This window comes from Streptococcus mitis (genome assembly GCF_901542415.1).
Taxonomy (GTDB): domain Bacteria; phylum Bacillota; class Bacilli; order Lactobacillales; family Streptococcaceae; genus Streptococcus; species Streptococcus mitis_BL.
Genome location: NZ_CABEHV010000004.1, coordinates 1208351 through 1323693 on the forward strand (window position 1 = coordinate 1208351; position 115343 = coordinate 1323693).

The 115343-nt window shown below is 41.5% G+C and carries 109 protein-coding genes, 12 tRNA genes, 3 rRNA genes and 3 pseudogenes (2 of these 127 running past the window's edge); 20 read left to right on the forward strand and 107 right to left on the reverse strand.

The window, feature by feature from the left end; all coding sequences use genetic code 11:
- Window positions 1-322, forward strand: the end of a protein-coding gene (locus FQT24_RS06270; RefSeq protein ID WP_143952495.1) for an iron ABC transporter ATP-binding protein. The gene continues 431 nt to the left of window position 1, outside the view; only the last 322 of its 753 coding nucleotides appear in the window; its start codon lies beyond the left edge, outside the window; the stop codon is at window positions 320-322.
- Window positions 323-417: 95 nt separating this feature from the next.
- Complete coding sequence (locus FQT24_RS06275; protein ID WP_143952496.1) at window positions 418-1383, forward strand: siderophore ABC transporter substrate-binding protein; 966 nt, start codon at window positions 418-420, stop codon at window positions 1381-1383.
- Between the two features lie 106 nt (window positions 1384-1489).
- On the opposite strand, the gene yidD is transcribed toward FQT24_RS06275, so the two are convergent.
- The 16 genes and pseudogenes from yidD to FQT24_RS06355 all read right to left on the reverse strand — a co-directional run bounded on the left by yidD (window position 1490) and on the right by FQT24_RS06355 (window position 13488).
- A complete protein-coding gene (yidD, locus tag FQT24_RS06280; RefSeq protein ID WP_024057384.1) occupies window positions 1490-1732 on the reverse strand; it encodes a membrane protein insertion efficiency factor YidD in 243 nt (80 codons plus the stop codon).
- On the reverse strand, window positions 1732-2454 hold the full coding sequence (locus FQT24_RS06285) for a pseudouridine synthase (protein ID WP_143952497.1): 723 nt from the start codon (window positions 2452-2454) through the stop codon (window positions 1732-1734). The genes yidD and FQT24_RS06285 overlap by 1 nt, the downstream gene beginning before the upstream one ends.
- A complete protein-coding gene (gene scpB / locus FQT24_RS06290) occupies window positions 2441-3010 on the reverse strand; it encodes an SMC-Scp complex subunit ScpB (RefSeq protein WP_143952498.1) in 570 nt (189 codons plus the stop codon). Before scpB ends, FQT24_RS06285 begins: the two co-directional genes overlap by 14 nt.
- Before the next feature lie 18 nt (window positions 3011-3028).
- Complete coding sequence (locus FQT24_RS06295; protein WP_143952499.1) at window positions 3029-3757, reverse strand: segregation/condensation protein A; 729 nt, start codon at window positions 3755-3757, stop codon at window positions 3029-3031.
- Entirely contained in the window at window positions 3757-4491 is a 735-nt protein-coding gene (gene xerD / locus FQT24_RS06300) for a site-specific tyrosine recombinase XerD (RefSeq protein ID WP_313769916.1), read from the reverse strand. The genes FQT24_RS06295 and xerD overlap by 1 nt, the downstream gene beginning before the upstream one ends.
- A complete protein-coding gene (gene cbpB, locus FQT24_RS06305) occupies window positions 4488-4949 on the reverse strand; it encodes a cyclic-di-AMP-binding protein CbpB (RefSeq protein WP_004260968.1) in 462 nt (153 codons plus the stop codon). The genes xerD and cbpB overlap by 4 nt, the downstream gene beginning before the upstream one ends.
- A complete protein-coding gene (locus FQT24_RS06310; protein ID WP_143952501.1) occupies window positions 4946-5467 on the reverse strand; it encodes a metallophosphoesterase in 522 nt (173 codons plus the stop codon). The genes cbpB and FQT24_RS06310 overlap by 4 nt, the downstream gene beginning before the upstream one ends.
- Window positions 5443-6414 (reverse strand): nucleoside-triphosphate diphosphatase, encoded by a 972-nt coding sequence (locus FQT24_RS06315; RefSeq protein WP_143952502.1) that lies wholly within the window; start codon window positions 6412-6414, stop codon window positions 5443-5445. The genes FQT24_RS06310 and FQT24_RS06315 overlap by 25 nt, the downstream gene beginning before the upstream one ends.
- The gene (gene racE, locus FQT24_RS06320; protein ID WP_143952503.1) at window positions 6411-7205 is read right to left on the reverse strand and encodes a glutamate racemase; all 795 of its coding nucleotides are present in this window, start codon (window positions 7203-7205) and stop codon (window positions 6411-6413) included. The genes FQT24_RS06315 and racE overlap by 4 nt, the downstream gene beginning before the upstream one ends.
- A 198-nt stretch (window positions 7206-7403) precedes the next feature.
- Window positions 7404-7652, reverse strand: a complete 249-nt coding sequence (locus tag FQT24_RS06325) for a YneF family protein (RefSeq protein ID WP_000364990.1) — start codon at window positions 7650-7652, stop codon at window positions 7404-7406.
- A gap of 141 nt (window positions 7653-7793) precedes the next feature.
- Window positions 7794-8381: pseudogene (locus FQT24_RS06330) on the reverse strand (alpha-amylase family glycosyl hydrolase); the annotation flags it as partial.
- A 69-nt stretch (window positions 8382-8450) separates the two neighbouring features.
- Window positions 8451-9254 carry an ABC transporter ATP-binding protein gene (locus FQT24_RS06335; RefSeq protein ID WP_125409757.1) on the reverse strand — a complete coding sequence of 268 codons (804 nt, stop codon included), beginning with the start codon at window positions 9252-9254 and terminating at the stop codon, window positions 8451-8453.
- 12 nt (window positions 9255-9266) lie between these two features.
- The gene (locus tag FQT24_RS06340; RefSeq protein ID WP_001012085.1) at window positions 9267-10160 is read right to left on the reverse strand and encodes an ABC transporter permease; all 894 of its coding nucleotides are present in this window, start codon (window positions 10158-10160) and stop codon (window positions 9267-9269) included.
- An 11-nt stretch (window positions 10161-10171) separates the two neighbouring features.
- The gene (locus FQT24_RS06345; RefSeq protein ID WP_143952505.1) at window positions 10172-11149 is read right to left on the reverse strand and encodes an ABC transporter substrate-binding protein; all 978 of its coding nucleotides are present in this window, start codon (window positions 11147-11149) and stop codon (window positions 10172-10174) included.
- Between the two features lie 391 nt (window positions 11150-11540).
- Window positions 11541-11660: pseudogene (locus FQT24_RS06350) on the reverse strand (IS630 family transposase); the annotation flags it as partial.
- 202 nt (window positions 11661-11862) lie between these two features.
- The gene (locus FQT24_RS06355; protein ID WP_143952506.1) at window positions 11863-13488 is read right to left on the reverse strand and encodes a malolactic enzyme; all 1626 of its coding nucleotides are present in this window, start codon (window positions 13486-13488) and stop codon (window positions 11863-11865) included.
- Window positions 13489-13760: 272 nt separating this feature from the next.
- Between FQT24_RS06355 and FQT24_RS06360 the strand changes: the two genes are divergently transcribed.
- Both FQT24_RS06360 and FQT24_RS06365 read left to right on the forward strand, forming a co-directional pair.
- The gene (locus FQT24_RS06360) at window positions 13761-14111 is read left to right on the forward strand and encodes a helix-turn-helix domain-containing protein (protein WP_000208711.1); all 351 of its coding nucleotides are present in this window, start codon (window positions 13761-13763) and stop codon (window positions 14109-14111) included.
- Between the two features lie 127 nt (window positions 14112-14238).
- On the forward strand, window positions 14239-15117 hold the full coding sequence (locus tag FQT24_RS06365) for a LysR family transcriptional regulator (protein WP_143952507.1): 879 nt from the start codon (window positions 14239-14241) through the stop codon (window positions 15115-15117).
- Window positions 15118-15531: 414 nt separating this feature from the next.
- Here FQT24_RS06365 and FQT24_RS06375 read toward each other — a convergent pair whose 3' ends face one another.
- The 5 genes from FQT24_RS06375 to FQT24_RS06395 all read right to left on the reverse strand — a co-directional run bounded on the left by FQT24_RS06375 (window position 15532) and on the right by FQT24_RS06395 (window position 22022).
- On the reverse strand, window positions 15532-16458 hold the full coding sequence (locus FQT24_RS06375) for an ATP-binding cassette domain-containing protein (protein WP_001291293.1): 927 nt from the start codon (window positions 16456-16458) through the stop codon (window positions 15532-15534).
- 10 nt (window positions 16459-16468) lie between these two features.
- Window positions 16469-17536, reverse strand: coding sequence for an ABC transporter ATP-binding protein (locus FQT24_RS06380; RefSeq protein ID WP_000159550.1), 1068 nt, complete (start codon window positions 17534-17536; stop codon window positions 16469-16471).
- Window positions 17537-17544: 8 nt separating this feature from the next.
- Window positions 17545-18471 carry an oligopeptide ABC transporter permease OppC gene (oppC, locus tag FQT24_RS06385; protein WP_000103691.1) on the reverse strand — a complete coding sequence of 309 codons (927 nt, stop codon included), beginning with the start codon at window positions 18469-18471 and terminating at the stop codon, window positions 17545-17547.
- On the reverse strand, window positions 18471-19967 hold the full coding sequence (locus FQT24_RS06390; RefSeq protein WP_004260571.1) for an ABC transporter permease: 1497 nt from the start codon (window positions 19965-19967) through the stop codon (window positions 18471-18473). The genes oppC and FQT24_RS06390 overlap by 1 nt, the downstream gene beginning before the upstream one ends.
- 66 nt (window positions 19968-20033) lie before the next feature.
- Window positions 20034-22022 carry a peptide ABC transporter substrate-binding protein gene (locus FQT24_RS06395; protein ID WP_143952508.1) on the reverse strand — a complete coding sequence of 663 codons (1989 nt, stop codon included), beginning with the start codon at window positions 22020-22022 and terminating at the stop codon, window positions 20034-20036.
- Window positions 22023-22239: 217 nt separating this feature from the next.
- Here FQT24_RS06395 and FQT24_RS06400 point away from each other — a divergent pair, with 217 nt between their 5' ends.
- Window positions 22240-23406, forward strand: coding sequence for an IS30 family transposase (locus tag FQT24_RS06400; RefSeq protein WP_143951979.1), 1167 nt, complete (start codon window positions 22240-22242; stop codon window positions 23404-23406).
- 321 nt (window positions 23407-23727) lie between these two features.
- Window positions 23728-23798 (forward strand) — tRNA-Cys (locus FQT24_RS06405).
- Between the two features lie 198 nt (window positions 23799-23996).
- Here the strand turns inward: FQT24_RS06405 and FQT24_RS06410 are convergent.
- The 11 genes from FQT24_RS06410 to FQT24_RS06460 all read right to left on the reverse strand — a co-directional run bounded on the left by FQT24_RS06410 (window position 23997) and on the right by FQT24_RS06460 (window position 32928).
- Window positions 23997-25328 carry a hemolysin family protein gene (locus FQT24_RS06410; RefSeq protein WP_143952509.1) on the reverse strand — a complete coding sequence of 444 codons (1332 nt, stop codon included), beginning with the start codon at window positions 25326-25328 and terminating at the stop codon, window positions 23997-23999.
- 274 nt (window positions 25329-25602) lie between these two features.
- Window positions 25603-26427, reverse strand: coding sequence for a DNA-entry nuclease EndA (gene endA, locus FQT24_RS06415; protein WP_143952510.1), 825 nt, complete (start codon window positions 26425-26427; stop codon window positions 25603-25605).
- A 38-nt stretch (window positions 26428-26465) separates the two neighbouring features.
- A complete protein-coding gene (locus tag FQT24_RS06420) occupies window positions 26466-26654 on the reverse strand; it encodes a DNA-directed RNA polymerase subunit beta (protein WP_070480259.1) in 189 nt (62 codons plus the stop codon).
- The gene (gene murA, locus FQT24_RS06425) at window positions 26647-27930 is read right to left on the reverse strand and encodes a UDP-N-acetylglucosamine 1-carboxyvinyltransferase (RefSeq protein ID WP_141230260.1); all 1284 of its coding nucleotides are present in this window, start codon (window positions 27928-27930) and stop codon (window positions 26647-26649) included. Before murA ends, FQT24_RS06420 begins: the two co-directional genes overlap by 8 nt.
- A 23-nt stretch (window positions 27931-27953) precedes the next feature.
- Window positions 27954-28184 (reverse strand): DUF1146 family protein, encoded by a 231-nt coding sequence (locus FQT24_RS06430; RefSeq protein ID WP_000250399.1) that lies wholly within the window; start codon window positions 28182-28184, stop codon window positions 27954-27956.
- Window positions 28185-28241: 57 nt separating this feature from the next.
- Complete coding sequence (locus FQT24_RS06435) at window positions 28242-29279, reverse strand: SepM family pheromone-processing serine protease (RefSeq protein WP_000727281.1); 1038 nt, start codon at window positions 29277-29279, stop codon at window positions 28242-28244.
- Complete coding sequence (gene coaD, locus FQT24_RS06440) at window positions 29263-29751, reverse strand: pantetheine-phosphate adenylyltransferase (protein ID WP_143952511.1); 489 nt, start codon at window positions 29749-29751, stop codon at window positions 29263-29265. Before coaD ends, FQT24_RS06435 begins: the two co-directional genes overlap by 17 nt.
- On the reverse strand, window positions 29741-30280 hold the full coding sequence (rsmD, locus tag FQT24_RS06445) for a 16S rRNA (guanine(966)-N(2))-methyltransferase RsmD (RefSeq protein WP_000706954.1): 540 nt from the start codon (window positions 30278-30280) through the stop codon (window positions 29741-29743). The genes coaD and rsmD overlap by 11 nt, the downstream gene beginning before the upstream one ends.
- Before the next feature lie 64 nt (window positions 30281-30344).
- Window positions 30345-31337, reverse strand: coding sequence for an aspartate--ammonia ligase (gene asnA, locus FQT24_RS06450; RefSeq protein ID WP_000748005.1), 993 nt, complete (start codon window positions 31335-31337; stop codon window positions 30345-30347).
- 112 nt (window positions 31338-31449) lie between these two features.
- The gene (locus tag FQT24_RS06455) at window positions 31450-32133 is read right to left on the reverse strand and encodes a Bax inhibitor-1/YccA family protein (RefSeq protein WP_143952512.1); all 684 of its coding nucleotides are present in this window, start codon (window positions 32131-32133) and stop codon (window positions 31450-31452) included.
- 54 nt (window positions 32134-32187) lie between these two features.
- Entirely contained in the window at window positions 32188-32928 is a 741-nt protein-coding gene (locus tag FQT24_RS06460; RefSeq protein WP_143952513.1) for a TrmH family RNA methyltransferase, read from the reverse strand.
- Between the two features lie 33 nt (window positions 32929-32961).
- Here FQT24_RS06460 and FQT24_RS06465 point away from each other — a divergent pair, with 33 nt between their 5' ends.
- Window positions 32962-33240: an acylphosphatase gene (locus FQT24_RS06465; RefSeq protein WP_143952514.1), complete on the forward strand. Its 279-nt coding sequence runs from the start codon at window positions 32962-32964 to the stop codon at window positions 33238-33240.
- Between the two features lie 77 nt (window positions 33241-33317).
- Entirely contained in the window at window positions 33318-34244 is a 927-nt protein-coding gene (yidC, locus tag FQT24_RS06470; protein WP_143952515.1) for a membrane protein insertase YidC, read from the forward strand.
- A gap of 295 nt (window positions 34245-34539) precedes the next feature.
- Here yidC and FQT24_RS06475 read toward each other — a convergent pair whose 3' ends face one another.
- The 12 genes from FQT24_RS06475 to FQT24_RS06530 form a co-directional block, all read right to left on the reverse strand.
- Window positions 34540-35997: an IS1182 family transposase gene (locus FQT24_RS06475; protein WP_049550857.1), complete on the reverse strand. Its 1458-nt coding sequence runs from the start codon at window positions 35995-35997 to the stop codon at window positions 34540-34542.
- A gap of 83 nt (window positions 35998-36080) precedes the next feature.
- Window positions 36081-36875, reverse strand: coding sequence for a pyruvate formate-lyase-activating protein (gene pflA / locus FQT24_RS06480; protein ID WP_143952516.1), 795 nt, complete (start codon window positions 36873-36875; stop codon window positions 36081-36083).
- A gap of 125 nt (window positions 36876-37000) precedes the next feature.
- Window positions 37001-38251, reverse strand: coding sequence for a diaminopimelate decarboxylase (locus FQT24_RS06485; RefSeq protein ID WP_143952517.1), 1251 nt, complete (start codon window positions 38249-38251; stop codon window positions 37001-37003).
- Between the two features lie 66 nt (window positions 38252-38317).
- The gene (gene purR / locus FQT24_RS06490; protein WP_143952518.1) at window positions 38318-39145 is read right to left on the reverse strand and encodes a pur operon repressor; all 828 of its coding nucleotides are present in this window, start codon (window positions 39143-39145) and stop codon (window positions 38318-38320) included.
- 103 nt (window positions 39146-39248) lie between these two features.
- The gene (locus FQT24_RS06495; protein ID WP_020903082.1) at window positions 39249-40190 is read right to left on the reverse strand and encodes a 3'-5' exoribonuclease YhaM family protein; all 942 of its coding nucleotides are present in this window, start codon (window positions 40188-40190) and stop codon (window positions 39249-39251) included.
- Complete coding sequence (gene rmuC, locus FQT24_RS06500) at window positions 40180-41436, reverse strand: DNA recombination protein RmuC (protein WP_000444776.1); 1257 nt, start codon at window positions 41434-41436, stop codon at window positions 40180-40182. Before rmuC ends, FQT24_RS06495 begins: the two co-directional genes overlap by 11 nt.
- 1 nt (window position 41437) lies before the next feature.
- Window positions 41438-42100, reverse strand: a complete 663-nt coding sequence (locus FQT24_RS06505) for a thiamine diphosphokinase (RefSeq protein ID WP_143952519.1) — start codon at window positions 42098-42100, stop codon at window positions 41438-41440.
- Window positions 42063-42719, reverse strand: coding sequence for a ribulose-phosphate 3-epimerase (rpe, locus tag FQT24_RS06510; protein ID WP_004255827.1), 657 nt, complete (start codon window positions 42717-42719; stop codon window positions 42063-42065). The genes FQT24_RS06505 and rpe overlap by 38 nt, the downstream gene beginning before the upstream one ends.
- A 10-nt stretch (window positions 42720-42729) precedes the next feature.
- Complete coding sequence (rsgA, locus tag FQT24_RS06515) at window positions 42730-43608, reverse strand: ribosome small subunit-dependent GTPase A (RefSeq protein WP_143953029.1); 879 nt, start codon at window positions 43606-43608, stop codon at window positions 42730-42732.
- A 1-nt stretch (window position 43609) separates the two neighbouring features.
- Window positions 43610-44482, reverse strand: coding sequence for a 16S rRNA (adenine(1518)-N(6)/adenine(1519)-N(6))-dimethyltransferase RsmA (rsmA, locus tag FQT24_RS06520; RefSeq protein WP_143952520.1), 873 nt, complete (start codon window positions 44480-44482; stop codon window positions 43610-43612).
- 64 nt (window positions 44483-44546) lie between these two features.
- Window positions 44547-45113, reverse strand: coding sequence for a ribonuclease M5 (gene rnmV / locus FQT24_RS06525; protein ID WP_143952521.1), 567 nt, complete (start codon window positions 45111-45113; stop codon window positions 44547-44549).
- Window positions 45113-45886: a TatD family hydrolase gene (locus FQT24_RS06530; protein WP_033687298.1), complete on the reverse strand. Its 774-nt coding sequence runs from the start codon at window positions 45884-45886 to the stop codon at window positions 45113-45115. Before FQT24_RS06530 ends, rnmV begins: the two co-directional genes overlap by 1 nt.
- A 156-nt stretch (window positions 45887-46042) precedes the next feature.
- Here FQT24_RS06530 and FQT24_RS06540 point away from each other — a divergent pair, with 156 nt between their 5' ends.
- The gene (locus FQT24_RS06540) at window positions 46043-47887 is read left to right on the forward strand and encodes an APC family permease (protein WP_143952523.1); all 1845 of its coding nucleotides are present in this window, start codon (window positions 46043-46045) and stop codon (window positions 47885-47887) included.
- A 95-nt stretch (window positions 47888-47982) separates the two neighbouring features.
- On the opposite strand, the gene FQT24_RS06545 is transcribed toward FQT24_RS06540, so the two are convergent.
- From FQT24_RS06545 to FQT24_RS06560, 4 genes are all read right to left on the reverse strand, one after another.
- A complete protein-coding gene (locus FQT24_RS06545) occupies window positions 47983-49947 on the reverse strand; it encodes a peptide ABC transporter substrate-binding protein (RefSeq protein ID WP_143952524.1) in 1965 nt (654 codons plus the stop codon).
- A gap of 137 nt (window positions 49948-50084) precedes the next feature.
- Window positions 50085-50219 carry a 50S ribosomal protein L34 gene (gene rpmH / locus FQT24_RS06550; protein WP_000831905.1) on the reverse strand — a complete coding sequence of 45 codons (135 nt, stop codon included), beginning with the start codon at window positions 50217-50219 and terminating at the stop codon, window positions 50085-50087.
- 144 nt (window positions 50220-50363) lie between these two features.
- Window positions 50364-51578, reverse strand: coding sequence for a pyridoxal phosphate-dependent aminotransferase (locus tag FQT24_RS06555; protein ID WP_000666455.1), 1215 nt, complete (start codon window positions 51576-51578; stop codon window positions 50364-50366).
- A 156-nt stretch (window positions 51579-51734) separates the two neighbouring features.
- Window positions 51735-52028: a hypothetical protein gene (locus tag FQT24_RS06560; protein WP_185695985.1), complete on the reverse strand. Its 294-nt coding sequence runs from the start codon at window positions 52026-52028 to the stop codon at window positions 51735-51737.
- Between the two features lie 161 nt (window positions 52029-52189).
- Here FQT24_RS06560 and FQT24_RS06565 point away from each other — a divergent pair, with 161 nt between their 5' ends.
- Window positions 52190-52642 (forward strand): universal stress protein, encoded by a 453-nt coding sequence (locus FQT24_RS06565; protein WP_000079148.1) that lies wholly within the window; start codon window positions 52190-52192, stop codon window positions 52640-52642.
- Window positions 52643-52677: 35 nt separating this feature from the next.
- Here the strand turns inward: FQT24_RS06565 and FQT24_RS06570 are convergent, their stop codons facing one another.
- Entirely contained in the window at window positions 52678-54066 is a 1389-nt protein-coding gene (locus tag FQT24_RS06570; protein ID WP_143952525.1) for a Cof-type HAD-IIB family hydrolase, read from the reverse strand.
- Between the two features lie 65 nt (window positions 54067-54131).
- On the opposite strand from FQT24_RS06570, the gene FQT24_RS06575 reads away from it, so the two are divergent.
- Window positions 54132-55094, forward strand: a complete 963-nt coding sequence (locus tag FQT24_RS06575) for an asparaginase (RefSeq protein WP_143952526.1) — start codon at window positions 54132-54134, stop codon at window positions 55092-55094.
- Window positions 55095-55145: 51 nt separating this feature from the next.
- Here the strand turns inward: FQT24_RS06575 and ccpA are convergent, their stop codons facing one another.
- On the reverse strand, window positions 55146-56156 hold the full coding sequence (gene ccpA / locus FQT24_RS06580; RefSeq protein WP_001090628.1) for a catabolite control protein A: 1011 nt from the start codon (window positions 56154-56156) through the stop codon (window positions 55146-55148).
- A gap of 238 nt (window positions 56157-56394) precedes the next feature.
- Between ccpA and FQT24_RS06585 the strand changes: the two genes are divergently transcribed.
- Complete coding sequence (locus FQT24_RS06585) at window positions 56395-56712, forward strand: DUF960 domain-containing protein (RefSeq protein ID WP_033681210.1); 318 nt, start codon at window positions 56395-56397, stop codon at window positions 56710-56712.
- Between the two features lie 45 nt (window positions 56713-56757).
- On the opposite strand, the gene folK is transcribed toward FQT24_RS06585, so the two are convergent.
- The 6 genes from folK to FQT24_RS06615 form a co-directional block, all read right to left on the reverse strand.
- Window positions 56758-57570 (reverse strand): 2-amino-4-hydroxy-6-hydroxymethyldihydropteridine diphosphokinase, encoded by an 813-nt coding sequence (gene folK, locus FQT24_RS06590; RefSeq protein ID WP_143952527.1) that lies wholly within the window; start codon window positions 57568-57570, stop codon window positions 56758-56760.
- Window positions 57571-57613: 43 nt separating this feature from the next.
- Window positions 57614-58168: a GTP cyclohydrolase I FolE gene (gene folE, locus FQT24_RS06595; RefSeq protein WP_000380917.1), complete on the reverse strand. Its 555-nt coding sequence runs from the start codon at window positions 58166-58168 to the stop codon at window positions 57614-57616.
- Window positions 58149-59471: a bifunctional folylpolyglutamate synthase/dihydrofolate synthase gene (locus FQT24_RS06600; protein WP_143952528.1), complete on the reverse strand. Its 1323-nt coding sequence runs from the start codon at window positions 59469-59471 to the stop codon at window positions 58149-58151. Before FQT24_RS06600 ends, folE begins: the two co-directional genes overlap by 20 nt.
- Window position 59472: 1 nt before the next feature.
- The gene (gene folP / locus FQT24_RS06605; RefSeq protein WP_185952553.1) at window positions 59473-60447 is read right to left on the reverse strand and encodes a dihydropteroate synthase; all 975 of its coding nucleotides are present in this window, start codon (window positions 60445-60447) and stop codon (window positions 59473-59475) included.
- Window positions 60448-60540: 93 nt separating this feature from the next.
- Window positions 60541-61248, reverse strand: coding sequence for a CPBP family intramembrane glutamic endopeptidase (locus FQT24_RS06610; RefSeq protein ID WP_143952529.1), 708 nt, complete (start codon window positions 61246-61248; stop codon window positions 60541-60543).
- A 104-nt stretch (window positions 61249-61352) separates the two neighbouring features.
- Window positions 61353-62771, reverse strand: coding sequence for an NCS2 family permease (locus FQT24_RS06615; RefSeq protein WP_143952530.1), 1419 nt, complete (start codon window positions 62769-62771; stop codon window positions 61353-61355).
- A gap of 189 nt (window positions 62772-62960) precedes the next feature.
- Between FQT24_RS06615 and FQT24_RS06620 the strand changes: the two genes are divergently transcribed.
- The 5 genes from FQT24_RS06620 (at window position 62961) to FQT24_RS06640 (ending at window position 68054) form a co-directional block, all read left to right on the forward strand.
- Entirely contained in the window at window positions 62961-63773 is an 813-nt protein-coding gene (locus FQT24_RS06620; RefSeq protein ID WP_143952531.1) for a Cof-type HAD-IIB family hydrolase, read from the forward strand.
- 224 nt (window positions 63774-63997) lie between these two features.
- Window positions 63998-65017 carry an alcohol dehydrogenase AdhP gene (gene adhP / locus FQT24_RS06625; protein ID WP_000649185.1) on the forward strand — a complete coding sequence of 340 codons (1020 nt, stop codon included), beginning with the start codon at window positions 63998-64000 and terminating at the stop codon, window positions 65015-65017.
- Between the two features lie 234 nt (window positions 65018-65251).
- Window positions 65252-66241, forward strand: coding sequence for a PTS sugar transporter subunit IIB (locus FQT24_RS06630; RefSeq protein WP_033683014.1), 990 nt, complete (start codon window positions 65252-65254; stop codon window positions 66239-66241).
- 74 nt (window positions 66242-66315) lie between these two features.
- Complete coding sequence (locus FQT24_RS06635; protein ID WP_001280330.1) at window positions 66316-67128, forward strand: PTS mannose/fructose/sorbose transporter subunit IIC; 813 nt, start codon at window positions 66316-66318, stop codon at window positions 67126-67128.
- 14 nt (window positions 67129-67142) lie between these two features.
- Window positions 67143-68054: a PTS system mannose/fructose/sorbose family transporter subunit IID gene (locus FQT24_RS06640; RefSeq protein ID WP_000136858.1), complete on the forward strand. Its 912-nt coding sequence runs from the start codon at window positions 67143-67145 to the stop codon at window positions 68052-68054.
- Window positions 68055-68288: 234 nt separating this feature from the next.
- On the opposite strand, the gene FQT24_RS06645 is transcribed toward FQT24_RS06640, so the two are convergent.
- From FQT24_RS06645 to FQT24_RS06745, 19 genes and pseudogenes are all read right to left on the reverse strand, one after another.
- The gene (locus FQT24_RS06645) at window positions 68289-68708 is read right to left on the reverse strand and encodes a leucine-rich repeat domain-containing protein (RefSeq protein WP_223339927.1); all 420 of its coding nucleotides are present in this window, start codon (window positions 68706-68708) and stop codon (window positions 68289-68291) included.
- Between the two features lie 341 nt (window positions 68709-69049).
- On the reverse strand, window positions 69050-69295 hold the full coding sequence (locus FQT24_RS06650) for a hypothetical protein (protein WP_004238875.1): 246 nt from the start codon (window positions 69293-69295) through the stop codon (window positions 69050-69052).
- Window positions 69296-69461: 166 nt separating this feature from the next.
- Complete coding sequence (locus tag FQT24_RS06655) at window positions 69462-70040, reverse strand: DUF4230 domain-containing protein (RefSeq protein ID WP_050492332.1); 579 nt, start codon at window positions 70038-70040, stop codon at window positions 69462-69464.
- 261 nt (window positions 70041-70301) lie between these two features.
- Window positions 70302-71617 (reverse strand): annotated as a pseudogene (locus FQT24_RS06660) (ISL3 family transposase).
- Window positions 71618-71758: 141 nt separating this feature from the next.
- On the reverse strand, window positions 71759-73090 hold the full coding sequence (gene pepC, locus FQT24_RS06665) for an aminopeptidase C (RefSeq protein ID WP_033687282.1): 1332 nt from the start codon (window positions 73088-73090) through the stop codon (window positions 71759-71761).
- Window positions 73091-73200: 110 nt separating this feature from the next.
- The gene (locus FQT24_RS06670; RefSeq protein ID WP_084926979.1) at window positions 73201-73923 is read right to left on the reverse strand and encodes a pseudouridine synthase; all 723 of its coding nucleotides are present in this window, start codon (window positions 73921-73923) and stop codon (window positions 73201-73203) included.
- A gap of 268 nt (window positions 73924-74191) precedes the next feature.
- Window positions 74192-74422 carry a GlsB/YeaQ/YmgE family stress response membrane protein gene (locus FQT24_RS06680; protein ID WP_000901569.1) on the reverse strand — a complete coding sequence of 77 codons (231 nt, stop codon included), beginning with the start codon at window positions 74420-74422 and terminating at the stop codon, window positions 74192-74194.
- 9 nt (window positions 74423-74431) lie between these two features.
- Complete coding sequence (locus tag FQT24_RS06685; protein ID WP_033687280.1) at window positions 74432-75673, reverse strand: aminopeptidase; 1242 nt, start codon at window positions 75671-75673, stop codon at window positions 74432-74434.
- Between the two features lie 15 nt (window positions 75674-75688).
- The gene (locus FQT24_RS06690; RefSeq protein ID WP_033687279.1) at window positions 75689-75841 is read right to left on the reverse strand and encodes a hypothetical protein; all 153 of its coding nucleotides are present in this window, start codon (window positions 75839-75841) and stop codon (window positions 75689-75691) included.
- Window positions 75842-75859: 18 nt separating this feature from the next.
- A complete protein-coding gene (locus FQT24_RS06695) occupies window positions 75860-80251 on the reverse strand; it encodes a PolC-type DNA polymerase III (protein WP_143952532.1) in 4392 nt (1463 codons plus the stop codon).
- A 103-nt stretch (window positions 80252-80354) separates the two neighbouring features.
- Window positions 80355-82436, reverse strand: a complete 2082-nt coding sequence (gene fusA, locus FQT24_RS06700; RefSeq protein WP_000090348.1) for an elongation factor G — start codon at window positions 82434-82436, stop codon at window positions 80355-80357.
- Window positions 82437-82830: 394 nt separating this feature from the next.
- Window positions 82831-83301, reverse strand: coding sequence for a 30S ribosomal protein S7 (gene rpsG, locus FQT24_RS06705; protein ID WP_000087873.1), 471 nt, complete (start codon window positions 83299-83301; stop codon window positions 82831-82833).
- A gap of 19 nt (window positions 83302-83320) precedes the next feature.
- Entirely contained in the window at window positions 83321-83734 is a 414-nt protein-coding gene (rpsL, locus tag FQT24_RS06710; RefSeq protein ID WP_001142332.1) for a 30S ribosomal protein S12, read from the reverse strand.
- A gap of 312 nt (window positions 83735-84046) precedes the next feature.
- Entirely contained in the window at window positions 84047-84646 is a 600-nt protein-coding gene (locus FQT24_RS06720; protein ID WP_143952533.1) for a response regulator transcription factor, read from the reverse strand.
- A gap of 1 nt (window position 84647) precedes the next feature.
- Entirely contained in the window at window positions 84648-85745 is a 1098-nt protein-coding gene (locus FQT24_RS06725; protein ID WP_143952534.1) for a sensor histidine kinase, read from the reverse strand.
- On the reverse strand, window positions 85745-86482 hold the full coding sequence (locus FQT24_RS06730; protein ID WP_143952535.1) for an ABC transporter permease: 738 nt from the start codon (window positions 86480-86482) through the stop codon (window positions 85745-85747). The genes FQT24_RS06725 and FQT24_RS06730 overlap by 1 nt, the downstream gene beginning before the upstream one ends.
- Before the next feature lies 1 nt (window position 86483).
- Complete coding sequence (locus FQT24_RS06735) at window positions 86484-87368, reverse strand: ABC transporter ATP-binding protein (RefSeq protein ID WP_143952536.1); 885 nt, start codon at window positions 87366-87368, stop codon at window positions 86484-86486.
- Window positions 87355-87549: a hypothetical protein gene (locus tag FQT24_RS06740; RefSeq protein ID WP_143952537.1), complete on the reverse strand. Its 195-nt coding sequence runs from the start codon at window positions 87547-87549 to the stop codon at window positions 87355-87357. Before FQT24_RS06740 ends, FQT24_RS06735 begins: the two co-directional genes overlap by 14 nt.
- A complete protein-coding gene (locus FQT24_RS06745) occupies window positions 87546-87737 on the reverse strand; it encodes a hypothetical protein (protein ID WP_000681201.1) in 192 nt (63 codons plus the stop codon). The genes FQT24_RS06740 and FQT24_RS06745 overlap by 4 nt, the downstream gene beginning before the upstream one ends.
- Window positions 87738-88337: 600 nt before the next feature.
- On the opposite strand from FQT24_RS06745, the gene FQT24_RS06755 reads away from it, so the two are divergent.
- Complete coding sequence (locus tag FQT24_RS06755; RefSeq protein WP_143952539.1) at window positions 88338-89594, forward strand: ISL3 family transposase; 1257 nt, start codon at window positions 88338-88340, stop codon at window positions 89592-89594.
- A gap of 71 nt (window positions 89595-89665) precedes the next feature.
- Here FQT24_RS06755 and FQT24_RS06760 read toward each other — a convergent pair.
- From FQT24_RS06760 to FQT24_RS06825, 14 genes are all read right to left on the reverse strand, one after another.
- Window positions 89666-89739 (reverse strand) — tRNA-Pro (locus FQT24_RS06760).
- Window positions 89740-89754: 15 nt separating this feature from the next.
- Window positions 89755-89828 (reverse strand) — tRNA-Arg (locus tag FQT24_RS06765).
- Between the two features lie 11 nt (window positions 89829-89839).
- Window positions 89840-89925 (reverse strand) — tRNA-Leu (locus FQT24_RS06770).
- Window positions 89926-89932: 7 nt separating this feature from the next.
- Window positions 89933-90004, reverse strand: a tRNA-Gly gene (locus tag FQT24_RS06775).
- Between the two features lie 22 nt (window positions 90005-90026).
- Window positions 90027-90099: transfer RNA gene (locus FQT24_RS06780), tRNA-Thr, on the reverse strand.
- Window positions 90100-90117: 18 nt separating this feature from the next.
- Window positions 90118-90199: transfer RNA gene (locus FQT24_RS06785), tRNA-Leu, on the reverse strand.
- 5 nt (window positions 90200-90204) lie between these two features.
- Window positions 90205-90277 (reverse strand) — tRNA-Lys (locus tag FQT24_RS06790).
- 24 nt (window positions 90278-90301) lie between these two features.
- A tRNA-Asp gene (locus FQT24_RS06795) sits at window positions 90302-90374 on the reverse strand.
- A 2-nt stretch (window positions 90375-90376) separates the two neighbouring features.
- Window positions 90377-90449 (reverse strand) — tRNA-Val (locus FQT24_RS06800).
- Between the two features lie 4 nt (window positions 90450-90453).
- Window positions 90454-90569, reverse strand: a 5S ribosomal RNA gene (gene rrf / locus FQT24_RS06805).
- A 76-nt stretch (window positions 90570-90645) separates the two neighbouring features.
- Window positions 90646-93546: ribosomal RNA gene (locus FQT24_RS06810) — 23S ribosomal RNA — on the reverse strand.
- 124 nt (window positions 93547-93670) lie between these two features.
- Window positions 93671-93743: transfer RNA gene (locus FQT24_RS06815), tRNA-Ala, on the reverse strand.
- A gap of 51 nt (window positions 93744-93794) precedes the next feature.
- Window positions 93795-95341 (reverse strand): 16S ribosomal RNA (locus FQT24_RS06820).
- Together the 16S, 23S and 5S rRNA genes with 11 tRNA genes alongside form the textbook arrangement of a ribosomal RNA operon.
- A 243-nt stretch (window positions 95342-95584) precedes the next feature.
- Window positions 95585-95656, reverse strand: a tRNA-Glu gene (locus FQT24_RS06825).
- 200 nt (window positions 95657-95856) lie between these two features.
- Between FQT24_RS06825 and FQT24_RS06830 the strand changes: the two genes are divergently transcribed.
- On the forward strand, window positions 95857-97023 hold the full coding sequence (locus FQT24_RS06830) for an IS30 family transposase (protein WP_143951979.1): 1167 nt from the start codon (window positions 95857-95859) through the stop codon (window positions 97021-97023).
- Window positions 97024-97293: 270 nt separating this feature from the next.
- Here FQT24_RS06830 and FQT24_RS06835 read toward each other — a convergent pair whose 3' ends face one another.
- The 5 genes from FQT24_RS06835 to pbp2a all read right to left on the reverse strand — a co-directional run bounded on the left by FQT24_RS06835 (window position 97294) and on the right by pbp2a (window position 101071).
- On the reverse strand, window positions 97294-97773 hold the full coding sequence (locus FQT24_RS06835) for a sigma-70 RNA polymerase sigma factor region 4 domain-containing protein (RefSeq protein WP_143952540.1): 480 nt from the start codon (window positions 97771-97773) through the stop codon (window positions 97294-97296).
- 120 nt (window positions 97774-97893) lie between these two features.
- The gene (nusG, locus tag FQT24_RS06840; RefSeq protein WP_049499248.1) at window positions 97894-98430 is read right to left on the reverse strand and encodes a transcription termination/antitermination protein NusG; all 537 of its coding nucleotides are present in this window, start codon (window positions 98428-98430) and stop codon (window positions 97894-97896) included.
- 54 nt (window positions 98431-98484) lie between these two features.
- On the reverse strand, window positions 98485-98661 hold the full coding sequence (gene secE / locus FQT24_RS06845) for a preprotein translocase subunit SecE (protein WP_143952541.1): 177 nt from the start codon (window positions 98659-98661) through the stop codon (window positions 98485-98487).
- A 9-nt stretch (window positions 98662-98670) separates the two neighbouring features.
- Window positions 98671-98823 (reverse strand): 50S ribosomal protein L33, encoded by a 153-nt coding sequence (gene rpmG, locus FQT24_RS06850; RefSeq protein WP_014017356.1) that lies wholly within the window; start codon window positions 98821-98823, stop codon window positions 98671-98673.
- A 52-nt stretch (window positions 98824-98875) separates the two neighbouring features.
- Window positions 98876-101071 (reverse strand): penicillin-binding protein PBP2A, encoded by a 2196-nt coding sequence (gene pbp2a / locus FQT24_RS06855; protein ID WP_143952542.1) that lies wholly within the window; start codon window positions 101069-101071, stop codon window positions 98876-98878.
- Window positions 101072-101157: 86 nt separating this feature from the next.
- Here pbp2a and FQT24_RS06860 point away from each other — a divergent pair, with 86 nt between their 5' ends.
- Window positions 101158-102033, forward strand: coding sequence for an RluA family pseudouridine synthase (locus FQT24_RS06860; RefSeq protein ID WP_143952543.1), 876 nt, complete (start codon window positions 101158-101160; stop codon window positions 102031-102033).
- Window positions 102034-102101: 68 nt separating this feature from the next.
- Here the strand turns inward: FQT24_RS06860 and gap are convergent, their stop codons facing one another.
- The 13 genes from gap to FQT24_RS06925 form a co-directional block, all read right to left on the reverse strand.
- Window positions 102102-103112: a type I glyceraldehyde-3-phosphate dehydrogenase gene (gene gap / locus FQT24_RS06865; RefSeq protein ID WP_000260662.1), complete on the reverse strand. Its 1011-nt coding sequence runs from the start codon at window positions 103110-103112 to the stop codon at window positions 102102-102104.
- A gap of 318 nt (window positions 103113-103430) precedes the next feature.
- Window positions 103431-106082: a bifunctional acetaldehyde-CoA/alcohol dehydrogenase gene (gene adhE, locus FQT24_RS06870; protein WP_143952544.1), complete on the reverse strand. Its 2652-nt coding sequence runs from the start codon at window positions 106080-106082 to the stop codon at window positions 103431-103433.
- A gap of 298 nt (window positions 106083-106380) precedes the next feature.
- Window positions 106381-106791: an MORN repeat-containing protein gene (locus tag FQT24_RS06875; RefSeq protein WP_143952545.1), complete on the reverse strand. Its 411-nt coding sequence runs from the start codon at window positions 106789-106791 to the stop codon at window positions 106381-106383.
- Window positions 106778-107218 carry a low molecular weight protein-tyrosine-phosphatase gene (locus FQT24_RS06880; RefSeq protein WP_143952546.1) on the reverse strand — a complete coding sequence of 147 codons (441 nt, stop codon included), beginning with the start codon at window positions 107216-107218 and terminating at the stop codon, window positions 106778-106780. The genes FQT24_RS06875 and FQT24_RS06880 overlap by 14 nt, the downstream gene beginning before the upstream one ends.
- A gap of 46 nt (window positions 107219-107264) precedes the next feature.
- Window positions 107265-107564, reverse strand: a complete 300-nt coding sequence (yajC, locus tag FQT24_RS06885; protein WP_042749887.1) for a preprotein translocase subunit YajC — start codon at window positions 107562-107564, stop codon at window positions 107265-107267.
- A 117-nt stretch (window positions 107565-107681) separates the two neighbouring features.
- Window positions 107682-109658, reverse strand: a complete 1977-nt coding sequence (gene tkt / locus FQT24_RS06890) for a transketolase (RefSeq protein WP_143952547.1) — start codon at window positions 109656-109658, stop codon at window positions 107682-107684.
- Window positions 109659-109774: 116 nt separating this feature from the next.
- Entirely contained in the window at window positions 109775-110398 is a 624-nt protein-coding gene (locus FQT24_RS06895) for a ribonuclease P (protein ID WP_143952548.1), read from the reverse strand.
- A gap of 50 nt (window positions 110399-110448) precedes the next feature.
- The gene (gene jag / locus FQT24_RS06900; RefSeq protein WP_143952549.1) at window positions 110449-111438 is read right to left on the reverse strand and encodes an RNA-binding cell elongation regulator Jag/EloR; all 990 of its coding nucleotides are present in this window, start codon (window positions 111436-111438) and stop codon (window positions 110449-110451) included.
- A 17-nt stretch (window positions 111439-111455) separates the two neighbouring features.
- A complete protein-coding gene (locus tag FQT24_RS06905) occupies window positions 111456-112280 on the reverse strand; it encodes a membrane protein insertase YidC (RefSeq protein ID WP_221928344.1) in 825 nt (274 codons plus the stop codon).
- Window positions 112255-112626 carry a ribonuclease P protein component gene (rnpA, locus tag FQT24_RS06910; protein WP_143952551.1) on the reverse strand — a complete coding sequence of 124 codons (372 nt, stop codon included), beginning with the start codon at window positions 112624-112626 and terminating at the stop codon, window positions 112255-112257. The genes FQT24_RS06905 and rnpA overlap by 26 nt, the downstream gene beginning before the upstream one ends.
- A gap of 149 nt (window positions 112627-112775) precedes the next feature.
- Window positions 112776-113966: an acetate kinase gene (locus FQT24_RS06915; RefSeq protein WP_049544477.1), complete on the reverse strand. Its 1191-nt coding sequence runs from the start codon at window positions 113964-113966 to the stop codon at window positions 112776-112778.
- A gap of 50 nt (window positions 113967-114016) precedes the next feature.
- A complete protein-coding gene (locus FQT24_RS06920; protein ID WP_004257442.1) occupies window positions 114017-114970 on the reverse strand; it encodes a class I SAM-dependent methyltransferase in 954 nt (317 codons plus the stop codon).
- Between the two features lie 60 nt (window positions 114971-115030).
- Window positions 115031-115343 carry the 3' portion of a class I SAM-dependent methyltransferase gene (locus FQT24_RS06925; RefSeq protein WP_025172898.1) on the reverse strand. 275 nt of this gene lie beyond the right edge of the window, so the window shows 313 of its 588 coding nt (coding positions 276-588); its start codon lies off the right edge, out of view; the stop codon is at window positions 115031-115033.

Here is a 115343-nt window from a genome sequence, read left to right on the forward strand (position 1 = left end):
TATCGCTATGGTACTGGCCCAGGATACAGACTTTATCTTGCTGGACGAACCACTCAACAATCTCGATATCAAGCAAAGCGTCAGTATGATGCAGATTCTCAAGCGACTGGTGGAGGAACTCGGAAAGACCATTATCATCGTCCTCCACGATATCAACATGGCCAGTCAGTATGCAGATGAAATTGTCGCCTTCAAAGACGGTCAAGTCTTTAGCAAGGGAAGAACAGATCAAATCATGCAGTCTGACCTGCTCAGTCAACTCTATGAGATTCCCATCACGCTAGCTGATATCAATGGCAAAAAGATCTGTATCTATAGCTAGTAACATAGAAACTCAAGTTATAGAACCTTCAGTCTCTTAGTCAATAAAACCTAGAGACTCCCTACATCGTTATCATATTTTAAAAAGGAGAAATCATGAAAACATCCCTTAAATTTTATCTCACTGCCCTAGCGGCCAGCTTCTTGCTCCTACTTGGTGCATGTAGTACAAACTCAAGCACTAGTAAGACGGAGTCAAGTAGCTCTGCTCCAACAGAGGTAACCATTAAAAGTTCACTAGGTGTAGTCACACTTTCAAAAGTCCCTGAAAAGATTGTGACCTTTGACCTCGGTGCTGCGGATACTATTCGCGCTGTAGGTTTTGAAAAGAATATCGTCGGAATGCCTACAAAAACTGTTCCGACTTATCTTAAAGACCTGGCTGGAAAAGTTAAAAATGTTGGTTCTATGGTTGAGCCAGACCTAGAAGCCCTTGCTGCTCTTGAACCAGACCTAATTATCGCTTCACCACGTACCCAAAAATTCGTAGACAAGTTCAACGAAATCGCTCCGACTGTTCTCTTCCAAGCGAGCAAGGACGACTACTGGACTTCTACCAAGGTCAATATCGAATCCCTAGCAAGCGCCTTTGGTGAAACTGGCGCACAGAAAGCCAAGGAAGAATTAGCCAAGCTAGACAAGAGCATCCAAGAAGTCGCTACTAAAAACGAAAGTTCTGACAAAAAAGCCCTCGCGATTCTCCTCAATGAAGGAAAAATGGCTGCCTTTGGTGCCCAATCTCGTTTCTCTTTCTTGTATCAAACCTTGAAATTCAAGCCAACTGATACAAAATTTGAAGATTCTCGCCACGGACAAGAAGTCAGCTTTGAAAGCGTCAAAGAAATCAATCCTGACATCCTCTTTGTCATCAACCGTACCCTTGCCATTGGTGGGGACAACTCCAGCAACGATGGCGTCCTAGAAAATGCCCTCATCGCTGAAACTCCTGCCGCTAAAAATGGTAAAATTATCCAACTCACACCAGACCTCTGGTATCTAAGCGGAGGCGGTCTTGAATCAACAAAACTCATGATTGAAGACGCACAAAAAGCCTTGAAATAAGCTACTTTAAACTCAATCACATCTTTACATTCTAAAACGCATCCTATCAAGTTTACTCAAACCTGATAGGATGCGTTTTTATCATTTTGAAACCTTTTGCCCAACCTCATTCCCCTTCTTGATTCCGTTTGAGTGAAAAATGGTCTGGGACGGGGTCCTTACCTGTTTTCGACCAGGGGTGGCAACGTAAAATCCGAGCCAAGCCCATCAAGACACCCTTGAAGCCATGTTTTTCAATAGCCTCAATCATATAGTTTGAGCAGGTAGGCTCAAAGCGACAAGAGGGTGGAAAGGCTGGTGAGATAAACCGTTGGTAAAAGCGCACAGGCGCTATTAAAATTCGTTTCATTATTTCTTGGTTACAGCCATGGTGTGTAGTTGGCTGATTTCTTTTTTGTTAAGACGACGGGATTCGCCTGGACGGAGTCCTGTCAAGTCTAGATGTCCAAAACGGGTCCGTGACAACTTGTCCACTTGGAGACCGACAGCTTCAAACATCTTTTTAACCTGGTGGTTACGCCCTTCATGGATGGTCAACTGCACCACAGAGCGGTTTTTAACTGGATCCACTTTGAGAATCTCATAGACAGCCGGCTTGGTTTTCTTACCATCAATCTCAAGTCCACGGGTCAAGGGGCGGAGATTATCCTTATTGGCCACACCTTTAACACGCGCGACATAAACCTTGTCAATCTCATTACGAGGGTGAATCATCTCATCTGTAAAATCCCCGTCATTGGTCAAAATCAAAACACCGGATGTATCCCAGTCCAAACGACCTACAGGGTAGATGCGCTCTTTCACGTTGGGCAAGAGGTCCACAACAGTCTTGCGACCCTTGTCATCTGTCACACTGGAAATCACACCGCGTGGTTTGTTAAGCAGATAATAGACCTTTTCTTCGTTGTAGATAGGTTGACCTTCAACTTCGACCTTGTCGCCTGACTTGATAGTCGTTGCTAGTTCACGTACCACTTGGCCGTTAACCGTCACCAAGCCTTGCTTGATCAGCTCTTCTGCTTTTCTCCTACTGGCCACACCTGCGTGGGCAATATACCTATTGATTCTCATCTTCTTCTATCCTTTCACCAAATAATTGGCTTTCTTGGGCTTGAATCTCAAGCTCATCAATCACTGGTAATTCTTCTAAATGGTTTATCCCCATGTAATCTAGGAAATAATCCGTAGTCACATAGAGGTTGGGGCGCCCCAACACTTCTTTTTTCCCGTCTTCTTTGATTAGGTCAAAAGCCTGTAACTTTGCCAAGGCCCCACTCGAGTTGACTCCACGGATGGCATCAATTTCTATCCGTGTGATAGGCTGCTTATAGGCAATGATGGACAAGGTCTCAAGGGCAGCCCGAGATAAACTCTGGTTGATAGGTGCCTTAGAGTATTCCTTCAAAATCTCTGCAAATTGAGGCTTGGTCACCAATCTATAAGCACCCCCTGTCTCAATCAGAGCCAAACTGGAATCTGGGGCCTTTTCATACTTCTGGGCTAATTTTTCTAAACTCTGTTGGATGCCTGTCGGTGGCAGAGAGAGGAGTTCAGCTAACTGGCGGACCCGAATCCCATCTTCACCCGCTACAAACAAGAGCGCTTCTATTTTTGCTAAAGTACTCATCTTTCCTCTCTATCAAGTCTAGCTTTGGGCCACTTGACTTTCTTCCTTCTTTTTCATGAGATAGATATCTCCAAAACTCTCCTCTTGCACGAGGGTCAGCTCCTGGGTTTTGATTAACTCCAAGGTTGCCAAAAAGAGGGTAATGATCTCTTGGACATTCTGGGCTTCCTTGAACAAATCCTGCAAGCACAATTGAGCTCGTCCAGTCAAGGACTCTTTCACGATAACCATCATGTCCTCAATCTTATACTCATCCCGCAAGATAGTCGTGTGATTCTGTGCAAACTCCTCTTTTTTCTTGGCTAGGATATTTGAAAAAGCCAAAAAGAGGTCAATGGTCGTCTTGTCATGCACAAGCTCCGCATCTTCGTAAATCAACTCTGTCGGCGCTTTGGAATAGTGCTGGGCCCGTTCTTGGTGCTTGGCTTCCAAGTGCTCACCCAAGAGCTTGAACTTGCGGTATTCTTCAATTTGGGAGAGAAGATCCTGCTCTAGGTCATCTTCTAAATTTGTCACTTCTGCTACCTTTGGCAAGAGCTTGCGGCTCTTAATCAGCATGAGCTGACTGGCCATGACCATGTACTCGCCCGTCACTTCCAGACGCATGGCCTGCAGGGTTGAGACATAAGCTAGATACTGTTCGATAACTTCCGTAATGGGCACATCGTAGATATCCATCTGGTACTTAGAAACCAGGTGCAAAAGCAAGTCCAGGGGCCCTTCAAAATCTTTTAATTTAATATCCATTATCTATATTTTTCTAAGGTCAGGACTGTTTTTAATCCTAATTTTTTTGCAATTTCGTACAAATCGACCTTGTTTTCAATTTGTCGTAGAATGAACTGTTCCCGCAAGGCTTGGGCTGATAAGGCTGGAAAACCTTTCTCCTTGACAAAAGCTTCTAACTGACGAAAGGCCCACTGACGGGAATAGGCTTTCCCTCCCCTTTCAAAGAGATAGGTCTGCCCCATCAAGGGTTCCAATTCTGAAAGCAAGGTCGTGGGAATGGTGACAATCCTCTGTTGGGAAGCCTTATTGATTCGCAGCACCTGAAAATCCAGATTGATATCTGCAACATTAAGGGCTAAAATCTCACTCGGCAAGAGCCCCATTTCTAGGATTAAGAGCGCTAGCAAGCGACCCTCTGGATAGTCACTTTCTTGCCAAAAAGAGTCTAGGTCTAACAGTTCTGGCTTTTCGGTCTTCTTTTCAGCTTGTTTAGCTAATTCCAAACGGTAAAAGCTGTCCACTTCTCCTGTTTGATAGAGAAAGTAGAGAAATTGATTACAAGCCGAAATCTTTCGCTTCTGGGCGCTGATTTTTAGATTGGCTAGCTGTCCTTGGTAAATCTTGAGACTGGTCTCAGAAATCCGCTCGCCTACAATGTCTAAAAATTGCTCCAGATCATACTTATAGGACTGCTTTGAATTGACAGACAAGCCCTGCTTTTCTTCTAAAAAGGCTGAAATCCTATCTCTCATTTGCATCGAATCTCATATTCCTTACTAAAGTCATGCAAGAGGGCATTGACTGCCTTGAGGATAGACTTGCGCGTGATAATCCCTTGGAAAATACCAGACGCATCCACAACCGGCAAGAAGGACTCATCTACCAGCTTGTGCAAGACCTCTGTAATAGTAAAATCAGGCGAGACGACCGCTACGTCCGTTCTCGTCATATGAACGATATCCGTATCTGCCATAATTTCTTGACTCAAATCATGCTCCATCTGATAAGCCATAATATCTCTGAGCCCAATCGTCCCAACAAACTGTTTTTCATCTGTTACAACAGGAACACGGGTATAGGTCATCTGACTGAGCAAGAGGGTCGCATGATCCGCATTGTGGGTATCAATCAACACAGCTAGATTTTCAGCAGGGGTCAAAAAGGTTTCCTCCTGCCCCAACAAGAAAGTCTCAAACTCCTTGGCAATCATCGGCTAAACTCCTTGGACAAGCCCGGATACACCTCATGGTTTCGTGTTAAAAAGTCCACTTTGAAATAACTATCATCAATCTCCACACGAGCATAGAGACATTCTCTGATAGTCCCACGTGGTTGACTGATGGAACCTGGATTTAGAAAAAGAGTCTTTCCTTCCATCCAAGCATTTGGCACATGCAAGTGACCATAGAGACAGATATCGGCCTCTTCTTCCTGAGCCCAGTAGTCCAACTTTTGAAAGTTGAAATTGATGTCAAACAGGTGTCCATGGGTTTGGATAATCTTGGTCGAACCAAGCTCGGTCACCAAACGTTCTGGGTAGCCGGCGTAGAAGTCCATGTTCCCTTTAACAACACGTATGCCTTCCCAAAGGGGAGAATCAGGACGCAGTTCAGAATCGCCGTTATGAAAAACGGCATCAACTTTGCCTACATAGCGATCACGGATTTCTTCCACAATCAAGCTATCGCCATGAGAATCGCTCATTACAATGATGGTTTGCTTTGCCATGATGGAAATACCTCCAAAAGTTTCTTAACGGCTAAGGCACGGTGAGATTGACTATTTTTTTCTTCAAGGGTTAATTCAGCTGATGACTTGCCTGTCTCTCCTACAAGGAAGAGAGGGTCATAGCCGAAGCCATTTTCACCCTTAGGTTCAAAGTTAATGTAGCCTGGCCAGTCTGCTTCAACAACCAAACTTTCCTTGTTTGGACTGGCTACGACTAGGGTTGTATGGAATTGAGCCGAACGATCCTTGAGTTCAAAGACCATGGCCAATTCGTGCAAGAGTTTGGCATTGTTTTCACGGTCAGTAGCTCCCACACCTGCGAAACGAGCTGACCAGACACCTGGCAAGCCACCAAGGACATCAACTTTAAGTCCAGAATCATCTGCCAAAACCATCTTGCCCGTTAATTGAGAAATGGTTTCTGCCTTGAGGCGGGCATTTTCTTCGAAGGTCATACCTGTTTCTGCTACTTCAGGCAAGTCAGGATAGTCATTAAGATTTTCCACATCGTAGCCTAACTTATCAAAGATAGCTCGGAATTCCTTGGTCTTGCCCTCGTTACGAGTCGCAATCAATAAGGTTTCTCTGACCTTGTTTGTCTCAAAGAAATCATGAACATTGACCCCTTCTTTAGGCAATTCCACATGCAGGAGTTGCCCATTTTCAACCAAGAGTAAAGCCCCCTGACGTTGGATGACTTCCACATTTCGCCCCATTTCTTGGTTGAGGATATCTACCACAAAAGACAATAAACGGTAGAGAGAACCATAGCGTAAAACAGTAACAGAAACAGGAAAACCTCGATCCTTATCTCGAAATCTTTGGGCAAACTCCAATAGAGGAAAATCCAAGTCATCATCCGTCAACGTCCGAACGCCACCAAAAATACCATAGGACCCGACATACCAGTCCTGTTCATCCTTATATTCATAAATTTTATTTGTCATAATTCTACATGCTCCACATGAATCTCTTTTTCCAGCCATTCTTCACCAATTTGTGCAAAACTTTGGCTGCTGGCTGTTGTGTAAAAACGGTGATGAAGTGTTCCAGCATCGCGACCACGATTGATTTCAAAATAATTAAGTAAGACTGAGATATCCCGTACGCACTCTGCCCCACTATCAATGAGCTGAACCTTGGGCCCCATGACATTTTGAATAATAGGTCTGAGCAGTGGGTAATGGGTACAGCCCAAAATCAGGCTATCTACCTTTCCAACCAAGGGACGCAGAGTTTCATAGACCACTTTCTTGGTAACACTGGTTGACAGGGCACCCGACTCCACCAAGGGAGCAAACTTGGGACAAGCCAAGCTCTCCACCTGTAAGTCCGGATCCAGATCGTTGATTTTCTGACGATAAATGTCAGATTGGACCGTCATGGGCGTTCCAATCACTCCGATTTTCCCACCTTGGCTGGACTTGATGGCTGCCGAAGCTCCTGGTAAAATTACACCTAGGACGGGAATATCTAGTTGAGCCTTGATTTCTTCCCAGACGACCGCAGTCGCAGTATTACAAGCAATGACAATCATCTTGACATCCTTGGTCAAAAGAAAGTTGACCAACTGCCAAGTATATTCACGAATTTGCTCAGCAGGACGGGGCCCGTAAGGCGCCCGTGCCGAATCTCCAATATAGACGATTTCTTCATGGGGAAGTTGGCGCATGAGCTCGCGCACAACGGTCAAGCCCCCGACACCCGAATCCAAAAAACCAATTGGTCGATTATCCATACAGTCTTCTTTCTAGTCTTTTTTCTGATTGATAGTTCATTATGATTACCGTTCCTTATGAACTGAATAACAGCCTAATCAATAACTATCTCTCTTAATCATAATCAAATATCAATAGAATGCAAGGAAAAAGTCTCATCCCTAAACATAACTAACATAGTGAGAAGTCTGGAACTTTCATCCCAGACTTTTCCTTATTTATTTTTTCTTTTTATTGTTAGCAAGGGCTGCCTTTTGTTGGCGGATGATTTGGTGGTAAACTTGTTGTACCTTAGCTTCGCTTGGTTTTTGACCATTTGCACTCAAAAGAGTACGAACTGCTTCAGCATTCAAACGTGGGTTGTCAGCGAATTCTTTTTCAATTTGCTTACGAACCAAGTACATTCCTCCAAGAGCTCCTCCTAGAAAAGCTAGCACAATCAATACAATTGCTAAAAGTAAATCCATCATATTTCTCCTGTTTCTTTTTGAGTCCCTTTCATTATACCACAAACTAGCCACCCTGACTAGTTTGTTTTACGCTTTCAGGGATGGAATAGACAGCAAAAAGAACCCTGCTTTTCTGCAAAAGAGGGCTCCTTACTGAGTTTAATTTACATAGATAGCCAGTGTTTGATAGGGTTTGAGTAGAATTTTTTCAGACACTTCTGCATCTTCATAGTTTGAAAGCAAAATCTGTCCATTTTGGTAGGCTAGAGGTAAGTCGATTTCCACTTCTGTGCCATAAAAATTATTGAGCACTAGTAACTTTTGATCCTCATACTGGCGTTCAAAAGCATAGACTTGTTTGCTATCTTCAAAGACTGGTTTGTAACTTCCTTCTGATATGATAGGCATTTCTTTACGAAGTCGAATCAAGTCTTGGTAGAAGGTGAAAATCGGGCCTTGGATTTCATTTTCTACATTGATGTGAGGGTAGGATTTTCCTGCCTTGAGCCAAGGTGTGCCTACTGTAAATCCTGCATTTTCCGAAGAATCCCACTGCATGGGAATTCGTGAATTATCACGCGACTTAGCCTGAATAATCAGGAAGGCTTCTTCCTGACTCTTCCCTTCCTCTAAGAGCATCTGATAAGCATTGATCGATTCGACATCCACATAATCAGCCATCGAATCATAGTCTGGGTCAATCATCCCGATTTCCTCCCCCATATAAATATAAGGTGTTCCACGAGAATTTCTATTTGTAGATTTTGCAAAGCGTAAGAAATAAAAGACTGAGACACTGGATCTCAGCCTTTTTCTTTATCCTAAAACCAATTCATCACTAACTAGACTTTGGCCACTATTTTTCTGGAAGAGATGCATGAGATCTTCAACTGTCAGATGCTTTTTTTCCTCTCCCTTGACATCCACCACTATCTTACCCTGATAGAGCATGACGAGGCGATTGCCGTACTCAATCGCATGATTCATATCGTGGGTAATCATCAAAGTCGTCAATTGATGGTGTTCCACAATCTTTTGCGTCAAGTCCATCACCATTTGACTCGTTTTCGGATCAAGTGCCGCAGTATGTTCATCCAAAAGCAAAAGTTTAGGTTTCACCAGAGCTGCCATGACTAGGGTCAAGGCCTGTCTTTGTCCTCCTGAGAGATATTGAGTATCTACTTTTAAGCGGTTTTCAAGGCCAATATTCAGCTCTTTCAAGGCTTCTTGGAACTGGATTCTATCCTTCTCCTTCACGCCCCAACCAAGCCCTCTCTTCTGCCCGCGTCTCAAGGCAATAGCCATATTCTCCTCAATCGTCAAACGAGAAGCTGTTCCCATCTTAGGATCTTGAAAAACACGGGCAATATCCTTGGCTCTCTTTCTTACACTCAGATTTTTAATAGATTTGCCTGCCAGTAGAAGGTCCCCTTGATCCACCGATAGATTACCAGCCAAGATATTCATCAAAGTGGATTTCCCTGCTCCATTTCCACCAATTACAGAGATAAAATCTCCCTCTTCAACCTCTAAATCTAATCCTTTGAGGACATGGTTCTCATTGACCGTCCCTGCTTCAAATGTTTTGTGAATATTTTCAAGTGTTAACAAACTTGCCATAACTTTCTCCTCCTATTCATTTCTCAATTTCAGACCACGAATCTTTAATCTCTTTTGCAATTCTGGTGCAAATAAAACTAAGGCGAGCAAAATTGCATTAAAGAGACGTACCAAGTTTTGATCTAGATTTGGAATTTCATAGATATTTAAAATAATCAAACGGTAAACAATTGCACCAATTCCGATAGATAACAGGCGACCTCCAATGGTCAAGTCGTGAATCAAGACTTCCGCAATAATCACTGCACTCAAACCAACAACAATAGTTCCTGTCCCAGAAGTTACATCCGAAAATCCATCATTTTGGGCAAACAAGGAACCACATAGGGCAATCAAACCGTTTGAAATCATGTAACCAACAATCTTCATGGTGTCTACATTGACCCCATTGGCCTCACTCATCGGAATATTGTCCCCAGTCGAACGCAAGACCAAGCCAATCTCTGTTTTCATCAAAAGAGTCAAGACCAAACAAACAAGTAAGAGACAGGCCAAACTGAATGAGAAAACAGCTTCTTCATTTGTCAGTCCCAAGCTAGCCAACTGTTTAAAGACGGTTGAAGAATCTCCCAAGGAAAGATTAGGCACGCTTCCCATGATTTTAATATTGATCGAATAAAGTCCTGTCAAGGTCACAATCCCTGTCAAGAGAGCTGGGATTTTCATCTTGGTGTGGAGCATTCCTGATACAAGACCTGCTACCATACCTGCCAGCAAAGCAAGTAAGGTCGCAATCCAAGGATTTGTCCCTGCCTGTATCTGAGATACGACGACAGCCGCCCCCAGAGGAAAGGCTCCCTCAGCAGTCATATCCGCAATATCCAAAATACGGAAAGTCAAGTAGACCCCAATCGCCATAATCGACCATAGCAAACCTTCTGATAAACTAGATAATACAAAATTCATCTTAAACCTCCTTATTCCTTGCCTTCTAACTTACTAATATCAATTCCCAATACTTCTGCCATTTCTTGATTGGTATGCAATTCCAGTTTTTCAGGCAACTCAACTGCTATATTTTCTGGCTTCTCACCTTTTAAAACACGAATCAGCATGCGAGCTGTCTGTCTTCCCAATTCTTCGTAATTGGTTCCGTAGTTATACAAACCACCCACAGCAATCATTTCTGTTGAACCACCGAATACTGGAACCTTGTGTTTAATAGAAACCTGCTTGACTGTTTCCATGGTTGATGAAATGATATTATCCGTTGGGACAAAAACCATATCCACCTCTGCCATCAAGCTTTCTGCTGCCGCCTTGACGTTGTTACTGTCCAAGATTGTTTTTTCAACAACGGTAAAGCCTTTTTCTTCCAAAAGGCGCTTAGCTTCATCCTTTTGGACAACTGAGTTTGGCTCGCTCTGAGTATAGAGAATTCCAATCGTTTTAGCTTTTGGCAACACTTTCTTTATCAAATTGATTTGGGTTGAAATGGCATCTGATGACTGATCGCTTGTCCCAGTTACATTGCCCCCAGGATGCTCTCTTGACTCAACCAACTTGGCACTGACAGGATCTGTTACCGCTGAAAAGATAACAGGCGTCGTTTGTGTTGTATTGGCCAAACTCTGAGCAGAAGGCGTTGCGATAGCTAGAACGACATCACTAGATTCTGCTAGTTGCTGGGAAATCGTTTTAAGATTTCGTTGTTCTCCTTGTGCATTTTGCAAATCAATCTCAATATTTTTCCCCTCAACATAGCCTTGTTTGGCCAGCTCATCCACAAAGCCTTCTCTGGTAGCGTCTAGAGACTGGTGGGTAATAAATTGTGAAATACCGATACGAAATACATCTTTTTTCTTATCTGCCTTCAACTGATGCAAACTGATCAGAGAGGTCAAGAGAATCGCCACTACCAAGAGGGGTGCTAGTAATTTTCGAACAACTTTCATAATGAAACTCCTTCTCAGAAAAGATAAAACAAAAAACCGCCTAGATACTATCTAAACGGATGCTTGAAATAATCTAACAAGTTACAACTTAGCTAGTCCATTTAGATATTCATCTATATGGACCACAATCAAAAATCTTAGCCACATAGATACAAACAAATTGCTTGAACTGTTTGCATCCATGGTGACATGTCTACAAACACTATCTAAAGTAGCTAAAGTAAAAGTTTTGATTCATCGTTACAGCTTGTCTCTTATTCATTTCTTTTTCTGCTTTCTTTTTTGATGTTTCCTATCTTACCACCTTTTTCATCACCTGTCAAGAATATTTCAGAATTTTTTAAAATTTTTCGAAAATTCTTTCATAATTCTTTCAATTCTTTTAGGATAATTTCAAAGATTTGCCCATTAGACAAAATAGAACGATTTGAAGACTTTTATGGTATTCAGTTGTACTAGAGTTTTTTAAAAGTGTTTTGATGGCTTGTATTTCTTCTTTGGTTGATTTCATATCACTATTATATAATGCATTTTGATTTTAGTGTAGTATTAAACTGACTCTTGGCAGTCGGACAAAAAATCGACAGTTATTTTATACTGTTTAAAACCAATAGTCAATACGATAATCTCTTTACTTTTCGGTTATCAACTCTGTAGATTGCTAACATATCCAAAATAAGCTAAGTATCCCGAGGATAGGCAGCAGAAATGAATTATTTATACTCTGGATACCACTTCAAATCACGAACTGCTTTGGCCATATCTGTTTCCTTAGCGCGTGCAAGACCTTGCTCTTGTGCTTTTTTAGCGACTGCTTCTGCTACTTTAATAGAAACATCTGCTACATACTTGAATGGTGGCAAGACAGGAGCTCCTGGTTGGCCTGGATTGACAATACCACTCAATGAATGCGCCGCTGCTCCAATCATTTCATCAGTCAAAAGACTTGCTTCAGAAGCCAGCATACCTAGACCAAGACCTGGGTAAATCAGGGCATTATTTGCTTGACCAATCACATAGTCTACACCTTTATAAGAAACCGTATCAGCAGGAATTCCTGTTGCGACAAAAGCTTTGCCATCTGACCATTCAATCAAATCTTTGGCACTAGCTTCTGCCAATTTAGTTGGATTTGACAAAGGGAAGATCATTGGACGTTCTATGTTTTCACACATAGCTTCTACTATTTCTTTAGTGAAGGTATTAGGCTGAGTTGAAGTTCCTACAAGAATGGTTGGCTTCACAGTCTTCACTACTTCAAGCAGGTCAGTCAACTTATCTGCGTTACTAAAGTCAGCACGTTTCTTAGCAAATGGTTTTTGCTCTGGTGTCAAGTCATCCATGTCATCAAAGAGAAGACCTTGTTTATCAACCATAAAGAAACGTTTATAGGCTTCTTCTTCAGAAAGACCTTCACTTACCATTTCACGAAGAACACGAGAGGCAATTCCTGCACCCGCAGTACCACCACCATAGCAGAGATAAACTTGATCTGTTAATTTTTCACCACTAATATCCAGCGAACCAAAGATACCACCCAAGGTAACGATTCCTGTACCTTGAATATCATCATTAAAGGTCGGAATTTGTTTCCGGTATTTTTCAAGAATATTGGCAGCATTCAAGCGGCCGAAGTCTTCCCAGTGAAGGTAGAGTTTAGGAAAGAGACGTTCTGCTGTTTGAACAAATTGGTCAATGAAGTCGTAGTAACGATCTCCGCGGACCCGTTCGTGACGATTTCCTAAGTAATTAGGATTGTTACGAAGTTCTTCACGGTTAGTCCCTGCATCAATGACTAAAGGAAGGACCATCGAAGGATCGATTCCAGCAGCACCTGTATAGACCATCAATTTCCCAACAGAAATATCGACACCATTTGTTCCCCAGTCGCCAATTCCAAGGATTCCTTCTGCATCTGTTACAACAATGAGACGAATCTCGCGACCCCCGGCAGCGTTTTTCAAAGTAGCTTCAATATTTTCAGGATGATTAATATCAAGATATCCCGCATATTGGGGATCTACAAAAAGATCACTATAGCCCTCAATCGTATCTGCAATGGTTGGATCATATACAATTGGATTGAATTCTTCCAAATGTTGAGAAAAGAGGTAATAGAAAAGAGTCCTGTTGGTATTAAAAATTTTCATTAGGAAAAGACGTTTTTCCAAGTTATTGGCTTTTGTTTGCATTTGTGTATAAGTTTGCGCTGCTTGTTCTTCAATCGTTTGAACATACGGTGGCAGTAAACCAATAAGGCCTAGTTCCTTTCGCTCCTCTAAGGTAAAAGCAGTACCTTTATTGAGGAAAGGATTGTTTAAAATATCATGTGCAGTCATAGTGCAAGCTCCTTTTTACTTATATTATACCACATGAAACGAATTGTTCGTAAAACGTTGTTGTTTAAATAATACAATTGTATACGCATATGTTATAAATTTCTGAACTCATCAAACTCTCGATGATCTCTCTTTACTAAAAGTTTCGAGTAAAATAAACCAATCATACAAATTGACAATCCTAATTAAAATAAATATCATCTAGGTATGTTATGTAATACTTTGTATTTTTTAAGGTGTTTTTTGTCATATAAAACTTGTATTCTATTTATATGACAACTAAAAACTATTTACAACAATATATTTCCCAAAAAGTGAAATATTTTCGAACACAGAATAAAATGAGCCAGGAAGAACTTTCGGAACAAGCTGGACTCGGGCTTAAGTATATCAATCAACTTGAAAACCAAAATGTGAATCTGACCATTCACAGTCTTGAAAAAGTGATTGACGCCCTAGAAATAACCCCAGAGGAATTTTTCAATTTTGATAGCCTTGAATCAACCTCTGATAAGAGTGACAATCTTTCACTCAAAAGAATCAACATGAAGATTAAACAGCTCCCTATTGATAAACGAGAAAAAATGTTGGTCATTTTTGAGAGTATCTTAGATAATCTTTGAGATCCCTGACTCACTTACATTTTAACTGGTGAATACTCGTATAGTCAAATTGTAGGATACGGATAAAAATTATTTATCTGCTGTTTTCCACTTATTTTCCTTCTCCAACTAATGAAAGTGAACCCATATGAATTTAAAAGATCTACAATATTTTTATGACCTCTGCCAGCTTCAATCCTATACGGAAGTAGCAAAACAACATAAAGTCAGCCAACCATCTATTTCTTATGCTATCAAGCGCTTAGAGGAATCCTTTAACTGCAAATTGATTCACCATGACCCCTCGCATCGTTCCTTCAAGCTAACTCCTCAAGGACAAATCCTTCTAAAGCATACAGAACTGATTTTACCTGAGGTCATTTCTACTCGCAAAGAAATTAATCGCTCCTTGGCACAATACTCTACTGTAGGATTCCCTCATATTATCATTCAGTATCTCTTTGCTGCCTTAAACGAAAAAGATAAATTCGATTTTTTAAAAAAGATACGCCCTATCCGCGGTGGCTCCGTAGAGTTATTAAACCTTCTCCTTAAGGGAGACCTTAATGCAAGCCTACTCGGTTTAATTGAACCTCTCAATTATCCTTCAATAGAGACACACGAGCTATTTCATAAAGAACTGTATGTCGTTTTATCTAAGAACCATCCTTTTGCCACTGCTCCTTCCCTCGCTTTTGAAGAATTAGCAGATCAATCCTTTATACTCTTAGACGAACACTTTGTTCACCTGAAAGCTTTTGAAACGCTTAATCAAAAGTATCAAAACAAGGCAGAAATATTCTTTAAGACTGATGACATTGCCATCCTTAAAGAACTTTTAAAGAAAGGGATTGGCCTTAGTTTACTAGCTGATATCGCACTTTCTGAGGAAGATGATGATTTAATAAAAATTCCGCTTATACCGAAGGATAAGATAACTTTTACAGTTTATTACGCCTACCTTAAATCAGCTACACCGTCATCAGAAGTAGAAGCCTTATTTAATCTCCTTAAATCATATGAATAGAAAAAACTCTAACTATCAATGAACTGATAGCTAGAGTTTTTTACATTGTAGATATTAGACTCAATGAAAATCAAAAAGCAAACTAGGAAGCTAACCTCAGGTTGCTCAAAACACTGTTTTGAGGTGGCAGATAGAGCTGACGTGGTTTGAAGAGATTTTCGAAGAGTATTAGAATACAGTAGATTGAAGCTAGAGTAATACGCCGCGACTTCTAAACCTTTTCTAGAAATTAATTTGACTTTCCGAATCGAGTTGTTCAGATTTTATTTCATCTCACTATAATTCAATGGTTTTCTAAGAATTCTATTTCTTTCGAAAATTCTTTCAGAACGCTTTCAAAAGTTTTTCAAATCAGTCCAACAAAAAAGGTTTATAATTTCCATAAAAGTTGACATGGAAATTATAAAACCATTATTAGTTTAGTCCTTTTTGATAACGTGCCAATTCGGCTTGGTTAGCCCAAACATAGTGACCTGGACGGATTTCTACCATAGATGGCTTATCAGTCTCATAGTCGTGTTGACTTGGGTCGTAAACCTTCAAGACCTTCTTGCGTTCCAAGATTGGGTCTGGGATTGGTACCGCTGAAAGCAAGGCTTGAGTATATGGATGAATTGGATTGTTAAACAATTCTTCTGTTTCTGCAACCTCTACAATAACACCCTTGTAAATAACCGCGATACGATCTGAAATAAAACGAACGACAGACAAGTCATGGGCGATAAAGAGATAGGTCAAGCCAAGTTCTTTTTGGAATTTTTTGAGCAAGTTCAAGACTTGTGCACGAACAGAAACGTCCAAGGCTGAAATGGGCTCATCCGCAATAACAAAGTCTGGTTGCATGACCAAGGCACGGGCAATACCGATACGTTGACGTTGACCACCTGAAAACTCATGAGGGTAACGAGTCAAGTGCTCAGCAAGAAGACCTACTTCACGGATAATATTTTGAACTTTCTCTTTACGTTCTTCTTCATCCTTAAATAAACGGTGATTGTAAAGACCTTCAGAAATAATATAATCAACAGTGGCACGTTCATTCAAACTTGCCGCAGGGTCTTGGAAAATCATCTGGATACGACGAATCAATTCTGCAGCTTGTTCACGCGATTTCTTACCATTAATCTTTTGACCATCAAAAATGATATCTCCATTACTTGTGTCATTTAGACCAATGATGGCACGACCAATAGTTGTTTTCCCACTACCTGACTCACCTACAAGCGAGAAAGTTTCCCCCTTGTTGATAAAGAAGTTAGCATTTTTAACCGCGACAAACTTCTTACTTCCTTCACCGAAGGAAATTTCTAAATCTTTGATTTCTACTAATTTTTCAGACATTTCCTTCCTCCTAGTCAGCCAGATGGGCAAATCCCATTTTTTCACGGATCTTATCATGGAGATTTGCAATCACAGCTGGTTTTTCTACTTTTGGAGCATCCTCATGAAGTAGCCAAGTTTTAGCCCAATGTGTCTCTGATACTGAGAATTGAGGAGCTTTTTGTTCGAAGTCAATCTGCATTGCATAGTCAGAACGCAAGGCAAAGGCATCCCCTTTCAGGTCAGTATAAAGTGACGGAGGTGTTCCTGGGATTGAGTAAAGATCCCCTTTATCATCAGCAAGCTGAGGCAAGCTAGACAAGAGACTCCATGTATATGGATGGCGAGGGTCATAGAAGACTTCCTCAACAGTTCCATACTCAACGATTTCTCCTGCATACATAACCGCTACCTTATCCGCAATACTTGCTACCACACCAAGGTCGTGAGTGATAAAGATTGTTGTGAAATGGTACTCGTTTTGTAAAGATTTCAGCAAATCAATAATCTGTGCTTGGATGGTCACATCCAAGGCAGTTGTTGGCTCATCACATATCAAGACATCAGGTCGGCAAGCAAGGGCAATGGCAATAACGATACGTTGACGCATTCCTCCAGAATATTGGAATGGGTATTCATCAAAACGTCTATCTGCGTCTGGAATCCCAACCTTATTCATGTAGTCAATGGCCAATTCTTTCGCTTCTTTAGCTGTTTTTCCTTGGTGTTTTACAATAACTTCTGTAATCTGACTACCAATTGTTTTAATTGGGTCCAAACTAGTCATTGGATCTTGGAAGATAGTCGCAATCTTAGCCCCACGAATTTGTTCCCAATCTTTATGAGAAGATAAAGCTGTCAAATCTTGACCACGGTAGTCAATACTACCTTGGGCAATGCGACCATTTTCTTCAAGCATACCTGTGAAAGTCTTTGTCAAAACAGATTTTCCTGATCCTGACTCACCTACCAAGGCTAATACTTCTCCTTCAACTAGTTCAAGGGAAACGCCTCGAATGGCTGTCAATACTTTGTCACGAACGTCAAATTCCACGACAATATCGCGAGCAGTCAAAATTACATTTTTTTCTTTTGTCATTTCTACTCCTATCTATGTGTACGTGGATCACTAGCATCCGCTAAGTTTTGACCAACTACGAAAAGGGACAAGGATACCAAGACAAGAGTTGTCAATGGAATCCAGAACAAGTAAGCATTTGTTGTTACGTTTTGTGAATAATCTGAAATCAAACGCCCCAAACTTGGCACGGTAATCGGTAATCCAAGACCGAAGAATGACAAGAAGGCTTCGTATGAGATAAAACTTGGAAGCATTTGAGTCATGGTCGTCACAATAACAGATACCAATTGTGGCATAATGTTTTTGGCAACAATCTTCAAGGTTGGTGTTCCCAAAGTACGTGATGCTAAGTTGTATTCCAAATCACGATAGCGCAAAATTTGCACACGGATCATAAAGGCAATCCCAATCCATGTTGTCACACTCATGGCAAAAATCAGATTCCAGAATCCAGCTCCGATTGAGTAAGTCAAGACAATGACAATCAAAAGAGATGGGATGTTTGAGATGACGTTATAGACTTCCATCATCACGCGGTCAACTGATTTTGAAATTCCCCAAATACCACCGACAAAAACACCGATAACCAAGTTAATCACTGTCGCAATCACAGAAATGAGGATAGAGTTACGAGCTCCGAACCAGACACCGTCAAAAAGAGATTTACCGTTACTGTCTGTACCGAACCAATGCTCAGCATTTGGCTTGATATAACGAGCACTAAAGTCGTTTACCTTGCTGACATCATTGAAATCAAACTTAGAAAACATTGGGTAGATGAAACTCATCAAAATGATAGCTACCAAAATTCCCAGCATGACTACAGTTGATTTTTTCTTCATAAATTGTCTAAACACTGAGCCCCAGTATGAATAGGCTGGCGCATCAATGGCTTCAGAGGCAAAATCGTCACGTTTTACGAACTGAAATTTTTCTTTATCGATTGTAGACATTATTTGCCTCCTTTCTCAGTCAATTTAATACGTGGGTCAATAATAGTCATCCAAATATCTCCTAAAAGAAGTGAGAAGATAGAAATACATGTAAAGATGAAGACAAGACCAACGACCATAGAGTTATTAGATGCTTTTACAGAGTCAATCAACATTTTACCCATACCTGGGAAAGCGAAGACTGTTTCAGTAAGGGTTGCACCACCGATAACCCCGATAACAGCACCAGGAATTCCTGAAACCAGCGGAACCATGGCATTTTTAAAGATGTGTTTGTTTGAAATTTCTTTTTCAGACAAACCTTTTGCACGAGCGAAACGAACAAAATCTTGAGATTGCAAGTCAATCATGTAACGACGAATCCAAATAGCTGTACCAGGAGCACCCAACAAACCAAGGATAACTGCTGGTAAAACATACGAACGCCAATCTCCAGCACCCAAGATAGGGAATGAATCTGGCAAGCCGATTGAAGAACCAGCCAAACGGATAATATAAACCAAGGCAATTGTTGGAAGAGCCATCAAGAAGGTCAAAGCCCCTGTTGAGAAGCTATCAATCCAAGTGTTCTTGAAGCGAGCCATAGCTGAACCAAGTGGCACAGCAATCGCATAAGAAATCACCAAACCGATCAATCCAACGACAGCAGAGCTGGCAATCATAGAAGGATATTGGTAATTGCTTTCCGTAGCTGTATAAGGGTCATCTTTTCCGTAGTTGGCTACTTCACGAGAGTCAGCCTGACTAGGTGATTTGTAGGTTCTTGAGTAAATATTTACAGAAGAAGTTTTCTTACCTGTTGGGAACTGAACTTGAGATGTTTTTGTTTGTCCTTGTCCCTGAGTAATAACCTGTAAAACAGGGCTATTAGCATAGGTTGGATAAGAGTCACCTAAATTAATGTTCACAAAATTTTGATGCACAAATGGGAACTGACTGTTGAAGTACAAGAGATATTTGTGTTTAGTTCCTGAACCGACCAAGGACCATCCGATAGCTGGATCGTTTTCGAAACGAAGGTAACGTTTCAAGTCTGGATTTTCAGGGTCTTGAATTTTATTTGTATGGTCAATGTCAATCAAGTTAGCATAGAATTTGAAAACACGTTCAAAAATCGGGATTTCACGCGTAGCGTAGAATTGGCCACTTTCAGTAAATTCTCCCAGGGTCCAACCATGACCGATTTGTTTGATGTATTTTTCATAGATAGCCTTGTTTGTGTCATTCGCTTCAACGGTTACAGAAGCATCCATCTGGCTAGCTTTTTCTTGCAACTCTTTGGTATCGTAGTACTCGATATAGCCCATACGCTCATAAACAGTATTCTCATAGTTATCACGTTTATCAGCAGTTGTCGCAATCTTGTTATAGTTGGTATCCTGTTTGAAAATCAATTTTCGAGGAACCATTGTATAGATAATCGTGTAAGTCAAGGTTGTTACTAAGAAGATAGAAACCAATGACCGCAAAACACGCATAAAAATATATTTTTTCATATCATTTCCTTTAAAAATCCCAAAAGAACCTTCTCCTCATGGAGAGAAAGTTCTATTGAAAATTATTTACTTCACATGACTTGCCAATTCTTTTTGAGCTTTCTCGTTTGACTCAGTCTTTTCTTTCAACCATTTTTCACGAGCTTTTTCATACTCTTCTTTGGTGATTGCTTTTTCACCAACTTCAGTGTACTTCAAGTATCCTGAATTTTCACCTTTAAGGCCGGCTACTGAATATGAGGAGCTAAATGGTAGAACTTTTGAAACATATGAAACGGCTGTTTCTTTAGGAGAAGCCATTACTGGAATTGTCAAAGCATTGTCAGTCAACCAAGCTTGTGCTACCGCGTATTTTTCATAACGTTTTTGAACATCTTGGTTTTCGCTGTTTGCGTCATCAAGTAATTTTCCATAGTCAGCTAAACCAAGTTTGCTTACTACTGATGCATCTGTGTTTTGGTCAATACCAAGGTAAAGACGAGTACTTCCTCCCTTAAGGACGAATTGATCCAAGAAAGTAGAAGGATCTTGATAGTCAGGGTTCCATCCTAGCAAGGTATGGATATCCCAGTCTTGTTCTTTAGCTGTTGGAGCGCTAAATGAAATTGGTAAAGCTTCTGCTTGAGTCATTTGTTGTAAGTCTACAACAACATTATCTGAACCCAATACTTTTTCAATTGATTGTTTCAATGATTGAACACGGTTTACAACCGCTGTTGATTCTTGGATAACCAAGGCATCCAAGTGGATTGGGAATTCAACACCGTCAGCTTGTAGGCTTGATTTAGCTTTAGCAAAGACTTCTTTAGCTTTTTCTTCATTGTAAAGTCCATTTTGAGAATCTGCTAGAGACACGTTTGACCAAGTAGAAGAATTTGTCTTAGCCAAGCTATCTTGTACCAATTCACCAAATGTTTTCTTACCAACTTGAAGATTATAAGGTGCAAACGTATTACGGATGGCTACTGCAGCTCCATCAGTACCATTTGTTTGAGCTGAATAAGAATTGCGATCGACCGCAAAGTTCAAGGCTTGACGGAATTCTTTATTTAGCAATGCTTTCTGAGTAGATGTCTTTTGGGCATCACTTGTTTTGGCAGTGTGGTTATAGGTTGTACGGCCATAGTTCAAGCTGACAGTTGCAACACCCGCACCTGGTTCGTTAAAGTAAATGTTATCTTTGAAGTCGGCTGCATATTTTTCATATGTAGAACTTGTAGGGAAGATACGAGCCTTGCTATATTGACCATCGGCAAAACCTTTAGCAATCACATCTTGGTCCTTACCATCCCAGAAAGTGAACTTAACGTTCTCAATTTTTACATTTTCTTTGTCCCAGTAAGCATCATTTTTAGCCATCTCGATAGATGATTTTGGAGTTACAGATTTTAAGACAAATGGACCGTTATAAAGAATAGAGTTAGCATCGGTTGGGGCACCAAAACCTTCCCCTTTTGAAGTTAAGAATTCTTCATTAACCGGCATCAAAACACCACTAGTGGTCTTGTCATTCCAGAAAGTTTCTGGCTGGTTCAAGGTATATTCTAGTGTTTGATCATCAAGCGCTTTTACTCCAACGGTTGAAAAATCGCTTGTTTCACCCTTGATATAGGCTTCTAATCCCTTAATAGAAGAGCTAACGATTGAAAGTCCTTTTGATTTTCCATCTACGGCGTGTTTCAAACCAGTAACGAAGTCTTTAGCAGTTACAGGAGCGTATTCTTCTCCCTCTGCTGTAACCCATTTAGCATCCTTACGGATTTTATAGGTATAAGTCAAACCATCTTTTGAAACTGTCCATGATTCAGCAATAGAAGGAACCAAGTTACCATATTTATCATTAGCCAACAAACCATCTACAGCATTTGTTGTGACGAATGATGTTGAATCGATATTGCTGACGATATAATCCAAGGTTTCTGGATCTGTTTGATAAACATATTGGTAATCTTTTGCTAGTTTAGCATTATTCGAACTAGTGTTTGAACACGCAGCTAGAACTCCTGACGCTAATAAGGTAGCTCCCGCTACAGCAAGCACTTGACTTTTTTTCATTTATTTACTCCTCTTATAAATAAAGTATAGGTTATCATCAATTATATCATAGATTTCAAGAAAAGTAAACGAATTTTCAGAATATTTAGGCTTATTGATACAAAAGCTAATTTCTCAAAGTAACTTCCACTTGCCCAACCAAAGTGGAAATTAGTCTAAAACGGATTTTTATGGTGGAATTAAGTGTGAGACGTTTGAGTTAGAAATGAGGTCTACTATGACAAAACATAAACACCTTACCCTTTCAGACCGTAATGATATCCAATTAGGCTTAGAGCGCGGTGAAACCTTCAAAGCTATCGGACAATCCATTCTAAAAGACCCAACTACTGTTTCCAAAGAAGTCAAACGAAACAGACAAGTCCGAGAGTCTACATGCGATAACCTTCCTTGCCCTTTACTCGATAAGGCTCCCTTTGTCTGTAATGGATGCCCTAAAAGAAGACAAAATTGTGGATTTAAAAAAATCTTCTACCTTGCTAAACAAGCTCAAAAACAGTACGAACAAACTCTTGTCGAAGCTCGTGAAGGAACTCCCCTTAATTCCAAGGCCTTCTGGGACATGGACAAAGTCATTTCTGATGGTGTTAAAAAGGGACAACACATCTATCATATCCTCAAAACTCATAACCTTGATGTCAGTTCCTCAACCGTCTATCGACACATCCGAAAAGGATACCTATCTATCGCTCATATTGACCTAGCCAGAGCCGTTAAATTCAAAGAAAGACGGAAAAGGAAACTACCTTCCATCCCTAAAGAAGCTAAAAAAGGCCGTTCCTATGAGGATTTCCAAAACTATTTAGTCCTTAATCAACTAGACTCTTGGCTGGAAATGGACACAGTTCTGGGGAGGATGGGAGGTAAAGTCCTACTTACCTTCAACCTGTCTTTCTGTAACTTTATCTTCGCTAGGCTTCTGGATAATAAAACTGCCCTTGAGGTTACCAAACACCTCTATACCATCAAGAACACTCTTCATGAAGCTGATAAAGATTTCTTCCAACTCTTTCCTGTCATTCTTACCGATAATGGTGGAGAGTTTGCCAGGGTTGATGATATCGAAATGGATGTGCGAGGAGAGAGTAAACTCTTCTTTTGTGACCCTAATCGCTCTGACCAGAAAGGGAGAATTGAGAAAAACCACACACTGATTCGAGACATTCTACCTAAGGGAACTGCTTTTGACAACTTAACTCAAGAGGACATCAATCTCGTCTGCTCTCATGTCAACAGTGTCAAACGTGCTGCTTTGAATGGAAAGTCAGCCTATGAGCTCTTTGCCTTTACCTATGGAGAAGAGATTCCTAAGCTTCTAGGTATTTCTAAAATACCTGCAGAAGACGTCTGTCAGTCTTCGAAATTACTCCAACATAAGTTCTAAAAACTAACCTTTAACCGCATTCAAACGTCTCACACTAACTTCCACCATAGCGGAACTTAATCTGAAACGCTTTCAGATGAGGGGATTTTGTGCGCTCTTTTTTTCGATTCCTTTTGGTTACAAAAGCGATGAAATCAAGCATTAGTAAAACCAGTGGAACTTACCCTGACACGGATTTCCACTGGTTTTTAGGATTTTTATCAGACTAACTTCCACTTCTACTAGCGGTGGAACTTAGTTTGCGAATTTACCTATTGATACAAAAAATCTGAAAAAGCTATTGACTGAAAATCATTTTCAAGGTATAATAATAAACGTTAAGGCGGTATAGCCAAGTGGTAAGGCACGGCTCTGCAAAAGCTTGATCGTCGGTTCAAATCCGTCTACCGCCTTTCAATACCGAATTTATCGGAATTTATCAAGACAAAAAGCCCGTAAAATAGGGCTTTTTTATTTTTATTTCATGATAAAAAAGGATAACTTTAAAAAACTTTTGGGGCGAGTTTGGGGCTGAGTTTTTCGAGGGCACAATTCCCTCTTGAAATCAACTGAAAAAAGCTTCGTCACGCCTGGTGACAAAAGCCTCTAGTTTACTCTGTTTCTTCTTCTATTTCAACTTCGGTAATTTGGACTTTTACCTTGGTAACACGTCCATTTTTCACCTTATCATTGGTTAGGATAAGTTGTTTGTTTTGGCTGACTAATTCATAACTGAGTTTCTCAGTCGTTGGAATGGTCCCCACTCCTGTCAAATAGTAACCAGCGATGGTATCAACGTCATCACTTTCCAGTTCAACATCAAAGTAGTCATTAAAATCATTGAGATTCATGGTACCTTGAACAATATAAGTATCTTCTCCAATTTTATGAACTTCGATTTCAGCCTTATCTGTTTCGTCATCGATTTCCCCAACGATTTCTTCTAAGAGGTCTTCTAGGGTCACCAAACCAGCCATCCCACCGTATTCATCTAGCAAGATTGCCATTTGTCTTTGGGTATTGCGCAATTCTTTTAACAAGTCATCCACAAAAATAGTTTCAGGAACAAAAAGTGGATCTTGTAAGATTTTCTTCCAAACAATATTGTCAAAACCGTCCTCAAAGCCCGCCTTAAGGAGACTCTTGGTGTGAATAATCCCAATCACATTGTCCTTATCCCCATCATAGACAGGGATACGAGAATAATTTTGTTTTAAAATACTTTGGATGATGGTCTGACTATCATCCTGAATATCCACCATAAAGGCATCCGTTCGAGGAACCATGACTTCTCTGGCCATTAATTCGTCCAGTGAAAAAATCCCTTGTAACATCTCAATTTCGTCAGCATCTAGTGTTTCTTCACTATTTGTCAGCATGTACTCAATTTCATCACGGGTCATTTTTTCATCAGCATCATCAAAAGTCATTGGAGTCAAGCGACTCAAGAGATTGGTAGATGCAGACAAGAGCCAAACAAAGGGACTAACTAGTTTCCCAAGCCCAATGATAACTGGCGCTGTACGAATCGCCAAGGCATCCTTTAGATTAAGAGCGATTCTCTTAGGATACAATTCCCCAAAAACGATGGAAATATAAGTCAAAAATGCTAAAGATAGAAAACTTGCAACGGCATAAGATGTTTCGCCATTTCCAAGCCAAGATGCAATTTCTCGTCCCAGAGTTTCTGCCAAACTCGCCCCTGATAAGATCGTAATCAGGGTAATCCCTACTTGAATGGTTGATAAAAAGTGGTTAGGATTTTCTAGTACCTTCAGCAGACGGATATAGCGTCTATCTCCTTCTTCTGCCTTTTGTTCAACCCGCGCACGATTTAGTGACACCATGGCCATTTCTGTGGCTGAGAAAAAGGCATTTAACACCGTCAAGATAAACAATAAAACAAATTGTAGCAACAAATTCTGACTACTTGGGTCTTCCATAGTTCTTCTCCTAAAATAGTATCTTACCCTCTATTATATCACAAAATATAGTCCAGTACATATTACATATTATTTTTTCTCATACTCTTCGAAAATCTCTTTAAACCACGTCAGCTTCATCTGCAACCTCAAAGCTGTGCTTTGAGCAAGCTGCGGCTAGCTTCCTAATTTGCACTTTGATTTTCATTGAGTATCCGTGTCTATTGTAGCTCTGCTTAAACTAGTAAGAAAGAACTCCTATATCCACAAATGACATAGGAGTTTATGTTATATTTTACTGAGTAACCGTTACTTCTCCAGTTCGGTAATCCAGTTGAAGCCCTTTTTGAACATTGGGAACTAGAACATTGAATTCCAATTCGCCGTCTGAAGACTTGGCTTCAATCTGTGAAGCTGACGGAACTAAATCCTCGTTTGAAGCATAATAAAGAGTTACACGGTAACGGACACGCTTGTTTTTATCCAAGGCCTTACGCACCATGCTTTCATAGTAGTTTTGACCAGTCGAATCCTCGGCTTGTGCCTGATTTGCCCAGGCTGTCTGAACAGCAATGTTTTTAGGATTGCTTGTTGAGGCATCAAAACCATCCAAGCCACCGATTAAGGCATAGCCTAACAAGTGACCTCTATCGACAGCATGGGTATAAGATCCCTTTAGATTCTTGACCTGATGCCAGCCTGGAGGAGTCCATGAAGTCGAACCATTACCAGTTTCTTCACGATTCTTGTACTGGCGAGTAGCCTTAGACAAGAGGGCGTTTGCTACGGTTGGCACTGTTTCCTTGCCCACTGTCTTTGTTTTGTTATCAGCGTAGGGCTTACTTGAAACCTTGGCATCTAGATTTGTTTTATTGCCATTGACGATAAAAGCACCTGAGCCATTCCACTCCAGACTCCCTTTTATTTGACTCTTGACCGTGTCTGTTAAAACACTCTCTGCCAACTCTTGACTAGGAGCTTCAGACGCTTGTTTTTTCTGACTAACCTTTGTTTTAGGACTATTAGCTGTCGACTGCATCTGCTTGATATAATAGCTTCCCGCAGATAAAAGCAATAACACTAGCAGTCCAATCAGTGTCTGTCTTGTTTTTTTATCCATTTTTCTCCTTATCTCTAGAAAAAGACTGGTTCTCCAGCCTAATTTCCTGTAAATTTATGAATCAATTCCTGCCATTTTGCTGGAGACAGGATAGCCCATGGATCTTGACCCTTGCCCAAGATTCCATAACCTACCATTAAGCCGATACCTAAGGCTAGAGCACCTAAAAACAGTACTAAAATGACTAAAAGTAAACGCTTGATTACGTAGCTTGATCTCTTATTCATCTTCATCACTTGCCTCAATCCGCTGAATCTTAGCGCCTAGCTGCGCCAACTTCTCATGGAAACGGTAGTAACCTCTATCCAAGTGAACCAATTTACCGACTACAGTTTCTCCTTGTGCTACCAAACCTGTCAAAATCAAGGCTGCACTGGCACGAAGGTCAGTTGAAAGAACTTCTGCCCCCTGCAAAGGTTGACCACCAACAATACGAGCTGTATCACGGATAATCTCAGAGTGCAAGCCCATGCGACGCATTTCTTCTAGATGTTGGAAACGATTTTCGAAAACTGTCTCCACCATAGTTGATTCCCCTTTTGCGACGGTCATCAAGGCTGTAAATTGAGCCTGCATATCTGTTGGAAATCCTGGGTGGGGCAAGGTTTTCACATGAACAGCTTTTAGATTTTCTAGTTGAGAACGAACTCGAATTCCTTCAGTTTCCTCTGTCACTTCCACTCCCATTTCAAGCAATTTGGCAATCAAGGGACGGTTGTGCTCCCAGACAGCGTCTTTAATCAAGACATCACCACCAGTCATGGCAGCAGCTACCATAAAGGTTCCGGCTTCGATACGGTCTTGCACTACATTGTGAGTCGTGCCATGAAGTTTCTCAACACCGGTAATGGTAATGGTCTCTGTACCAGCACCCTTAACCTTAGCTCCCATTTCATTGAGGAGAATGGCTAGGTCAACAATCTCAGGCTCACGCGCAGCATTTTCAATCACTGTCACACCATCAGCTAGAGTTGCTGCCATCATCAAGTTCTGCGTAGCGCCAACACTTGGGAAATCCATATAGATATGAGCTCCATGTAAGCGATCAGCCTTGGCTTCGATATAACCAGCAGTCTGACTAATCTTAGCCCCCATAGCTTCCAGGCCTTTCAAATGAAGGTCAATAGGACGGCTACCAATTGTACAACCGCCTGGCATGGATACCTTGGCATGACCTACACGAGCAAGAATCGGTCCCAAGACAACAATAGATGCGCGCATCTTGCTGACATACTTGTAAGGAGCTTCCTCAGTGATATCGCCAGTCGCGTCCACCTCAACAAGATGAGCTTCTTCATTAAAGTCCACCTTGGCATTCAAACCACGAACCACCTGATTCATAGTGAAAACATCTGACAAGATAGGAACATTCTGCAAGACGGTCTTTCCTTCACTTGCTAGAATAGTCGCTGCCAACAAGGGCAAGACTGCATTCTTTGCTCCTTCGATCGTAACACTTCCTACCAGACGATTATCGCCACCTTGAACCACAATTTTTTCCATACTTATTTCCTTTACATTTGATTTTATAATAATCCTCTAAGCGCTTCTTGCCACAACTGATATAGGCTGATGAAGAAAGAACTCATGATGTAGCCCATTACAATGCTGAAAAAGGCTACTAGTAAACGAACTTTTCCTGTGTTCTCAGCTGTTACTTTTAAGACTTTTTCCCATCTAACAAGATTCTTTAAAAGGTAAAAACTCACATAAATAAAGAGCATGTGACTGCTTAGAGTGAATAATAATTGAACCATTTGACTATTATACCATCTTCTCTGTTTGTGCGCTAGTTTGGAAACTTCACTTAAAAACTAAGGATTGTTTTTCAAGTAATCAATTGCATCTTGTAAGGTTTTAACAGGCACGATTTTCATATCCGTCTTGATTGTTTTAGCTGCTTCTAGGGCTGTTTGGTAGTTGTTTTTCGCGTCTGGATGTGCTTTTTGTTCTTCTTCGCTAACAGGGTTATCAGGGGCAAAGAAAATCGCGGCACCTTCTCTAGCCGAAGCTACAACTTTTTTATCAATACCTCCAATATCCCCCACATTCCCATCGCGGTCAATGGTTCCTGTACCGGCAACGATACGGCCATTTCGAAGGCCTGGGTCAGCTATTTGGGTATAGATGGCCAGACTAAACATGAGACCTGCACTTGGACCGCCAATACCAGCTGTTGAAAAGCGAATTGGGACATCACTGGTTACTTCTGTACGGTCAATCAAGCCGATTCCAATTCCATTTTTGCCATTTTCTAGCGTAATGATTTTTCCTTCTGCAGACTTGGTTTGCCCATCTTCTTCATAGGTGACCTTGACAGAATCCCCTAATTTTTGAGAATTGACGTAATCAATCAAGTCTTTGGAACTATCAAAGGTCTGATCATTGACTGCTGTGACCGTATCAGAAATGTTGAGAATCCCTTTAAAGGTCGAATTATCCGTCACAGTCAAGACATAAACCCCAAGATATTTGAGTTCAATATCCTTACCAGCTGTTTTTAACCCTTGATACTTGGCCATATTTTGCGATGTTTGCATGTAGAATTGATTGATCCGCATAAATTCAACATCGGAAGAACCACCTGTAGTCTCCTGAGCACTACGAATATCTGTAAAAGGCGTCAACCATGCATAAATCATATGAGCTAAAGTGGCATGCTGGACACCAACCGTAACGAATTGATAGGCACCAGCTTCCTTATCTTCTGTGTCATTGACTTTAAGGACTTGGCGAATATCTTCCGAACCACCTGGAACCTCTATATAATAAGGCAAAGGCACTACAAACGCCAAGAAAGTCACAATCAAGGCCGCAATGACATATAAGGGCCATCTAATCTTTTTTTTCATTTCTTATTTCCTCCAAAATACTCTCGGGAACATAGCAGGCAATACCCTGACTAAATTTCAAAAGCTCTCTAACGCCTGATGAACTGAGATAGAGATGTTCAGGTCGACTATGTAAATAAATGGTCTCTATATTAGGAGACAGCTGATGATTGTAGTAATCAAAACTGGCTTCATATTGCAAATCCGCTGCATTCCTCAAACCACGCACTAGACAAGTAGCACCCAGTCTTTTTGCGACATCGACCACCAATTCATCATAAGAAGACACGACTTCAACATTTTCCAAATGTTTCACAGCCTTTTCTAATCCCCGTTTACGATTTTCGATAGGGAGAAATCCTTGTTTGTGAGGATTAAAAAAAATACCGACATAGAGCTTATCAAAAAGTCTGCTCGCCCGTTCAATCATATCCAGATGCCCATTTGTCATCGGATCAAACGAGCCTGTGAATAAGCCAATCTTATCTGACATAAACTGTCACCTTACTAATTCCATAAATCTTTTCCTTCCAGATGCCCAGGCAGGCAATTTCTTCTGGAAGTTCAACGGCCTTATCCGTCTCACACACAACCATGACATCTTCAGAAAATAGCTCTCTCTCAGCCATTTTTTCAATATCTGCTACGATTTGTTCCTTGGCATACGGAGGGTCTAAGAAAATGAGATCAAATTCCCCAGATACCTGTTCCAATGCCCTTTCTGCATCCATCTTGAGAAGTTGAAATTTTCCCACTTCCTTGGTCATCTGAATATTTTCAGCCACGATAGCCTGAGCCTTACGGTCTCGCTCCACCAAAACAGCACTGGACATGCCACGCGATACTGCCTCGATAGATAAACCACCACTACCTGCATAAAGGTCCAAGACGCGTCCACCTTCAAAGTAGGGACCAATCATGTTAAAAATGGCTCCCCTAACCTTATCCGAAGTTGGTCTTGTCGTCTTTCCTTCTAGTGTCTTGAGGGGACGTCCCCCATAGATTCCTGATACGATTTTCATACCGTTTATTATACCAAATTATGGGCGAAAAGAGAAAGAAAACCGAACCTTGCGGTTCGATTCTCTACAAAATATTTTCGTAAGTATCGCGGACTTCTTGAGGCCAAACACTTGTTTGCACTTCTCCAATGTGTTTCTTGCGAAGTAGGAACATGGCCATACGAGATTGTCCAATTCCTCCACCGATTGTCAATGGGAATAGGCCATTCAACAAAGCCTTGTGCCATTCCAATTCTAAACGGTCTTCATCACCGGTAATTTCTACTTGACGGCGAAGGGTTTCTTCATCTACACGAATCCCCATAGAAGACAACTCAAAGGCTCCACCTAGAGATTCATTCCAGACAAGAATATCGCCATTTAGACCCTTGTAGCCATTTTCAGACTCGCTTGTCCAGTCATCGTAGTCTGGTGCACGTCCATCGTGCGGTTTACCATCTGGCAACTCGCCACCGATACCAATCAAAAAGACGGCTCCAAATTCTTTACAGATAGCATTTTCACGTTCTTTCGGTGTCAAGTCTGGGTAACGCTCGACCAACTCCTCTGTATGGATAAAAGTGATTTGTTTTGGCAAGATAGATTCGATGTCATAACGGGCTTCAACAGCTAGCTCTGTCAGGCGAATAGCCTTATAAATCTTCTCAACTGTTTCTTTTAGATAAGCGATGTTACGCTTACCATTTGGGATAACCTTCTCCCAGTCCCACTGGTCAACATAAACAGAGTGGGTCGCATCCAACGAGTCTTCGTCTGGACGAAGGGCCTTCATGTGGACGAAAAGACCTTCACCTTCACCGAAACCAAAGCGAGCCAAGGTATGGCGTTTCCATTTAGCAAGGGAGTGCACCACTTCATAAGTAGCATCAGGGATTTGGAGAACCTTGACCGATACGGCGTTCTCCACACCTGATAAGTTGTCCTGCATCCCGTCGCCGACTCTGCTCAAGATAGGACCTTGAACTTCGACAACTTCTAACTTATCTTTCAAATACTGGGTAAAAGTGTTTTTGACAAAGGAAATCTCTTCTTGTTGATGGATAAAACTTTTCTTCATAAACTACTCCTCAAAAAATTAATTAAAAGCATTATACACCTATTTTCAAGAAAAGGAAAGAGCAAATACGAAAAAAATCAGTGCTACTCAAAACACTGATTTCATAGACCTTCTAGTCATTACGACCAAAGATACGTAGAATACTTAGGAAAAGATTGATAAAATCAAGATAGATACTGAGAGCCATTGACACAACCCAACCTGTCGCTACACGGCCTTGTGATTGTTCATAAGCAAGGCGAATCCTTTGATTGTCCCAAGCAATCAGCCCAGAGAAGACCAAGACCATAGCTACGCTAATCATATAATCAAAGAAACCGCTAGCCAAAAAAATATTAACTACCATGGCAATCAGCAAACCGATGAGGGCTGCCATCATAGCACGACCAACCCCACTCAAATCTTTCTTAGTGAACATACCAACTGCCGCCATGACAAAGAAGAGAAGGGCGCTCGATACAAAGGCAGATAAAACTGTACCTGGAGTATAGAAAGCCACCACAAAACTGAGGGTAAAGCCGTTTAATACTGAGTAAAGTAAAAATACTGGAAGAGCCGCTGGACTATTCCTTGAAGCCATGCTACTAGCAACGAAGACTAGGGCTAGCTCTGCAAAAGTAGCAATGGTCAACCAGAGACGCCCCTGCATCAAAAAGTAAACCAGCTGAGACTGAAAGATGGTCAACATAAGACCTGATACTAAAGCGGATAATCCTATCCCCAGACCAACAAAGGCATAAACCTTAGCGTAAAATTGATTGAGACCTGCGCGGTCCTGAATAATAGTGTGATTCATCTTTTCTCCTTTTCTATGAATGTCTTTCCTTGATTATAACAAAGAAAGTTAAAATTAGCTTAAATGGAAAATTAAAATACCGGCTGCAACGGCAACATTCAAACTCTCGGCCTGTCCCTTCATACTAATGTGAACCAACTGGTCTGCACTTTCAGCCATGAGGGGACTAATTCCTTGACCTTCGTTTCCCATAACTAGTACAAAATTTTCTATAGGAGGCAGTTCTCTGTAATCAACAGAATCTTTAGATAGGGTTGTTGCTAGCACAGGGATAGCAGCCTTTTTAGCTTCCTCGAGAAGCCTTTGACTAGACATTCGGTAAATGGGCAGATGAAAATGACTGCCTTGCATGGAACGTAGAGTCTTGAGACTGTAGATATCTGCTGATTTATCTGAAACAATCACTCCAGTAAAACCTGCTGCATCCGCAGTTCGAATAATCGTTCCCACATTACCAGGATCTTGCACATCTTCCAAAAACAAGAACTTGCCCTGACTCAAATCAGCTTGTCCTACTTCTTCTTTTTGAACCACGGCAACAATTCCCTGTGGAGTCTGAGAATCCGCCAAATCTAGTAAAATATCCTCTGAAACCCAGACAGTTTGCGGAAAAGCAGCTAACTGATCTCGGTAATTTTCTAGGGCAAAGATTTTCTCAATCGTCACTCCAGCTTGAACAGCTTCTTCAAACAAGTGCCAGCCTTCAATCAAATAAGCAGACTTGCGGTATTTTTTTTGGTGTAATTTCTTGGCATTTTTTACCACAGAATTGGCTTTTGAGGTTATAATAGTCATAGAAATATTATAACACAATCAAAGGGGTTTGGTATGCAAAAGGTTAGAATGATTGCCCAAGGTAGGGTGCAAGGAGTCGGCTTTCGTTGGGGTGTTTACAGCTTGGCACTTGAAATTGGTGGCATCACAGGTCGAGTATGGAATAACGACGACGGAACAGTGGAAATCTTAGCCCAAGCAGACTCATCTGCTACCATGGCAAAATTTATCCAAGAAATCCGCAAAGGACCCACACCTTTTTCAAAAGTCAGCTACTTAGATGTCCAACTGAGCAACTTTCCTCCCTACCCTGACTTTAAAATCGCAAATTAGGTCTCTAGAACTATTGTATATTTTGTAAAAAAACAGTAGAATAGAAAGGTATAATTTTTAAAGAAGGAATAAAAACAGTGAAATCTATTAAACGTTTTGCACTCTCGGCTATGGGAGTGGCTATGTTGCTAGTCTTGACTGGCTGTGTTAGCGTCGATAAAGCCACAGGAAAGCCAATAGGATTTATTTGGAATACGATTGGAGCGCCTATGGCTGAAGCTATCAAGTACTTCGCTACTGATAAAGGTCTAGGTTTCGGTGCCGCTATCATCATCGTAACCATTATCGTGCGCTTGATTATCTTGCCACTTGGTATCTACCAATCATGGAAGGCAACGCTTCATTCTGAAAAGATGAACGCCCTCAAGCACGTCCTTGAGCCACACCAAACACGTCTCAAGGAAGCGACTACTCAAGAAGAAAAACTCGAAGCCCAACAAGCTCTCTTTGCCGCTCAAAAAGAACACGGCATCAGCATGTTTGGTGGTGTAGGATGCTTCCCTATCCTCCTTCAAATGCCTTTCTTCTCTGCAATTTACTTTGCTGCCCAACATACTGAAGGGGTTGCTCAAGCAAGCTACCTAGGCATTCCTCTAGGTTCTCCAAGTATGATTTTGGTTGCCTGCGCAGGTGTCCTTTACTATCTTCAATCGCTCCTTTCACTTCACGGAGTAGAAGACGAAACGCAAAGAGAACAAATCAAGAAAATGGCTTACGTGAGCCCAATCACGATTGTTGTCTTCTCCCTCATTTCACCAGCCAGTGTCACACTTTACTGGGTTGTCGGTGGTTTCATGATGATTCTCCAACAGTTTATCGTCAACTATATCGTTCGTCCAAAACTTCGCAAAAAAGTCCGTGAAGAACTAGCCAAGAACCCACCAAAAGCACGTGCTTTCTCTACACCAAGTGGACGAAAAGACGTTACTCCTGAACAACCAACTGCTATCACAAGCAAGAAAAAACACAAAAATCGCAACGCTGGAAAACAACGTTCGAGATAGAAGAAAAAGGCTTAGCTGGTTTGCTAAGTCTTTTTGCAAGTCATACTCTTCGAAAATCTCTTCAAACCACGTCAGCTTCGCCTTGCCGTATATATGTTACTGACTTCGTCAGTTCTATCCACAACCTCAAAACACTGTTTTGAGCAACCTGCGGCTAGCTTCCTAGTTTGCTCTTTGATTTTCATTGAGTATCAAAAGCCCGATGTTTCCATCGAGTCCACTGAAAAAACAGGTCTCTTACTTTTAATGAAATGAAAACCGAGGAATCTCTCGTTAATTTGAGCGAATTCCTCGGTTATTTTGTATTTATTAAGGTCATAATTCGTTTCATATTGACCACGAAAATGGTTGTTGCTGCCTGTAACTCCATGCTGAAAAGACCCGATGCTCTCGCGACATCAAAGCCATGTCTCTGTTTTAGTTCGGCATTCTTTGCTTCGATTTTATAGCGATGTCTGGCCATTTCTTTAAAATAAGGTGTTTCCTGAAATTTCTTCTGGAAAAGATGGTCGTCACTCTTAATGGCTATTGAATAAGTTTTAGACTTTGCCCCCTCCTTATAACATCCTTCCTTGGAAAGGCAACTCTTGCACTTCTCAATGTCAAAGTAATGAGTGACAACTTGATTCTTATTTTGATATTTTTTCCCTGTCCTTGCTTTGCGAACAGCCATGTGTCCTTCTGGACAGACAAATAGCCCTGCATCTTTATTAAATTCAAACGCATCCTCTTCTTTACGGTAACCTTTTGAAACAGAAGGATTCAGTTTTGAAACCAAATGAATCTTTTCTTTGCGAGCTAGTTGAATGTTGTCCTTTCCTGAATAAGCCGCATCACCAATAATAGTCTCGATGTCCAGACTATTTTCCTTTGTTTTGGCATATAATTCAGGTAAATATTTCCCATCGCTTTGTTCACCAGAAGTAACCACACAAGCAGTAATAATCCGTTCATCCGTCATAGCGATATGACTTTTATATCCATAGAAAGAGCTGTCGGCTGTCTTATGTCCGAGCCTAGCCTCCTCCTTAACAGAAGCTTCCAAATGTTCTAAGTCGTCCTCGACAGCCTCTTTTAGGTAATTGAACTTTTGAGAAACAGCCGGTAGGGCTAAGAGTTCCTCGTGTTTTTCAACCACAGCCATTAACTCCTCTGTATAGGTCAACTCTGCTTCGAGGTTATCTTCTTGAGGTTTCTTTGGAAATTCTATTTTGATATCTTCTGAATGTTGATAAATTGTTTTACGTAAAGCTTTTGAACGCTCTCTAAGGATTTCTTGGGGTTTCTTATGATTATAATGAGATTTGGTGTGAGTGGCATCCACAATGAGGATTTTACTCTTAATCAAGTTATGTTCGAGTGCAATTTGAACAGACTTCTGAATCAATACATCAAGCAGTTTGTCATCTTTAATTCTTAGCTTTCTAAATTTTGTCAGAGAGGATGGCTCGATAACAGAATCTTCAGGAGCTAGACCAAGAAAAAATTTAAAGGCCATATCTGACAAGGAACGTCCTACCACATCTACATCTGATAACTTATAAATATCTTTTAACAAGAGATATTTGAACATCATAATCGGTGAATAAGCTTTACGCCCAAAATCGGGACGATAATTCTTTTCTAGTTCATCATAAATAAAGCTAAAATCACAGAGTTCAGTTAGCTGACGTAAAAAGTGGTTTTTAGGAACCACGATATCATACAAACTAGAATAAGGACTGACATCCATAGTTAACTGATTATCAAGCATCATTTCACCTCATCTCTAGTATAACAAAAAAGCCATCAATTTGATGACTTTTTCAGTAGGCTCGTTTCCATCAGGCTTCTTTTTTATCCATGTACACGTTTCATATAGTCTTGGTAACTTTCGGTATCCATGAGTTTTTTAGCGTTCTTGACGCGGTCTGCTGTTGGTGGTTTGACTCCTTCAAGTGAATATGGAATTCCCAATTCACGCCATTTGAACTCACCCATAGTGTGATAAGGCAGAATTTCAAATTTGTCAACGTTTTTGAGGGTTTTGACGAACTTACCAAGTTCAATCAAGTCACCATCTCTGTCTGTCAATCCCGGAACTAGCACGTGGCGAATCCAGACAGGTTTTCCAATATCTGATAGATACTGGGCACAGGCTAAGATGTTTTTATTAGTTTGGCTAGTAACAATCTTGTGCTGTTCTTCGTTAATTTCCTTGATATCTAAGAGAACCAAGTCAGTGACAGCCATGAGTTTGTCAAACTTTTCAAGGTAACGTGGTTTATTACGGAATGGAAGGGCACAGGTGTCTAAAGTACAGTGGATTCCTTGTTCCTTAGCCTTAGTGAAGAGGGCAATCAAGAAATCAATCTGCAAGAGAGCTTCTCCTCCACTAACTGTAATCCCACCCTTATTTCCCCAGAAACCGCGGTAACGCAAGGCTTCTGTCAAGACATCATCTACCGTCCGTTCACGTGACTTATTGGACTCCATAGCCCAAGTGTCAGGGTTGTGGCAATACTGGCAACGCATGTGACAGCCCTGCAAAAAGACAATAAAGCGAATACCAGGCCCATCTACTGACCCAAAGCTTTCTGTCGAATGCACCATTCCTGTCACTTGTCCATAATCAATTGTTTCTTCAGACATATCGTTACCTTCCTTGAAAACGTTTTATAGTTTTATTATATCACGACTTGAAGGAAAAACAAGATTTTTGCCTATTTTTTAGAAAGCAATCTGTTTTTCAATTTCATTTTCAATTACTTATCATTTTATTCTTCAAAATCAAAGCCATACAAGGTTGCAAAGTAGTCCTCAGGGCGCTCTGCACGGCGGATTTGACGGGCTTTACCTTCTTCGGTATAGAGGATTTCCGCAGAACGAAGTTTGGCGTTGTACTGGTAGCCCATTGAAAAACCGTGAGCACCTGTATCATGAATGACCAGCAAATCACCGATTTCTGTATGAGGAAGTTCGCGATTCACTGCAAATTTATCATTGTTTTCACAGAGTGAACCAACCACATCTACCGCTTCAGCTGGTCCATCTGGATGGGTCACGTTAGTAATGTGATGATAAGCTCCGTACATAGCTGGACGCATGAGGTTGACTGCTGATGCATCCACACCTAGATAGGTACGGTAGGTTTTCTTCTTATGAGTGACTCTTGTAACCAAAGCACCGTGAGGGGCTAACATAAAACGACCCAATTCGGTAAAAATCTTGACCTGACCAAGACCTGCTGGCGTAAGGACCTCTTCATAAACCTTACGAACCCCCTCACCAATCAAAGCAATATCATTTGGCTCCTGGTCTGGACGATAGTTGACTCCAATACCGCCAGAAAGATTGATAAAGTCTAGTGAAATACCCAACTTTTCCTTGATTTCAACAGCCAATTCAAAAAGCTGACGCGCCAACTCTGGATAATAGAGATGGGTCACGGTATTGGATGCTAGGAAGGAGTGAATCCCAAAAGTCTTGGCTCCTTTTTCCTTCAAGATAGCAAAAGCTTCAAAGAGCTGGTCCTTGGTCATGCCAAACTTGGCTTCTCCAGGATTGTCCATAATATCTGTTCCTAGCTCAAAAACACCTCCAGGATTGTAACGACAAGAGATGATTTCTGGAATGCCTGCTGCTCGCTCCAGATGTTCAATATCTTCAAAGGCATCCAAGTTAATGGTCGCACCCAATTCACGCGCATAGGCATATTCCTTATCTGGCGTGTTGTTGGAAGAGAACATAATCTCAGAACCAGGGAAGTTCAGTTTATGACTCATCAAAAGTTCTACATAACTAGAGCAGTCCACACCGCAACCTTCCTCTTGGAGAATTTTCAAAATAGCTGGAGTTGGAGTAGCCTTAACTGCAAAATATTCCTTAAAGCCCTTGTTCCACGAAAAGGCTTGGTTGACAGCTCTTGCCTTCTCACGAATCCCCTTCTCGTCATACAAGTGAAAGGGAGTGGGGAACTCGGCAACAATCGCTTCTAACTCTTCTCTATTGATAAATGGTGTTTTCATAAGCTTCCTTCTATTCTATTTGCAAAGAAAGGCTGGGACAAGCGTTCCAACCTTTAGTTCTATCTCTTATTTATCTTCGTCAAAGATATTGCCAACCTCAACATCAATGGCTTGATTCTTGACATCAATATTGGTTACCTTCAAGAGTGACTTGTAGTCAAACTGCTTTTCACGTTCTTCTTGGGCATTGTCCGCAAAGACGGCTACACCTGCTAATTCTGAATCGAACTCACGCAAGAGGCTGATCATCCCATTGACCGTTCCGCCACCTTTCAAGAAGTCATCCACAATCAAGACACGGCTGCCTGCCTTGAGACTACGTTTTGAAAGGAACATTTTCTCAATACGGTCACCACTTGAACCGGATACATAGTTGACGCTGACAGTTGAACCTTCTGTAATTTTCAGGTCACGGCGCACAATAACAAAGGGAACATTGAGTACATTGGCAACTGCATTTGCAAGAGGAACACCCTTAGTCGCTACTGTCATAACCGCATCAATTTTTTGGTCCATAAAGCTCTTGGCAATAATGCGACCAATATTTTTCAAGATAGCTGGTGTGCTAAGCAAATCAGACAGGTAGATATAGCCACCTGGCAAGATACGGTCACTTTCTGACAACTTGGCACGCAAGTCCTCAACCATTTCCTTGGCATCATGGCTTGAGATTGATGGTGTGAAAATGACACCACCACCAGCACCAGTTACTGTCTGGATATGACCGATTTCAATTTCCTCAAAGCCACGTTTGATAATGACGATATCCTCTGAGATGGATGATTTAGCAGATTCATACTTTTCAGCAAAAGTATTGAGACTAGTTAGTTTATAAGGATTATTAATCAAATAGTTGGAAATGACAACCATCCGATCACTTCTTCTTAATTTCATTTCTATTTCCCACTTCATTTAATTTTGATATTTTATCTATTATACCATATTCACATAAAAAACGAACATTCTTATCCTAAAAATGCTCATTTTTCTTAAATTATTAATCTAAATCTGGTTTATAGAAGGAACGATTGTCCATTGCGAAGATTTTATTGGTCATCTCTCCTTTATCCACCAAAGCAAGAGCAGTTGACATCATCATCATGCTTGCATCCAGATTGTCAATCATATGGATAATCTCTGCTTCCATAATGCGTGGACGGACTGGACTTCCATACTCAAGCAAGCCGTGGTGACTAAGGATGACGTGACGAAGCAGAACGACTTCTTCCTTGGTATCATCGATACCGAGTTCCATAACTGTTTTAGTAATTTCGCTATCAATCAAAGCAATATGCCCAAGGAGATTGCCTCGCACTGTATACTCGGTCTGGTCTGGTCCCGTCAACTCAATGACCTTAGCCAAGTCATGCAGCATAATCCCCGCATAGAGCAGGCTCTTATTGAGCTGAGGATAAACTTCGCTAATAGCATCTGCCAAACGCACCATGGTTGCAGTGTGGAAAGCCAAACCCGTTTCAAAGGCATGGTGGTTGGTCTTGGCTGCTGGATAGGAGTAAAATTCCTTATCATACTTGGTGTAGAGATTTCGGACAATCCGTTGCCAGACAGGATTTTCAATTTTAAAAATCATTTGCGACATATAGTCACGGATTTCCTTGACATCAACTGGCGACTTGACCTTGAAATCAGCTGGATCATTGGGTTCACCAGGCTGAGGCAGGCGGAGGGTAATTTGATTGACTTGAGGGGTATTGTTATAAACTTCTCGGCGTCCTTTCATGTGGACAACCTTACCTGCGGTAAAGGCCTCAACGTTATGAGGTTGGGCATCCCAGAGTTTCCCTTCAATCTCGCCACTATCATCTTGAAAGGTAAAAGCTAGGTAATTTTTCCCAGCTCGAGTTTGCCTCAGGTCAGCTGACTTGATTAGGTAAAAGCCTTCAAATAGCTCATCTTTTTTCATGTGACTAATCTTCATATTCTTCCTCATCTTCTTGGAAATGGAGTAGATCAAGCGCAGGCTCACCTTCTGACAACTCAATGTGACGGAGCGTCCGCTCGATAGCTGTGGTACGACGGTTTAATAGTTCATCAATATTGCCAGAGGCATGTTGGAGGTGTTTTTGTGCCTTGACCAGAATGCCACCAAACTTGCCAAACTCGGTCTTAACACTAGCAAGAGTCTTACTAATATGGTCAGCACTCTTTTGGATATTAAGGGTTTTGAAACCAACTGATAGGGAATTGAGAAGAGCTGATAGGGTACTTGGACCTGCGACAATAATCTGCTCTTCCCGTCTCAAGTCATCAAAGAAGACCGGATTGCGGACGATTTCTGAGTAGAGACCTTCTGTCGGAACAAACAAAACTCCAAAATTGGTAGTCCGAGGCGGTGCTATGTACTTGCTCTTGATATCCTTGGCAAAGCGTTTGACGCTGGCTAGGAGCGACTTACGACAGCGTTCGATCTCGTCCTTGTCACCCGCTTCATAGGCTTCTTCTAAGCGGTAATAATCTGCCAGTGGAAACTTGGAGTCAATCGGTAAGTAGACATATTCCTGGTCACCCTGTCCAGGCAACTTGATGGCATACTCCACTCGTTCACTAGAGTTTTCAACCGTTGCGTATTCTCGTTCGTACTGGGCAGGTGTCATGATGTCTTCGATGATTTGCCCCAGTTGCAATTCTCCCAGAATCCCTCGCGTTTTGGTTCCAGAGAGAACCTTGTTGAGGGCTCCGACATCGCGGGCAACTGTCTGCATTTCTCCAAGACCACGATTGACAGACTCCAGTTGTTTGGAAACTGTCTCGAAGGAGGCTTGTAAGCGTGTCTGCAAGGTCTTTTCTAGTTTTTCCTCGACTGTCTGGCGCATTTGTTCCAAACGTTGCTCATTTGATTCCTGCAGGGCTTGGAGACGTTGGTCAGTCTTATCCCTGGTTTGGAGGAGATTTTCCGTCATTTCTTGACGGACCTGAGTTAAGCCTTGGTGCAACTCGATTCGCACTTCTTGCAAACGGTCACTGACAGCCACTTCCAAATCTTTTTGGTCCAACTGGCTGGCTTGTCTGGCTTGTTCAAAACGGTAATCCAACTGGTCTGACAAGTGATCTGCCTGATCCTCCAAGCTCTTGCTGAGATGTTTTTCCTGCTTATCCTGCCTCTGCCAAATCAGAAAGAGTCCAGCTAGGTTGGCAATCAATAATAGAACAAGTAAACTTTCCATCCTACCTCCTGTCCTTACTATGTAGCACGACCACATAGCCATCTGGGCAAGTCACCGAAACTTCCCTATCTATATATTCGTTAGAAGCGTACACTTTTTTAAAGAAAAAATTTTCCTCTGTCAACTCATACTTGGCTCCGAGAATGGTCAGCTGACTATCCCGAACTGGCATAAAAGCTAGATAGTCATAGTCTAAACGAGGTTCTAGCTGACTGGTCCCTTCTGGACAATAGGCAATCAAGTTTTGCCCATCCTCAATTTCTATCTGACGCATATAAGGCGCCAACTTGGGATTGCTAGGAAGAAAAACATTGGCCAGCATGTGATCAATACGGCCACCCAAAGCACCGAAAATAGTAACCTCAGCCTGAGGATTTTTCTCAAAAATAGTCAAGAGAGCCAATTCCAAATCGGTATCATCTTTTTCTGGTCGGGCTTGAACAAAATACTGGGCACGTTTTTGAATCACCTGTCGCTCTTCTTCCGTCACAGAATCAAAATCTCCAACCGCTAGAGCAAGAGGTAGGTTTTCCTCCAAGACCCAGAGCGAGCCTCGATCCACACCAACAAAACCATCAAAGTCCGTCCGATAATGACCACGGTCTCCTCCTGCAAAAACGGCAACACTAGTCCAGTTGTTTTCTGAGAGTTTGTACTCGCTCATTGACATCTCCCTTAAAGACATAGGAACCTGCTACAAAAACGGTCGCACCAGCTTCTTTGGCCTGAGCAATAGTTTGGTCATCAATCCCGCCATCCACTTCGATTTCAAAGTTCAAACCTTTTTCATCACGAAGAGCAACTAACTCACGAACCTTATCCATAGTTTCTGGCAGAAAGGCTTGTCCACCGAAGCCCGGGTTAACCGTCATGACCAAGACTTGGTCAACTAGATGAAGCACATGCTTTATAGCTTCAACTGGCGTACCAGGATTAATAACAACTGATGGCTTGACACCTAGAGAACGAATTTTTTGGAGGGCACCGTGGATATGAGGCGTTGCTTCTACATGGATACTGATGATATCTGCACCTGCGCGCGCAAAGTCTTCCAGATGATGCTCTGGATTAGCTACCATCAAGTGGCAGTCAAAGACCATCTTGCTATGAGGGCGAAGAGCTTCGACCACACCTGCACCAAAACTGATTTGTGGCACAAAATGCCCATCCATGATATCGATATGGGCATATTCTGCACCAGTTGCTTCTAGACGTTTGATTTCACGTTCAAAGTTGGCATAATCTGCTGCCAGAATTGACGGAGCAATCTTGTATTGAGACATAGGTTTCTCCTTATTTTGGAATTTTTTTGCTGACTTTTTTATAAGTTTCTCTGCGATTTTCAATCTCACTGAGGAATTGCAGGTAGTTGTCAAAACGGAAGGTGGCAATGGTCCCTTCTTCTATAGCAGGCTTAACCGCGCAAGCTGGCTCATGGGTATGGGTACAAGTGCGGAATTTGCAGTCTCGGCTGACACTGGCAATCTCTGGGAAGGCCTGATTGAGGTCTTCCGCCGTTGACACTTCATAGTCCAAGGATGAAAAGCCTGGTGTGTCTGCGATTTTACCCCCATTGAGATTGTAAAAACTAACAGCTCGAGTAGTGTGGCGCCCGCGACCCAGACTATCTGAGATTTCTCCTGTTTCAAGATTAAGGTCTGGTGCGATTTTATTGAGAAGAGTTGATTTTCCAACACCTGTCTGCCCCATGAAAACTGTAACCTTGCCTGTTAACAAGGGCAAAAGTTCTTCTTTACTGGTCACAAAGTCATAGCCGATGTCACCATAAGTCTGTTCATAAAAATCCAGTTCTCCTCTATCTTCCAACAAATCCATTTTAGAAATATAAATGATGGGATGGATGTCCTTGTGCTCCAAAAGAACCAAGAAGCGATCCAGCAAATTGCTGTTAAAATCAGGTTCCTTGACAGACATGATCACCACAGCTTGGTCAATATTGACAATAGGCGGACGGACCAGACTGTTTTTGCGTTCATGAATCTTGAGGATATAGCCTTCTGAATTTTCCTCGGCAGAGAAATCTACCCAGTCCCCAACATAGGGTGTATGCCCTTTTTTACGGAAATTTCCACGCGCGCGTGTCTGATAAACCTGACCTTGGCTTTCCACATAGTAGAAGCCTGCCAAGGCTTTAATGATTTGTCCCTGCATCTTATAGTCCTTGTCCTTTAAGCGCATCTGCTAGGCTTGCAAACTCTTCCAAACTGAGAGCTTCCCCACGCACACTTGGTGATAATCCTGCTTGGTCTAGCGCCTTGGTCAGTTTGTCCTTGACTTCTTCAGTCTTACCAAAGTAACCTGTTAAGTTGTTCCACAAGGTCTTACGGCGATGGGTGAAACTTTCCTTAGAGACCCTAAAGAAGAAGTTCTCATCTTCTACTGCTACAGCTGGCTCTGGACGGCGCACCATTTTCAAAATAGCTGAATCCACATTGGGCGCTGGCACAAAGACCGTACGAGGCACGATAAAGGCAACCTTGGCTGTCATGTAATACTGTACAGCAATCGACAAGCTACCATATGCCTTGGTATTTGGTTGAGCCGAAATACGGTCTGCTACCTCTTTTTGCATCATGACCACAAACTCACTAAAAGGAATCCCACTTTCAATCAAGTGCATGAGAATAGGTGTTGTGATGTAGTAAGGCAAATTAGCCACTACCTTGATGGGCAGGTCAGGATTTTTGAAATTCTTGATATGCTGCGCCAAATCGACCTTGAGAATGTCCTCGTTAACCACTGTCACATTGTCAAAATCACGTAGGGTATCTGCCAAAATCGGTACCAAACGGTGGTCGATCTCAAAGGCCATAACTTCTGCTGCACGCTCAGCCAAAAACTCCGTCAAGGCACCAATCCCTGGCCCGATTTCGATGACATTGACCTGGTCATCAATCTCAGCCGTATCCACGATTTTTTGTAGGATATTGGTATCCGTCAAGAAATTTTGCCCAAAGGACTTTTTAAAGGTAAAACCGTGACGCTCCAGCACTGCCTTGGTCACGCTATAATCTGCAATTCTCATCTATTCTCTTTTCTATTATCTGTTACTCCTATTGTAACACATTCCCCTTACATTTGGGGTCTGCTTAGCTGTTCTCATAAGATTTCATAGCTTCTTCCACTTCTGTCAAGGTGATCCCAAACAACTCTAAGCGCTTGAGGAGTTGCTTGCCGTTGGAATAGCCGATTCGGAGAGCCTCTCCTAGATATTCTCGTCGCTTACGGCTATCTGCTCCTGCTAGAAAACCAAGGCGAATCAAGTCGCTACGACTGATGTCAAACTGACTCTCATGTTCAAATTGTTCTGTTATCTGAGCTAGAGCCGTTTTCAGGTCTTCATAGCTGGCATGCTCAATCCCTAGAGACCGCCCCTTGGTCTTGGACTTAGGAACAGCTTCATCGCGTTTGAGGAAAGCATGCTGAACTGTTGGAATGGCCGTCATAATCATGCGACGAATCCGCTCCCCATTAAAATCTGGGTCTGTAAAGACAATGACTCCATGGCGTTGGTGTAGACGCTGAATCCGCTCTATATCCTGGTCATTGATAGCAGAACCTCGTGTCTCATAGGTCTCTACATCGAAGTAACGTTTGAGATTGACCGTATCATCGCGACCTTCAACCACGATGACTTGAGAAATTTTTTCTTTCATTACTTGCTGTCCAATCCAAAAATTCGCTCCGCATTTGCAGTTGTTACCGCCGCTAGCTCTTCTGCCGTCATGCCACGCAAGTCAGCGATAAAGTCCACTACATAGCGAGTGTAGGCTGTTTTATTTTCACGACCACGTTTAGGAACAGGAGCCAAGTAAGGCGCATCTGTCTCTACCAAAATCTTGTCCAAAGGTAACTCTTTAGCTGCTTCTTGGATGTCAGTTGCCTTCTTAAAAGTCACCACTCCTGAGAAGGAAATAGTCATGCCAAGCGCGACAAACTTCTCTGCCCACTCAAGCGTCCCTGAAAATGAGTGCATAATCCCACCTCGAGGACCAACTCCCTCGCTCTTAATAATCTCATAGGTATCTTCCAACGCATCACGGGTATGAACTACAAAAGGCAAATCCAAGTCCTTAGATAACTGAATCTGACGGCGAAAAACCTGCTCCTGCACCTCTTTCGGTGCTGTCATCCAATGGTAGTCCAATCCAATTTCACCTAAAGCAACAACCTTGGGATGCTTGAGCTTATCAAGCAAGTAGGCTTCAATCTCCTCCGTGTAAGTCCCTGCTTCTGTCGGATGCCAACCAATAGTCGCATAGAGCTGGTCATACTCATCTACCAACTCCAAGGCACGCTCAATCGTCGGTTTATCAAAACCAACAATATTCATCTGTGTCACACCCATCTCAGCAGCTAAGGCGATTTCTTCTGCCTCATGACCTGCAAATTCTTCTACATTCAAGTGTGTATGTGTATCAAAAATCATCTCTTCTAACCTCGTTTTCTATCTTCTATTATACCAAAAAACTGCCCTCTCTCCTCATCTGTAAAAAATATTCTAAAATCCATCGTCGTCTCTTGACGCTATTTTTCCAAAGCAGTATAATAGCACTTATTGAAATTTTCAGAAAAGGAAATGACCATGTTTACAAAATTAAAACAGACCTTTATCGGTCGTCCTCTTAAATCCTTAACAGAAGGCGAGGGAGGGCTGCTGGGAAAAATGCAGGCCTTGGCCATGTTGTCAAGCGACGCTCTATCTTCCATTGCCTATGGACCTGAGCAAGTAGTCCTCGTCTTGGCTAGTCTCTCTCCACTTGCTATATGGTGGAGCCTTCCTATCGGCCTTTTTGTCCTCCTGCTCCTAGCTAGCCTGACCGTCTCCTACCGTCAAATCATCCACGCCTACCCTCAAGGGGGAGGGGCCTATATGGTTACTCGAGAAAATCTATCTCCCGAACTTGGCTTAATCGCTGGAGGTAGTCTGCTAGTTGACTACATGCTGACCGTAGCGGTATCGGTATCATCTGGAGCTGACGCTATCACAGCAGCCCTCCCTGCCCTCCACCCTTACAACCTCCACATCTCCATTTTTCTAGTTTGCTTGCTCATGCTCTTGAACTTACGGGGGTTGAAAGAATCTGCCAGTTCACTGATGATTCCTGTCTATCTCTTTATCATCAGTACTGTCTTTCTCTTGCTCTATGGAATCTTTCAACTAGTAACTGGTTCTCTCAGCTATCAGGCAACTTCTCCTATTGGGCATGCTGTACCGAGTCTGTCTATCGTTCTCATTCTAAGAGCATTTACCAGTGGTTCTGCCTCTCTGACAGGGGTTGAAGCTATTTCAAATGCCGTTCCCTTTTTCAAGGCTCCAAAAGAAAAGAATGCAGCTCAGACCTTGACCATCATGTCACTGATTTTAGGTTTTCTGTTTGCTGGTATTACCTTCCTAAACTACTGGATGGGAATTATGCCGCAACACGGAGAAACCATCCTCTCACAGATGGCTCAAGGTATCCTTGGTAATTCCTTCTTAGGCCACCTTGGCTATTATACCTTCCAATTCTCCACAGCCTTAATTTTGGCCGTAGCTGCAAATACCGGCTTTTCAGCCTTCCCTATGCTGGCCTATAATATGGCTAAAAACAAGTACATGCCTCATCTATTTATGGAAAAAGGAGACCGACTAGGCTACTCCAACGGAATCTTAACTCTGGCATTTGGGGCTATGATTCTTCTTCTCATTTTTAATGGTAATACCGAACGTTTGATTCCTCTTTATACTATCGGGGTTTTCGTTCCCTTTGCCCTTTCTCAGACTGGGATGATTCGCCATTGGAAAAAAGAAAAAGGGGCCAACTTCTTAAAACCTGCCCTTGCCAATATCCTTGGAGCTATCATTTGCTACGCTATCGTGCTAATCCTGCTCTTTTTCCGTCTCAGTGATATCTGGCCTTTCTTCCCGATTATTCTCGTACTCACCCTACTCTTCTTGGCGATTCACAGTCATTACCAAAAAGTGGCCCAACAACTACGACTCTATGAAGGAATCGAAAAACGTACTTACGACGGCAATCTGGTTCTGGTCCTCGTAGGAAATGTCACCCGAGTCAGCGTTGGAGCCATTAACTACGCCCAAAGTATCGGTGACGAAGTCTTAGCCATGCACATTTCTACTAAGGAAACAGCAGAGAAAGACCAAGAAATTCTCCAAGAATTTGCCGATTACTTCCCAACCATTACTCTGAAAAATATCAAGACCAGCTACCGCGATATCATCACGCCTACTGTCAAGTATGTCAAACGGATATCCGAGGAAGCCCAGAAAAAGAACTATACAGTCACTGTTCTGGTACCCCAGTTTATCCCTAATAAACCTTGGCAAAATATCCTACACAATCAGATGAGTCTCAAACTCAAATATGCCCTCCGTTGGCACCAAGACGTCGTTGTCGCTAGCTATTCCTATCACTTAAAAGAATAAAGAAAAGGCCCTACCAGAAGCAAGAAGCTCTGGTAAGGCCTTTTTCTGAATCCAGTCACTATGCTTATACTCAATGAAAAGCATGACTAGGAATATTATTGAATGTGGTTAGCTAAATCTTCCTGAGCTTTTTTATTTGACTCAGCTTTTTCTTTTAGCCATTTTTCATAGAGTTCTTGGTACTGTTTAGCAGTTACTGGCTCTTTTTGCAATTCAACATATTTGTAGTTGTCCGCATTTCCTTTATGACCAACGAATGAGAATGGTCCTGTAAACGGTACAGTCTTACGGAAGATTGGATTGGCTCCACCACTTTGAACTGGTAGGAAGAGGGCGCTATCTGTCAACCAAGCTTGGGCTTCAGCATATTTTTCATAGCGAGCCTGAGTGTCTGTGATTTCTGCGTCTGCCTGATCCAAGAGTTTCTTGTAGTCAGCAAGACCAATCTTGTCCTTAACTTCCTTATCTTTCCCTTCAGACAAGCCCATGTTTTTCAACTGAGAACCTGTCTCTGGATCAAGAATATCTAGGTAAGTCTTAGGATCTGAGTAATCTCCACCCCATCCTGAAATGTCAATATCGTAGTCTTTTTGCTCTGCTGTATCTGCAAAGTAGGTTGCTTGGTCTTTTTTATCTGGAGATAGTTGGATAACATCGATGACCACATTCTCCTTACCAAGGGTTTCTTCTACTGTTTGCTTGAAAGAACCAGCCTGTTGCACATCTAACTTAGCAGTCTGGTCAACTGGCATATCCAAATGAATTGGGAAAGTTACTCCCTGAGCTTGCAGACTTTCTTTGACCTTCGCAAACTTCTCTTTGGCCTTTTCAGGATTCAAGAAGGCTTGCTTACCATCGTTTAGGTCGATATTCGCCCAATCTTTACCGTAGTTGACAATTTTCTCATTGACAATATCACCGAAGTTCTTATCACCAACTTGGACAAAGTTACTTGGTGTAACCGTGTTACGCAAGATACGGTCTGCTCCATCTTCACCATTTGTCTGCGCTGCATAAGCATGACGGTCAAAGGCAAAGTTGATAGCCTGACGGAAATCTTTATTTTGCATAGCTGCGCGTGAATCTGTCTTTTCCTTATCAGACTGTTTCATAGTCTGCTTGTAGCTTTGACGATTAACGTTGAAAAGATAATAGAAAGTCACTGAGTTTTGCGGTGTATAGGTAATCTTGTCCTCATTCCCCTTCTTGAGTTCAGCAAATACTGAACTTGTTGGGAAAATACGACCATCTGTATAGTTACCATCCAAGAATCCTCTTGCAATACTGTCTTGGTCAGAACCGTCAAAGAAAGAGAGTTTCACTTTCTCGATTTTGACATTGTCCTTATCCCAGTAGTTAGGGTTTTTATCAAACTCAATCAAAGATTTTGATGTGAAGGACTTAAACAAGTAAGGACCATTTGACAAGATACTTGATGGTGTCACACTTCCAAAGTCATCTCCCTTAGACTTCAAGAAAGCTTCATTTACAGGACTAAGAATACTTGCTGTTGTTTTAGAGTTCCAATAACTCTCAGGTTGGTTGAGAGTGTATTGTAGCGTGTAATCATCCACCGCCTTAACACCAACAGTTGCAAAATCAGATGATTTCCCTTCAACATAGTCTGCTAGTCCCTTGATAGAGTCTTGTACCAAGTACAAGTTTTCAGCCTTTTTATCAGCCGCATACTTGAGACCAGTCACAAAGTCATGAGCTGTTACATCCGCATACTCTTCTCCTTCAGAAGTATACCATTTAGCTCCCTGACGGATTTTATAAGTGTAAGTCAAACCATCTTTTGACACTGTCCATGACTCAGCCATAGACGGGATGAGATTGCCATACTGGTCATTTTCTAACAAACCATCAATCAAGTTGGTTGTGATACTAGATGTAGAATCTCGTGTAGAGGTAATGTAATCCAAGGTATCTGGGTTGCTGACAAAGATATAAGAGTAAGTCTTGTCTGCATTACTTGATTGGGAAGACCCACATGCCGCTAGAGCTAGACCTGCTGTCAAAGCCATAGCTCCAAAAAGCATAACTTTTGATTTCTTCATGATTATTCTCCATTTTTACAGTATGTGAAATATTATACACTATTTGAGCAAAAATATAAAGCCTTTTGAACTTTTTTTACAAAAATAAAAATCAGTAGACTCGAGTTCCTACTGATTTTTGTTATGGTTCGTTTGGATTATGCAGCCAAAACTTTGCGTCCTTTACGACGACGAGCTGCCAATACGCGACGACCGTTTTTAGTTGACATACGGTTACGGAATCCGTGTTTGCGCGCACGACGAAGTTTACTTGGTTGATAAGTACGTTTCACGATGAATACCTCCTCATAGATTTTGTATTCGTTTAGCCGGCTATAAAGTGATCAGTTACTAAACATACTTTACTATTCTATCTGATTCTTTCACTTTTGTCAATAGCTCAAGGCAAATGTTTCCAGCTTTTTCGAATGTAAGCCCTATCTACGATACTGTTTCAAGAAACGAGTCATCTTTTCTTGGATTTGGGCCAGTTCATCAACACGAGGAAGATAAACGATACGGAAGTGGTCTGGTTCCTGCCAGTTAAAGCCTCGACCATGAACCAAGAGAACCTTTTCCTGTTTCAAGAAATCAAGGACAAACTGCTCATCATCATCGATACGGTACATATTGCGATCGATTTTAGGGAAGATATAGAGCCCCGCCTTGGGTTTAACCGCAGAGAGACCTGGAATATCTTGAATGGCATTATAGATGAAATTTCTTTGCTCGTAAATTCGTCCACCAGGAAGGAGCAATTCATCAACTGATTGGTGCCCCCCCAAGGAAGTTTGTACGACTTGTTGGGCCAAAACGTTAGAGCAAAGGCGCATATTGGACAGCATATTGAGACCTTCAATATAGCCCTTGACGTGCGTTTTAGGTCCAGACAAGACCATCCAACCCACACGGAAACCAGCAATACGGTGGGATTTTGATAGACCATTCATGCTGACACAGAAAACATCTGGTGCCAAGCTAGCCACAGGCGTATGCACATGTCCATCCATTACCATGCGGTCGTAAATTTCATCCGCAAAGATAATCAAATCATTTTGACGGGCAATCTCAATAATCTCCAGCAAGAGTTCTTTAGGATAAAGGGCTCCAGTTGGGTTGTTTGGATTGATAAGGACGATTGCCTTGGTATTGGAAGTGATTTTTGACTTGATATCGTCAATATCTGGGTACCATTCTGCAGCTTCATCACAGATATAGTGAACGGCATTTCCTCCAGCTAGACTGACAGCCGCTGTCCAGAGAGGATAGTCTGGCATTGGGACTAAGACCTCATCCCCATTGTCCAAAAGCCCCTGCATGGACATGACAATCAACTCACTGACACCATTTCCAAGGTAGATATCATCAATATCTACGTTTGGAAATTTTTTCAATTGGCAATACTGCATGATAGCCTTACGGGCTGAGAAAATCCCTTTGGAGTCAGAATAACCTTCACTATCACGCGCATTCATAATCAAGTCATGAATGACCTCGTCTGGCGCTGTAAAGCCAAATTCTGCTGGATTTCCTGTATTCAGACGTAAAATCTTTTCTCCGTTTGCTCGCATTCGCATGGCTTCTTCCAAAACAGGACCACGGATATCATAAGCAACATGCTCTAACTTACTAGACTTGTTATATTCTTTCATCTTGTTTCCTCAATTCTTCAGGATAGTAACATTATACCACTAGAAAGAGAATGCGACAAGTTTGCTGAAATGTGTTACTAGATTCGTATAGAAGAAAAACCTCACTAAAAGCGAGGTCAAGACAGGGGAAATAGCAGGAATTTTGCCAAAGACAGATCACATACCAAAAGATAAACCTAGAAAAAGCAAGCCTAAAAAGGAGTCATAAAGAAGATTGAACATGAGGAAAAGCCCCCATATCGTCAAGTAATTCCAATGCCCACTTCGTTTAGCAACTAGGAATAAGAACAGATGGTAGAGTATATGAAAGACTAAAAAGCCGATAAAACCTGAATAAAGAAGGGGAATCAGTCTCTCTAATTGCCAGATCATGACAACTTCTACCAAGACTGAAACTAGGATGATTCCATAATAAAGGAAATTTGATTTTTGAAAAGAGTTTTTCATCATTCTCCCTCCCTTCACTTGTTTCCTGTTATCCTTTCTTTTATTTTATCATATATTTATATAGATTTTAAGCGCTAACATTCTTTTAAAAAATATCTTTTTTGCTTTACTTCTATAGTGAAAAGGTTTACAATTATAGTAAGAAAATTTCAGGAGGTTTCATTATGGCACAACGTTACCAAAATATCATGGTCGCAATCGATGGTTCTAAAGAAGCGGACTTGGCTTTTGTCAAGGGAGTTCATTCTGCTCTACGAAACGACGCTAAACTTACCATCGCACATGTCATTGACACACGCGCACTCCAAAGCGTATCCACCTTTGATGCTGAAGTTTACGAAGAACTCCAAGTCGACGCTGAAAGTCTGATGAAAGAGTACGAAAAACGTGCTAAAGATGCTGGTGTGGCAGATGTTCACATCGTCATTGAAATGGGAAATCCAAAGACCCTACTAGCACGTACTATTCCAGATGCAGAGGAAGTAGACCTCATCCTCGTTGGTGCAACTGGTCTCAACGCCTTTGAACGCCTCTTGGTCGGTTCTTCATCTGAATACATTCTCCGCCATGCTAAGGTTGATTTGCTGGTTGTGAGAGAACAAGAAAAAACTTTATAGTCACAAAGAAAAAGGAGCCCAAAGCTCCTTTTTCTTTACGATTTATTTCTCTCTTTATGACGTTCATAAGCTTTGAGCTGACGCTGCAGTTCCTTTTTAATAGCAGGTTCTGGAGCATATTTTTCTTCCCAATCATCTGGTTTTAAAATTTTGTGGGTCACTGGATCAAAATGAGCCTTGCCATCTGGGAAAATTTTCCCCATATTGGCCTGATGGACAATATCAAAAATACGTTCTGGGTCCACCCCCATCAAGACAAAACTACCGTAGGTAAAGTAAAGCGTGTCAATCAAGGCATCCACCTGCCCTATCAAATCTTGCTGAGCAGGTGTCTTCTTGGCTACTTTCTCTGCTGCCTTATCAAGAGCTTGATGAAGTTGCGATAGAGCTTGACCAAAGTCCTCTTCAGAAGGACTGGCCGCTCGAACAAACTCCACTAATTCTTCTATTTTAAAGCCAGCCCTGTGGGTTGCACCTTCTACATCCCAAGCTCGTGGTTCTTCTTGGGTCCGTTCATCCATCATGTGGTGGAAGGTCTTGACCTTATTGAAATGATAGTCACGGCTGACAAAGACTTTTTCTGAGGCCAAAACACCAAAATGTTCCAGGGCCTTGTGGATTCCATCTTGCTGATTGCTAGTGGTGATGTGCTTGGCCACTTCCTTGACACTGCTACTACCATTTCCCATAGCGACCGACATCCCAACACCCGCCAGCATTTCTAGGTCGTTATCTGAGTCACCAAAGGCCATCACTTGGTTGAGGTCAAAGCCATATTCTTTCCCAACTCTGCGAATACCTTCCAATTTAGAATTTCCTTGATTGATGACATCCGCTGCAAATGGATTACTACGTGTCAATTTCAAATCTTCAAAATCAGCTGCTGCCTTCTCAGATTCTTCTGGCGTCATCAACATCAAAACTTGGTAGATAGGCTGATTCATTAGATGAAGCAGGTCTTCTTCCTTTTGGGGAACAACCTTACTGACCATATGATTAAAGGAATGACTCACCGTCCTAGTTAAAACAGAGGGAACGAAGCGACTGATTCGTTGAGAAAAAGAACCTAGACCAAAGGACATGATTTTAGAACCCAGCATGGCATCCTTGGTCCCTAGGGCAATCTCCTTGCCCTCTTTTTTAGCATACGTAATGAGATGACGCAAATGTAACTTGGAAATTGGGCTCGTGAACAGGACTCTTTCCTTATTAAAGATATACTGGCCATTATAGGTTACCGCAAAATCCAGATCCAAATCGTCCATCAATTCCTTAACAAAAAAAGGTCCTCGCCCTGTCGCTACACCAACTAGCACCCCTTGTTCTTTGACAATTTTAATCGCGTCCTTAGTGGATTTCAAAACACTCTTGCGATCGTTGACCAAGGTTCCATCGATATCAAAAAAAACAGCTTTGACTTCCATCCTATCCCAATCTCCCCTTTTGTGATACAATGATTATACCACATTTCAGAAAGAGTGAGTAAATCATGCCTAAGAAAATCCTTGTTTTACATACGGGCGGGACTATTTCCATGCAGGCCGATACTTCTGGCGCTGTTGTGATGAGTTCAGATAATCCCATGAACCATGTGTCCAATCCTCTTGAAGGAATCCAAGTTCACGCCCTAGACTTTTTTAACCTGCCAAGCCCCCATATCAAACCCAAGCATATGCTAGCCCTCTACCAGAAAATTAAAGAGGAAGCTGCTAACTACGATGGAGTGGTAATCACACACGGGACCGATACTTTAGAGGAAACAGCCTATTTCCTTGATACCATGGAAGTTCCCCATATGCCTATCGTTCTAACAGGAGCCATGCGCAGCTCCAACGAGCTCGGTAGTGACGGTGTTTATAATTATCTAAGCGCTTTACGAGTGGCTAGCGATGACAGGGCTGCTGACAAAGGAGTTTTGGTCGTTATGAACGATGAAATCCACGCTGCCAAGTATGTTACCAAAACACATACGACCAACGTCAGTACCTTCCAGACTCCTACCCACGGCCCCCTTGGCCTCATCATGAAACACGAAATCCTCTACTTCAAAACAGCTGAACCTCGTGTTCGCTTTGACCTTGATCACATACAAGGCTTAGTCCCTATCATCTCGGCTTATGCTGGTATGACAGATGAGCTGATTGATATGCTGGATTTGGAACAATTGGACGGTTTGATTATACAAGCCTTCGGAGCTGGTAATATTCCCAAAGAAACGGCTCAAAAATTAGAAAGCCTTCTGCAAAGAGGAATCCCAGTTGCCCTGGTTTCACGATGCTTTAACGGTATCGCTGAGCCTGTTTATGCCTACCAAGGTGGGGGCATACAGTTGCAAAAATCAGGCGTTTTCTTTGTTAAAGAACTCAACGCCCAAAAAGCCCGCTTGAAACTCCTCATCGCCCTCAATGCCGGACTAACAGGGCCAGCTTTGAAAGACTATATGGAAGGGTAAGTCTCTTCTCTAAAAACAAATCAGGAAATCTTCACGATTCCCTGATTTTTTCTATTTCCGTTTTCGTGTCGAACGACGTTCTGTCAAACCATGAGGTAAGAGAACTTCACGTTCTTCCAACTCTTCCTTGTGCATAATCTTAGTCAACATACGCATACTAATAGCACCAAGGTCATAAAGAGGTTGGGCAATAGTTGTCAAGTTTGGACGGGTAAAGCGAGAGACTTGTGAATCATCACTAGTAATGATTTCAAACTCTTCTGGTACTGACACACCCTTATCAGCAAGGCCGTTCAAGACACCTGCTGCCAACTCATCACCTGTTACAACTGCTGCAGTTGCGTTTGATGAAATCAAGCGTTCTGCCAAGGCATAACCGTCTTCATAAGTGTATTTGGATTCAAATACCAATCCTTCGCTATAAGAAATACCTGCTTTTTTCAGGGCTTCCTTGTAGCCAACCAAACGAACCTTACCATTGATATCATCCACTAGTGGACCGCTAACGAAAGCAATGCGCTCATTTTCTTTAGCAAGGTAGGTTACTGCATCAATCGTTGCTTGTTTGTAGTCAATATTGACACTTGGAAGCTGATGTTCTACATCCACAGTTCCTGCAAGAACAACTGGTGTCCGAGAGCGAGAAAACTCTGAACGAATTTTTTCAGTCAAGTGGTAGCCCATAAAGATGATACCATCCACTTGCTTAGAAAACAGGGTATTGACAACTGAAACTTCCTTGTCATCGTCCTCATCACTATTAGCAAGGACAATATTGTACTTGTACATTTCAGCGATATCATCAATCCCTTTGGCAAGCGTTGAGAAATAACCATTGGTAATATTGGGGATCACAACACCGACAGTGGTTGTCTTTTTACTTGCAAGACCACGCGCCACTGCATTTGGACGGTAATCCAAACGATCAATCACCTCAAGCACTTTTTTACGGGTGTTCTCTTTTACATTCTTATTGCCATTGACTACACGGCTAACCGTCGCCATTGAAACTCCTGCTTCACGGGCGACATCATAAATCGTTACTGTATCGTCTGTATTCATTCCATTTCCTTTCTATATCATACCTCACGAGACTCCAAAAAAGAGACGGTATGAAAATTTCGTTTTCATGATTCCACTTATTCCATTTTATCACTATTTGTAAACACTTTCAAGCTTTTTTTGAAGATTGTTTGAAAAAAATTTCATAGAAAACTATGTTTATGAAGAAAAAATGACCTTTTCTTGATTTTTAATCCTATTTGCTGTATGATAAGGGAAAAGAAAGGGGGGAAAAAATATGGCTTTTACCAATACTCACATGCGGTCGGCTAGTTTTGGCATTGTTACCAGCTTGCCTGATGATGTCATTGACTCTTTTTGGTATATCATCGACCATTTCTTAAAAAATGTCTTTGAATTGGAAGAAGAACTCGAGTTTCAATTGCTCAATAACCACGGAAAAATTACCTTCCACTTCTCAAGTCAACACCTCCCTACAGCCATTGATTTTGATTTTAACCATCCCTTTGACCCTCTTTATCCCCCCAGAGTCTTGGTTTTAGACATGGATGGTAGAGAGACTATCCTCCTCCCAGAAGAAAATGACCTATTTTAAAAACTCTAGCCTTCAGTTGCAAGTAACTGAAAACTAGAGTTTTTTCTATTTTTTCAAAGCATCATACAAGTTGCGGATAGGTTGCTTTAATGTCGGATGGATAAAATGAGGCGCAATTTCTTGTAGAGACTCAAGAACAAACAGGCGTTCCGCTATGTAAGGATGAGGCAAAATAAGGTCGTCTGTATAAATTACCCGGTCCTCCACAAAGAGCAGGTCCAAATCAATCAAACGAGGTCCCCAATGCACTTCTCTAACTCGTCCTAGCTCCGCCTCAATAGCCAACAAGGTTTCTAGCAAGACTGGAGCAGGTAGCCAGGTTTCCACCTCAACCACCTGATTTGCAAAGCTATCCTGCTCCACTCCACCCCAAGGCTCCGTCGCTAAGACACTGGACTCTTTGAGAATATGGATACCTCGAGCTCGCATCTTCTCAATGGCTTGTTCCAAATTCGCTTGCTTATCTCCCATGTTACTTCCTAGGGCGATAAAGGCCCGTTGCTTGCGGCGATGGATGGTTACAGAGCAAGTATCTAGCGGCAAATGCACTGGTGCCCAAGGTTTTTTGAGTTCCAGCTTCATTTCTTGGACAAGAGGATAGGCCTCAAAAGTACGTTCTACCAGTTTATAAGCTACCGTTTCAATCAAATCCTCAGTGCTTTCCTGAAACCAAGTCGTCCACTGCTGACACAATTCTCCGTAATGGACAGAGGCTGTTAAATCCAAGTCTGTAGCCGCCTTGGTCATATCATAGGATAAGATGGCTGAAACGACAAACTTCTGCCCCAATTCTTTTTCACTAGGAAAAAGACCATGATAGGCAAAAATTTCCAAATCTTTAATCTGCAGTTGATCCATAATGATTCCTTTCTAGAAAAATCCGCACAAAGCGGATTCTTTTTTATAGTCCCATTAAACGATAAGCCTGATCGCGGAGGTCCTTATCTGTTTCAAATAGACCACGAGCTACTGTTGTCAAGGTTGCAGTGCCTGGTTTTCTGACACCACGCATGCTCATACACATATGTTCCGCCTCAATGACAACAAAGGCTCCTTTAGCACCTAAATACTCCATCAAGGCATCGGCCACCTCGATATTCAAACGTTCTTGAATTTGTGGCTTTTTAGAATAAACTTCAACCGTACGGGCTAACTTAGACAAACCTGCCACACGACCATCTGGAATGTAGGCAATATGTGCTCTCCCATAAAATGGTAGAAAGTGGTGTTCACACATGGTATGGAAAAAAATATCCTTTTCTACCACCATATTATCATCAATAATCTCAAAGGATTTTGACAAATGTTCCTCCGCTGTTTGACCAAGCCCTGAAAAAATCTCTTGGTACATACGGGCCACACGAGCAGGCGTTTCCTGCAAGCCCTCACGGTTAGCGTCCTCTCCGACAGCCTCGATAATCATTTTTACAGCTGCTTCAATCTTTTGTGTATCCATTTTCGTTCTTCCTCTCCATCAGATAGGCCCTCACTTGGCTCAAGAAATACAAGGAACCCGTGACAATCCTAACCGTTTTTTTCTCTTCTTTTTTATCTGTCAATTTCTGCTCTAGAAAATCCCGCCAACCTTGGTAGCTGAGATTTCTAGATTTGGCTGCCTCTTTCAGCACACTTTCATCAGTCGCCCGACTATCGTCAAAATGTGTCAGAGTAAGCTCGGTATCTGGGATTTGCTCCAACAAGTCCAACATATCCTCCAAGGCCTTGGTTTTGATGCAAGTAAAGAGGATATCCTTACGATAATCCGCAAAACGTTCTTGCAAGGTTGCTAATAAAGCCTTAATAGCATGAGGATTGTGGGCTCCATCCAAAATCATCAGGGGATCTCTTAACACGATTTCCAAACGCCCCGGCCATCTTGTTTCTTCCAGTGCTTGAGCAAGCAAAGTATTAGCTGGTAACTCTCGACCATCTTCTTTACAAAAAGTATCAAGTAAAGCTATGGCCATCCCAGCATTCTCTATCTGGTGCAAACCAAGCAGGCCAGTCTGGAAGCGACCTTGTCTGACAGCTCTGGTATAGTCAAAGACTTCGCCTGTCACCACACTCTCTTGGTGACGAACCTGATAATCTGTCCCGTAGGCAAATCTCGGTGCATCTTTCCCTTCCGCAATGCGGTCAATCACAGCCAAAGCTTCTGGAGCGATACGACCTGTCACCAAGGGAATACCTTGTTTGATAATACCAGCTTTCTGCTCTGCTATGGCTTCCAAGGTGTCACCAAGTAGGGCTACATGGTCCAATCCAATAGTCGTAATTCCTGTCAAAATAGGCTGACAGACATTGGTACTATCTAAAAGTCCACCCATGCCGACTTCCATGATGGCCACATCTACTTGCTCTGAAGCAAAGTAGTCATAGGCTATGGCTGTGATAATCTCAAATTCGGTCGTTCCTTGTAAAGCAAGGCCCTTCTCCCCCTCAAGCAAAGACTGATAGTCCACCATGAGAGCTTCTAGTCTCGCTTCTGGGATAGATTCCCCATTGATGCTAATCTGATCTGTGTAATGAATGAGATAGGGCGAGCTGAAAACACCAACTATCAGCCCCATCTTTTCTAGCATATTTTTCAAAAAAGCAATGGTAGACCCCTTGCCATTGGTCCCTCCGATATGGATGACCTTGAGTTTGAGATGGGGATTGCCACGCAAAGCTAACAGTTCCACCATGCGTTCCAAGCCAAAATGCGGTTGGTCCGTCCGGTAGTTAGCAATCCACTGATTATTTTCAATTTCTTTCATCTTATTTATATTGTTTTAAATCTAGATTTTCCGCTTCATCAGCCAGACGAATAGCGGAGGCAATTTCAACCGCCATCCTGTGACTAGCTACGTCATGCACTCGTACCACTTCCACACCCTGTCTCGCAGCGATACTGGTTACATGAGCAGAAGCCGTATCTCGATTGCGGAAACCAAGTTCTGTCTCAGGATTGACTTCAAAACCACTTTCTTCAAGGATATTGATGACAAACCGCTTGCGCGACACTCCGAGAAAGACTGGATAACCTTTCTGATGTAGTTTATCCAGATCCCGTAAAAGAAGCAGATTTTCTTTCTTGGTAAGACCAAAGCCAATTCCTGGATCCAACAGGATATTTTCTGGTGCAATACCAGCTTCCTCTGCTCTCGCTAGTGCTCGTTCAAAGAAAGCCTCTATCAAGTCTTCGATTGGCAATTTTTCAAAGTCAGCTAACTCTTTTTCTGTAAAAGCTTGACCAAAGCCAAAATGAGGGAAGATGAGCGAGCTAGGGTGCTGAGGTCGTGCCATGACTGGATTAAACATAATGACTACTTTCGCACCAGCCTTAGCAACCTCATAGGCCATTTTCTCATCACCCATAAGACCAGTGATATCATTGACTAGATTGGCACCAGCAGCCAAAGCAGCTTCTGCTACTTGACTCTTCCAAGTATCAATAGAGATGAGAACATCACTTTCCTTGCGAATCGCTTTAATCACTGGAACAACACGCTGGATTTCCTCTTCTATCTCAACATAGCTACTTCCCGGCCGAGTTGATTCTCCGCCGATATCTAGCATACTAGCCCCTTCTGCTATCAATTTACGAGCCTGCTGGAGTGCCTGCTCAAGAGCAAAAAATTGACCACCATCCGAAAAGGAATCTGGGGTTACATTGATAATTCCGCAAATAGCTGTCTTTGCATGATTGGCTTTACTTGACATATCGGTCACTCCCTCAAGGCTTTTCACCATATTATTTCTCTATTTTACCATAAAAAGAAAAAGATGGACACGATTGCATTCATCTTTTTCCCAGTAGAAACAAGTAAGCAATTGTCAAAAATCTTAAACAGAAATCCCTAATATCCGACTCAAAATCACCACGAGAGCCAACAAACAGAAAAAAACTCCATTAACAATCATGTGAAGTAAGATAGACATTTCCAAACGTTGGGTTTTATAAACTGTCCAAGTTAGCACAGTTGACATTCCTCCATAGATAAGAAGAGAAGGTAGATTTGTCGGTAAATGAAGCAAGGCAAAGATAATAGCACCGACTATATAACCCACATTTTCTTTACCACGAAAGAGTTTTTTAGGAATCACTCCTCGACATAAAATCTCCTCACAAATAGGAGCTATTAGAACCAGTAAGAAAAAACTGGAAATTAAGGAACTATTCTGGACCAAATCATTAATATTTGATTGATTGCTGGTTGTTGTTTCATTCATCAAATGCAGTAAGACCACACCAAGAATATTAAAGGCAAGAATCACTAGATAGCTTAAGGCCAATCTAGCCAAATCCTTAGCCTTGAAAAACGATAAACCAAAACTAGCCAACTGTGTTTTCCTAGCACCTATTATAAATACAGTTAAAACCACAAGAGATAAGGCCCCTACTAATAGTCCCGTTTGAAGCAGTGGAAATTTTCTGCTAGTTAGAAAAGTTGCTAGGGCTAAAGGAAACTGAGAAAACAAAAGCCCTACTAGAAAGATTATTAACCACTTCCCCCTGTTTAATACTTCACCCCAAATATTCTTTCTTATCATCAATCATACTCCTACCATTCAATCAAAATCACCTACCTAGTTTGAAGCAATTTTCAAGTAACTATAATATAAAAAGGGGAAAACCCCTTTTTATATTATAGCATTTATAGTGCCATGCTGATGTAGTTAAGGATAAACAAGGCATCCAAAATCCAAATCATGACATGAACATCTTTAGCTTGACCTTTGACAAGCTTAGTCAAAGTGTAAGTCAAGAAACCAACTGCAATCCCTTGAGTGATAGAGTAGCTGAATCCCATAAAGATAGATGTGAAGAAAGCAGGAACCGCTTCAGACATATCGTCCCAATGGATATTTTTCAAGCTAGCCAACATCATAATCCCAACGATAATCAAGATTGGAGCTGTAGCAGCTGTTGGTACGATAGCTAGAAGTGGGCTAAAGAAGCTTGAGATTGCAAAACAGATTGCCACAACCAAGGCTGTCAAACCTGTACGTCCACCTGCACCAATACCAGCAGCAGACTCGACATAAGTCGTTACGTTCGAAGTACCAGCGATGGCACCAATTGAAGTACCAATCAAGTCAGAGTAAAGAGCCTTATCCAACTTAGCTGATTGGTGATTTTCACCATTTGTCGCTACGATACCAACTTTTTCACCTGTACCAATCAAGGTACCAATCGTGTCAAAAATATCTGTCAATGAGAAGGCAAGAATGGCCATCAGAGTTTCAGGTAAGCGAGCTGTATCTGAAATCAAAGCTCCCAAACCTTCTGAACCAAGAGCTGCACCAAAGACTGTCTTCAAGTCTTCAAAGGCTGCACCAACATGGTTGTTAGCAAAATCGATACTAGACAAATCTACCAAACCAACTGCAATAGCAAGAACAGTTGTTGTCAAGATAGAGAGGATAATTCCCCCTTTAATTCCTTTGATAACAAAGAAGATAGTAATGGCAAGTCCTGCAAGAGCCACCAAAACAGCTGGATTATTAAAGCTGACCAGGCCTGGAACTGCTGAAGAGTTTGCTGTAATCGCTGCTTGAGCCTTGTCAGCTCCTTCTCCTGCAACCGTGTAGTTCCCTGGATCGATAGAGAATTTCAAAAGCCCAGCATTCTTAATCCCTACGTAGGCAAGAAAGACACCGATACCAGCTGAAATTGCTGAGCGAAGGGCGTTTGGAATCGATTCAATGATCATTTTACGAACATTTGTCAAGGTAATAATCAATGAGATAATTCCACAAATGAAGACCATAGCTAGGGCTTCTTGCCAAGAATACCCGAGTCCAAATACAACTGTAAAGGTAAAGAAGGCATTGAGTCCCATACCTGGTGCTTGAGCATATGGCAAGTTGGCATAGAAGGCCATCATCAGGGTACCAGCAACTGCACCGATAATCGTTGCGAGGAATACACCCTGAGCAGGCATTCCTGTTTGCGAAAGAATTTGTGGGTTTACAAAGAGAATATAGCTCATTGCAAAGAAAGTTGTTAAACCAGCGAGAACCTCTGTACGAACGTCTGTACCGTTCTCTTTTAGTTTAAATAATTTGTCCATTATCAATCTCCTTTTAATTTTTACGAACAATAATAGAATTATATCATTTATCATTCACTTTTTCAATATCTTTGTTTGATTTATTTAAGAATTTGATGAAATTTCTTTTTTTGTTTCAAATCTGCTTTTCTGCCTACTTTCTGTTATAATAGAAGACATCTTATCTGAAAAGACACTAGAAAGGTCCCTATGACGAAAAAAATTATTGCAGTTGACCTGGATGGAACCCTGCTCAACTCAGACAGTCAAATTTCTGACTTTACCAAAAAAACCATAAAAAAAGTTACTGAAAAAGGCCATCAAGTTATTATTACGACAGGGCGTCCTTACCGCATGTCAAAAGATTTTTACCGTGAACTAGGCTTAAACACTCCTATGATTAATTTCAACGGCTCCCTTACTCATTTACCAGACCAAGTTTGGGATTTTGAAAAGTGTTTGACGGTAGACAAAAAATATCTGCTAGACATGGTTCAACGTTCAGAGGACATTCAAGCCGATTTTATCGCTGGAGAATACCGTAAAAAATTCTACATTACAAATCTTAATAAAGAAATTGCCAATCCCAAACTATTTGGCGTAGAAGCTTTCCACCCTGAAGATCAATTCCAGCCTGAGTTGGTAACCAAGGATCCTAACTGTATTCTGCTGCAAACCAGAGCCAGTGACAAATATGCCTTGGCAAAAGAAATGAACGCCTTCTACCAGCATCAACTGTCTATCAATACCTGGGGAGGTCCGCTCAATATCCTTGAGTGTACACCCAAAGGTGTCAATAAGGCCTTTGCTTTGGACTACTTGCTCAAGGTAATGAACCGCGATAAAAAGGATTTGATTGCCTTTGGAGATGAACACAACGATACCGAAATGCTCGCTTTTGCTGGGAAAGGTTATGCCATGAAAAATGCCAATCCAGAGCTACTCCCTTATGCGGATGAGCAAATTTCTCTGACCAACGACCAAGACGGGGTTGCCAAAACCCTGCAAGATTTATTCTTATAGTCCATTCTGACCAGCTTGCGAGCTGGTCTTTGTGTTCTTTTCACAGTCTCATCAACCAGTTAATCGATTGTTCTACTTTTTGCCTCCAAAACCTTGGAAAAGGCTTTCTTTTGTGATATAATTCACATATAAATACAAGAGAGCTCGTCACACTCGACTCTGTTGACACAAAATCAATCCAGTCCTGTTGTCCCTGTTCTCGGCCAATATCAAGGAGGATAGCTATGAAAGCTGTTGTTGTAAATCCAGAAAGCACTGGTGTTGCTGTTGAAGAAAAAGTACTCCGTCCACTTGAAACTGGGGAAGCACTTGTAGAAATTGAATACTGTGGTGTTTGCCACACTGACCTCCACGTTGCCCATGGTGACTTCGGTCAGGTACCAGGACGTGTCCTAGGACATGAAGGTGTTGGTATCGTTAAAGAAATTGCACCAGATGTTAAAAGTCTTAAAGTCGGTGACCGCGTCAGCGTTGCTTGGTTCTTTGAAGGATGTGGTACTTGCGAATACTGTACAACTGGTCGCGAAACCCTTTGCCGTACAGTAAAAAATGCTGGTTACTCAGTAGACGGTGGTATGGCTGAACAGTGTATCGTAACTGCAGACTATGCTGTCAAAGTTCCTGACGGACTTGATCCAGCCCAAGCTTCTTCTATCACATGTGCTGGTGTAACAACCTATAAAGCGATTAAAGAAGCCAAAGTTGAACCAGGCCAATGGGTTGTTCTTTACGGTGCTGGTGGACTTGGTAACCTCGCAGTTCAATATGCTAAAAAAGTTTTCAACGCTCATGTCATCGCAGTTGATATCAATAACGACAAACTTGCTCTTGCAAAAGAAGTTGGCGCTGACATTGTGATTAACGGACTCGAAGTTGAAGATGTCCCTGGACTCATAAAGGAAAAAACTGATGGTGGAGCTCATTCAGCTGTCGTAACTGCTGTGTCTAAAGTTGCCTTCAACCAGGCTGTTGACTCAGTTCGTGCCGGTGGTCGCGTAGTCGCTGTTGGTCTTCCTTCTGAAATGATGGAACTCAGCATCGTGAAAACGGTTCTAGATGGAATCCAAGTTATTGGTTCTCTTGTTGGAACTCGTAAAGACTTGGAAGAAGCCTTCCAATTCGGTGCAGAAGGTTTGGTAGTTCCAGTTGTTCAAAAACGTCCAATAGAAGATGCCGTAGCCATTTTCGACGAAATGGAAAAAGGTCAAATCCAAGGACGTATGGTACTCGATTTCACCCACTAATCTAATAAAAACCTATTTTAAAAGTTGGAATACGCTTCCAACTTTTTTATATTAAATTTTTAAATAAGGATTCAAAAAAACTTCTCTAAAACTCAATATATCAATATTTTCAGATGTAATCTTTTTAATTATTTTATGATAAATAGTTGATTTTTAGATGAAAACGGTTTATACTTAAAAAGTCTTAAAGTTTTCTTAAACGAAAACTAAAACAAAAAAGGAGGAATGACAATAATGAGTATCGGAATCATTATTGCGAGCCACGGCGAATTTGCTGCGGGTATTCATCAGTCAGGATCTATGATCTTTGGTGAACAAGAAAAGGTTCAAGTTGTAACCTTTATGCCAAATGAAGGTCCTGATGATTTATACGCTAAGTTTAATAACGCTGTTGCTGCATTTGACGCAGAAGATGAGGTTCTAGTTTTGGCTGACCTTTGGAGTGGATCTCCATTTAACCAAGCTAGTCGCGTGATGGGAGAAAATCCTGAGCGTAAGTTTGCCATCATCACAGGACTTAACTTACCGATGTTGATTCAAGCCTATACAGAGCGCCTGATGGACGCTGCTGCAGGTGTAGAAAAAGTTGCTGCGAATATCATTAAAGAAGCCAAAGATGGCATCAAAGCTCTTCCAGAAGAGCTCAATCCAGCTGAAGAAGTTGCAAGTGCTGCAGCTGCTCCAGTTGCCCAAGCTGCTATCCCAGAAGGAACTGTTATCGGAGATGGAAAACTCAAGATTAACCTTGCCCGTCTTGACACTCGTCTCCTTCACGGTCAGGTTGCAACTGCTTGGACTCCAGATTCAAAAGCAGACCGTATTATCGTTGCTTCAGATAACGTTGCCAACGACGATCTTCGTAAAGAATTGATTAAACAAGCAGCTCCAAATAATGTCAGAGCCAATGTGGTTCCAATTCAAAAATTGATTGAGGTTTCAAAAGACCCACGCTTTGGAGAAACACATGCCCTTATCTTGTTTGAAACACCTCAAGATGCCCTTCGTGCAATCGAAGGTGGCGTGCCAATCAAGACCCTTAACGTAGGATCAATGGCTCACTCAACAGGTAAAACAATGGTCAACAACGTTTTGTCTATGGACAAAGATGACGTTGCTACATTTGAAAAAATGCGTGACCTCGGTGTTGAATTTGACGTACGTAAAGTACCAAACGACACTAAAAAAGATTTGTTTGACTTGATTAGCAAAGCCAACGTTCAATAACAAATATCAAACTATAGAAGAATTCTAAGAAAATTTTTCACTTTATTATCATTAAATAGAAAAGGAATAAAACCATGTCAGATATTTCAATTATTTCTGCTGTCTTGGTTGTAGTTGTTGCCTTCCTTGCAGGTCTTGAAGGTATCCTCGACCAATTCCAATTCCATCAACCAATCGTCGCATGTACCCTTATCGGACTTGCAACTGGTAACCTCGAAGCAGGGGTTATGCTTGGTGGATCACTTCAAATGATTGCCCTTGGTTGGGCAAACATCGGAGCTGCCGTAGCTCCTGACGCTGCTCTTGCATCTGTTGCCGCAGCAATCATCTTGATCAAAGGTGGTAACTTTACTACTGAAGGTATCGCCGTTGCAACAGCAACAGCTATCCCTCTTGCCGTAGCTGGACTTTTCTTGACTATGATTGTTCGTACAATCTCAGTTGGTTTGGTTCACACTGCAGATGCTGCTGCTAAAGAAGGAAATATTGCAGCTGTTGAACGTGCTCACTTTATCGCACTTCTTCTTCAAGGTCTTCGTATTGCTATCCCTGCAGCCTTCCTTATCGCTATCCCAGCTTCTGCCGTTCAAGATGCTCTTAAATTGATGCCAGAATGGTTGAACGGTGGTATGGCTGTCGGTGGTGCTATGGTCGTTGCCGTTGGTTACGCTATGGTTATCAACATGATGGCAACTCGTGAAGTATGGCCATTCTTCGCAATCGGTTTTGCACTTGCTGCGATTTCTCAATTGACTTTGATTGCCCTTGGTGTAGTCGGTGTTGCCCTTGCCTTCATCTACCTTAACCTTTCAAAACAAGGTGGTAACGGTGGCGGCGGAGCTGCGACTTCTAACGACCCAATCGGTGATATCCTAGAAGACTACTAGAAAGGGGAACAATCATGACTGAAAAACTTCAATTATCAAAATCAGATCGTAAAAAAGTTTGGTGGCGTTCACAATTCCTTCAAGGTTCTTGGAACTACGAGCGTATGCAAAACTTGGGTTGGGCTTACTCATTGATCCCAGCTATCAAAAAATTGTACACTACTAAAGAAGACCAAGCTGCTGCTCTTGAGCGTCACCTTGAGTTCTTCAACACACACCCATACGTAGCTGCTCCAATCATGGGGGTTACTCTTGCACTTGAAGAAGAACGTGCAAACGGTGTTGAAATTGATGATGCTGCTATCCAAGGGGTTAAAATCGGTATGATGGGACCTCTTGCAGGTATCGGTGACCCAGTATTCTGGTTTACAGTTCGTCCTATCCTTGGAGCTCTTGGTGCATCACTTGCTGCATCTGGTAACTTGGTTGGTCCACTTCTCTTCTTCTTCGGATGGAATGCTATCCGTATGGCCTTCCTATGGTACACACAAGAGTTTGGTTACAAGGCTGGTTCTGAAATCACTAAAGACATGTCTGGTGGTATCTTGAAAGACATCACTAAAGGTGCTTCTATCCTTGGTATGTTCATTCTTGCCGTTCTTGTACAACGTTGGGTATCGATTAACTTTACTGTTAACCTTCCAGGTAAACAACTGGCTGAAGGTGCCTACATCAACTTCCCAGAAGGACCTGTATCAGGTGCTGAATTGAAAGGTATCCTTGGTCAAGCCCTTGGTGGATTGAGCCTAGATAAGATTCAACCACAAACCCTTCAAGGTCAGTTGAATTCATTGATTCCAGGATTGATGGGACTTCTCCTTACTTTCCTTTGCATGTGGTTGCTTAAGAAAAAAGTATCACCAATCTCAATCATCCTTGCACTCTTTGCAGTAGGTATCGCAGCTCGTTTCTTCGGTATCATGTAATCTTAGTGAGAATGTACAAACAAAAAAAGAATCAGGTTTATCACCTGATTCTTTTGGCTCTTTGTCAAATAGTGTTGATGAAGAACCTAATGAAAAAAGAATCCAACAAAAATTGGACTACCTGTCTCCGGTTGAATACCGAAGACGGTAGCCCTAGGGTGTTTTTATTAAATTCTCACTTTTTGGGGTCAGTCCCTAAGCCTGATAGTAATTTTTTGTTCATACTATTCCCCTTTAGTCATTTACTACTTTAAGTTGCATTGCTTTAGCTACTTCTTCTGCCTTTGATCCCTTAGGTGTATGGATTTCTACATCTGGGTTACAGTTATCCACAAAATAGAAGTATTCTGTAATTTCTGTTACACTTGCTGGAATTGTAATAGATTTAATTGATGATGTCCCCCAAAATACTAATGTTCCAATACTCTTTGTTCCTTCTGGGAATACAACTGATTCTAATGAACTATCAGAGTTGAAAACATCATCTTCTACTGTTTCTATTGACTTACCAAAGTGGACATACTTTAACTTATTGTCAATCGTAAACGCACCTTTTCCAATATATCGTACTGTATCTGGTAAAACGATTGCCTCACAATGTTTCAAGTTCGCAAGACCACGTTCTCCAATTGCGATAACAGGTTTACCTTTAATTTCCTTTGGTACACGAACAACCTTATCGTCAGAAGTACAACTATAGATGACATAACCTTCTTCCCATAAATATACGCATGTTAATATATTAATATCTTCAAGGATTTATAACTATAGTTCCTTAATTTTCCCACCAGTAAAAAAACGAAAGGCACCACAAGTTATTTATGTGTTTTCTTTAAACGACTCATGTACTTCTGTCGCAACTTCTCACCCGCCTTTAATTGCGGTTGCGATAGATTGAGGACCTAAATATGCATCCCCTGTTATTAGTTCATTTCTATTGTATTCTGATGTTGACCGAAAGTCAAATTTTTACCTTTCATCTAGAACACTAAAGTCTACTTTTGTTCAATTGCTGCAACGACAAGGTCACATGGAATAATATGTTCACTACCTGCCACTTCATGCGTTGATCTTCTTCCACTTTCATCTGATTCACCAAGTTCCATTGTAATAACCTTTACACCAGTTACTTTCCCACTCTCATCACGCAATACTTCTTTAATATTCTCTAAAAAATGGAATGTAACACCTTCATTGTGTGCATCTTTGATTTGTAGTGTAGCTTCTAGTATATTGTTCATATGGTCATCATTCTTTTGTTTTAGGTTTCAGCGCTTTTAATATAATGGATGTTGGCCTTTTTGTATACACTAAAATAGGGTTGGTGGAAAATTTCCATCAACCCTAAAAATTATAGAACCACACAAAACCCTGACCAGAGATGGCCAGGGGTTTGTATTTCAAAAATTATTCTGTAAATTCTATAGTTACTTTTACTTCAGAATCCATTGAAGAAAATATTGTTTTATAATAATTGATTGCAGATTCTTTAATTTCACTCTTAAATTTATCTAAATACTCTGCTTGTCTATCACTAGAAAGTTGGTTAGCGACCAATTTCCCAGTATCAATATCTTCTGTAGTTCCACTTAATAACTCTCCATGACTATCATATAAATCATAAGGATTATCTTTTGAAAGTTCAACACCAATTACTTCCAATTTTGGAACAATAACCTTATATTCTTTTTCGCTTATTTGTTCAACCTTTACACTACTTTTAATTCCAAATTTAGCTTTATAATTTAAAATTACTAATGCTGCTTTTTTAGAGAACGGCACATCAAACCCAAAAACTTGAGTTGTTTTTGTTTCAGAAATAATTTCATTAATTCCCGCATTCAAAAATACAACTTCATTCACTTTTTCAATACTTTCGATATTAATTGACGATTTGACTTCTGATTTATGTTCCTTAGGTAAGAAAAATAGCACTCCAATAGCTATAATAGCTATTAATACCACATTCAATAGTACACTAAACATATTAACTTTCTTCTTTAATATAGACAAGATAAAAAAACCTCATTTTAAATAATCTATCTAAATTTTACACTTTCTAAAGAAAATAGTCAATATTTTTTCGTACTATCTTCTAAAATTAATTGTGCCTATTAAAAATGAAATTAGTTTGTTGCATTTGATTATATTTTTTGAACACCAAATCCATTTAAAATTGAGTGCTATTTTGAGCACTAAAAAAGGGCTCTTTGTCAAATAGTGTTGATGAAGAAATTTAGGAAGGGATTAAACAACTAATTGTTGCTTAATTCCTTTTTGTTTTGGGCCAAACATTTTTGTTATTAAAATAATCCTATTTCTAAAATGGTAATAGTTTCTAAAGCCGTAGGCATTTCTTTTAAGCGCTTTTATTTTATTGTTTATTCCTTCAATAGGGCCATTTGTTCTAGTTGGATACTCACAAGTATTTTGAATATATGGCAAGTAAGTCATAAGAGTCTTTAAAACTCTTTTTAAACCAGGAGATAGGTCTAATTGCGTAGCTGCTTCAATCGTTTCCTTGAATTCTATATAATCTCTATCCTGTATACATTCACGAAGTGAATATACAACCTCATAATCATTTTTAAGAGATGGATTTTTTCTAAGATATAATCTACGATTCCTTTACTTGTTATGAAGCTTTCAAAAAGCTTATAACGATTATATTTATAGTTCTGAAGTTCATTAGAGTTCTTTAAAATTAACTTCCAATAATATTTTAACTTTCGATATAATTTAGGATTTTTATAACGATGCTGATTCATGATACGTACCCGAGTTCTATTTAATTCTCTATTCAAGGCTTGTACAATGTGAAAAGGATCAATGATAATTTTTGCGTTAGGAAACATTTCTTTTATTAATTGAATGTATGGCAAGTACATATCGATGGAGATAGTTTTCACCTTTAATCTAGTCTTAGGCTCAAAACGATAAAAATATTGTTTCAAACTGTAAGATTTTCTATCTCGTACAACATCGACCAACTTGTGTGTAGTGCTATCAAAAATAATGAAGCTCATATTGCAATCGGAAGATTTAACAGATTTAAATTCATCAAAACACAAATGCTCAGGTAAATCATGTAATGGTTTAATCGTTAATAATCGTGCTGTATCATATATGATACGTCTAACGGTATGAATTGAAACATTTGTTTCTTTGGCAATATATGTTTCAGATACTGTTTCACTTATTTTTGTCTTAATTTCATTTTTTAATCGTTTCGAGATATGACAGTATTTTTCTACAATTCGACTAGTATCTGCAGTAAATGAAGAACCACATTCTCTACAGAGAAATCTCTGATTTCGTAGATTTAAGTAGGCTGGAAGGCCTGAAACAGAACAGAGAGTGATACGAGAAGTTTTCGTCCCGTTTTTAACTATATTGTTATTTTGGCTAACGCACCCACAAACGGCACAAAATTCTGGTTTATGCGTATATGTAGCTGAATAAAATAAAGATTTTCTATTTTTTAATATCTTCTCTTGAACATTATTATCCCAAATAATGTTTTTATCTTTGATTTGTAGTGTAGCTTCTAGTATATTGTTCATATGGTCATCATTCTTTTGTTTTAGGTTTCAGCGCTTTTAATATAATGGATGTTGGCCTTTTTGTATACACTAAAATAGGGTTGGTGGAAAATTTCCATCAACCCTAAAAATTATAGAACCGTTCTTTTTATATCTCATTTATTATGCCAAGGCACCCATTGGATCCCATGGTGCAAGGACGATTGGTTCTGCTTCATAGGCAGCTAGTTCTTCTGCTGTTAGTAATTCCTTACGAACAACAATTTGATAAGTGTATTCGTCCATCCAAGCATCTGAAGCAACAAAGTAACCATCTGTACCAACCTTGTCTCCCCATGAGTTTTCAACCTTCCACTTGGTTGACTTGCCATTTTCATCCAAATCCACACCTGTCAAGACCATGGCGTGGGTCATCAAGCTCTCACTGTAATCCAAACGTCCAGCCTTGTCTTGAGTGAGTTTAATGTCCATGCTTGATTCAAAGTCATAAACATCTGTCGCAAGGATCCCAGCTTTACGATTGCTGAGTTGACCGACATCTGATCCAAACCAAACAGTCTCACCTGCTTGCATTTGGGCAATCGCTAATTCTTTCAAGCGTTCCATCGGTACATTGATGTAACGAACCGCACGGCTACCAACCACATTCCCCAACATCTCAACTGTGTAAGATTTGCCGTAAGGCTTGTCAGCAGTTGGGGCATTGATAACAGAAACATAGTCCTCTAGAGGAAGATTGACATATTTCTTGTAAAACTCTTGTGGTGTGATGCCCTTTTCGCTTTGGTAGTTGTTATCCTTATCGCGATAAGCAAAGTCAAATTTACGTGGTGGAAGGCCTAGGGACATAGCAAGAAAATTAAAGATTTCTTGCAAGAGGTCTTCTTTCTTAGCTTGAACAGTCGCTTGGTCTGCACCAGAAGCGAGCAAGTCACGCAAGATTTGAGCATCTTGACGAAGCAATTTGTTGAGAATGGCATTTAGCTCACGACTACTGCTAGATGAAACAGATTCAGGGTAAACCGACTTAGGAACGACACCGTATTTCTCAAAGAGAGACACCACCATATCCCACTGACCTCCGTCTTGTTGTGGTGTTTGGAGTAGGAATTTAACCTTACGGCTGGTCAAGTCTTGGTCTGCAGTCGCAATGACTTGCTCCAAGAACCAGTTTGATTTCTCATACTTGTCCCAGAAGAAAGTGTGGGCCTGTGACAACTCAAAGTTTTCCAATTTGTATTGTGAAATGAGTTTGTGGCGGAAGGTGTTGAGAGCCGCAAACATCCAGCAACGACCAGACGCTTTCTGGTTAGTTACCTTGTCCTTGGTCAAATCCAATGAGAAAACAGGGGTATTGTCTACATGGCTTTGGCGACGTTCTAGAGCTGCAAAAATTCCGTTGTGGCTGGCAGCATTTTCAATCGCTTGGTATTTAACATTTGCTTCATAGTTAGCAAATAGTTTATCAGTAAATGATTCTTGAATCACGTTCATAGATTCCTCCTTTTATTCTACAGTCTATTATAACTCTTTTCACAAAGGAAGCAACTGAAAAATATAAAAGGCAAGGATATTCTTCCTCACCTTTTCGAATATAAATCAAATTAAGCAATATTCGCAAGGAGAGCTTCTAACTCTTCCTTGGTCAAGCGACGCCATTCTCCTCGCTGCAAGTTCTCATCCAATACTAAAGTTCCCATAGTCAAACGTTGCAAGTCTACTACTTCCTTGCCGCAATAGCCCACCATACGCTTGACCTGATGAAACTTCCCTTCTGCAATGGTCACACGGATTTGGCTTTGATTCTTTTTTGTATCTACAGACACAAGCTCCAGTCTAGCAGGCTGACAAGTAAAGTCTTTAAGAGGAATTCCCTTGGCAAATGTCTCCGCATCTTCTTGGGTCATAATTCCCTTGACCTGAGCCAGATACGTCTTATCCACATGACGCTTGGGTGAAAGAAGAGCATGGGCAAGCTTGCCGTCATTGGTCAAGAGTAAAAGACCATGCGTGTCAATATCCAAGCGTCCTACTGGGAAAACTTCCTTGCTCCGAGCAATATCATCCAGCAAGTCCAGAACGGTTCTGTGCTTGGGATCCTCAGTCGCTGAGATAACTCCTTTGGGCTTGTTCATCATGTAGTAGACAAACTCTTCATACTCCAACACTTGCCCATCAAAGCGAATCTCATCTCTTTCTTCATCAATCTGCAATTTAGCTGACTTTTCTTTTTTACCATTTACCGTCACGCGCCCAGACTTGAGCATGTTTTTGACCTCTGTCCGACTCCCTACAGCGCAGGCAACTAAAAATTTATCCAATCTCATAGAACTATTATATCACACTCAAAAGGAGGCTGTCTCAATGACCAACCTCCTTTTCGTTTCATACTCTTCAAAAATCTCTTCAAACCGCGTCAACGTCGCCTTGCCGTATATATGTTACTGACTTCGTCAGTTCTATCTGCAACCTCAAAACAGTGTTTTGAGCTGACTTCGTTAGTTCTATCTACAACCTCAAAGCAGTGATTTGAGCAACCTGCGGCTAGTTTCCTAGTTTGCTCTTTGATTTTCATTGAGTATCAGATTTAGGAAATTAACTTCCTCGTCTCCAAAAAATAGCTAAAACAATCATGGAACCTAGTACTGCCGGAATAATGGCAGTTCCTGCTATTATCGGTCCCCAAGTCCCAAAAAGCAAATGGCCTATAAAGGCACCAATCCATCCGAGAAACATTTTTCCAAAACATCCCATGTGTTCTCCACGATTGGTCAGAGTACCTGCTAAAAATCCCACTAGGAGACCAACGAACATACTTCCTAACATATTATCTCCTTAATTTGCCCAATCTCCGTTACGGAAGAGTGGTACACGTGTCCCATCCTCACGGATACCATCGATATCCATTTGACTAGACCCAATCATAAAGTCCACGTGAACATCTGAACGGTTAAGCCCCGCAGCTTCAAGCTCCTCTTCGCTCATCTCCGCTCCACCAACTACGCTAGTCGCATAAGCTGCACCGATAGCCAAGTGATTTGACGCATTTTCATCGAAAAGGGTGTTAAAGAAGGTAATGCCTGACTGAGAAATTGGGCTTGGATCTGGTACCAATGCACATTCACCCAAGGCACGCGCACCCATATTTTCAAAGACAAGGTCTTTCATGACCTGATCACCCTTCTCAGCAGTGATATCCACAATTTGTCCATCCTTAAAGGTTACCTTAATACCTTCAATGATATTTCCGTTATAACTAAGCGGTTTTGTAGAAGTGACATAACCATCTGCACGACGGAAGTCAGGCGCTGTGAAGACTTCCTCTGTCGGCATATTTGGCAAGAATCCTTCTCCCTGCGCATTGATAGCACCAGCTGATTCCCAAACGTGGTTCTTAGGCAAGCCAAGTGTCAAATCTGTCCCTGGTGCTGTGTAGTGAAGGGCTGAAAATTGTTCTTTATTAAGCATATCAGCCTTACTCTTGAGGATGGCTGCATGCTCTTCCCAAGCCTTAACAGGATCTGCTTCATAAACGCGACAAGTCTTGAAGATTTGGTCCCAAAGGAGATCAACTGCTTCTTCATCGCTCGCAGCATTTGGAAAGACTTTTTTAGCCCACTCAAGTCCAGCAGCGGCTGCTACAGTCCAGCTAACCTTATTGGATTGTGTTGCGATACGCATTGGCTTCATGGCAAGTCCCATCGCTTTAGCAGAAGCTGAAAGCTTGTCAGCATCCACACCGTTCAAGGCACCTGGGTCAGAAGAACGAACCCCAAGACGGCTAGCCTTGTTCTCCAAGAGATAGTTCATCTCAGCAATCTTGTATTCTGGCACATTGTCCAGACGCTCCATCGGAGCATGTAGGAATTTCTCACGGTTAATCACATCATCTGTCCACTGAACGATAACCTCATGCGCACCCAAGGCATAAGCTTCTTTCACGATTAAATGAGCCAACTCGCGTTGCTCCACATCAATTGAGAGAGCCAAAGTGTGACCAGGCTGCACGTTAATTCCATTCGAAACCAACAATTTCGCATATTTTTCTAGATTTTCTTTAAAATTTGGTAAAACCATTCTATTTTTCCTTTTCTATTTTTCTTTCAAAGCAGAAAATAATCCTGCTAAAGCAATGGCACTCGACAAAAGTGCTGTTGATAGAAGAATTGTCTGGTCAGCAAGTTCCAATTGATACTCAAACACCTTCTCAGCCGGCTTGTCTTCCGCAAAAATTCTTAGTTTCATCTTTTTTCCTCCAAGACCTTAAAACAACTCATCAAACAAACTCAACTGATTATCCTCTGGCATATTTCCAAGAATACCCATTTCATCCATCTTTTCAACCAAGGTTGATGAGAGTCCACCACGCTTGCGCAATTCTGTTTTAGATAGGAATTCTCCCTCTTCACGCGCTCGCACCAATTGCTTGGCAACGTTCTCTCCCAGACCATCCATAGCAACGAATGGTGGAATCAGTGTATCTCCGTCAATGATGAATTCAGTCGCATCACTACGGTAGAGGTCTAACTTCCCAAACTTGAAACCACGTTCCCACATTTCATTGACAATCTCAAGAGTTGTATAGAGGTCAATCTCCACATTAGAGGCCTCATTGTTCTTCCGTTTTTCAGAGATTTCTTCCATTCTGCGCTTGATAGCATCCAAGCCCGCCCCCATGGTCTTGATATCAAAAGCCTTAGCACGGATCGAGAAGTAAGCACAGTAGTAATAAATAGGGTGATGAACCTTGAAGTAAGCTACACGAAGAGCCATCATAACGTAGGCTGCCGCATGGGCTTTAGGGAACATGTACTTGATTTTTCCACAAGATTCGATATACCACTCAGGAACATTGTTGGCCTTCATAGCTTCGATATAACCATTGCGCTCTTCTTCAGAGATTTTGAGCCACAAGCCCTTACGTACCCGTTCCATAATGGTAAAAGCCATCTTAGGTTCCAGACCCGCATGCATGAGGTAAACCATGATGTCGTCCCGACAACCGATAACGGTCGACAGGTCCGCAATTCCTTGCTTGATTAAATCCTGGGCATTTCCCAACCAGACATCAGTACCGTGGGACAATCCAGACAACTGCAGCAACTCCGCAAAAGTCGTTGGGTGCGTCTCGTCCACCATTCCACGAACAAAGTTGGTTCCAAACTCTGGAATCCCCAACATACCCGTAGGCGTTCCAATTTGTTCAGGTGTTACCCCTAACACATCCGTCCCAGAAAAGAGGGCCATCACACCTTCGTCATCCATAGGGATTTCATTAGGATCAATCCCAGACAAGTCCTGCAATTTCCGAATCATGGTCGGATCATCATGTCCCAATACATCAAGTTTGAGGACGTTCTCGTCGATATCATGGAAGTTAAAGTGAGTGGTCTGCCATTCAGCCGTCACATCATCTGCTGGATACTGGACAGGCGTAAAGTCGTAGACATCCATGTAGTTAGGAATAACAACGATTCCCCCTGGGTGTTGGCCTGTTGTCCGTTTGACACCAGCAGCACCTTGAGCGAGACGTTCCACTTCTGCATCACGATAAAACTTGCCATAATCTCGCTCATAGCCCTTTACAAATCCATAGGCAGTCTTGGCAGCCACCGTACCAACCGTTCCTGCACGGAAGGCATATTCCTCACCAAAGATATCACGCACATCCAAGTGGGCGCTAGGCTGATCCTCTCCCGAAAAGTTCAAGTCAATATCGGGAACCTTATCCCCATCAAAACCAAGGAAGGTCTCAAACGGAATATCCTGCCCATTTTTGCTGAGTTTGTGACCACAGTTTGGACAATCCTTATTGGGCATATCAAATCCTGAACCATAAGAACCATCGGTGATAAACTCGCTGTATTGACACTGACCACAGACATAGTGAGGAGAGAGAGGATTAACCTCCGTAATCCCAATCATGGTCGCAACAAAACTGGAACCAACAGATCCACGGGAACCAACCAAGTAACCCCGTTCATTGGAACGTTGCACTAGCATCTGCGAAGCCAGATAAATCACAGCAAATCCATTCCCCAGAATAGAAGTTAATTCTTTTTCAATCCGCAAATCAACGATATCTGGCAACGGATTTCCATAAATCTCAAAAGCTTTCTTATAGGTCAGCTCAGCGACCGTTTCTTCAGCTTTGTCGATGAAAGGCGTGTACAAGTCACCCTTAACAACCTCAACGGGTTCAAAGATTTCTGTCAAGGCATTGGTGTTTTCAATAACCAATTTGCGAGCTAGTTCCTCTCCCAAGAAGGCAAATTCATCCAACATCTCATTAGTCGTTCTAAAATGGGCTTTTGGCAGAGGAGCTGGTTGAGCATGTTCCCCATGACCGATAGTTCGGTTAATCATCGCCCCCTGTCCCAAACTACGGACGATAATTTCACGGTAAATCTCTTCTTCTGGTTCGATATAGTGGACATTTCCCGTAGCCAAAACGGGCTTGCCAAGACGGTCTCCCACCTCTATCAAACTCTTGATAATGGTCTGGAGTTCTTCCATATCCTTGACCTGCTCCTTGGCAATCAAGGGAGCATAGATAGCTGGTGGCATGACCTCGATAAAGTCATAATACTTGGCCACCTCAACCGCCGCATCCACACCTTGGGAAACAACCGCATCAAAAACTTCACCTTCTGAACAAGCCGACCCCAGAATCAATCCTTCCCGATGGGCATCTAAAACTGTTCTCGGAATTCGTGGCACCCCTTCAAAATACTTGGTATTGGACAAAGAAACCAACTTAAAGATATTTTTTAGACCTACCTGATTCTTGACATAAATAGTCGCATGCTTGATCCGAGCTTTTTTATAAGAATCTGGACTAATCAAATCAATATTAAGTCTAACTAGATCGGTCACACCATGTTTTTCTGCTACCTCTTTGATAAAGATGAAGAGCAGACGACCAGTAGCTTCCGCATCGTAGTTGGCCATGTGGTGATGTTCTAAGGCCACACCAAAACGCTTGGTCAAAGGTCCCAAACCATGACGCTTATACTCAGGATAGAGGTTTCTAGCAAACTCTAACGTATCGATAACTGGCTGACTAATCCTTGGAAGACCATGACGCTCATAGTTGGCATTCATAAATCCAACGTCAAAGGTAGCATTGTGGGCAACTAAGACCGTATCCTTGCAGAATTCTTGGAATTCTTGCAAAACTTGTTCCAGTGGTTTGGCATTTTTGACATGGTCATCTGTAATTCCAGTCAACTCAGTAGTAAAAGCTGACAAGGGATGTCCAGGATTGATAAATTCATCAAATTCAGCAATAACATTCCCCTTGTACATCTTAGAGGCCGCAACCTGAATCAAATCATTATAGATAGCTGAAAGCCCCGTCGTTTCCACGTCAAAGACCACGTAGGTCGCTTCCGACAAGTCCATCTCCACTTCGTTGTAGACGATAGGGACACGGTCCTCCACGATATTGGCTTCCATACCATAGATCAGCTGGATTCCCGCTTTCTTAGCAGGCTTATAGCCATGTGGGAAGGACTGAACATTTCCATGGTCTGTGATGGCAACCGCCTTGTGTCCCCACTTAGCAGCTGTCGCAACGATTTCTTCTACCTCTGGTAGTGCATCCATGGTCGACATATTAGTATGAGCATGAAACTCAACCCGTCGTTCTCCTTCTGGCATTAAATCCTTCCGCTCATAGTGAATAACTTCCTGCACGTCTTGCACGTTCATAGTCAAATCGCGTGTGAAGTTATTCATCTCTACATTCCCACGAACACGAAGCCAAGAATTCTTTTTGATGAGATCAAATTTCTGAGCTTCCTCTTCATTCTTAACCCACTTTTGCATCGAAAAACTTGAAGTGTAGTCCGTCATTTTAAAGTTGATCAAAACACGCCCTGTTCTGGTCACTTTTTGCTCCACATCAAAAACAACCCCTTCAAAGACCAAACGATTTTCCTCCGTCGTCACTTCGATCATAGGAGTAATCTCTGCCTTATCCAGCTTCGGTTTAGCTGCAGCTTTTTTAGCTTGAAAATCAAAGGATGGTTTCTCTTCCGCTGGAGGAGGTGCCATCTGTTCTAGTTGTTCCATAGCACGGAGCGCTTCCTCGTTAGCAGCTTGAACAATCTGCTCATTTTCAGCATGAAAGGCCTCTTCCTGCTCTTGTGTCAGGACATCATTCTTCTCTACTTGACAATTAAAAGCTGGAAAACCAAACTTTTCAAGTTGTTTCGCTAAATTAGGAAGGTGATTTTTCTTAAAATGCTCCTTATCAATCGCCTCAGATCCTTCAATAAATAGCTTATTGCCCTCAGCACGAACTTGCAAATTTTGATAAAGGGACTTAAAACCTTGACTAGCACATGGCCCCTCAGAAAAAGCTTCTCTATAATAGGCCTGCAAGAGTTGATTTGAAAATTCTTGAGACCGAGCCTTGATTTCGAAAACAGCTTTATTGCCTGTCTTAGAAAATTCTTCGCTCAAACCTTTCTTTAATTCTAAAAAGATTTCAATCGGTAAAATATTAGAAAATACGAAATGAAACTCCCATATCTTACTAATTTTATGAACCACAACTCGCTCAATATCGGCCTGTGCTAAAGCAGGAGCCTGTCTCATTTCAGTAGGCATCCCCAGTTGATTCATCAAAATTTCAAAACTATTTGACATTCATTTTCCTCACATTATTCTCCTACTATTTTACCATACTTAGAGGTGTTTTCTAAAGACAAAAGGAAGCCACTAAGTGACTTCCTTCTAGAGTGAGGACTGATTAGTCTTCACCTTTGTTTTTCTTAATGATTTCTTCTTGTACTGACTTAGGTACATCTTCGTAGTGGTCAAATACCATCATGAATGTACCACGTCCTTGAGATGCAGAACGAAGAACTGTGGCGTAACCGAACATTTCAGCAAGTGGAACGTAAGCACGAACGATTTGGCTGTTACCATGTGCTTCCATACCATCTACACGTCCACGACGAGCAGTTACGTGACCCATAACATCACCAAGGTTTTCTTCTGGAACAGTGATTGTTACAAGCATCATTGGCTCAAGGATAGCTGGTTGTGCTGATTTAGCAGCTTCTTTAAGAGCAAGTGATGCTGCGATCTTGAAGGCAGTTTCAGAAGAGTCGACATCGTGGTATGAACCATCGTAAAGTTTAGCTTTAACGTCAACCATTGGGTAACCTGCAAGAACACCGTTAGCCATAGATTCTACCAAACCTTTTTCAACCGCTGGGATAAATTCACGAGGAACCACACCACCGACGATTGCGTTTTCGAATTCGAATCCTTTACCTTCTTCGTTTGGAGTAAATTCAATCCATACATCACCGAATTGACCTTTACCACCAGACTGGCGTTTGAAGAATCCACGTGCTTGAGTAGAAGCGCGGAATGTTTCACGGTAAGATACTTGAGGAGCACCTACGTTCGCTTCAACTTTGAACTCACGACGCATACGGTCAACAAGGACGTCAAGGTGAAGCTCACCCATACCAGAGATAACTGTCTCACCAGTTTCAACGTTTGTTTCAACGCGGAATGTTGGATCTTCTTCAGCCAATTTTTGAAGGGCGATACCCATCTTGTCTTGGTCAGCTTTAGATTTTGGCTCAACCATCAATTGGATAACTGGTTCTGGAACGTTGATTGACTCAAGGATGATTTTAGCTTTTTCATCTGTCAATGAGTCACCAGTTGTAGTATCTTTCAAACCAACGGCAGCAGCAATGTCACCTGAGTAAACAGTGTCGATTTCTTGACGGCTGTTAGCGTGCATTTGAAGGATACGTCCGATACGCTCACGTTTACCTTTAGAAGTGTTCAATACGTATGAACCTGATTGAAGAACACCTGAGTATACACGGAAGAATGTCAAACGACCTACGAATGGGTCTGTCATGATCTTGAAGGCAAGAGCTGCAAATGGCTCTTCATCAGATGCTGGACGAGTTTCTTCTTCATCTGTATCTGGGTTGATACCTTTGATCGCTGGGATGTCAAGTGGGCTTGGAAGGTAGTCAATAACCGCATCAAGCATCAATTGAACACCTTTGTTCTTGAAGGCAGAACCACACAATACTGGGAAGAATTCAACGTTGATAGTTGCTTTACGGATACCAGCTTTCAATTCTTCGTTAGTGATTTCTTCACCTTCGAGGTATTTCATCATCAATTCTTCGTCAGTTTCAGCAACTGCTTCGATCAATTTTTCACGGTATTCTTGAGCTTGGTCAAGGTATTCAGCTGGGATATCTTCTTCAAGGATATCTGTACCAAGGTCGTTAGTATAGATTTCAGCTTTCATCTTGATCAAGTCGATGATACCACGGAAGTCATCTTCAGAACCGATTGGCAATTGGATTGGGTGTGCATTTGCTTGAAGACGATCGTGAAGTGTGCTTACAGAGTAAAGGAAGTCAGCACCGATTTTGTCCATTTTGTTGGCAAATACGATACGTGGAACTCCATACTCAGTTGCTTGACGCCAAACTGTTTCAGTTTGAGGCTCAACACCTGATTGTGAGTCAAGAACGGTAACAGCACCATCCAATACACGAAGAGAACGTTGTACTTCGATTGTGAAGTCCACGTGTCCTGGTGTGTCGATGATGTTTACGCGGTGGTTGTTCCATTGAGCTGTTGTCGCAGCAGATGTGATAGTGATACCACGCTCTTGCTCTTGCTCCATCCAGTCCATTTGTGACGCACCTTCGTGAGTTTCACCGATTTTGTGGATTTTACCAGTGTAGTAAAGAATACGCTCAGTAGTTGTTGTTTTACCAGCATCGACGTGAGCCATGATACCGATATTACGAGTTTTTTCAAGTGAAAATTCGCGTGCCATGAGGTTTGTTTCTCCTATTTATTTTTGATTTCTATTCTATTATAACATGATTTTAATAAAAACGGATAGGCAGGACCTACCCGTTCTCAATGTTTTCATGCTATTGTTGGTTTCAACTTGTAGATTTACAAGTTGAATTGAACTCGGGCTAAAGTTAATTAGCCGATTTGAGCCGGAATGGGATGCTGTGTGAAAAAGATAAACTTCCTTGTATTCGTCGAATACTGCGTCAGTTTCCTATTTTCACCTTGCATCCTTACTGTTCCTAGCATCATGATATAGTTGAGCTCAAGCTAAAAGTCTGGAGAAAAAGATGAATCTCATTGGTTGCAATCGCTACCTGCTTTGATTCCCTATTTCCTCTGGGACTTTCTTAACGCTTTCGCATCCTATATTACCAACGGAAGTGTGCGAATGCACGGTTAGCTTCAGCCATACGGTGAGTGTCTTCACGTTTCTTAACAGCTGCACCAGTGTTGTTAGCAGCATCCAAGATTTCTTTTGCAAGACGGTCTTGCATTGTGTGTTCACCACGAAGACGAGCGATTGTTACCAACCAACGAAGTCCAAGTGTTGTACGACGTTCTGGACGAACTTCAACTGGGACTTGGTAGTTAGAACCACCAACACGACGTGCACGTACTTCAAGTACAGGCATGATGTTTTCCATAGCTGTTTCAAATACTTCAAGTGCATCGTTTCCAGTAGCTTCTTTGATTTGCTCAAAAGCACCGTAAACGATTGAAGCAGCTGTACCACGTTTACCGTCAAGCATAACGCGGTTGATAAGACGAGTAACTAGTTGTGAATTGTAAAGCGGATCTGGCAATACGTCACGTTTTGGAGCTCTATTTTTACGACTCATTTCTCTTTATCCCCTTTCCTTATGCTTTTGGACGTTTAGTACCGTATTTAGAACGGCCTTGTTTACGATCGTTAACACCTGCAGTATCAAGTGCACCACGGACGATATGGTAACGTACCCCTGGAAGGTCTTTTACACGTCCACCACGAAGAAGAACTACGCTGTGCTCTTGCAAGTTGTGTCCGATACCTGGGATGTAGGCAGTAACTTCAATAAGGTTGCTCAAACGTACACGAGCGAATTTACGAAGGGCTGAGTTAGGTTTTTTAGGTGTCATTGTTCCAACACGAGTTGCAACACCACGTTTTTGTGGTGAAGAAACGTTTGTTTGAACTTTTTTATGACTGTTGTAACCAACGTTCAAAGCTGGTGATTTAGATTTTTCTACTTTTGATTTACGCGGTTTGCGAACCAATTGGTTAATTGTAGGCATCTACATTCTCCTGTGTTTTTTTATTTTTGGTGATGATACACTTGGTGACAGCTATCATCTGTGTGTACTTTTGCAACATTTGTCAGCACGTCCCTGTACACTCTTGAGAGACCAAAAGTAAAAAGTACCGTCTATTATTGTAACAAATTTTTCCATTGGTTGTCAAGATATTTTTCTTTTTTATTGTTAATTTTAGCTCTTTTGTAGTGCTCCACCAAAAAAGAAAAAGGAGGAATCCCACCCTCCTAAAGTTAGTATTGTTCCATTCAATCCCATCAATTTTAGCACATAATGTTCAAAAAAATTATATCATCACAACCAACCAGATTCTTTCGCGATATTAGCTGCCTCTGTTCGATTACCTGCATCTAGTTTTGAAAGAATATTGGTGACATAGTTTCGGACTGTTCCGTTGGATAGATAAAGTTTGTCTGCAATTTCTTGGTTAGAGAAGCCTTGAGCAATTCCCTTTAAAACTGCGATTTCTTGTTCTGTGAATGGATTGGGATGCGTCATCACCACTTCCATCAATTCAGGCGAATACTCCTTGCGTCCTTCGAGGACGGTGTGCAAGGTTTGCATGAGGTCTGCAATGTTTCTTTCTTTTAATACATAAGCATCTACTCCAGCCTTGACCGCACGTTCAAAATACCCAGGACGCTTGAAGGTCGTCACTACAACCACCTTTGTTTCTAGATTTTCTGCTCGTATCCACTCCAAGACTTCAAGACCTGTCTTAACAGGCATTTCTACGTCAAGGATGGCGATATCTACAGACTCCTTTTCTAATAGTTGGATTGCTTCTTGCCCATTCTTGGCTTGAAAGACAGACTCTACATCTGGTTGAAGCGTGAGCAACTGGCACATGGCATCTCGCAACATACTTTGATCTTCTGCAACAAGTAGTTTCATCTTAGTTTCTCTCCTTATAAGGTAGTCGAACCTGAACTTCTGTCGGTTGCTTCCAACTAATTACCTTTACTTCTCCCGAAAATGGAAGAACACGATCTCGAACTGTATGGAGGTCATCCCCCTTTATAGAAGCAAAGCCACAGCCATCATCTCCCACTGTTAGAATGAGTTCTTTCTCTGTCCGTTCTAATTTTAAGTAGACTTTAGAAGCTTTGGCATGTTTGATGATATTAGTCACCAATTCAAGCAAAATCATGGAAGCCGTTGACTCCAATTCCTGAGTTAAGCTAGCTGTATCTAGTTGATTAGCTATTTCCACCTCAATTCCAGCAATTTCTAACATCTTTTTCACAGTCTCTAGTTCGGATGTCAAAGTTCTAGACTTAAGATTTTCCACAATGGTTCGCACTTCACGCATTGATTCTTTGCTAATTTGCTGTATTTCTCTTAATTCCTTTTCCACCTGTGGATAAGCCTGCATTTGAAATAACTGCAAGGCTAGATCAGTTTTAACACTAAGCATAGCAAAGGTATGTCCCAAGCTATCATGCAAATCCTGACCGATACGACTACGTTCATTTTCAGCAAGTAATAGATTTATCTGGGCATTTTGCTTAGCCTGCGCTTCTTTCAAATCCTCCACAATCCGAATCCGAACCAAGCCAAAAGTCATTAAATCGATAAAAGTGAGAATTCCAAGTAGATAGACTAAAAACTCAACTTCGATTCTCTGAAAAATCAACAGTTGGCCCACAACAAGGACTTGAGCAAGAAGAAAAGTCCAGACATGTAAAGACTTTAAACTACGTACGCCAAAATGATAACTTAAGAGGTTAGAAAGGAAAAAGAAGAACCAGATATAATTAACAGCAACAAAGGCAGTATTCCCAACTACATAAGTCAGCATGAGACCCCAATATAGCCAAGATAGGCGCTGGCTCTTAGTTGTTAAAACACCCAAATATGCCACTACAAATAGAATATCAATGAATAAATGCCAGACAGAAAGCCACCCAGTCACTACAGGTAGGATGGGGAAAATCATAAAAATTAAACTGGCCCAAAACATATAGTGTATGCTTTTCAGTCTTTCAAGCATTAAGCATTCTCCTTATGACCTTGAAGGTAAATGGTCAAACCAAACAAAACTGCTGAAAAAACAAGTAGATAAACTGTGGCTGATAGATTGATGCTACCCTCGTTTAAGAAGGTCTTGAGCAACTCCATCAACTGATAAGTTGGTAGGCACTTCCCGATTGCTTGCATCCAGTCTGGAAATAAAGAGACGGGCATCCAGAGTCCGCCTAAAACAGCCAAGCCTAGATAGAGAAGATTGCCCACAACAGACATCAGCTGACTAGAAGGCAAGAGTGTCAAGGTCAAGCCAAGCGCTACAAAAGCTACACTTCCTACTATCAGCAAGAACGCAGCCCCAATCCAGCTTCCTAAAGACATATCCACACCTCTGACCAAGTGCCCAACTGAGAAAACAACCAGGATTGAGACCAAATAATCAACCATCATACTTGTTATCTTTGATAGATAATATTCTACCATATTTACAGGGGTATGGCGCAATGTTTTCTGCCAGTTGTTGATTTTATCGGTATGTAAAACAGCTGGGAATGAAAACATAGCTGTCGACATCATGGAAAAAGCCGTCATGGAGATGAGGTAGTCGCGCATAAAATTAGCCAGTCCACCTGATGTGTCCTGGTACATGCCTGAAAAGAATAAATAGAAGGCTGTCGGCATCCCTACGGATAACAGATAATAGACTAATTGTCGTTTGGTCAATAGAAATTCTATCTTGTTTAGTGCGATCCATCGTTTCATCTTAGTCATCTCCCTTTTGTGTTTCTTCAAAGATTGTATCCAGCAAACTACGATTATTAACTTCAATTTCTTGAATCCTACATCCTGCCTGAACTAATAGTTCCCAGAAAGCATCCGCTTCACGTGTAACTACTTGCAAAGCATCTTGTTTTTGTGACCAGTTTTCAACCAAGTTAGACTGCTCAATGACTTCCTTGTATGCTAGAGGAAGGATAAAGTGCTTTTCAATTCCCTCACTACGCATGGCTAGAGGCGTCGTATCACGAATCAACTCTCCCTTATTCAAGACCAAAATCCGGTCCGCTGTATGCTCTACCTCTTCGATGTAATGGGACGAATAGAGAATGGTAACTCCCTGCGCTTTTAGATCCTGAACAATTTCCCAAAAACGTTGGCGTGTTGAGGTATCCATGGCCGCAGTTGGCTCATCTAAAAAGACAAGTTTTGGTCGGCCAATCAAGGTCAAGACAAAAGAGAAAAGACGCTTTTGCCCACCTGACAATTTTTCTGCAAATTGCTCTTTTTGTTGCTTGTCAAACTGCAATAGTTGATCGATCTCCTGATTGCTCAAGGGATTTGGATAAATACTTTGAAAGAAAGCAATCAACTCTTTGACCTTTAATTTCTGAACGATGACATTTTCTTGAGGCAGATAACCTCTAATATAGTCTAACTGAGAACTCGTCACTGGCAAGCCTTGGATGGATACTTGACCGCTTGTGACCAGTTTATCTCCAAGCAAACAGTCCAAGAGTGTGGTCTTCCCAGCACCATTGGGACCAATCAAGGCGACGCATTCACCTTCAGCTACCTCAAAGGAAATATCCTTCAAAATAGCCTTGCCCTTGATGATTTTATTTAAGCTTTCTACCTTAATCATGTTCATGATATTCTCCTTTCAGCCACTCCTTTCCCATCGGAAAGGCGATAAAAATCATAAATCCTAATCCCCAGGCACCACGGATGAATTGGTGAAGGAAGGCTTGATCAAACCAACCTGTAAACATTTCTACCAACCATACCACTAGTGATAGTCCAATAAAAATATATAGAATCGCTTTTTTCATTTTTCAAACTCCTTTTTCACATCTGAGACCAATTTCAATCCTTCTCGGATAAGCCAAGACATCATGCCAAATCCTGCAAACAACTCCCAAGGAAAATGATAGAAGCCTTCATCCAATCCTGAAAACATGAGATAAGTCATGACTCCTGCTGCTACTAAACTCATTGCGACAATTACTTTATGTTTCATTTTTTCTTCCTCCCTTTCATACTTCAATTATAGTCTTTTAAAGTTAGCGGAGCTAGATGCTTCTGTCACAAGGAAATATGACAAATGTCATAAAAGATTCTGTTCAAAACAAGCAAGATACACTATACAATAAAACAAAAGTAGAAAAATCTAAGGAAGCTTCCTTAAAAGAAATATCAAACCCAATTCACACTATATTGAAAACTAATACTTATTTAAAATCAAAAGAGCGGAAATTTTTAACGTACAAAACACATATATTATAGGCAGAGCGAAAAAACTCTTCAATTACTTTCTTAAAAGTTTGTAAGAGTTATACAATCTGTTAAATTTTAATTTATGTACCTAAACTACAGTATTCATTGAACAAATCAGGAAACAAAAAAGTATACGCGATCAAAATGAATTACTGAAATTAAAAAAGAGAGAAGCAAACTGATTCTCTCTTAATGTATATAATATCTAGTTAAAACAAAAGGCTCTATAATATTTGTAGTGGGTAACCCCCTATAGATATTATGGAGCCTATTTTTGTGTAGAAAAAAAGTCCCATAAGATCTATAATGAAAAGCGACCAAACAACTCATTAGAAAGATTCATATGGAACAATTACATTTTATCACAAAACTACTCGATATCAAAGACCCAAATATCCAATTTATGGATATCATCAATAGGGATACACACAAGGAAATTATCGCTAGACTGGACTACGATGCTCCATCTTGTCCTTATTGCGGAAGTCAAATGAAAAAATATGACTTTCAAAAACCGTCTAAGATTCCTTACCTCAAAACGACTGGTAGGCCTACTAGAATTCTTCTGAAAAAGCGTCGTTTCAAGTGCTATCATTGCTCGAAAGTGATGGTCGCCGAGACCTCACTCGTCAAGAAGAATCATCAGATTCCTCGTATTATCAAGCAAAAGATTGCGCAAAAGTTAATTGAAAAGACTTCTATGACCGATATTGCCCATCAACTTTCCATTTCAATTTCAACTGTCATTCGAAAGCTCAATGATTTCCACTTTAAGCATGATTTTTCTCGTCTTCCTGAGATTATGTACTGGGACGAGTATGCCTTCACTAAGGGAAAGATGAGTTTCATTGCACAAGATTTTGATAATCTCAACATCATCACTGTTCTTGAAGGCAGAACACAGGCTATCATCCGAAATCACTTTCTGCGCTACGAGCGAGCTGTTCGTTGTCAGGTGAAAATCATTACGATGGATATGTTTAGCCCTTACTACGATATTGCCAGTAAACTTTTTCCTAACGCTAAAATCGTTCTCGACCGCTTTCACATTGTCCAACATCTCAGCCGTGCTATGAGTCGTGTACGTGTCCAAATCATGAATCAATTTGAGCGAAAATCCCATGAATACAAGGCTATCAAGCGTTACTGGAAGCTCATTCAACAGGATAGTCGTAAACTCAGCGATAAACGATTTTATCGCCCTACTTTTCGTATGCACTTAACAAATAAAGAGATTCTAGATAAGCTTTTGAGCTATTCAGAAGACTTGAAACACCACTACAATCTCTATCAGCTCTTACTTTTTCACTTCCAGAATAAAGAGTCTGACAAATTCTTCGGACTCATTGAGGACAATCTAAAGAAGATTCATCCTCTTTTTCAGACTGTCTTTAAAACTTTTCTCAAGGATAAAGAGAAAATCGTCAACGCTCTTCAATTACCTTATTCTAACGCCAAACTGGAAGCGACCAATAATCTCATAAAACTTATCAAGCGCAATGCCTTTGGTTTTCGGAACTTTGAAAACTTCAAAAAACGAATTTTTATCGCTCTCAATATCAAAAAAGAAAGGACGAAATGTGTCCTTTCTCGAGCTTAGCTTTTCTTCAACCCACTACAGTTGACAAAGAGCCAAACAAAAAAGATACGCTTACGTATCTCTGTAATGAATCGGGAAGACAGGATTCGAACCTGCGACACCTTGGTCCCAAACCAAGTACTCTACCAAGCTGAGCTACTTCCCGAGTTAAATAGAAAAATGCACCCTAGAGGAGTCGAACCTCTAACCGCCTGATTCGTAGTCAGGTACTCTATCCAGTTGAGCTAAGGGTGCTCATTAGTTTATGCCGAGGACCGGAATCGAACCGGTACGATCGTTACCAATCGCAGGATTTTAAGTCCTGTGCGTCTGCCAGTTCCGCCACCCCGGCCTCTCTAAGCGAACGACGGGATTCGAACCCGCGACCCCCACCTTGGCAAGGTGGTGTTCTACCACTGAACTACGTTCGCACTGTTTTCTTCTATCTAAAAATGCCGGCTACATGACTTGAACACGCGACCCTCTGATTACAAATCAGATGCTCTACCAACTGAGCTAAGCCGGCTCATTTATTATATCTTAATGCGGGTTAAGGGACTTGAACCCCCACGCCGTTAAGCGCCAGATCCTAAATCTGGTGCGTCTGCCAATTCCGCCAAACCCGCATATATGACCCGTACTGGGCTCGAACCAGTGACCCATTGATTAAAAGTCAATTGCTCTACCAACTGAGCTAACGAGTCTAAAGTAACTTTCATTACCTTAAACGGTCCCGACGGGAATCGAACCCGCGATCTTCGCCGTGACAGGGCGACGTGATAACCGCTACACTACGGGACCTATGGGAGTTAACGGGATCGAACCGCTGACCCTCTGCTTGTAAGGCAGATGCTCTCCCAGCTGAGCTAAACTCCCTAGAGCTAAGCGACTTCCATATCTCACAGGGGGCAACCCCCAACTACTTCCGGCGTTCTAGGGCTTAACTTCTGTGTTCGGCATGGGTACAGGTGTATCTCCTAGGCTATCGTCACTTAACTCTGAGTAATACCTACTCAAAATTGAATATCTATTCAAACCAAGAAAACCTCTCGCTTTCATATTCTCAGTTACTTTGGATAAGTCCTCGAGCTATTAGTATTAGTCCGCTACATGTGTCGCCACACTTCCACTTCTAACCTATCTACCTGATCATCTCTCAGGGCTCTTACTGATATAAAATCATGGGAAATCTCATCTTGAGGTGGGTTTCACACTTAGATGCTTTCAGCGTTTATCCCTTCCCTACATAGCTACCCAGCGATGCCTTTGGCAAGACAACTGGTACACCAGCGGTAAGTCCACTCTGGTCCTCTCGTACTAGGAGCAGATCCTCTCAAATTTCCTACGCCCGCGACGGATAGGGACCGAACTGTCTCACGACGTTCTGAACCCAGCTCGCGTGCCGCTTTAATGGGCGAACAGCCCAACCCTTGGGACCGACTACAGCCCCAGGATGCGACGAGCCGACATCGAGGTGCCAAACCTCCCCGTCGATGTGAACTCTTGGGGGAGATAAGCCTGTTATCCCCAGGGTAGCTTTTATCCGTTGAGCGATGGCCCTTCCATACGGAACCACCGGATCACTAAGCCCGACTTTCGTCCCTGCTCGAGTTGTAGCTCTCGCAGTCAAGCTCCCTTATACCTTTACACTCTGCGAATGATTTCCAACCATTCTGAGGGAACCTTTGGGCGCCTCCGTTACCTTTTAGGAGGCGACCGCCCCAGTCAAACTGCCCGTCAGACACTGTCTCCGATAGGGATCACCTATCCGGGTTAGAGTGGCCATAACACAAGGGTAGTATCCCAACAACGTCTCCTTCGAAACTGGCGTCCCGATCTCATAGACTCCTACCTATCCTGTACATGTGGTACAGACACTCAATATCAAACTGCAGTAAAGCTCCATGGGGTCTTTCCGTCCTGTCGCGGGTAACCTGCATCTTCACAGGTACTAAAATTTCACCGAGTCTCTCGTTGAGACAGTGCCCAAATCATTACGCCTTTCGTGCGGGTCGGAACTTACCCGACAAGGAATTTCGCTACCTTAGGACCGTTATAGTTACGGCCGCCGTTTACTGGGGCTTCAATTCATACCTTCGCTTACGCTAAGCACTCCTCTTAACCTTCCAGCACCGGGCAGGCGTCACCCCCTATACATCATCTTACGATTTAGCAGAGAGCTGTGTTTTTGATAAACAGTTGCTTGGGCCTATTCACTGCGGCTGACTTAAAGTCAGCACCCCTTCTCCCGAAGTTACGGGGTCATTTTGCCGAGTTCCTTAACGAGAGTTCTCTCGCTCACCTGAGGCTACTCGCCTCGACTACCTGTGTCGGTTTGCGGTACGGGTAGAGTATGTTTAAACGCTAGAAGCTTTTCTTGGCAGTGTGACGTCACTAACTTCGCTACTAAACTTCGCTCCCCATCACAGCTCAATGTTATAGATATAAGCATTTGACTCATATCACACCTCACTGCTTAGACAGACTCTTCCAATCGTCTGCTTTAGTTAGCCTACTGCGTCCCTCCATCACTACATACTCTAGTACAGGAATATCAACCTGTTGTCCATCGGATACACCTTTCGGTCTCTCCTTAGGTCCCGACTAACCCAGGGCGGACGAGCCTTCCCCTGGAAACCTTAGTCTTACGGTGGACAGGATTCTCACCTGTCTTTCGCTACTCATACCGGCATTCTCACTTCTATGCGTTCCAGCACTCCTCACGGTACACCTTCTTCACACATAGAACGCTCTCCTACCATACCTATAAAGGTATCCACAGCTTCGGTAAATTGTTTTAGCCCCGGTACATTTTCGGCGCAGGGTCACTCGACTAGTGAGCTATTACGCACTCTTTGAATGAATAGCTGCTTCTAAGCTAACATCCTAGTTGTCTGTGCAACCCCACATCCTTTTCCACTTAACAATTATTTTGGGACCTTAGCTGGTGGTCTGGGCTGTTTCCCTTTCGACTACGGATCTTAGCACTCGCAGTCTGACTGCCGACCATAATTCATTGGCATTCGGAGTTTATCTGAGATTGGTAATCCGGGATGGACCCCTCACCCAAACAGTGCTCTACCTCCAAGAATCTTAATGTCGACGCTAGCCCTAAAGCTATTTCGGAGAGAACCAGCTATCTCCAAGTTCGTTTGGAATTTCTCCGCTACCCACAAGTCATCCAAGCACTTTTCAACGTGCCCTGGTTCGGTCCTCCAGTGCGTCTTACCGCACCTTCAACCTGCTCATGGGTAGGTCACATGGTTTCGGGTCTACGTCATGATACTAATTCGCCCTATTCAGACTCGGTTTCCCTACGGCTCCGTCTCTTCAACTTAACCTCGCATCATAACGTAACTCGCCGGTTCATTCTACAAAAGGCACGCTCTCACCCATTAACGGGCTCGAACTTGTTGTAGGCACACGGTTTCAGGTTCTATTTCACTCCCCTCCCGGGGTGCTTTTCACCTTTCCCTCACGGTACTGGTTCACTATCGGTCACTAGGGAGTATTTAGGGTTGGGAGATGGTCCTCCCAGATTCCGACGGGATTTCGCGTGTCCCGCCGTACTCAGGATACTGCTAGGTACAAAGACTATTTTAAATACGAGGCTATTACTCTCTTTGGCTGATCTTCCCAAATCATTCTTCTATAATCTTTGAGTCCACATTGCAGTCCTACAACCCCGAAGAGTAAACTCTTCGGTTTGCCCTCCTGCCGTTTCGCTCGCCGCTACTAAGGCAATCGCTTTTGCTTTCTCTTCCTGCAGCTACTTAGATGTTTCAGTTCACTGCGTCTTCCTCCTCACATCCTTAACAGATGCGGGTAACAGGTAGTACCTGTTGGGTTCCCCCATTCGGAAATCCCTGGATCATCGCTTACTTACAGCTACCCAAGGCATATCGTCGTTTGTCACGTCCTTCTTCGGCTCCTAGTGCCAAGGCATCCACCGTGCGCCCTTATTAACTTAACCTTATTTTTTGACCTTTCAGTCATAAACTCTTATTAATACTACAGCGTTTTCGGTTTATTTTCTTGTTACTATTTGATATAGATATTCAATTTTCAATGTGCATTACTTGGTGATCTCTCACCAATGGAGCCTAGCGGGATCGAACCGCTGACCTCCTGCGTGCAAAGCAGGCGCTCTCCCAGCTGAGCTAAGGCCCCACAAGACCTCTCAAGACTAAACAAGACCAATGCGCAGTTCCTTATCCTTAGAAAGGAGGTGATCCAGCCGCACCTTCCGATACGGCTACCTTGTTACGACTTCACCCCAATCATCTATCCCACCTTAGGCGGCTGGCTCCTAAAAGGTTACCTCACCGACTTCGGGTGTTACAAACTCTCGTGGTGTGACGGGCGGTGTGTACAAGGCCCGGGAACGTATTCACCGCGGCGTGCTGATCCGCGATTACTAGCGATTCCGACTTCATGTAGGCGAGTTGCAGCCTACAATCCGAACTGAGACTGGCTTTAAGAGATTAGCTTGCCGTCACCGGCTTGCGACTCGTTGTACCAGCCATTGTAGCACGTGTGTAGCCCAGGTCATAAGGGGCATGATGATTTGACGTCATCCCCACCTTCCTCCGGTTTATTACCGGCAGTCTCGCTAGAGTGCCCAACTGAATGATGGCAACTAACAATAGGGGTTGCGCTCGTTGCGGGACTTAACCCAACATCTCACGACACGAGCTGACGACAACCATGCACCACCTGTCACCTCTGTCCCGAAGGAAAGCTCTATCTCTAGAGCGGTCAGAGGGATGTCAAGACCTGGTAAGGTTCTTCGCGTTGCTTCGAATTAAACCACATGCTCCACCGCTTGTGCGGGCCCCCGTCAATTCCTTTGAGTTTCAACCTTGCGGTCGTACTCCCCAGGCGGAGTGCTTAATGCGTTAGCTGCGGCACTAAACCCCGGAAAGGGTCTAACACCTAGCACTCATCGTTTACGGCGTGGACTACCAGGGTATCTAATCCTGTTTGCTCCCCACGCTTTCGAGCCTCAGCGTCAGTTACAAGCCAGAGAGCCGCTTTCGCCACCGGTGTTCCTCCATATATCTACGCATTTCACCGCTACACATGGAATTCCACTCTCCCCTCTTGCACTCAAGTTAAACAGTTTCCAAAGCGTACTATGGTTAAGCCACAGCCTTTAACTTCAGACTTATCTAACCGCCTGCGCTCGCTTTACGCCCAATAAATCCGGACAACGCTTGGGACCTACGTATTACCGCGGCTGCTGGCACGTAGTTAGCCGTCCCTTTCTGGTAAGATACCGTCACAGTGTGAACTTTCCACTCTCACACTCGTTCTTCTCTTACAACAGAGCTTTACGATCCGAAAACCTTCTTCACTCACGCGGCGTTGCTCGGTCAGACTTCCGTCCATTGCCGAAGATTCCCTACTGCTGCCTCCCGTAGGAGTCTGGGCCGTGTCTCAGTCCCAGTGTGGCCGATCACCCTCTCAGGTCGGCTATGTATCGTCGCCTTGGTGAGCCGTTACCCCACCAACTAGCTAATACAACGCAGGTCCATCTGGTAGTGATGCAATTGCACCTTTTAAGCAAATGTCATGCAACATCTACTCTTATGCGGTATTAGCTATCGTTTCCAATAGTTATCCCCCGCTACCAGGCAGGTTACCTACGCGTTACTCACCCGTTCGCAACTCATCCGGAGAAGCAAGCTCCTCCTTCAGCGTTCTACTTGCATGTATTAGGCACGCCGCCAGCGTTCGTCCTGAGCCAGGATCAAACTCTCATTAAAAGTTTGAGTTCTCACTCATTTCTGTCACTGACAGATTTATTGTTTTTTTTCATTGTTCAGTACTACAACCTTAGTTGTAGTGCCCTGCACATTGGTTCGTCTTGTTCAGTTTTCAAAGGTCTTTGTCACTCACTTCTCTCAAGTGACAACTATATTAGTATATCACAGTCGCTTTCGCTTGTCAACACTTTTTTGAAACTTTTTTTAATTTTTTTCAATCAGTATTTCTTCTGCAATATACCATAGTCCGTACGGGATTCGAACCCGTGTTACCGCCGTGAAAAGGCGGTGTCTTAACCCCTTGACCAACGGACCGGAGTTGTTATTTTCAACTCTTACTATTATACCGACTTTTCAAACTTTGTCAACACCTTTTTCTAATTTTTTTCATTTTTTTTGCATAGCTAATTTCTCAAAGTAACTTCCACTTGCCCAACCAAAGTGGAAATTAGTCTAAAACGGATTTTTATGGTGGAATTAAGTGTGAGACGTTTGAGTTAGAAATGAGGTCTACTATGACAAAACATAAACACCTTACCCTTTCAGACCGTAATGATATCCAATTAGGCTTAGAGCGCGGTGAAACCTTCAAAGCTATCGGACAATCCATTCTAAAAGACCCAACTACTGTTTCCAAAGAAGTCAAACGAAACAGACAAGTCCGAGAGTCTACATGCGATAACCTTCCTTGCCCTTTACTCGATAAGGCTCCCTTTGTCTGTAATGGATGCCCTAAAAGAAGACAAAATTGTGGATTTAAAAAAATCTTCTACCTTGCTAAACAAGCTCAAAAACAGTACGAACAAACTCTTGTCGAAGCTCGTGAAGGAACTCCCCTTAATTCCAAGGCCTTCTGGGACATGGACAAAGTCATTTCTGATGGTGTTAAAAAGGGACAACACATCTATCATATCCTCAAAACTCATAACCTTGATGTCAGTTCCTCAACCGTCTATCGACACATCCGAAAAGGATACCTATCTATCGCTCATATTGACCTAGCCAGAGCCGTTAAATTCAAAGAAAGACGGAAAAGGAAACTACCTTCCATCCCTAAAGAAGCTAAAAAAGGCCGTTCCTATGAGGATTTCCAAAACTATTTAGTCCTTAATCAACTAGACTCTTGGCTGGAAATGGACACAGTTCTGGGGAGGATGGGAGGTAAAGTCCTACTTACCTTCAACCTGTCTTTCTGTAACTTTATCTTCGCTAGGCTTCTGGATAATAAAACTGCCCTTGAGGTTACCAAACACCTCTATACCATCAAGAACACTCTTCATGAAGCTGATAAAGATTTCTTCCAACTCTTTCCTGTCATTCTTACCGATAATGGTGGAGAGTTTGCCAGGGTTGATGATATCGAAATGGATGTGCGAGGAGAGAGTAAACTCTTCTTTTGTGACCCTAATCGCTCTGACCAGAAAGGGAGAATTGAGAAAAACCACACACTGATTCGAGACATTCTACCTAAGGGAACTGCTTTTGACAACTTAACTCAAGAGGACATCAATCTCGTCTGCTCTCATGTCAACAGTGTCAAACGTGCTGCTTTGAATGGAAAGTCAGCCTATGAGCTCTTTGCCTTTACCTATGGAGAAGAGATTCCTAAGCTTCTAGGTATTTCTAAAATACCTGCAGAAGACGTCTGTCAGTCTTCGAAATTACTCCAACATAAGTTCTAAAAACTAACCTTTAACCGCATTCAAACGTCTCACACTAACTTCCACCATAGCGGAACTTAATCTGAAACGCTTTCAGATGAGGGGATTTTGTGCGCTCTTTTTTTCGATTCCTTTTGGTTACAAAAGCGATGAAATCAAGCATTAGTAAAACCAGTGGAACTTACCCTGACACGGATTTCCACTGGTTTTTAGGATTTTTATCAGACTAACTTCCACTTCTACTAGCGGTGGAACTTAGTTTGCGAATTTACCTTTTTTTTGCATAGCTTCTTACCGGGTACGGATATCAAACTCTTTAAACACAATACGTAAGTCTCTTAATACTCTTTGACGACCTCGGAATCGTTCATTTCTTAAAACACGTTCTAGTTCTTCTTGTTGCTCTTTACTTTGTTTGTTTCTATAATCTCTTAGTGTCTCATGAAAGAGATAATACTCATCTAGCCACAGACCTCCCTCACTGATACGATGACTAATCTCACCTACTTCTTCATAAGGTTCTTTATCATATCTACGCTTCTGGCTTTCTTGTTTACGGATATAGTCTAGAATTCTATTTCGGAATTTAGTTTTGAAGTATTTACGTAAACGTGGGATATCTTCTACAAGCCCTTCTTCTCTACTGATCAATTCATGTAAGCAAATCATGCCTTCTTGGTCCCAATCCGATAGTTCCCATAAATGCAAGTAATATTCATTTCTACACTTGTACACAATTCCCTGGACTTCTTTATACAATTCTTTAAACATAACGTTCCCCTTTCTAGATACAGTCTAACAAATAATGAAGCTAATTTGATTCATTTCATCCATTCTGTTCTCTTCACCGTCTCAAATGCACAAAAAAGAGAGGACATGCCTCTCTTGGGGTTATAATTCTGCGATTTGGTTTAGGTTTACTTCTGCAACTGTGTCATTACCAAACATAGAGATAATCATCTTCACTTTGTTATTATCAATTTCTGTAATCTTACCAGTGTAATCTGCAAAAGCACCATCAATAATACGTACAGTTTGACCAACCTCAACATCGATATCAAACTCTTGAACAGTTTGTCCCATAGATATCAAAATGTCACGAATTTCTTGTTCCAATAATGGAGTTGGTTTTGATCTATTCCCGTGTGACCCGACAAATCCTGTAACGTTCGGAGTATTTCGAACAACAAACCAAGCTTCATCTGTCATGACCATTTCTACAAGAACATAACCTGGAAATCGATTTTCTTCTACTTCTTTTCTCTTTCCATTTTTTTCAACTTGCACTGTTTGTGTTGGAATTTCAACACGTAGAATATTATCCAACATATTGTAGGTTTGCGCACGTTGCAATAGATTTTCTTTTACCTTATTTTCATAACCAGAATAAGTTTGTAAAACAAACCACCCTTTATCAAAACTATCCATGATATTTCCTTTCATAAATAGAAGATTTCTAGTGTAATTAACTCCACTAACCTTCTAAAAAATGTTAATAAATCGAATCAAACTTGAAACAATCAACTGGTCAAAAATGTAAATAATTATTACAAAGAAAGCTGTGTATTCCATTATAGAACGAAAATCTCTCCAGCTTTCCTTGCGAGTTGGCCATGTTGTGTCTTTAAGAAGTCTAAAAATATCTCCAATAAAACGCATCGCTCTCTCCTATCTCGTTTCTCTGTGTGTAGTGTACTTGCCACAATGCTTACAAAATTTATTTACTTCTAGTCGTGTAGGCTTGGGGGTTCCACTAATCTTTATTGAATAGTTTCTCGAACCACAAACCGCACAAGCTAGGCTTGCTTTTTTTAGTGCCATAACGCCTCCATCTTATCTATTATAACAAGAAAGCTAGGCTTTGACAAGCATCTTAGCGAAATAGATTGACTACCGAATCCCATATTGTTTGAGCCTTTTCCTTAATCTTAGCATCCGAGATAGCCCGACTAGCCTCATCTACTAGACTTTGCGCACGTCCTCGAATATCAGACAAATTATCATCTGTCTGGCTATTATCATTGGTTTGTACTTGTCTTTTTGTATTGGCTGGTGCAATTCCATTTTGCTTATAAGCATTTTCAACCGTAAAGGTACTTCCTGGCGTATAAGGTAAAATGGTATTAGCAATGTTTCTAAAGACATGAGCTGCACCGTTTGAAGTAGATCCTGCTAGATAGTGATTTTCATCAGTGGTAGGGAAACCAAGCCAGTGACTAATCACTACATCCGGAGTATAACCAATTACCCACTGGTCACTTGTGTATTCCGGATTGAAAACAGCTTCAGTTGTTCCAGTTTTTCCTGCCATGACATAGTCTGCAGGCGATGAACTAATACCTGTTCCGTTTGTAAATGTTCCCAACATCATACTGGTCATCTTGTCAGCTACAGACTTATCAATCACCCGTTTTTGTGAATTTTTATGGCTTGCAATAACTTGTCCACTAGCATTTTCAATTCTACTAATAAAATGAGCTTCAGGCATTAAACCTTCATTTGCAAAGGCAGCATATGCTTGAGCCATTTGCAGAGGATTGGTTTCGACACCACTTCCCAAGGCGACACCAAGAACACGGTCGACCTTTTCCATGTTGAGTCCGAATTTTTCGCCTGCCTCAAAAGCCTTGTCGACGCCCAAATCATTAACAGTGGCAACAGCAGGTAGATTAAGCGACTCTGCCAAGGCTTGATACATAGGAACTTCTCGACTCGTTTTGATCCCTGCATAGTTATCAACCTTATAGCTGTCATACTGCATGGTATGGTTATCCAACTGCTTATTCAAAGCCCAGCCAGCTTCAACTGCAGGCGTATAAACAACTAAAGGCTTAATTGTAGAACCAGGGCTACGTTTTGATTGAGTTGCATAGTTGAAATTCCGGAATCCAGTTTTATCATTGTCAGCAACCTGACCGACAACTCCACGAACTCCACCTGTTTTCGGTTCGAGAGCTACACTTCCTGATTGAGCAAATGTTCCATCCTCCGCCCTCGGAAATAGCGCTGTATTTTCATAGACAACCTGCATATTTGCTTGGTAGTTTTGGTCCAGCTCTGTGTAAATGCGATAGCCATTATTGACAATTTCTTCCTCTGTTAGACTATACTTGGAAACAGCCTCATTAACAACCGCATCAAAGTAAGAAGGATAGCGGTAATCTGAAATCTTTCCTTCATACTTATCGTGCAATTGCGAAGTCATATCAACTTCTGCAGCTTCGGTTTCTTGGTTTTTATCAATGTAACCCGCTGCAAGCATATTTTGTAAGACAGTGTCGCGACGATTAGTCGAATCTTGTACGGAATTCAAAGGATTATACAGTTCCGGCCCTTTGAGCATCCCTGCCAGAGTCGCAGCTTGATCCAAACTCACTTCTGACGCAGAAACTCCAAAGTATTTCTTACTCGCATCTTCTACACCCCACACACCATTTCCAAAATAGGCATTGTTAAGGTACATGGTTAAAATTTGATCCTTACTATATTTTTTTGTTAATTCTAAGGCAAGGAAAAATTCTTTTGCTTTTCTCTCGACAGTTTGATCCTGTGATAGATAGGCGTTTTTAGCCAGCTGTTGGGTAATAGTAGAACCACCACCTGAACGACCAGCAGTTACAATAGCCAAGAAGAAACGACCATAGTTAATCCCGTCATTTTTATAAAAAGAACGATCTTCTGTCGCAATAACGGCATTCTGCAAATTTTTACTGATATCAGTCAATTCAACATAAGTTCCTTTTTGACCAGACAAGGCACCAGCCTCCTTTTCTTCACGGTCAAAAATGAGAGTTCGAGTTTTCAAGGCATTTTGCAAATCATTGACATTGGTTGATTTGGCAACAGCAAACAAATAGGTTCCGACTAGCAAGCCTGCACTCAATCCTAGTATAAGGACAATCTTTGTTAGATGATAGCGACGCCAGAATTTTCGAATTGGACCCACTTGGGCTAATTTTTTTCGATCACTACGAGAGCGACGTAAGCTAGTAGAATCAGAGTCCTCTGATTCACTTGTTTCTTTTTTAAAAAGAGAAAGAAATTTCTCAAACAATTTATCTAATTTCATGCGTTTATTTTATCATCTTCATCATAGGAAGACAAGAATTTAGCTATTTCCTATCCAAATAGGGCTTTTTTTGTTACAATATCTGTATGAAATTCACATTTACATTACCAGACTCTCTACCTCAAATAACGGTAAAGCAATTACTTGAGGAACAACTCCTCATTCCTAGAAAAATCCGTCATTTTTTGAGAATCAAGAAACACATTTTGATAAACCAAGAAGAAGTCCACTGGAACGAAATCGTAAATCCTGGAGATATTTGCCAGTTAACTTTTGACAAGGAAGATTATCCCGAAAAAGAAATTCCTTGGGGCAATCCTAACCTCGTTCAGAAAGTTTATCAAGATCAACACTTGATTATTGTAAACAAACCCGAGGGGATGAAAACGCATGGTAATCAGCCAAACGAAATCGCCCTTCTTAACCATGTCAGTGCCTATGTTGGCCAAACCTGCTATGTCGTTCATCGTCTGGACATGGAAACCAGTGGCTTGGTTCTCTTTGCCAAAAATCCTTTTATCCTGCCCATTCTCAATCGCTTACTGGAGAAAAAAGAGATTTCTAGGGAATATTGGGCACAGGTCGACGGACATATCAACAGCAAAGAACTTGTTTTCAAAGACAAAATTGGACGTGATCGCCATGATCGCAGAAAGCGAATAGTTGATACAAAAAATGGACAATATGCTGAAACACATGTAAGCAGATTAAAGCAATTTCCAAACAAAACTTCCTTGGTTCGTTGCAAACTAAAGACAGGGCGAACACATCAAATTCGTGTGCACCTTTCGCATCATAATTTCCCTATTTTAGGTGACCCTCTCTATAATAGCAAATCAAAGACGAGTCGGCTTATGCTCCACGCCTTTCGACTGTCCTTTACCCATCCGCTTACATTAGAGAAATTAAGCTTCACTGCCCTTTCAGATACTTTTGAAAAAGAATTAAAAAAGAATGGATGATTCCGTCATCCATTTTTCCATATAAGAAAAGCAAGACCAAGAGGCCTTGCTTTTTATCGACTCATGAATTATTTAGCGATTTTTGCGAAGTATTCAAGAGTACGAACAAGTTGTGCAGTGTATGACATTTCGTTGTCGTACCATGATACAACTTTAACCAATTGTTTACCGTCAACGTCAAGAACTTTAGTTTGAGTTGCGTCAAACAATGAACCGTAAGACATACCTAGGATATCTGAAGATACGATTGGATCTTCAGTGTATCCGTATGATTCGTTTGAAGCTGCTTTCATAGCTGCGTTCACTTCGTCAACAGTAACGTTCTTTTCAAGAACTGCTACCAACTCAGTTACAGAACCTGCTGGAACAGGAACACGTTGAGCAGCTCCGTCCAATTTACCGTTCAATTCTGGGATTACAAGACCGATAGCTTTTGCAGCACCAGTTGAGTTAGGAACGATGTTTACAGCACCAGCGCGAGCACGGCGAAGGTCACCACCACGGTGTGGTCCGTCAAGAATCATTTGGTCACCAGTGTAAGCGTGGATAGTAGTCATCAATCCTTCTACAACACCAAAGTTGTCTTGAAGAGCTTTAGCCATTGGAGCCAAGCAGTTTGTAGTACATGAAGCACCTGAGATAACTGTTTCAGTACCGTCAAGAACGTCGTGGTTAGTGTTGAATACAACTGTTTTAACGTCGTTTCCACCAGGAGCAGTGATAACAACTTTTTTAGCTCCACCAGCGTGCAAGTGTTTTTCAGCAGCTGCTTTCTTAGCAAAGAAACCAGTAGCTTCAAGAACGATTTCTACACCGTCGTTAGCCCAGTCGATTTGTTCTGGATCACGTTCAGCAGAAACTTTGATGAATTTACCGTTAACTTCAAATCCACCTTCTTTAACTTCAACAGTACCATCGAAACGACCTTGAGTTGTGTCGTATTTCAACAAGTGTGCAAGCATAACTGGATCTGTAAGGTCGTTGATACGAGTAACTTCAACACCTTCTACGTTTTGGATACGACGGAAAGCAAGACGACCGATACGTCCGAAACCGTTAATACCAACTTTAACTACCATTAGTGATTTCCTCCTTATGAAAATCATGAAATTTTTATTGTGAAAAGAGTAACTTGAATCACTACAAATCACCTTTCAACAAACCTATTATATAACTATTTAAGTTTAATTGCAAGTACGGGCGTTGTTTTTTGTCTACACCTCACTTATTTTTCTTTCCCCTTTGAAAGCCTATACTGCTGTCTTTCTTTGTCTACCTAGTCATTTACCGGTTTCCTTTTAAAAAGAAAAGTGAAAATAGAAAAGCTAAAAATTATTTTCAATCTTCCAATTTTACAAAAAAGAGACAGGAAATTCCTGCCTCTAGGCTGATAACGATTATTTACGGCGTCCTGGTCTTTCTTTGTAGCCATAGTAAGAATCTTCGATGATTTCTTGCATATGGTCAACCATTGGAAGACGTGGGTTGGCAGGTGAACATTGGTCTTCATAAGCAAGGAAGGCCAATTCACGAGAATGTTCTTTCCATTCTTTTTCATCGATTCCTTGTGCTTTGAAGTTCATTTGGATACCTACGCGCTCACCAAGTTCGTAAACAGCTTTTGCGTAAGATTCAACCCCTTCCTCTGGTGTAGAAGCTGGAAGCCCAAGCATACGAGCAATATCTTGGTATTTTTCATCTGCACGGTAGTAGTTGTACTTAGGCCATGTTGCTGTCTTAGCTGGACGTGTACCGTTGTAGCGGATGACATATGGAAGCAAGATAGCATTAGTACGTCCGTGGATTGTGTGGAATTGCGCACCAATCTTATGGGCCATTGAGTGAGAAATACCTAGGAAGGCATTGGCAAAGGCCATACCAGCGATTGTTGAAGCGTTATGCATTTTCTCACGTGAATGGAAGTCTGCGTTCTTAACTGAGCTTTCAAGGTTTTCGAATACAAGTTTGATGGCTTGAAGTGCAAGACCGTCAGTGTAGTCGCTAGCCATTTGTGATACGTAAGCTTCAGTCGCGTGGGTCAATACGTCCATACCAGTATCTGCAGCTACAAATCCTGGAACTGTCAATACCAAAGCAGGGTCTACGATTGCCACAGTTGGTGTCAATGAGTAGTCAGCTATTGGATATTTACGGTTGTTTGCTTTATCAGAGATAACGGCAAATGGTGTTACTTCAGATCCTGTACCAGATGTAGTTGGAATCGCGATGAATTTAGTCTTCTTACCAAGCAATGGGAACTTGAAGGCACGTTTACGGATATCCATAAATTTTTGAACAAGGTCACGGAAGTCCACTTCTGGTTGTTCGTAGAAGAGCCACATTACTTTAGCAGCATCCATTGGAGATCCACCGCCGAGAGCGATGATTGTATCTGGTTTGAAGGCACGCATAATCTCAGTACCACGTTCAACTGTAGTGATATCTGGATCTGGTTCTACATCAGCAAAGATTTGGTAAACCACCTTATTGCGACGAAGGTCAAGTTGTTCGATGATACGATCAAGGAAACCAAGCTCTACCATGGCATGGTCAGTAACGATCATGACACGTTCAACGTCACGACATTTTTGAAGGTATTGAATTGAATCACGTTCAAAGTATGTTTTTGAAGGAAGTTTCATCCATTGCATGTTATTTCTCCGTCTTCCGACTTTTTTGATATTCAAGAGGTTAATGGCACTAACGTTATCCCCAACTGAGTTGCGTCCGTAAGAACCACATCCGAGTGTCAATGATGGTAAGAAGGCATTGTAAACGTCCCCGATACCACCGAAAGTAGAAGGTGAGTTACAGATAACACGAATAGCTTTAACAGCTTTACCAAATTCTTTAGTCAATTCTTCATCAGCAGTATGAATGGCAGCTGAGTGTCCAAGACCGTTAAATTCAACCATTTGACGAGCCTTAGTAATACCATCTTCACGGCTTTCAGATTTCAAAACTGCGATAACTGGTGACAATTTTTCACGAGTCAATGGCTCATTTTCACCAACTTCTTTACATTCAGCAGCAAGAATGTTTGTTCCTTCTGGAACTGTAAATCCTGCTTGTTCTGCAATCCAGGTTGCCGGTTTACCAACGATATCAGCGTTCAATTTTGCACCAGCACAGTTTTTGCTGTTTGCTTTCACGCCGAAGCAGAATTCTTCAAGAAGTGCTTTTTCTTTTTTGTTTACAAAGTAAGTGTGGTAAGATTTGAACTCTGCTACAAATTCATCGTAGATTTCTTTATCAATGATAACCGCTTGTTCAGATGCACAGACCATACCGTTATCAAATGATTTAGACATGACGATATCGTGTGCTGCTTGACGAATGTTTGCTGATTTTTCAACATAAGCTGGAACGTTACCGGCACCTACCCCAAGAGCTGGTTTACCACATGAGTATGCGGCTTTAACCATAGCATTACCACCCGTTGCAAGGATTGTTGCAATACCTTCGTGGTTCATAAGGGCACTAGTTGCTTCCATAGATGGTTGAGTAATCCATTGTACACAGTTTTCAGGAGCACCAGCTGCGATAGCTGCATCGCGGACGATACGTGCTGCATGAGCAGATGATTCTTGTGCTGATGGGTGGAAGGCAAAAACGATTGGATTACGTGTCTTCAATGAAATCAATGATTTGAAGATTGCTGTTGATGTTGGGTTTGTTGTAGGAGTAATACCACAGACAACACCAACCGGTTCAGCGATGAGAGTCAATCCTGTTACATCGTCTTCTTCGATAACGCCAACTGTTTTAGTGTGGCGCATGTTGTTTACCACGTGTTCACAAGCAAACAAGTTCTTAGTCGCTTTATCTTCAAATACACCACGTCCTGTTTCTTCAAAGGCATGTAAAGCCAATTCTCCATGGGCATCCAAAGCTGCTACTGACGCTTTGGCTACAATATAGTCGACTTGCTCTTGATCCAATTTACGCATTTCTTCAAGGGCTACGAGAGCTTTTTGCACCAACTCATCTACATGTTTTTCAGCAGCGAGTTTCTTTTCCTCTGGTGTCACAGTTTTTTTATCAGCCATATTTTCCTCCATAGCTTTCAAGGATTTAATCCTTTGTTAATTTTTTCACAAGTTTATTATATCGCATTATTTCAACTTTGTAAACAGTTTCATAAACATTTCACAAAGAATTTTTAGTTATTTGTGAAATTTTTCCCATCCTCTTTACTCATCAGGTTTTTCCTTTAGAGTTTGTGAAATTTATTTCAAATATTTTTTATTTCACAAACTTGCTTGGAAAAGAGACTTGGAAAGAGATAGATTTTCGAGTAAGCGCTTACTTTTTGTTTCTAACAATACCTCCTTTAATAAGGAGGCTTTATTTTTGTTGAAAAACGCCTTGTTTAAAAGTCCCTTCATAAACGACTTCTTGTTCTGTTGTTAGTTTCCCTTTTCCTTCAGCCTGACCATTTACAAAATCACCTTCGTAAGTCCAGCCTTCTTTGGATTGAAAAGTTCCTTTTCCATTGAAGGAACCATTGATGAAACCACCTGTATACTGGTCTCCATTTTGGAAGGTAATGGTACCTTGGCCATTCATTTTACCACGGACAAGACTGCCGTCGTAAACAATTGTTCCATTATCAAGCTTTAGAACACCTTTTCCGGGAATATTTAGAAAAAAGACGAGTACAGCACAAAAAACAATCGTTACTGCTGCTAGAATCTCTAAATGAGAACGACTCAGATAGATATAATATTTCCCATAGAAATTCTTAAAATTCTCCATATTCACTCTCCTCTAAACGTTCTAACCACACTTGGCATCCCTCTTGAACACGCCGATAAGTCTCTTCAAAATCTCCTGTATACCAAGGATCTGGAACACTTTCAGATGCAAATAAGTGAATCTTATCTTGACAGTCTCCTGGACACATCTGACGTAAGTCAGAAACATTTGAAGCATCCATTCCGATAATATAATCAAAGTCTTCAAAATCTTCCTTACTAATCTGAAGCGATGTTTTGCCTTTTTCATACGGAATCTGATACTGTTGAAAAATCCCTTGAGTGCCCTTATGAATCGGATTCCCATGTTCCCAAGAGGAAGTCGCTCGACTTTGGATTTCGTAGTTATCTGTCATTGATTTCATAACAAACTCAGCCATAGGGCTACGGCAAATATTTCCCAGACAGACAAAGACTAGTTTTTTCATCCCATTTCCTTTCTTCTATAGAAAAACGGGAGTTAGTAATCCCGTCTTATTTTTCAATTGCGCCTTCGAGTGAAGCTGTTTCTTTCAGCGGTAATACTGTCTTGATAGCAGCTAGTTCAAAAGTCAAGTAAACTCCATCTACATCAAGAACAATCGTTCTTTTCTCCGTATCTACTTCATCAACTGTTCCGTAAAGTCCACCGATTGTAATCACTTCATAGCCTTTTTGCAGTTTGTTTAAACTTTCCATACGTTTTTGCGCTTGCTTCTTTTGAGAGCGTTGCGTAAAGAACATCAAGCCCAACATAGCCACAAGAATGATTAAAAATGTATATTGTGATTCCATTATATTCTCCTTTGTCTTTTACATAGGACTACTATATCAAATTTCAGCTACTTTTACAAGATTGTACCTTACTTTTCTAGTAAGAAAAAACCAGAGCTTACGCCCTGATTTTTAGGATTATTTCAAGTTTTGAACGACTTTTACAAGATTTTCTACAGTAAAGCCATATTCTGCCAATACTTTTGGTGCTGGTGCAGAGGCTCCGAAGGTATCAATACCGAGAACGGCACCATCAAGACCAACGTATTTGTACCAGTTTTGACTTGCACCCATTTCGACTGCAACACGACGGCGAACTGCATTTGGAAGAATTTCTTCCTTGTATGATTCATCTTGTTTATCAAAAACATCTGTAGACGGCATGCTGACTACGCGGATTTTTGCTCCTTGACTAGCCAATTCTTTGGCAGCTGAGACAGCTAGATTGACCTCTGAACCTGTCGCAATCAAGATTGTATCAAAATCTGCTGCATTTTCATAGACAACATAAGCACCTTTTGCAACCTTTTCAAAGTCTGTTCCCTCTTCAACAGTCAAGTTTTGACGTGTCAAAACAAGAGCAGTTGGTGTTTTCTCACTTGTCACTGCAAGGTACCAAGCTGCTTGAGTTTCACGCGCATCTGCTGGACGGAAAACATTTAGATTTGGCATAGCACGAAGACCTGCCAAGTGCTCAACTGGTTCGTGCGTTGGGCCATCTTCTCCAACTGCGATTGAATCGTGGGTAAAGACATAAGTCACAGGAAGACCTTGCAAGGCTGACAAGCGGACAGCTGCTTTCACATAGTCAGAAAAGACGAAGAAAGTTCCACCATATACACGAAGTCCACCATGAAGAGCCATCCCGTTCAAGATAGTTCCCATTGCAAATTCACGAACACCAAACTGAATGTTACGGTTCAAGCGATTGGCATCATCTTGAAGTCCATCAGTCTTGATATAAGTCATGTTTGAGTGAGCGAGGTCAGCTGAACCTCCTAAGAAGGTTGGCAACTTAGCCGCTACAACGTTTAAGGCATCCTGACTCGAGTTACGAGTTGCTTGAGAGAAGCCATTTTCTAATGCTGGGAAGTCTGCTGGAGTCACTTCAACTGGATCACGTCCATCGATGATAGCCTCTACTTCTGCAGCCAGTTCTGGGTGAGCTTCTTTATAATCAGCAACTAGCTTTGTCCAAGTTTGATAAGCTGATGCACCACGGTCTGCAACATGTTCTTTGAAATCAGCATATACTTGTTCTGGGATTTCAAATGGTTCGTAGTCCCAACCAAGGGTTTGACGAGTTGCTGCAGTTTCATCTGCTCCAAGAGGGGCACCATGTACAGCATTAGTTCCTTGTTTGTTTGGAGAACCATATCCAATGACAGTCTTCACTTCAATCAAAGATGGTTTGCCCGAAGCTTTAGCTGTTTCGATAGCAGCATGGATTGCTTCTAAATCTGTTCCATCTTCAACCAAGGCAGTATGCCAACCATAGGCATTGTAACGATCACGAACGCTTTCAGTGAAGGAATCCTTTGTCTCACCATCTAAGTTGATGTCATTTGAATCATAAAGGACTACCAACTTATCTAGCTTTTGCAAACCTGCGTATGAAGCCGCCTCACTTGAGACACCTTCCATCAAGTCTCCGTCTCCACAGATAACGTAAGTATAGTGGTCAAAGATATTGTAGCCTTCACGGTTATATTTGGCTGCCAAGAAACGTTCTGCCTGAGCAAAACCAGTAGCAGTGGAAATACCTTGTCCTAGAGGACCTGTTGTAGCATCAATCCCTGCTGTATGGCCAAATTCTGGGTGACCTGGTGTTTTTGAACCCCATTGACGGAAGCTCTTGATTTCATCCATGCTGACATCTTCAAAACCAGAAAGGTGAAGAAGGGCATAAAGAAGCATTGAACCATGACCAGCTGAAAGAATAAAGCGGTCACGGTTAATCCAGTTTGGTTGAGCTGGATTGATACGAAGTTGTTTTGTAAAGAGGCTGTAAGCCATCGGAGCCGCTCCCATAACCACACCTGGGTGACCTGAGTTAGCTTTATTAATGGCGTCAATACCTAGGAAACGAATTGCATTAACAGATAGATTTGACATAGAATTTCCTTTCTATTTGAGGTGATTATTGAATCACACATTCTATTTTACTATTATATGAAAAAATACATAGAATAGCAATTAAACAATTCGACGCTAGATAAGTCTCCTGATTTCTACCCTCTAGTCGCCTGATAATAGGGAAATAAGCGCTTATAAGCTTCATCTAATTTTTCTAAAATCACTTCTAATGATTGATTTTCTATAAAAGAAACATCTGCTTTAACTAACACTTTTCGGATTTCTTGACTGCCTATCTTCTCAACTAAGACCTGACGATTCTCTTCGTTCGCCTCCCACCGTTGACTTTGACCATCAGAGTAGACTAGATAATAAATCCCTTCTACCACTGGAACTTCTAAGACCTTGGCCTGCTTGCCTATAGTTTGCTCATCTTTTTTGCGCTCGATGAAACTGACTTCTAGTGAGACTCCAAAATCAGAAGAACTTCCGTACAAACGTAAAGCCATCATAGGTTCTGTCACTTGTCCGTCTCTCTGTAGATAAACCCAAAAATGTGGTCGCAAACGCTGCGCTTGGTTCATCCACTGGCTAGTCTGTTGGAGTTGCCATTCTGGATGGCTTGCTTGAAAGACTTTGGCCAGTTCTGTAAAAGCCTTTCGTGCCTCTTGACCTTTGTGGCGGAATTCCAGCATTTTTTCTCGCTCTTCTCCTGCTTTATCAGGATTACGGTACTGCAAACCAGCAAATTCTAGATAATTTCTTATTTCATTTAACATCCGTTTAATCTCCTCTAGCTAGCAAAAAATCAGGATAAACCTGATTTTACTTATTCTGTATCTACAACGACATAGCGATTTGGCTCGTCACCTTCAGAGTAACTAGTCACGCCATCCATACGTGAAATAATACGATGGATAATCTTACGTTCGCTATTTGACATTGGATCTGTTTGATGACTGCGGCCTTCTTCTAAAACACGAGTCGCCAATTTTTGAGCATAGGTCTGCAAGACTTCGGCACGGTGTTCAACATAATCATTAACATTGATTGTGATATAGAAGGTTCTTGAATAGCGGTTATAAAGATAATTTTGAGCCAATAGTTGCAAAGCTTTTAAGACTTTGCCATGGTAACCGATAATACGACCTGGTTCGTTGGTATCAATTTGTAGATTGATACTACGACGGTTATAGTCATTTGAAATCGTCGCCTCAACGTCCATATCATCAATAATCGTTTGAACATAAGTCGTTACTTCCATAGCTACTTGTTCAATATCAAAGCTCGATTCAACCTTTAAGCCCAAATCTTCTAATTCTTGACTTTCAGTTTGTTCAGCTTGACTCTCAACAGTGGGAATTTCTACTTCTTCCCCGAAATCAGCTTCTTCAAGCTGTAATTCATTTAAAATCTCAATATGCCCAGTTTCTTCTAAAATGGTGTTAGCATGTTTTTCATTTTTCAAGATCTCAGCCTTAACTTTATCAGAAACCCCTTGGCCTTCTTCTTCAATCTTTTTAATTGCTTCTACAACATGACCCAAATCAACGGTTGCTTCACTGACTGTTTTAACTGGTTCATTTTGTTCATTAATTTCTTTAGGAACACCCTTTACAGCTTGTTGATTTGCTTTAATGACAGTTGTTTCACTAATAGCTTCAATGTCAACCTGAGCTGGTTTTTTACCAAATAAACCAAGAAATCCATTTTTTTCACGAGAAATGACTTTGATATGAGCCTTCATTCTTGGAATATCTAACTCCTTCAATCCTTTCTGGATTGCTTCTTCAACAGTTGAACCTGTAAATACTACCATTACCAGATTCCTCCTTATTATTTCGTTTTCTGAGCCTTTTTCTTGGCTTTTCTTTTTCTATTTTCCAAATCTTTCTGTGCCTGTACTACCGCCTCACGTTCTGCGATAATCTTGAATGGATTGTTCAAGAAATAGGTTTGCAAGACTTGATAGGCATTGGATACTGCCCAGTAGAGCGCTACTCCACTCGGAGCATAGACCCCAAAAACAAAAATCAAGACTGGAATCCCATACATCATCGCTGTCGTAGCTCCATTACGCTCAGGTAAGGCTTTATTGGATAACCAAGTACTTAAAAAGGTAAATACTGCTGCTAAAATCGGAAGCACAAGGGTTGTATCCACACCGCCAAGGTTAATCCATAAAAAATGACCTGTCTTTAAAAAGTCAACTCTTGATAGAGCTTGGAACAAGGCCAAAATAACCGGCATCTGAATCAAAATCGGCCAAAGAGAATCTGACTGTCTGACACCCATTTCTTTAAAGACTTTACGCATTTCCTGCTCTAGCTTGGTTCTGCTTTCCATATCTCGACCTGGATATTGTTCTCTAAGCGCCTTAATACGTGGTTGAACTTCCTGCATTTTCCTAGAAGCCACCATTTGCACTTGAAAGACTGGCAAGAGCAGTGTACGAATCAAAACCGTAAAGAGAATAATCCCCACTCCGATACTGATATCAAACGATAAAAAGCGAATAATTTCTGCAAAGAAGTAAACAAATTTACTCCAAAAATCAGCCGAATTGGCTGTAATATCGCTAGTTGTCCCATTAGTCGCACAAGCTGTCATGATCAATAGGGACAGTCCTAGCAAACTAGTCAACTGTATTTTCTTTTTCACTCCCATTTCCTTCCTGGTAAATCTTTGATAATTTTAATACGTGGAGTAGATTTTTCTCCATCTCTGCGTATTCCAAGGTTTCGACCCCTTTTCGAGCAATGACAACAAAGTCGACATCTTCTACCAGACTCTCTTTTGCATTCTGGATAATATGTCTAATTCGTCGCTTGATTTGATTTCTAGTGACTGCATTCCCCAGCTTTTTGCTAACTGATAGACCTACTCGAAAATGGTTTTTCTGGTTTTCTAATTGGTAGACAACAAATTTTCGGTTAGCAAAACTGGTTCCTTCCTTGAAAATCGCCTTAAAATCTTTCTCTCTTTTTACACGAAAGTTTTTCTTCAAAACTCAACTCCATCTATTAAATTACTACTATTATACCATATTTTTCAAAAAAGCCAATCATAGCAAGGTTTTGGACATTTCCATCAGAAAAAGAAGCTGGAAAAATCTCTTTCCCAACTCCTTGTACTGAATATTTTTTCTGATTTTAGTTATTTTTTCAAGCGTTCAACGTCACGGGCAATGACCAATTCTTCATCTGTTGGAATAACCAGGACACGTATTTTCGCTGCCTCTGTTGAGATGTCTCCTGTCACACCAAAGACATTCTTTTCTGGGTCAACATCACAGCCAAACCAAGAGATACCTGAGATAACATCTTCACGTACGTTTGCAGCATTTTCACCGATACCTGCAGTAAAGATAATAGCATCTGCTCCATTTAGGACCGCAAGGTATTGACCGATATGTTTTTGGATACGGTCAACATACATTTCATAGGCTAAAGTGGCATCGTGGTCCCCTTCTTCCATAGCAGCAATCACATCACGCATATCACTGGATTTACCTGAAACCCCCATTAGTCCTGATTCACGATTAAGAACGTGACTAATGTCTTCAGGCGTGTTAAAGTCCTCTGTATATTGCATTAAGTAAGGAATGATAGCTGGGTCAATATCTCCTGTACGAGTTCCCATCATCACACCACCAAGTGGAGTGAATCCCATTGAAGTATCAACAGATTGACCACCCTTAACTGCTGTAATAGAAGCACCATTACCGATGTGGCAAGTAATCAATTTCAAATCTTCTAATGGACGTCCCAAGAGTTTTGCAGCTTCTCCTGCTACAAACTGGTGACTTGTACCGTGGGCACCATATTTACGAACCTTGTTTTCTGTGTAATATTTTGTTGGTAGAGGATAGCGATAAGCTTTCTCTGGCATAGTTGTGTGGAATGAAGTATCAAAAACAACTACACTGGTAATGTCTGGCAACAATTCCTTGAAGGCACGAACACCTGCTGCATTGGCTGGATTGTGGAGAGGAGCTAACAAGCTCAACTCTTCAACTTTTTCTAAAACATCTCCCTCAACGACTGTTGATTCTTTAAAATATTCTCCACCTGCAACAACACGGTGTCCAACACCTGTAATCTCATCATAAGCCTTGATAATATCGAAACGAATCAAGTCATCCAATAAGATTTTAACAGCTTGTGTGTGATTTTCGATATCCAAAATTTGTTGTTCAGAACGGCCGTCAAATTTTACAGTTGAAATAGAATCTTTCAAACCAATCCGTTCAATTAAACCTTTAGCAAGAACTTTTTCCTCTGGCATTTGATAAAGTTGCCATTTCAAACTTGAACTTCCCGCATTGATTGCAATTGTTTTTGTCATAACATGATACCCCTTTTTAAGCGTTTTCATCTATTATAACAAAATCTATTTTATATTTCAGTACCTTGAGTCCATTTTTGAAAATTTTCTTTAAATTTCATTAAAACACCTGCATCTTGCAAGCTAGCAAGCGGATAAACAAAAGGATCTACTGCTGTTTCACTTTTCTTCTGTAAGATAAAAATCGTCTTTGATTGTTTAGCATTAGCAAAGAGATTTTCAGGCAGACTGATCATCGCAACCAGACTCGCTTCCTCTTTCAACCACCCTTTCAACAAATCACTTTGAGGGCTGGTCAACAAATCACTCGGAGCGAGAAAAATAGCGTATCCATCTGACTTGAGATACTTAAGTCCTTGTTCCATGAGCAAGTGATGGGCGTAAGTATGTTCTTGGCTAGAAGCAACTTGATGACGCAACGCAACGGCATCATCAGGATAATAGCCGACAGGCAAGTCGCTGATGACCACGTCGCTTTCTTTGAGCATCTGTGGACGAACGGCATCCCCTTGGACAAAGCCAGCCTGTAAACCAATTACATCTGCCATGCTAGCTGCCAAATCAATCAGCAAATCATCCACTTCCATTCCCAAGTAATCCACCTTTTTATCAAGCGAGGTCAAGAAAGTAGCGCCCAAAATTCCCATGCCAGAACCCATTTCGAGAATAGTGATTTCCTCCTCTTTAAACAACTCTTCCACAATAAACACCAAAAGTAAGGCAATAGCATCCGGTGTAAACTGGTGATTAGCCTGTAGGGGTTCTGTTTGCCCAGCCTTCATCAAGAGAAACTGGTAGGTCTTGAGCCATTCTTCTTTGCGTAGCGCTAAACGTTTAAGGGCCTGATTGTTCTCTTTGACCTGCTCTAGCTCAGTTTCTCCATCCAGATAGATGCTGTTTTGCTCCACCAGGGCGTCATAAAAGTTGGTCGCCAAATCACTTTGAATGACTTGGACATTCTCTAGTAAATAGGTATAAGCTTGTTCAATTTTTTCAAAATCCATATTCCTATCTTATCAAATTTCCCTTCTTTTTTCCATCCTTATAGAAAAATCACTCCCTGACTAGGCGAGTGATTTTTGGGCTACTGTTAAAAAGAGTTCTGAGTAATTTCCTTGAAACAGGTCTTCAGCGCTATAGAGAATCTGACTATGCACAGATGAAAAACCAAACTGGGCTAGCTTGTTTTCCAGTTCAACCAATTCAAATCCATGATGGCTAGCTTCTGTCTTGGTAAAATCAGCAAGTAAAAGTTGTCCATTTTCTCTCAGATGTTGATGAAACAGTGAGAGAGCCGCATCCAAATCAGGCATATGATGAAGAACCCGACAAACAACAATGAGATCAAACTCTTTCTCCAAGGGTTTTTCCAGTAAA

Excerpts from the sequence above, each read along its gene's own strand:
- FQT24_RS06860 (WP_143952543.1), top strand. The coding sequence starts at position 101,158 with ATGAAATTCACATTTACATTACCAGACTCTCTACCTCAAATAACGGTA.
- rmuC (WP_000444776.1), bottom strand. The coding sequence starts at position 41,436 with ATGGAAAGTTTACTTGTTCTATTATTGATTGCCAACCTAGCTGGACTC.
- FQT24_RS06285 (WP_143952497.1), bottom strand. The coding sequence starts at position 2,454 with ATGAGAATCAATAGGTATATTGCCCACGCAGGTGTGGCCAGTAGGAGA.
- rsgA (WP_143953029.1), bottom strand. The coding sequence starts at position 43,608 with ATGCAGGGACAAATCATTAAAGCCTTGGCAGGCTTCTACTATGTGGAA.
- FQT24_RS06615 (WP_143952530.1), bottom strand. The coding sequence starts at position 62,771 with ATGGACAAATTATTTAAACTAAAAGAGAACGGTACAGACGTTCGTACA.
- FQT24_RS06635 (WP_001280330.1), top strand. The coding sequence starts at position 66,316 with ATGTCAGATATTTCAATTATTTCTGCTGTCTTGGTTGTAGTTGTTGCC.
- FQT24_RS06530 (WP_033687298.1), bottom strand. The coding sequence starts at position 45,886 with ATGATTTTTGATACACATACACACTTGAATGTAGAAGAATTTGCAGGT.
- FQT24_RS06610 (WP_143952529.1), bottom strand. The coding sequence starts at position 61,248 with ATGATAAGAAAGAATATTTGGGGTGAAGTATTAAACAGGGGGAAGTGG.
- FQT24_RS06915 (WP_049544477.1), bottom strand. The coding sequence starts at position 113,966 with ATGACAAAAACAATTGCAATCAATGCGGGAAGTTCAAGTTTGAAATGG.
- adhE (WP_143952544.1), bottom strand. The coding sequence starts at position 106,082 with ATGGCTGATAAAAAAACTGTGACACCAGAGGAAAAGAAACTCGCTGCT.
- FQT24_RS06655 (WP_050492332.1), bottom strand. The coding sequence starts at position 70,040 with ATGTTTAGTGTACTATTGAATGTGGTATTAATAGCTATTATAGCTATT.
- FQT24_RS06575 (WP_143952526.1), top strand. The coding sequence starts at position 54,132 with ATGCCTAAGAAAATCCTTGTTTTACATACGGGCGGGACTATTTCCATG.
- FQT24_RS06735 (WP_143952536.1), bottom strand. The coding sequence starts at position 87,368 with ATGAACATGATTAAGGTAGAAAGCTTAAATAAAATCATCAAGGGCAAG.
- FQT24_RS06335 (WP_125409757.1), bottom strand. The coding sequence starts at position 9,254 with ATGGCAAGTTTGTTAACACTTGAAAATATTCACAAAACATTTGAAGCA.
- nusG (WP_049499248.1), bottom strand. The coding sequence starts at position 98,430 with ATGGATAGTTTTGATAAAGGGTGGTTTGTTTTACAAACTTATTCTGGT.
- FQT24_RS06895 (WP_143952548.1), bottom strand. The coding sequence starts at position 110,398 with ATGTTAAATGAAATAAGAAATTATCTAGAATTTGCTGGTTTGCAGTAC.
- FQT24_RS06565 (WP_000079148.1), top strand. The coding sequence starts at position 52,190 with ATGGCACAACGTTACCAAAATATCATGGTCGCAATCGATGGTTCTAAA.
- FQT24_RS06460 (WP_143952513.1), bottom strand. The coding sequence starts at position 32,928 with ATGACTATTATAACCTCAAAAGCCAATTCTGTGGTAAAAAATGCCAAG.
- folK (WP_143952527.1), bottom strand. The coding sequence starts at position 57,570 with ATGGATCAACTGCAGATTAAAGATTTGGAAATTTTTGCCTATCATGGT.
- FQT24_RS06630 (WP_033683014.1), top strand. The coding sequence starts at position 65,252 with ATGAGTATCGGAATCATTATTGCGAGCCACGGCGAATTTGCTGCGGGT.
- FQT24_RS06295 (WP_143952499.1), bottom strand. The coding sequence starts at position 3,757 with ATGGATATTAAATTAAAAGATTTTGAAGGGCCCCTGGACTTGCTTTTG.
- FQT24_RS06570 (WP_143952525.1), bottom strand. The coding sequence starts at position 54,066 with ATGGAAGTCAAAGCTGTTTTTTTTGATATCGATGGAACCTTGGTCAAC.
- FQT24_RS06315 (WP_143952502.1), bottom strand. The coding sequence starts at position 6,414 with ATGACAAATAAAATTTATGAATATAAGGATGAACAGGACTGGTATGTC.
- xerD (WP_313769916.1), bottom strand. The coding sequence starts at position 4,491 with ATGAGAGATAGGATTTCAGCCTTTTTAGAAGAAAAGCAGGGCTTGTCT.
- FQT24_RS06920 (WP_004257442.1), bottom strand. The coding sequence starts at position 114,970 with ATGGATTTTGAAAAAATTGAACAAGCTTATACCTATTTACTAGAGAAT.
- FQT24_RS06670 (WP_084926979.1), bottom strand. The coding sequence starts at position 73,923 with ATGAGATTGGATAAATTTTTAGTTGCCTGCGCTGTAGGGAGTCGGACA.
- FQT24_RS06875 (WP_143952545.1), bottom strand. The coding sequence starts at position 106,791 with ATGGAGAATTTTAAGAATTTCTATGGGAAATATTATATCTATCTGAGT.
- racE (WP_143952503.1), bottom strand. The coding sequence starts at position 7,205 with ATGGATAATCGACCAATTGGTTTTTTGGATTCGGGTGTCGGGGGCTTG.
- FQT24_RS06540 (WP_143952523.1), top strand. The coding sequence starts at position 46,043 with ATGTTTACAAAATTAAAACAGACCTTTATCGGTCGTCCTCTTAAATCC.
- FQT24_RS06555 (WP_000666455.1), bottom strand. The coding sequence starts at position 51,578 with ATGAAAGAATATAACAAGTCTAGTAAGTTAGAGCATGTTGCTTATGAT.
- FQT24_RS06325 (WP_000364990.1), bottom strand. The coding sequence starts at position 7,652 with ATGGATTTACTTTTAGCAATTGTATTGATTGTGCTAGCTTTTCTAGGA.
- FQT24_RS06730 (WP_143952535.1), bottom strand. The coding sequence starts at position 86,482 with ATGAAACGATGGATCGCACTAAACAAGATAGAATTTCTATTGACCAAA.
- FQT24_RS06835 (WP_143952540.1), bottom strand. The coding sequence starts at position 97,773 with ATGTTTAAAGAATTGTATAAAGAAGTCCAGGGAATTGTGTACAAGTGT.
- FQT24_RS06345 (WP_143952505.1), bottom strand. The coding sequence starts at position 11,149 with ATGAAAGTTGTTCGAAAATTACTAGCACCCCTCTTGGTAGTGGCGATT.
- tkt (WP_143952547.1), bottom strand. The coding sequence starts at position 109,658 with ATGTCAAATCTATCTGTTAATGCAATTCGTTTCCTAGGTATTGACGCC.
- scpB (WP_143952498.1), bottom strand. The coding sequence starts at position 3,010 with ATGAGTACTTTAGCAAAAATAGAAGCGCTCTTGTTTGTAGCGGGTGAA.
- fusA (WP_000090348.1), bottom strand. The coding sequence starts at position 82,436 with ATGGCACGCGAATTTTCACTTGAAAAAACTCGTAATATCGGTATCATG.
- FQT24_RS06475 (WP_049550857.1), bottom strand. The coding sequence starts at position 35,997 with ATGCTTGATAATCAGTTAACTATGGATGTCAGTCCTTATTCTAGTTTG.
- FQT24_RS06725 (WP_143952534.1), bottom strand. The coding sequence starts at position 85,745 with ATGCTTGAAAGACTGAAAAGCATACACTATATGTTTTGGGCCAGTTTA.
- FQT24_RS06485 (WP_143952517.1), bottom strand. The coding sequence starts at position 38,251 with ATGAAAACACCATTTATCAATAGAGAAGAGTTAGAAGCGATTGTTGCC.
- yidD (WP_024057384.1), bottom strand. The coding sequence starts at position 1,732 with ATGAAACGAATTTTAATAGCGCCTGTGCGCTTTTACCAACGGTTTATC.
- FQT24_RS06355 (WP_143952506.1), bottom strand. The coding sequence starts at position 13,488 with ATGACTGCACATGATATTTTAAACAATCCTTTCCTCAATAAAGGTACT.
- gap (WP_000260662.1), bottom strand. The coding sequence starts at position 103,112 with ATGGTAGTTAAAGTTGGTATTAACGGTTTCGGACGTATCGGTCGTCTT.
- FQT24_RS06585 (WP_033681210.1), top strand. The coding sequence starts at position 56,395 with ATGGCTTTTACCAATACTCACATGCGGTCGGCTAGTTTTGGCATTGTT.
- FQT24_RS06360 (WP_000208711.1), top strand. The coding sequence starts at position 13,761 with ATGACAACTAAAAACTATTTACAACAATATATTTCCCAAAAAGTGAAA.
- rsmD (WP_000706954.1), bottom strand. The coding sequence starts at position 30,280 with ATGAAAATCGTATCAGGAATCTATGGGGGACGTCCCCTCAAGACACTA.
- FQT24_RS06650 (WP_004238875.1), bottom strand. The coding sequence starts at position 69,295 with ATGAACAATATACTAGAAGCTACACTACAAATCAAAGATGCACACAAT.
- FQT24_RS06340 (WP_001012085.1), bottom strand. The coding sequence starts at position 10,160 with ATGAATTTTGTATTATCTAGTTTATCAGAAGGTTTGCTATGGTCGATT.
- FQT24_RS06465 (WP_143952514.1), top strand. The coding sequence starts at position 32,962 with ATGCAAAAGGTTAGAATGATTGCCCAAGGTAGGGTGCAAGGAGTCGGC.
- rsmA (WP_143952520.1), bottom strand. The coding sequence starts at position 44,482 with ATGAGAATTGCAGATTATAGCGTGACCAAGGCAGTGCTGGAGCGTCAC.
- cbpB (WP_004260968.1), bottom strand. The coding sequence starts at position 4,949 with ATGATTGCCAAGGAGTTTGAGACTTTCTTGTTGGGGCAGGAGGAAACC.
- rpmG (WP_014017356.1), bottom strand. The coding sequence starts at position 98,823 with ATGGCACTAAAAAAAGCAAGCCTAGCTTGTGCGGTTTGTGGTTCGAGA.
- pepC (WP_033687282.1), bottom strand. The coding sequence starts at position 73,090 with ATGAACGTGATTCAAGAATCATTTACTGATAAACTATTTGCTAACTAT.
- coaD (WP_143952511.1), bottom strand. The coding sequence starts at position 29,751 with ATGTCAGATAAGATTGGCTTATTCACAGGCTCGTTTGATCCGATGACA.
- rnmV (WP_143952521.1), bottom strand. The coding sequence starts at position 45,113 with ATGAAAGAAAAAATTTCTCAAGTCATCGTGGTTGAAGGTCGCGATGAT.
- FQT24_RS06410 (WP_143952509.1), bottom strand. The coding sequence starts at position 25,328 with ATGGAAGACCCAAGTAGTCAGAATTTGTTGCTACAATTTGTTTTATTG.
- oppC (WP_000103691.1), bottom strand. The coding sequence starts at position 18,471 with ATGTCTACAATCGATAAAGAAAAATTTCAGTTCGTAAAACGTGACGAT.
- pflA (WP_143952516.1), bottom strand. The coding sequence starts at position 36,875 with ATGTCTGAAGAAACAATTGATTATGGACAAGTGACAGGAATGGTGCAT.
- FQT24_RS06390 (WP_004260571.1), bottom strand. The coding sequence starts at position 19,967 with ATGAAAAAATATATTTTTATGCGTGTTTTGCGGTCATTGGTTTCTATC.
- murA (WP_141230260.1), bottom strand. The coding sequence starts at position 27,930 with ATGGAAAAAATTGTGGTTCAAGGTGGCGATAATCGTCTGGTAGGAAGT.
- asnA (WP_000748005.1), bottom strand. The coding sequence starts at position 31,337 with ATGAAGAAAAGTTTTATCCATCAACAAGAAGAGATTTCCTTTGTCAAA.
- rpsG (WP_000087873.1), bottom strand. The coding sequence starts at position 83,301 with ATGAGTCGTAAAAATAGAGCTCCAAAACGTGACGTATTGCCAGATCCG.
- yajC (WP_042749887.1), bottom strand. The coding sequence starts at position 107,564 with ATGGAATCACAATATACATTTTTAATCATTCTTGTGGCTATGTTGGGC.
- FQT24_RS06505 (WP_143952519.1), bottom strand. The coding sequence starts at position 42,100 with ATGAGCGAGTACAAACTCTCAGAAAACAACTGGACTAGTGTTGCCGTT.
- FQT24_RS06430 (WP_000250399.1), bottom strand. The coding sequence starts at position 28,184 with ATGGTTCAATTATTATTCACTCTAAGCAGTCACATGCTCTTTATTTAT.
- FQT24_RS06420 (WP_070480259.1), bottom strand. The coding sequence starts at position 26,654 with ATGAATAAGAGATCAAGCTACGTAATCAAGCGTTTACTTTTAGTCATT.
- rpsL (WP_001142332.1), bottom strand. The coding sequence starts at position 83,734 with ATGCCTACAATTAACCAATTGGTTCGCAAACCGCGTAAATCAAAAGTA.
- FQT24_RS06745 (WP_000681201.1), bottom strand. The coding sequence starts at position 87,737 with ATGAAACATAAAGTAATTGTCGCAATGAGTTTAGTAGCAGCAGGAGTC.
- purR (WP_143952518.1), bottom strand. The coding sequence starts at position 39,145 with ATGAAATTAAGAAGAAGTGATCGGATGGTTGTCATTTCCAACTATTTG.
- FQT24_RS06740 (WP_143952537.1), bottom strand. The coding sequence starts at position 87,549 with ATGAAAAAAGCGATTCTATATATTTTTATTGGACTATCACTAGTGGTA.
- FQT24_RS06620 (WP_143952531.1), top strand. The coding sequence starts at position 62,961 with ATGACGAAAAAAATTATTGCAGTTGACCTGGATGGAACCCTGCTCAAC.
- FQT24_RS06640 (WP_000136858.1), top strand. The coding sequence starts at position 67,143 with ATGACTGAAAAACTTCAATTATCAAAATCAGATCGTAAAAAAGTTTGG.
- adhP (WP_000649185.1), top strand. The coding sequence starts at position 63,998 with ATGAAAGCTGTTGTTGTAAATCCAGAAAGCACTGGTGTTGCTGTTGAA.
- FQT24_RS06375 (WP_001291293.1), bottom strand. The coding sequence starts at position 16,458 with ATGTCTGAAAAATTAGTAGAAATCAAAGATTTAGAAATTTCCTTCGGT.
- FQT24_RS06680 (WP_000901569.1), bottom strand. The coding sequence starts at position 74,422 with ATGTTAGGAAGTATGTTCGTTGGTCTCCTAGTGGGATTTTTAGCAGGT.
- jag (WP_143952549.1), bottom strand. The coding sequence starts at position 111,438 with ATGGTAGTATTTACAGGTTCAACTGTTGAAGAAGCAATCCAGAAAGGA.
- FQT24_RS06560 (WP_185695985.1), bottom strand. The coding sequence starts at position 52,028 with ATGATGAAAAACTCTTTTCAAAAATCAAATTTCCTTTATTATGGAATC.
- FQT24_RS06695 (WP_143952532.1), bottom strand. The coding sequence starts at position 80,251 with ATGTCAAATAGTTTTGAAATTTTGATGAATCAACTGGGGATGCCTACT.
- FQT24_RS06600 (WP_143952528.1), bottom strand. The coding sequence starts at position 59,471 with ATGAAAGAAATTGAAAATAATCAGTGGATTGCTAACTACCGGACGGAC.
- pbp2a (WP_143952542.1), bottom strand. The coding sequence starts at position 101,071 with ATGAAATTAGATAAATTGTTTGAGAAATTTCTTTCTCTTTTTAAAAAA.
- FQT24_RS06380 (WP_000159550.1), bottom strand. The coding sequence starts at position 17,536 with ATGACAAAAGAAAAAAATGTAATTTTGACTGCTCGCGATATTGTCGTG.
- FQT24_RS06755 (WP_143952539.1), top strand. The coding sequence starts at position 88,338 with ATGGAACAATTACATTTTATCACAAAACTACTCGATATCAAAGACCCA.
- FQT24_RS06495 (WP_020903082.1), bottom strand. The coding sequence starts at position 40,190 with ATGAAGATTAGTCACATGAAAAAAGATGAGCTATTTGAAGGCTTTTAC.
- secE (WP_143952541.1), bottom strand. The coding sequence starts at position 98,661 with ATGCGTTTTATTGGAGATATTTTTAGACTTCTTAAAGACACAACATGG.
- FQT24_RS06395 (WP_143952508.1), bottom strand. The coding sequence starts at position 22,022 with ATGAAAAAAAGTCAAGTGCTTGCTGTAGCGGGAGCTACCTTATTAGCG.
- FQT24_RS06400 (WP_143951979.1), top strand. The coding sequence starts at position 22,240 with ATGACAAAACATAAACACCTTACCCTTTCAGACCGTAATGATATCCAA.
- FQT24_RS06545 (WP_143952524.1), bottom strand. The coding sequence starts at position 49,947 with ATGAAGAAATCAAAAGTTATGCTTTTTGGAGCTATGGCTTTGACAGCA.
- endA (WP_143952510.1), bottom strand. The coding sequence starts at position 26,427 with ATGGATAAAAAAACAAGACAGACACTGATTGGACTGCTAGTGTTATTG.
- FQT24_RS06720 (WP_143952533.1), bottom strand. The coding sequence starts at position 84,646 with ATGAAACTACTTGTTGCAGAAGATCAAAGTATGTTGCGAGATGCCATG.
- FQT24_RS06365 (WP_143952507.1), top strand. The coding sequence starts at position 14,239 with ATGAATTTAAAAGATCTACAATATTTTTATGACCTCTGCCAGCTTCAA.
- FQT24_RS06435 (WP_000727281.1), bottom strand. The coding sequence starts at position 29,279 with ATGAAAAAAAAGATTAGATGGCCCTTATATGTCATTGCGGCCTTGATT.
- ccpA (WP_001090628.1), bottom strand. The coding sequence starts at position 56,156 with ATGAATACAGACGATACAGTAACGATTTATGATGTCGCCCGTGAAGCA.
- FQT24_RS06455 (WP_143952512.1), bottom strand. The coding sequence starts at position 32,133 with ATGAATCACACTATTATTCAGGACCGCGCAGGTCTCAATCAATTTTAC.
- FQT24_RS06275 (WP_143952496.1), top strand. The coding sequence starts at position 418 with ATGAAAACATCCCTTAAATTTTATCTCACTGCCCTAGCGGCCAGCTTC.
- FQT24_RS06880 (WP_143952546.1), bottom strand. The coding sequence starts at position 107,218 with ATGAAAAAACTAGTCTTTGTCTGTCTGGGAAATATTTGCCGTAGCCCT.
- FQT24_RS06690 (WP_033687279.1), bottom strand. The coding sequence starts at position 75,841 with ATGAAACTAAGAATTTTTGCGGAAGACAAGCCGGCTGAGAAGGTGTTT.
- FQT24_RS06685 (WP_033687280.1), bottom strand. The coding sequence starts at position 75,673 with ATGGTTTTACCAAATTTTAAAGAAAATCTAGAAAAATATGCGAAATTG.
- FQT24_RS06830 (WP_143951979.1), top strand. The coding sequence starts at position 95,857 with ATGACAAAACATAAACACCTTACCCTTTCAGACCGTAATGATATCCAA.
- folE (WP_000380917.1), bottom strand. The coding sequence starts at position 58,168 with ATGGATACACAAAAGATTGAAGCAGCTGTAAAAATGATTATCGAGGCT.
- FQT24_RS06310 (WP_143952501.1), bottom strand. The coding sequence starts at position 5,467 with ATGGCAAAGCAAACCATCATTGTAATGAGCGATTCTCATGGCGATAGC.
- rpe (WP_004255827.1), bottom strand. The coding sequence starts at position 42,719 with ATGTCTCAATACAAGATTGCTCCGTCAATTCTGGCAGCAGATTATGCC.
- folP (WP_185952553.1), bottom strand. The coding sequence starts at position 60,447 with ATGGTGAAAAGCCTTGAGGGAGTGACCGATATGTCAAGTAAAGCCAAT.